This is a genomic window from Vibrio mexicanus (assembly GCF_001012815.1).
GTDB classification, from domain to species: Bacteria; Pseudomonadota; Gammaproteobacteria; order Enterobacterales; family Vibrionaceae; genus Vibrio; species Vibrio mexicanus.
On record NZ_JYJP01000015.1, the window covers coordinates 1 to 115343 of the forward strand.

Sequence of the window (115343 nt, forward strand, 5' to 3'; positions counted from 1 at the left end):
AAGGTATAGTTTTTCAAACTTTCCAATCACATCTCCATCTTTTATCTCTGATTGGAAAGACTTGTTTTCCACGTCGATTAAATAGCGGTGCTTGCGAGTTTCAGTCCATACATAACGACCTGTAGGGCTAATCCCTTTTTTTCTAAACTCTTTTTCATCTAAATCACCACCTTTTGCTTCTGTACGCACCGAATATAACCACTCGCCCGTTTTTTCATCGTAAACACCAACCGCATAAGCATGTGCAACTATGCGCTTACCATCGTAAATGACAGAGTGCTCGTTAAATTTGGTGTCCACCTGCTGTTTTTCGCCATTGCCCAGGGTGTACTTCCAATCTTTAAACTGATCCACGTAGTAAAGATAGCTGCTGTCTTCAGCCCATAAAAATTCCTGATAGCCTCTAGAGCGGCCTAGCTCAGTGTACTCACCAGTTTTAAGATCTTTAATGACCTTGAACATACCCTCTTCAGCCGAATAAGCCAGCGCTAAATAACGGTTATTGGGCGAGACACGCATTAGGCGAACCTTGCCAACAAATTCATCGGCAACCAAGCGAAGATCGGTCCCGTCGGTTTTAATGCTCCAGACTTTATCACGTTGGTCGTAGTGATCTTCTGCCTGATGTCGGGCGTTGTCCCAGCGAAACACGATACGCGGTAAATCGTAAGAGTCCTCATTGGTTAAATCTTCACGAAGCCATTCTTTTGCTTTATAGATTGAGTAACTGGGTTTGCCCGTTTCTTCATCGTAAGTCACATAGTTATGCTCAGTGATGTATACGCGGCCATCGTCCCATTGTTGGGCGTTTTTTTCCGCAATCCGCTCTTAGACTGTGAGCGTTTTTTGTTCTTTGATAACCTCAGCCTGCTGGGTGTTTGGTTCACTATCCTGACCATTGCAACCCGCCAGCCAAGACAACGCTAGTAGGGCCACTATTGAATGCTTTTTCATTGTTTTTTGAGGCTGACTTGCGCTTGTAGTGTTTTCGGTTATTTCACTGACAATAAAGTGTGAGGGAAGGGTATGAATGAATTTGTCTGTTTGAGAGGTGCTCATAGTGAGCCTCCCTTGACAAAATCGCCATTGTTTGCAAAGGCGTTGTACAAAGAAGAATATTGAGCGAGATGTCCTGTACCAATCTGCTTCCAAACCTTATATTGATTGAGTTGTTGCTGGTTGTTTAACTCGAAAAGAAATACCCGTGCGGCTCCGCCGCTGCGGGCGTAATTACCGCTTTTGCTAATGAGGTCTAGTTTTTCAAATTTACCAATCACATTCCCATTTTTTATCTCTGATTGGAAAGTTCTGCTTTCCATGTCGATTAGATAGCGACGTTTGCGAGTTTCTGCCCATACGTAGCGACCTGTTGGGCTGATGCTTCTCTTGCGAAATTCGTAGTCTTGAAGATTATCTTCATCGGGGTTAATCCCGACACTGAATAGAAACTCATCTTTTACTTCATCATAGACCGCTACACCAAACTCATTGACAACATAACGTTTACCGTTATAAATCGTGGAGTATTCATTGAATTTAGTTTCAACTTTTTGCTTTTCGCCGCTGCTCAGGGTGTATTTCCAATCTTTAAACTGATCGACATAGTAGAGATAGCTGCTGTCTTCGGCCCATAAAAACTCTGGGTAGCCCCTAGAACGGCCCAGCTCAGTGTACTCGTCGGTTTTAAGATCTTTAATCACCTTGAACATGCCTTCTTCGGCCGAATAAGCCAGCGCCAAATAGCGGTTATTGGGTGATATACGCATCAGGCGAACCTTGCCATCAAATTCATCAGCGACTAAACGAAGGTCTGTCCCGTCGGTTTTAATGCTCCAGACCTTATCGCGTTGCTCATATAAATCATCTGAAGAGTAAGTACCGTTATCCCAATAAAATACAACACGAGGTAAGTCGTAAGAGTTCTCATTGGTTAAATCTTCGCGAGGCCATTCTTCGGCCTTAAAAACAAAGTGGCGAGGTTTCCCCGTTTCTTCATCATAAGTCACATAGTTATGCTCTGTGATGTACACGCGGCCGTCGTCCCATTGCTGGGCGTTTTTTTTCTGCAATCCTTTCTTCGACCGTGAGCGGTTTTTGTTCTTTGATAACCTCAGCCTGTTGCGTGTTTGGCTCACTATCCTGACCATTGCAACCTACCAGCCAAGCCAACGCTAGTAGGGCTACTGTTGAATGCTTTTTCAGTGTTTTCTCTTTGTCACTCTTCACGCCACTATTACCCGACTTTGGTTCTTTGTTTTTCATCTACTGACTTGGTTGTCTCGATGGTAATAATTTGGTTTCTTAATAGCGAACGGAGAAGTGCAAAAAGTCATATGGGATAGGAGTTTAGTCGTAATGAATGTAATAACTGTCATTTTAACTAGAGGCTTACCCAATAGCCATTGGTATTTAAGTGGAATAACCCTGTTATAGAAAGCGGCGGAGTATTAGTGAGATGAAAAGGAGTGGACGTGTTTTAGAGGGCTCAAAAACGGTGAAACCCCAGAGGTGGTAAGTCTCTGGGGTTTCGAATTTTTTAGATGTCTCGGATGGTAAGGCCGATAATCTTATATGCAAAAGGCTGGATTTAATCCAACTAACTCCTTGGTAGGGAATTAGATGCGGATGAAGTCCATGTGCTCAACTTTTGGCTTGTAAGCGTGACGTTGAACGTCTTGTGGCTTAACCTTAACTTCTGCGCCGTCAATCACTAGAGTGATTGCTTCGTAGAACTCAGGCTTGTCCATTTGGTTCATTACATCGTCGTGTACTAGCGCGATAGAAACTGGCGCTGCTTCACCACCGTAAACAACTGCTGGGAACTTACCAGCGTGACGTAGGCGGCGGCTCGCACCTTTACCTAGCTCAGTACGTACTACTGCTTCAAATTTCATAGTTTTACTCTCAAATTAGTAAAAGTTAAATCTCACAAAACTCAATGCGACCTTGAGAATTGCGGTAGGGCTTTAAGTCGTAATTGGTAGTAACGACCAAAGCGAGCGCGGATACTATCACTCAATCCGTTTTTAGGCAATATCAATCGCGTTTAAACTGCCGAAAAATACAAAGATTAATAGGGCATTGCTGAAAATATCAGCATGATAAATCAACAGTGCCTTGTCCCGAACTCGCGCGGTAATTTACCAGTATTTGGTGACAATACAATGTCTAATTTTTTCATTAAAACAGCGGCTGTGTCTTTCTACACTTTTACCAAGTTTAAACAGACGCAAAGACCACCTAATTGGCTCTTACTAAGGTCTATACTGCCACGGTAACTGTGCGCCATTTCAGACACGATATTGAGCCCCAGTCCCGTACCAGGTGTGGTTTCATCGAGTCGCACGCCGCGCTGAATCACATGCTTCAATTTATCTTCTGGAATACCCGCGCCATCGTCTTCAATAAACAGTGTGACCGTGTTGTTCTCAGTCTTGGAGTGGATTCGAATGATTGATTCAGCCCACTTGTAGCCGTTCTCTATTAAGTTTCCGATCATTTCGTCTAGGTCTGTTGGGTCTACGGCTACTTCGACTTCTGAATCGACCTCATTAATCAGCGTGATACCTCGCTGGGCATAGACTTTGTCGAACGCCATGGATATTGCGTCGATACGTTCACTTACGGGCGTAGAAACGGACAGTATGTTCACGCTACCAGCAACGCGAGCACGGCCTAAGTGATAGTCGATGTGTGATTGGATTTGTGCGATGGGCTCTTCGAGTTTCTCTCTCTCTTCAATCGGTAGTGTTTGGATTTCATTTCTCAGCACGGCGAGTGGCGTCTTAAGCGCGTGAGAGAGGTTACCCGCATGGTGCCTTGCGCGTTCTAATAGCTCTTGGTAGTGGAAGAGCAGGGCATTGAGGTCGGCCACTAGCGGAGAAACTTCCTTGGGATATTCGCGCGATAGTTCGTTTTGTTTACCTGCTTTTAGTGCGGTGAGTTCATGCTTCATGATAGTCAAAGGGTAAAGTGACCAACTCACTTGTAGGCCGATGAGCACTAGTACACCTGTGAATAGTAGTCCTAGTATTATCCAAAGCTGCTCGGTTAACTCATCCAATGTTTGGTTTATTGGCTTTTCATCAATACCAATAACGATGTTGATAGGTGATTTGCTGTCAGGTAGAAAAACACTCTGCTCTGTATAGATAAGCGGTTCTTTCTGCGCGCCAAAGAGCAGTTTTCTCAGGGGCTTCTTTTTAACGGTGATGGTTTTATCCCATAAAGAGCGAGAGCGCAGAGTCAGGTTTTCATGGGTTGCTACCCAGTACAGGCCGCTATATGGCTGAGTAAATCGAGGATCTGACAGAGGGCGGGTTAGTTTTACCTCACCATTGGCGTCCATCTCCAAGTTAGCGATGATTTCGTCCATAGCTAAGTTGAGTTGGCTTGTTACATCACTAATCAGGTAGTCTTTAACTAATTTGGGTATCCCGAAACCTGCGGCGAGTATCATGGCGCTCAGCCACAAAGTTGCCGCCAATAATAGGCGGCTTTTAAGACTTAAACGTTTCCTTAATGCTTGATTAGGCATTGAGTTTGTATCCTAACCCGCGAACCGTTTTAATGATTTTGGGTGCGATTTTCTTACGGATTCGGCCAATAAACACTTCGATGGTGTTTGAGTCACGGTCGAAATCTTGTTTGTAGATGTGTTCAACCAACTCGGTGCGGGATATAACCTTGTCTTTGTTATGCATGAAGTACGCAACGACTTTGTACTCAAGCGCTGTTAGCGTGACCGGTGAACCTTGCCATGAAACGATAGACGAACGAGTATCCAATGTGAGGTCGCCTTCTTGCATTACAGGCGCTGCTGTACCAGAAGCGCGTCTAAGCTGAACACGAAGTCGAGTCACGAGCTCAAGCATTTCGAACGGTTTGGTAAGGTAATCGTCTGCACCTGCATTTAGGCCTTCGACACGTTGGCTCAGCGTATCGCGAGCACTTAATATGATAACTGGCGTGTTGATGTTTTCGTCGCGAATGCCTTTTAGCACGGTTAGCCCGTCCAGTTTGGGTAAACCAAGGTCAAGCACTATGGCATCCCACTCTTCTGAAGTGGCGCGATACAAGGCATCAATGCCATCTTGGGAGAGCTCTGGCACCCAGCCTGCTTGTTCTAATGTGTCGCAAATCTGTTCACCAAGGCGAGGGTCGTCTTCAACTATCAGGATTTTCATTCTTTTTGTTCCTTTACCTTACTTCTTGATCACTTCGTGAAGGTTACGCCCTTTGAGCTCAATCATTTCGAGTGTCGTAGCGTCATACTCAACGTTGATTACGTTGCTGTCATGCATCAACTTTAGTTCGTAAATCCACTCATCGTCGTCTTCTTCGAGTTCAACTTTAATGACTCTGCCATGAAGTTGGGTTTCTACGGTTTTATAGAGTTCCGAGAAAGATTGGATTTTTCCTTGCTGTACGGCTTCGAAAACCTCATTTTGGTCTTCATCAATTTCGACTCTCGCCCCTGACACTTGAGCTTCAGTGAGCATTTGGTCGTAATGGTCAGACGCCTCATCGGCCCAACAAAGTGGGGCAAAAGCGAAAATAGGAACAAGCAAAACCGAGAGCCATTTTGCTGATTTAGGTAGCGATACTTTAGTCAGCTTTTTACCAAGCGCTTTACTAGACTTTTTGCGAGACATAGCCATAACCTAGAGTGATGAGTAACAACAGTATAGCCAGTCTAAGCGCTCTACTGTGAATGGAAAATGAATAGCGATGAATTGTGCTCTAGCTATCCTTTCTAAGGGCTAAATAGTGCTTTAAATGAGCAGGTTAGCTCTTTAATTCATCATCGAAGATCTTATCGCGCAGTTTCCAAAAGCGCCCTGCCTTACGGGCAATGATGAATTGCGGTAATCTGAAACGGTGCTGATTGGCCACCACTTTGGTTGGACTACTTGCCTCGAATGGACGATGTTTATCGGCCAAATGAGGGCGAACAAATTGATCCGAAAAGCGCTGCTTTTGTGCTTTAGTCGCGAGTGACCAAAAATCATGAACTTGAACGTCGTTCTCGCCATGATAGGTGACTTTGAGTTGGTTTTGCCCCGTTTTGGTTTTGTGGGTTTGAAGGGTTAGGTCGGTACATTCAAACACCAAGGCATCTTTTAGATTCAACGCCTCTTTAAGCTTTTTGTCTGGGTCTACGAGCGTTGCATCGCACTCATGGCAAATTCGCGCAGCGATGTCGTTGTCAGCACCACACTCATTGCAGTATTTGGCGCGGAATCGATAGCCGCAATGTTCACGTTCTCCAGTATCTTCATCGGTGAAGTACCCTTGCAGCGCCTGCCAAAGTGTTCGAGCAAGAAACCATTGCTGTCGAGTTTGCCCCAAAAGTTGTTATTAAAACCGCAGGCCGGGCAGGGAATGGTGATGATTTCGCTGTCTGAGTCTGGTTTTGGATCACCGACTTCGGGTTGGTAGAGATCGTAACTGTTACCGGCATAATCAAGCACAAGGCACTCTTCTTTATTGGGAGAAAGCCTTAAGCCACGGCCAACAATTTGCTGATACAAACTGACAGATTCGGTCGGACGCAGTATGGCAATTAAATCCACGTGAGGTGCATCGAAGCCAGTGGTGAGAACGGATACGTTAACTAGGAACTTGATCTTCTGATCTTTGAAGCGCGAGATGATGTCGTCACGCTCAGGTGTGGGTGTGTCACCAATAACAATCGCGGCTTCGCCTTCTGGCAGCAGTGAAAAGATCTCTTGAGCATGCCTAACCGTCGCGGCGAAAATCATGATACCAAGTCGGCTTTCCGCGTACTGAACCACCTGAGCAATGATTTGTGGTGTGGCGCGTTTTGATTGTTCTATCACCATATCCAGTTCGGCTTCTTTATAGCGTCCGGTATTGGCAGGTTTAAGTTGGGAGAAATCGTAACTGAGCACTGGGGCGTCAACCATTCGCGCAGGAGTCAGGAAGTTTTCATCTAATAAGTAGCGAATCGGTAGCTCGAAGATGCAATCACGGAAAAAACGCGGCTCTTCGCTACGCACTAACCTCGGGTGTGGTATTGATAGATCCAACCCATGCCCAAGCGATACGGCGTGGCTGTTAATCCGAGTATCTTAATGTTTGGGTTGAGCTCTTTGAGGTGATTAATGACTTTCTGATAGCTGCTGTTTTTATCGTCTGGTACGCGGTGACACTCATCAATAACCAGCAGAGAAAACTGCTCTTTGAAATCGTCAAGGTTACGCACGACAGATTGTACCGAGGCAAACACAACTTGTTCGTCGGTCTCTTTTCGCCCAAGGCCAGCCGAGTAAATCGAACCTTTCAGTCCATAACCTTCGTATTTGGCGTGGTTTTGTTCTACTAATTCTTTTACATGCGCCAGTACTAATACTCGCCCTTTGGCTAGCCTTGCGAGTTCGGCGATAACCAAACTTTTCCCCGCTCCAGTCGGCAGTACAATGACCGCAGGTGTTGAATGCTTTCGAAAGTAGTGGATTACGGCTTTTACGGAATCAGCTTGATAGGGGCGAAGGGTGTACATGAATGAGCTGAGAATTCTTTAACAAAACAAAGAGCGATAGTATACAGGCCCTACAATTACGTTGAACAAAAAATTTTCGCTTTGATACTCGCACCTTTCTAATGACAAGGTATACTGCGCGCGAATCAAATTTATGAGGTAAGCATGCGTTTAGATAAGTTCCTTTGTGACACGCTTGGTGTAACACGTAAAGAAGCCAATCAAATTCTACGTACGAAGACAGTGACAGTAGATGGCGAGATGGAAAAGAAAGCGGCGACACAAGTCTCTGAAGACTCGGTTGTTGAGTGGGAAGGTCGTCAGCTCACTTTATCTGGCCCACGTTACATCATGCTATACAAGCCAGAGGGCTTTGTGTGCTCGCATGAAGATGGATCTCACCCAAGCGTGCTGACTCTTTTAGATGAAATCAAACTGGAAGATCTGCACTTTGCGGGTCGATTGGATGTGGATACTACTGGACTTGTGTTGATCACCGATGATGGTCAGTGGTCTCATCGTATTACTTCTCCTAAACACAAATGCCCGAAAACTTACCGTGTGTGGCTTGCCGACCCTGTCCAGCCAGATTATGCAGAGAAGTTTGAACAGGGCATTCAACTTAAAAGTGAAGATGGCCTAACGCTTCCTGCTCAATTGGATGTGCGTGCAGAGAAAGAAGTACTGCTGACTATTCATGAGGGCAAATACCATCAGGTGAAACGCATGTTTGCCGCTCTGGGCAATAAAGTGGAGGCGCTGCACCGCGAGTTTATCGGTGAAATCGAGATGGATGAGTCGTTAGAACTGGGTGAATACCGATACCTCACTCAAGAAGAGATAGAGTCAATCTGGAAATAATAAACTCAAATTGGAATTAGTTTGGTTCCTAATAAGAACTAGTAAAAATTACCAAATTAGATGAATATATAAATAAGTGAATCAGGCTCTCATTTTGAGGGCCTGATTGGTTTTTTATTATCTTCTTCCCGTTTCCGCATTTTTCTGGCTGAGTATTGATTCTATGACGACACAAACTGCTGGTACCATGAGTACCCCATCGCTTGGCTTTTTGCTTTTTCTCGTGCTCGGTGCTATTGGTGCACTAACGCCACTTGCAATCGATATGTATTTACCTGCAATGCCTGCGATTGCGCGTGACTTAGGCGTGTCTGCAGGTGATGTTCAATTTACTATGACGGCCTACACAGCGGGCTTTGCACTTGGTCAGCTTCTGCATGGACCTTTAGCCGACAGCTATGGTCGCCGACCAATTTTAATGGCAGGTGTTTTCTTCTTCGGTATCGCGGCGGTAATGAGCGCGACGACAACGGGTATTGATGCGCTCACTTATATTCGCGCTGCGCAAGGTTTTGCGGGTGCGGCGGCGGCAGTCATCATTCAAGCTGTGGTTCGTGATATGTTCGATCGTGAAGATTTCGCGCGCACGATGTCTTTTATCACTCTTGTGATGATTGTTGCACCACTTCTTGCGCCGATGATCGGGGGCTATCTGTCGCTGTGGTTCGGTTGGCGCTCAATTTTCTGGGTACTGGCAGCCTTTGCGGCATTAGTTATCACCTTAGTTTACTTCAAAATCCCAGAAACCTTGGCGCCGGAGAATCGCCAACCATTACGATTAAGAACCACACTACGCAACTATGCACGACTGTTAAGTAACCCAACAGCGTTAGGCTTGATGCTATCGGGAGCGTTCTCCTTCTCTGGCATGTTTGTTTTCCTAACCGCGGGCTCGTTTGTCTATATTGATATTTATGGCGTGCCTCCAGAAAAGTTTGGTTATCTGTTTGGTCTTAACATCATCGCGATGATCGTTATGACGAGTATTAATGGCCGCCTAGTTAAACGTATGGGCTCACATAGCATGTTGCGTTTTGGCTTGGCTGTTCAACTCTTCGCCGGTCTGGGCTTGTTTGTCACTTGGCTACTTGATTTTGGCCTATGGGGCACCGTAACATTCGTGGTCTTATTTATAGGTACGCTATCAACTATCGGCAGTAACACAATGGCGCTGCTATTGAGTAGTTACTCTTCGATGGCAGGTACTGCTTCATCACTAGCAGGGACACTGCGTTTTGGCATGGGTTCTGTGATGGGTGTTGTAGTGGCATTTATGCCTCATAGTGAAGTGTGGCCTATGGTTACTGTGATGACCGCTTGTGCGATTTTGTCGGCAGGCTTTTACTGGATATTAGGAAGAAAGGCATAATGTCGACCTACGCTAAAGAGATTCAAGAGTTGGTTAATGCCGCATTGGCAGAGCTGAAAGCTGAGCATCAATCGGGGAAGCTGACGGATGCGCCGATTGCGAACAACCATTTCTTGGTTCGCTGGGTAACAAAATCGATTAAGACGCAACGTTTTGGTCGCTTAGTGAGTGGCGACCTGATCCGCTGGCAGAAAGTGGGCCGCTCAAAAGGTAACGCGGCTGATTTGCCTACTGTATTTAAGCGAATCTCTGCCTACTACGCGCAGTTTTTTGATGATGAAGGCAAGGGTAGAACGCTTAAAGATAGCGACATCGAGACGTTTCTCGACACCATGATTGCCTTGGATTGGGATGTATCTACCTCTGAGCCGTTATTGAATGGTGGCAAAGTCCAGATTTTTACCGATGGTCATAGTTCTTTAGCTTTGTGTGCTGACCAATGTGATGACTGTTTTGATGGTGAGTTACTGATTAAGCCAATGCACTGGTTTGTACGTGGTGACCATGCGCTGTTTGTTGAGAAGGCGGCAGAAGCTGGCTTCATGGTACACAAAGTGACGGATTATAAGTCGGTAGTAAAGTACCACGGTGAGTACATTATCTATCCTGAAAACAAGGGCAGTCAGCTGGCGGAAATTCCGCTGAGTTTCAAGGTGGACTAATAGCTTGAACAATGAAGCGTAAGCTAGATATGAAAACGGCAGCCGAAAGGCTGCCGTTTTTACGTTTTAAGAGTTAGGTGGTTGGGCTGCCTTCAGCACGATAGCTTTGACCATTCCTCTGAAAATAAACAGATGTGCTGGCATCATCGCGAACCAATAAAGCAGTCCAAGAAAGCCCTTCGGGTGCCACCAAGCAGTGATGGTGAGTTCTCGTTTGTCCCCATGATCAATGATGGCGCATTCCAAGCGACCTAAGCCAGGGCCTTTCATTCCAAACAAAAGCGACAAAAACTTGTTTGGTTCGCAGCGAATGACTTTCCAAGAATCGATTAAATCACCAACATGGAGCTCTGGGCCTTCAGGGGAGCGGCGAACTGGACGTCCTCCACCAAAGAAAAGATCCAACCATTCTCGAGTGCGCCACAAGATATTGGCGAAGAAATAGCCTTCCTTGGGGCTACCGAGTTGCTTGACGACCTGCCACAGTTGCTCTGAAGTAAGAATGGTTTCAATGGAGGCGCCAGCTTGTTTAGGATAATAACCAAAACCCGGTTGCCATCGATTGAGAGCGGCTTCATCAAATCCCCAGACATTACTTCGAACGAATTCTCCTTCAACGTTGATGGTGTTATTGACCATCTCGGTGTAGCCAACAAGCTCTTGCGGAAAACGTTCGCGGATTTTCTCTGAGTTGGCAACATAATCATGCTTAAGGCCAGCAAGTAACGCGGCACCAATAGAAGAAGGCACTGAAGTGACGATGCCCAACCAGCGAGAAGCTAACCCCGGAGTAAGCAACGACGTTGACCATAAACGAAACGGCTTATTTGCGGCCTTACAAATCACTTCGAACTGGTCTTTATACGTGAGTGTGTCTGGCCCACCGACTTCGTAGATTTCGTGACCCTGTGGCTCATCTTGAAGTAGCTCTAATAGATAATGATTCAAGTTTTCTAAGGCGATCGGGTTGGCTTTCGATGTTACATAACTTGGAGTAATTAGGACTGGAAGGTTATAGACAAAATCACGCATGATCTCGAAAGCGGCGGACCCCGGGCCAATAATGACGCCTGCTCTCAGCTCAGTGGTAGGAATACCTGAGTTACGAATAATTTCTCCGGTGGCTTGTCTTGCTTTTAAGTGCTGTGAGTCGCCGGATTGTGGTTGAATTGCACTCAAGTAGATGATGTGCTTCACGTCAGAGTCTTTAACTGCATTTGCGAAGTTATGTGCCAAGCTGAGTTCGTAATCAACGAAGTCATGACCTTGCGCCATGCCATGGACAAGGAAGAAGATAACATCAAACTTCGGTATGAGCTCTTGAGTGGCCTGCGCATCAGCAAGATCGAGATAGAGTGTGGTTAGGTTTTCATGAGGAGCCGTTCGCGCCTTTAAATACTCAATATGACGCGCGGCAGCCGTCACTTGATGGCCAAGTTCGAGTAACTGAGGAAGAAGCTGACTGCCAACATAGCCAGAGCTTCCAAGTACCAGAATTTTTTTCATCCAGCATCCTTACTTTTTATGGTGATTACATAATCAACGATTTATAATATCGGAACTTGAATCCCAAGTAACCTCTTGATCTTTGATTCTGCGTAAATGCTTTCTGTTGCATACGTAGCTCGTAGCTAAATCCATTCTTAATCTCGTGAACAAGCGTTCTCGCGTTAAGCACATTTTCAGAATATTGAAGCTGTGGATTGGTCTATCATACGAAGTAGAGCCGTGACCGGATTTCTCATTCTATTAAGCTGTTAGAGTTAGGTACTAAAGTGACCCTGTTATCTCAAGTAATACTCCATACTCGTGGAGATTTTCTGCGTAAATTGATTGTGATTGCTTTACCAATCGCATTGCAGAACATTATGTTTTCTAGCCGTGGGCTGGTGGATGTTCTTATGCTTGGTCAGTTAGGTGAAGCCGAAATCGCAGCGGTGGGTGTTGCTGCGCGTGCTACATTTGTGACGACCATTATGCTGGTGGGTGTGACAACGGGTGGCGCGCTATTGACAGCCAGTATTGGGGAGCGGCTGATCGTAAGGGCGTACGGGAAAGTACTGCGTTAACCTGGTTTGTCTCTATGGCGTTTGCAGCACTAACCGTCGTGCTTTTCATTTTTTTCCCTGAACAAATCATGGCGCTCACAACTGATGATGCTCAAGTAAATAAACTGGGTAGTGATTATTTGGTGATTACTTCCGTGAGTATGTTTACCGTTGCTTGTGTTGCCAGCATGCTTGTCGGGCTTCGCGCAATGCACAAACCCGGCATCAGTACTTTATTTAGCGGTGTCGGTATTGTTGCCAATATCTTCCTTAATTGGGTGCTCATTTTTGGTAAGTTCGGTTTTCCAGAAATGGGGATTAAAGGGGCGGCAATCGCAACGGTCATTAGTGGCTTTATCGAAGTGCTTTTCCTTTATGGGTATCTATATGGGAAAAAACATCTGCTCGCGTTTGGTGTTGAAGATATTCGCTCAATTATTGACTGGGATAAGATTTCACGTTTCCTCAAACTCTCTCTACCTACCACGTTTAACTTCTTAGCGTGGGCAGGGGGCTATTTGTTTATCATGCAATTATGGGCCAAACGGGAGTTCAAGGTTTGGCTGCGTTATCAGTGATGACGCCCATTGAATCGATCACATTGGCATTGATGATCGGCTTATCCAGTGCCGCTGGTGTGTTGACAGGCAACCAACTTGGCGCAAAGAAATACGACGAAATTTACTATCAAGCCATAGGGATGATCCTGCTCAACGTTATTGTGAGCGTTGTAGTGGCAATTGGTCTGTATCTTTCGTACGAATTGGTATTGGGGTTATTCACTGCGTTAACACCAGAAACCCGTGAGCTGTCAGAGAAATTTATTGTGATAGTTAGTATCGGAATGGTTTTGAAATCAGTGCCGATGATGGCGATCATGGGAGTTTTACGTGCTGGAGGTGATGTTAAGTTCTGTCTATATCAAGACCTTATCGCGCAATGGCTTATAAGCATTCCACTTGCGGCATTCGCAGCCATCGGACTTGGATTTGAACCTGAGTGGATTTTCTTGCTGTTCTTAGTCGAAGAACTAGTGAAGTGGTTTGGGTCTCTTCATCGAGTAAAAAGCAAGAAGTGGATGCGGAATTTGATTGAAAATTAGACGTAATACGGCCAATTTATGCAAATCAATACATATCTTGTGATCTGTGTGTCAAAACGCTTCCTCCTAACGGGGAATTAGTGTAGATTCACAGTCCAATTTATGACAAAGGTGAGAGTGTGAATGTTACTGCTTAAAGAGCTTTGTAAAGGCTACGTTGATGGAGGTGAATTTCACCCCGTTCTACAAGGTGCTGAATTGTCTCTAAAGCAAGGTGAACAAATTGCTCTCATGGGGGAAAGTGGTTCAGGTAAGAGTACATTGCTTAACCTGATCGCGGGGCTTGATACCGTAGACTCCGGCGAAGTCACTTTCCCAAGCTTTTCTATGCATGACGTACCTGAAAGCGTACGTACCGCGTACCGACGCAACAATATTGGCCTTATTTTTCAGCAGTTTAACCTTCTTCCAACTCTAAACGTTGCCGATAATATTCGTTTTTGTCGTCAATTGAAGGGGTTACCAGATGATCAGGGTTTGTGGCGTCAAATCCTATCTGCACTTGATTTAATGCCTTTGTTGGGCCGCTACCCAGAAGAGGTCTCGGGTGGTCAACAGCAACGTGCGGCCATCGCCCGTGCGCTCTATATGGAACCGAAACTTCTCTTGGCCGATGAGCCAACCGGTAGTTTGGATGAGCGCAATGCAGAGGCAGTGATGCGTTTGCTTACCACACTAACTCGCCAACTTGAGTGTACATTATTGTTGGTGACTCACAGTGAGAAAGTGGCTGATCACATGGAAGGTAAGGTAAGACTTCAAGGAGGGCAACTGCATGTTATGGCCCGTAGTTAAAGCGCTACTTGGTCATTACCGCCGTTATCCTTTTCAAATTCTTCTCGTATGGCTTGGCCTTACGTTGGGTGTCTCTCTATTAGTTGGCGTTTCTTCTATTAATCATCATGCACGTGAAAGTTACGCGCATGGTGAGAAGCTTTTTTCCAATCCTCTTCCTTATCGTATTCGTTCAAAGCACGAATCTAACCGAATCCCACAAGGGTTCTATATTCAGCTAAGACGCGATGGCTTTCATCAGTGTGCACCATTTGAGAGTATGCGAGTCTCCGCCGCTTCCGGCCAAGACTTTGTGATCGTCGGAATTGACCCAGTGGCCATGCTGAATATGACATCGGGCGTGCTTCTTAACGACATTCCTGCGCTACAGCTCATGCGGCCACCATTCCCGATTTTGGTCAGCGATGAACTTGCGACTCATATGAGTTGGGGTGATGGAGATTTCATTACACTTCGTGACGGCAGTCAGCTCGGGCCTATTCTCATTGATACCCAAGACAGAATTAATGGTTCGCGAATTCTTGCAGACATGTCGCTGTTAAGAATGCTGAATAAATCGTCGGGCATCTCAGTGGTCGCGTGTTCTGAAATGCCGCAAGAGAAATTGGCAAAGCTCAAAGACTCATTGCCGAATGGTATGAAGCTCGTTCGTAGTTCACGTCTCGAATTAGAGTCTCTCACAAAAGCCTTCCACATGAACTTGAACGCAATGGGGTTACTTGCGTTCTTAGTGGGCTTATTTATCTTCTATCAAGCCATGTCTCTTTCCATGACCCAACGTCAGCCATTGGTTGGGGCTTTAAGACAAACGGGCGTCTCATCTTGGCAGCTCACTAAGGCGATGATGCTGGAGCTGTCGGTACTGATATTAGCAAGTTGGCTATGTGGCAATGTGCTGGGACTTGTTCTCGCCAATCAGTTGATACCTTCAGTGTCATCAAGTTTGGGTGACTTATACGATGCGAACGTTGGACTTTCGATTGATTGGCATTGGGAAGCCAGTCTCTACAGCTTATATATGACGGTATTGGGTGCATTGCTCGCCTGTTCATGGCCTTTGGTTCGATTGCTTCGTTCACAACCCATTCGCTTGACGACTCGTTTGTCTATTGCCCGATTCACCGGCATTGAGTTCTCATTGCAAGCAGGCCTTGCGTGTGCTTTCTGTGTGGCAGCGATTGCCATCTATCAGGCTCCACAGACCCAATCGTCTGGTTTTGCCATTATAGCGTTAATGCTACTAAGTGCGGCCTTGTTCACGCCTTACTTCATCTGGAAGTTGTTCACAAGTTTCTCTTATTCAATGCGCTGGGTGAAAGTACGATGGTTCTTTGCCGATGCCGCCACAAGCATGAGCTATCGTGGCGTTGCTATGATGGCGTTTATGGTGTCGATGGCCGCTAATATAGGCATAGAAACCATGGTCGGAAGTTTCAGAGATACCACAGATCGCTGGTTAACACAGCGCCTTGCTGCTGACCTGTATATCTATCCGAATACGAGTGCGGCGACCAAAATGAGTGATTGGTTGATCAAGCAACCAGAAGTGGACGAAGTATGGTGGCGTTGGGAGCGCGAAGTGATGACGCCGAAAGGCTCACTACAAGTGGTCAGCACTGGCGCATCCGAAGGAGAGCTAGACTCTCTGACGATCAAGCTTGGTATTCCGCAATATTGGTATCACTTACATAACTCAAAAGGGGTGATGGTCAGTGAGTCAATGGCGTTAAAGCTGGGAATACGACCTGGCGACTTTATTAATTTATATGGCGACCTCGGACTTGGATGGCAGGTGGTGGGCGTGTATTTCGATTATGGCAATCCATATAATCAAGTGCTGTTATCACATCAAAATTGGCGTCATGCGTTTTCTGGTACCGGTAATGTTGGACTTGGCGTGTTGCTTCAAGAAGGAATCAATGCTGAAGGCTTGAAGCGTAGGCTCGAATCTACGTATCGATTGGGTTCAGAGAGAATCTACGACAATAGCTCTATCCATCAGCAAGCAATGCGAGTGTTTGACCGAACCTTCTCGATCGCCGATAAGCTCGGAAATATCACCTTGATTATTGCGGTATTTGGTATCTTCTTCGCCACTGTCGCTGGTGAAGTATCAAGGCAGAAGCATGTCTCATTGCTTCGTTGCTTGGGCATGTCAGGTCGTGAATTGATTGTTATGGGTGGCTTGCAGCTGTTTGTCTTCGGCGCTATCGCGATTGTTATTGCGATGCCGTTAGGACTGACATTAGCGAGTTTAGTCGTCGATATTGTGATTAAACAGTCTTTTGGTTGGACGTTGGAACTTAAGTTCAATCCTGCTGATTATATGTTCAGTATTGCGATTACAATGATTGCTTTGATGATTGCCGGCGCGATTCCAGTCTTTAGAATGATACGAAAAACACCGATGAAGATCTTAAGAGACGCACTATAGATGAACAAGAAGTTCGAAGTATTCAACAAGCTCAGGCGATGGGCGTCAGTTTTGCTGCTCTTTTTCTGTGCGTGGGTGGTTTACGAGTCTAACTTTTTTGGTGCAACAGAGAGTGAAGGTCACGATGTTACCTACATGCTAGGTTCCGTCCCTAAGAAAGTATTTGAGCCCGTACTACCCGATCAACCTGTGGTGATTCCTAAAGACTTTCAGTTTCATGCGTCTTTTCAGCACGAGTGGTGGCATTATTTCGCCAACGTTGTAGGGGAAGATGGCCAAAACTATGGTATTCAGTGGAGTTACTTCCGCATCGCAAACGATGACAAGGATACGGCAGGTTGGCAGAGTCCTCAAATCTACGTATCTCACGTTGTCGTTTCTAGCAAAGATAATGTCTGGCGAGAGCAGCGAATTGCTCGTGGTGGTATTGGCCAAGCAGGTATGACCGATAAACCCTTTAGGATTTGGATCGATAACTGGACTTGGCGTTCATTGGGCGTGACGCCTTTCCCCGGCAGCTTAGAGGCGAAAACAGATACGTTCAATGTTTCTTTAAATACGGTTGCTAAGGGCCCCTTTGCGCTTCCAGGGGATAAAGGATACCAAATTAAGCATGATTTGTTGCCTGTGGCTTCATTCAACATTACAGCGCCATTTCTTGATGTGTCAGGTGTGCTAACGCTTGAAAATGGTAGACCGATTAAAGTATTGGGTAAGGCATGGATGAGTAAGGAGTGGGGCAGTGGCTTGATGGCAGAGGGCCAGATTGGTTGGGATTGGTTCGTGTTCCCTCTTGATGGCAATACAACGGTCTCGCTTAATCAGTATCGCCACAAAAATCAGATGCCTTATGTTTTTGGCATGCTCGCCACTGACGACGGTAAAGTGATACGCCTAGATGGCGATGATATGACGATAACTCCTAGAAAGCTAACAATCATGAAGAACGGTAAACGGATTCCGTTGAGTTGGCATATTTCAATCCCAGAATATGGCGTAGATGTAGTCACCAATGTGGATAACCCTAATGTGTGGCTTCCATTTATCGTCCCTTATTGGGAAGGCCCAATAAGTGTGAGCGGATCGCATTATTCAAGTGGATTTATGCAGTTAACAGGTTATTGATGGAACCTGTTTCCTTTACGCTGATTTCATAGCGCTTTCTAATCTAATTCTAACGACAGAGCCCACTATTATTAGTGGGCTTTTTTCTGTCTCTAACTATCTGATAACTTAAAATTAAGTCCTATAACATTTACTGGTTCAATTTAAAGCGCAGTTTGTAAAACTTTATTTCGAAATGCTGAAAATGCACTATTTTTGAATAGGAAGTTTGGTCGAAATAGCCGGGTTGAAAAAATTTTTCAGAGTGTGACGAATGATAAAAAATCTAACCGTAAGAATAAGATACATGACCTATACTTGTCATAATTACTGATATGCAGCACGTTGTGTTTAGTAAGTTTAACCATGTTTTTTTGAACAATTGAATATTGTGACTGATAACGAATGTTCGGGAATTCCTTAGTTATTGTTCGCTTTTTTTACTGTTTAGATATCACAAATTGGTTAAAATGGCGCAATTGGTGGATACAGATGGTGAGTTCGCCATAAATAGGTATTAAGTGTCGAGCTTAACCTGTTTTCACTGATATAAATTTCTTATCATCCATAATTGAAATAGAACTAAGGCCAATAAAAATGGGCAAGTTATTACGTGACTTTCTAAAAATGGAGTCATCGAGCGGAATACTTCTTATCATTGCTTCAATCGTTGCAATGTCTGTCGCAAATTCCGGGCTTAATGAATATTATCAGGGATTTTTACACACGTACGTGTTGGGGATGTCGTTATCCCACTGGATAAATGACGGCCTCATGGCAATTTTCTTTCTGCTGATTGGTCTTGAAGTAAAACGAGAGCTAGTAGAAGGTGCATTAAAATCGAAAGAGACAGCTATGTTCCCAGCAATTGCTGCTGTGGGGGCATGGTGGTTCCAGCTCTTATCTACGTTTTCTTCAATATTAATAACCCAGAAGCGTTAGCTGGCTGGGCTATCCCTGCGGCAACCGACATTGCATTTGCGCTTGGCATCATGGCATTGCTTGGTAACCGTGTGCCTGTCAGCCTGAAAGTGTTCCTACTTGCGTTGCTATCATCGATGATCTTGGCGCCGTTATCATTATTGCTCTGTTCTATACCCAAGATCTTTCAATCATGGCTTTGATTCTTGGTTTCCTTTGTACAGCGATTCTATTTACTCTCAACGCGAAAAAAGTTACTCACCTTTCTTTATACCTTCTTGTAGGACTTGTTTTGTGGTTTGCAGTATTGAAATCGGGCGTTCACGCAACACTTGCTGGTGTAGTGATTGGCTTTGCCATCCCAATCAAGGGCGACAAGCCTAACGAGTCGCCTTTAAAGACGCTTGAGCATTGGTTACACCCGTACGTGTCCTTTGGCATCTTACCGCTGTTCGCGTTGGCAAATGCAGGTATTGCTCTTAACAACGTTTCGATTAGCGGTTTAACTTCAGCGCTACCAATGGGCATTGCGTTTGGGTTGTTAGTGGGTAAACCAATCGGCATCATGTTATTTAGCTGGGTAGCTGTGAAGATGAAGTGGGCGCGAATGCCGCATAGTGTTGGCATGCGACATATCTTCGCCGTGTCTATCTTGTGCGGCATTGGCTTTACCATGTCTATATTCATCTCTTCCTTGGCGTTTGGCTTTGAGCATGAAGTGCTCGATACCTATGCCAGATTGGGTATATTGATGGGCTCAACGGCATCCGCAATTCTCGGTTACAGTTTATTAGCGATAACTTTGCCTAAGCCTAAAGTTGTAATGAACTAAGTTTTCCGCCCACAAGCAGCAATGTTTGTGGGCTTTTTGTATCGTACTGTATTACTCTCAAATTCAGTTTAGAGAATTAAAACTCGTTTAATTTCATCCTGTAACCGTCTGTTATTAATAGTTATTTTTACGTTTTTGTTTTGAGTTTAGTTCGAAAGCTTACATCTGATTGAACAATTGATGATAGTTTTCCCGTACAGAAGTCTCATTTAGATCGGAAATTCCGAAAGATCTCCTCATCACAAGCGAATATTCTTACCTTCACCTTTTCCATAGACTCGTTCCCTTGCATATTTTGCTTCAATGTTAGTGAATTGATATATCGAATGAAAGTCGGTTATCATTTGTAATAGTTGTTTGGTAAAGTCCTATAAATGTTAAAGTTTTATAAAAGTCTGTGGAGGCTAGTTTAAATGCTCATCGCTGTCCTGTCGGGGTTTATCCTAGCGGCGTTTGTCCCTTGGCTGTTTCGTAATTTTGGGGAACGAACCAGTAAGTTGCTTGCGATTTTGCCAGCAGCATTGTTTGTCTATTTCATGACTTTCCTCCCTGCTATTACAGGGCAGGGGCCGCAGCTCATTAGTTATGAGTGGGTGCCAAGTTTAGGGATTACTCTGAATTTTTGGTTAGACGGCTTAAGTTTGATGTTCGCATTGCTCATTTCAGGCATTGGCTTTTTCGTCATTATCTATGCTGGCAGCTATTTAGCGTACAAGCCAGATCAGCGTAAACTGCTGATGTATTTGATGGCTTTCATGAGTGCGATGCTGGGTGTTGTACTTTCAAGTAACTTAATGGCGATGTTCGTATTCTGGGAACTGACCAGTATTACTTCTTACATGCTCATCGGTTATTACCACGAGAAAGAGTCTTCACGTAAATCGGCGTTGCAAGGTCTGTTTGTCACAGTCGGCGGTGGACTAGCACTACTTGCCGGTATCATCATGCTTGGCGCGATTGCTGGAACCTATGAAGTTCATGAGATCTTGGCTCAGGGTACAGACCTTCAAACTCACGCGCTTTTCACAGTGATGATGCTCGCTGTTCTTGGTGGTACTTTCACCAAGTCGGCGCAGTTCCCGTTCCACTTTTGGTTGCCTAATGCTATGGCAGCCCCAACGCCAGTGAGTTCTTACCTTCACTCTGCAACCATGGTTAAAGCGGGCGTCTATCTAATGGCGCGTTTGCAACCTACCATGCTGGCCATGAGACTTGGACCCTGCTTCTTACCGGAGCTGGTGCGATTACTATGCTTCTTGGTGCCGCGATGGCGGTGTCGAGTACGGATCTTAAGAAAATCTTGCGTACTCAACCATCATGGCTTTGGGCACGCTCACCATGCTTATAGGTATCGGCACTGAAGCTGCATTAGTAGCGGCGGTGGTTTTCCTTCTAGGGCATGCCTTATACAAAGGTGCGTTGTTCATGGCGGCAGGTACTATAGACCATGAAACTGGTACGAAAGATGTACGTGAGCTGGGTGGCCTTCGCAAAGCGATGCCGTATACCGCTGCATTTATGTCTTTGGCTGCATTGGCCCTAGCAGGTGTTCCACCACTGTTTGGCTTTATCGGTAAAGAGTTGATGCTTGCAGGCGTTCTAACCAGTCTTTGGGCACCGGTTCTTGCATTAATGGCGCTGCTGACTTCCATCTTCATTGTTGCTTGTGCTTGTTTGCTAGTGATCAAACCTTTCTGGGGAGAGAAAAAGCAAACACCAAAAGACGCACATGAAGCCCCAATGGGGATGCGCCTTGGTTTCACTATCTTATCGGTTGTCGGTCTTATCTTTGGTTTGATCCCAAGCTTAGTTTCCCCATTAGTGACTTCGGCGGCCAACGCGGTGTCGGGTTATGATGTTTCGGATATTGATTTGGCTCTATGGCATGGTGTGAATGTGCCGCTCATTATGAGTTTGACGGCGTTAGCGTTGGGTTACTTGCTGTTTAAGAAGTGGGATTCTTTAGGAGCGAAAGCTTCAAAAGTGAAACCAATGCTGGATTACGGACCTGAGCGTGGTTACTTCGTATTCATGGACAACATGCTTAAGTTTGCGAAGTGGTCGACAGCGAAGTTGCAAAACGGCTATATGGCGAATTACATCCTAACAATCTTTGTAACCACGATTGTTCTGGTTGGCTATACCATGTTTACCAAAGTGGGTTTCCATTGGGAGATTGATTTCTCTGATGTGACGCTAAAAGACATCGGCTTATCTATTCTGATTGTGGCTGTCATCACATACGCGTGTATTACTCCTTTGCGTTTAGGCGCGGTAGCTGCACTCGGTGCGCTTGGTTTCTCAATGGCACTTATCTACGTGTTCTTCAGTGCGCCAGACTTGGCTATTACTCAGGTACTGATTGAGACGTTGACCGTTATCATGCTGGTTCTTGTGCTGTTTAAATTGCCTAAGTTCCAAAAGCTGTCTTCATCGGACGTACGCTGGCGGGACTGTATTGTGGCCGTATCATTTGGTGCCATGATGGCAACACTACTCTTGACCGCAGTGCACTTTGCAATGCCGGGCGGTATTAGTGAATACCTCATAGAGAACAGCTACCCAATTGCGAAAGGCCGCAACATAGTGAACGTCATCCTCGTTGACTATCGTGCTTTAGATACATTAGGTGAACTCTTCGTACTGTCGCTTGCTGCGATTGGTGTCACTGCAATGCTTAGAACGAAGAAGGAAAAGTAATGAACAAGACAGGTACTTCAATCATTCTTCAAGTTATCGCACGCTTCTTGCTACCGATGCTGTTGTTATTCTCTGTGTTCCTTCTGTTACGCGGGCATGATGAGCCGGGCGGTGGTTTTATCGCAGGTCTTGTGGCTTCCAGCGGCTTTGCCCTTTATTTGTTTGCGTTCGATACAGAACAAACACGTAAAGTTATTGGCGTTGATAGCTCCTACTTAATGGGAGGCGGTTTGATTATCGCTATTTTGAGCGGCTTCATTGGCGTTGTATATAAAGGTGCATTCCTAAGTGCTGTGTGGTGGTACCCAACCTTGCCGGGGCTAGGAGAGCTGAAGATAAGCACACCGTTGATTTTCGATATTGGTGTGTATCTGGTGGTTATTGGAATGGTAACGACCTTGCTTCTTTCACTAGCACAGTTGGAGGATTAAATGACAACTTTGTTTGCTTTTGTAATCGGTGCTCTTTATGCAGCAGCGCTTTACATGATGCTTCGTCGAAGTGTCGTTAAGCTAGTGATAGGTTTAATGATTCTTTCGAATGCATCGAATTTACTTATCTTCACCGGCGGCGGCCTTGTAAGAGGTGGTGCACCTTTGATTGAAGAAGGTATGACAGGTCCAGTTGGTACGATTGCGGATCCATTGCCACAGGCGCTTATCCTCACCGCGATTGTTATTAGTTTTGGTGTTTTGGCTTTTGCTGTTGTTTTGATCAAACGCGCTTACAAAGTGATTGGTAAAGACGACATGAACGAAATGAAGAGTACAGATTCACAATTATGATGCTATTAATGCCAGTACTGATCCCGATGCTTGCTGCCGCCATTTCGATGGTGTTATGGAAGCATCAAACTCTGCAACGCTGGATCAGTGTTTTCTCAAACTTCGCGTTGCTTGTAGCAGCAGGTACTCTGTTTACGACTGTTTATAACGATGGTATTCAGGTGATCACCCTTGGTGGGTGGGATGCCCCTTTCGGTATCTCGCTGGTTGCCGATCTACTTGCCGTTATTATGGTGACAGTGTCAGCGGTTGTTGCGTTTTGTATCTCTATCTACGCGTTAGCGACAATGACCAAAGAGCATGAGAAGTTCGGTTTTTACCCATTACTTCACCTAATGCTTGCAGGTGTCATTGGTTCATTCCTAACCGGCGATATCTTTAACCTATACGTATGGTTTGAGATCATGCTAGTTGCGTCATTTGGCTTGCTTATCCTTGGTGGTGAGCGCAGCCAGATGGAAGGTGCACTGAAGTATGTCACGCTTAACTTACTGTCCTCAGCTCTGTTCTTAAGTGCGATTGGCCTTTTGTATGCCTACGCAGGAACGTTGAACATGGCTGACCTTGGCCAGAAGTTGGCGATGTCAGACAGTCCTGAAGTGGTTACTGTCATTTCACTGTTGTTCCTTGTAGCGTTTGGTATTAAAGCAGCAGCTTTCCCGTTGTTCTTCTGGCTACCTGCGTCTTACCACACGCCACCTGTCGCTATTTCTGCGGTATTTGCTGGTCTACTGACGAAAGTAGGCGTATACGCACTATATCGCGTGTTCAGTGTCATCTTCATTGGTGATATTGGTTTCACGCACAGTACGCTATTAATGTGGATGGGTATTTTTACCATGGTGACTGGCGTACTCGGAGCCGCAGCTCAGTTCGAAGTTAGACGTATTCTGTCATTCCACATTGTGAGCCAGATTGGTTACATGATTTTGGGCCTTGCTCTATTTACACCGCTTGCGATTCTAGGTGGCGTGTTCTATCTGTTCCACCATATCGTGGTGAAGACAAACTTGTTCTTAATTGGCGGTGTTATGCATCGCTTGCACGGAACCTATGATTTGTCGCGTTTGGGTGGTTTGTATAAGTCAGCGCCGTTCTTAGCCATCTTGTTTGCTATTCCGGCGATGTCACTGGCAGGTATTCCACCGTTGTCAGGTTTCTTCGCTAAGTTTGTGGTTATTAAAGCGGGTATTGAAGCGAAAGAGTGGATTGGTGTGATTGCGTCACTTGCAGTTGGCCTATTGACTATGTACTCCATGATTAAGATTTGGGCAGAGGCTTTCTGGAAGAAACTTCCTGAAGAAGCAGAAACGCTACCACCATTGTCTGATTCAGAGCGCTTGTGCTTGTATCTTCCGATTATCCTAATGGCGGGTATCACAGTAACTATCGGTATCAATGCTGAATGGTTTGTGAATCTTGCTCTATGGCCGCTGAACAGATCCTCGATCCTCAGCAGTACATTCAAGCTGTGTTAGGAGGCAACTAGTATGAAAGCATTTGGTTGGAACGTACTTCTGGCATTGGCATGGGTGGTGTTGTCAGGCTCATATACTCTAGCGAACCTGCTTGGCGGTATGATTTTAAGTTATATGGTATTGGCTTATGTACTGCGTGATCGCCCATTGTTCTCGAAGTACTTTGGCAAGTTACCTAAGCTAGTTAACTTCGTATTGTTCTTCATTTGGGACCTGATTAAGGCAAACGCACGTGTCGCATACGACGTTATTACGCCAACACATTTGATGAAACCAGCCGTGATTGGTGTCCCTTTAGACTTGAAAACAGACGGTGGCATTACCGTGTTTTCGAACCTAATTACAGCGACGCCAGGCTCTCTTGCGCTTGATGTTTCGACAGATAAAAAAGTCTTATATGTGCACTTGATGTACTTTGAAGATGAACAGCTTCATATCGCAGAGCTTAAGCGATTAGAAGCCATGGTTATTGATATTTTGGGTTAAGAGTTATGATTGAAACGGTCTATCAGATAAGTTTTGGTATGATGGTGTTAGCCCTATTGCTGGCATCGATTCGATTACTTAAAGGTCCATCGCTCCCAGATCGCGTTGTCGCGTTAGAGTTGATGGCGTCTATTACTGTCGGTATGGTTGTGCTTTACGGGGCGGCTTATAACCAACCTAAGATTATTGATGTAGCCATTGTGTTAGCGCTTACGTCATTCCTAGCGGCAGTCGGTTTTTCAAGTTATTTAGAGAAACGAGGAATTCGAAACGATGATTGATTTTGTAGTAGGGTTCTTTGCACTTATGGGCGCATTCTTGATGTTACTTGCTAGCATTGGCTTGAATCGTATGCCTGATTTTCTAACTCGTATGCATGCGACCAGTAAAGCAGGTGCTCTAGGCATTGGTTTGATAGTGATTGCATTCTCAATTGTATTTTGGGAAGACACGTCAATCGTTATTCGCTCAATAGTTGTGATTGTTTTCATTATCGTAACAGCGCCGATTGCGGCTCATATCTTGGCAAGAACGAGTTACTTCGTTGGTGTGCCAGTCTGGGGCGGTACAGTGAAAGATGCGATTAAAGAACAATACGACATGGAGACGCATCAACTTTCGAGTAAGTGCGGTACTAGCAAAACTGAAGAAAAATAGCTTCGGGTTTAGCTTGTAAATAGCAATAAAAAAACGCTTCCAAATGGGAAGCGTTTTTTGTGTTTAGGCTGCAGCTATTTTTCGATTACCGTAAAAATGGTCCACTCTTCAACCACCTTTTCTTGCAGGCCAACAACGGTCGCAGTGACGCGTCGGTTAACTGCGTGGGCGACTTCATCATCACCATCGTTTTCAAGTCTGTCCTCACCAAAACCGATAATTCGTACTCGGTCAGGTTCTACGCCATAATAGAGCAGCTCATCCTGTACCATTTCGGCTCTCTTTTTGGAAAGTTCGAGGTTGTATTCCGGTGAGCCGACTTTACTTGCGTACCCTTGAATCTCAATGGATGCAGACTGGTAAGCCTCTAAGAACTCCGCCATCGTCGAAATTTGGTTGCTGAAGATTGGATTAATCTCATAGGAGTCGTTAGCAAACAAGATGCGTAGCTGGCGCTCTTCAGAGGACTTAATAGTCTCGCCACAGCCATCATTATCAACTTGAGATGTTTCGGGAGTGCCAGGACATAGGTCTCTAGCATTCACCACCCCATCTCTGTCGTCATCTAGTAAGTCTGCAACTTGGGTGGCTTCGGGTGTTGCAATGTAATCGTACTCTTCTTCCGCATAAGTGTTGCCATGGGTAAAGGCGAGTACAAGGGCTAAACTTAATAGGCTCTTATTCAACATAACTAGTACTCCACTTTTTCCGTCCACTCTTTAGGGATGTCAACAAGCAGGGCATCAAGCAGCACCCCAGTTGCATTCATCACTCGGTACTTAGCGTATTGCTCGGCGTAGTGAGCATCTAAATAGTCTTTACGTGCTTCAAAGAGTTCGTTTTCCGTATTGAGTAGATCGAGAAGGGTTCGTTGACCAATTCGATACTGTTTCTCATACGCCAGTACGGTTTCTGAGGCAGAATCTACGTGGTCAGCCAAAAAGTTTTTCTGTTGTAGAGTTAAATCCAATGCACTCCATGAAAGTCGCAAACCTTCTTCTATTTCTCTGTAAGCTTGGTCGCGTAGGTCTTTTGCTTTGTTGAGTTGATAGGCTGCACTTTCTGAGCGGTCGCTGTCACTACCACCACGGAATAAGTTGTACCGCATTCTAAGCATGGCAATGGCTTCTTCACTGTTGCCTTCAATACCACCTGCATCGTCACGCCAAGTTTGGCTCGCTTCGATAGAGAAAGTAGGGTACATCGGCCCTTTGGACTGTTTGTACTGGAAGCGCGCTGAATCGATATCAGCCCCCGCGACTTGAAGTACTGGATGTTGATCAAATGCGACAACAAGTGCGTCTGTTAGCGAAAGTGGTAATTTTGATTCATCGGCTCTTGGGTAAATTAAGCCGAGAGGTTCTTGCCCGACAAGTCTTCTAAATTGAGTATGTGTATCGACTAAGTTGTTCTGAGCTGCGAGAAGGTTGCCGTGCGCCTTTGCAATACGAGCTTCAACTTGAGACACATCCGCTGTTGAGCCAATGCCAGACTCTGCGCGGCGTTTGATGTCTCTATATATCTCTTTGTGGACGGCGAGGTTGCTTTCCGATAGAGCAAGCACCTCATAGGACTTGACCGCATCAAGATAAACTTGAGTCACTCTCAGGGCAATGTCTTGGGCGTCTGCCAGTATTTGGTTACGGATAGACTCTGCTTCGGCAGCCGTTCTATCAATGTCATTCAGCGTTGATGAGCCATCCCATAAGAGCTGGGTGATGGAGATAGTCGCCTCTTTTCGCGTGAGGTCTGTTCGAGTCGGGTCATCTGCTGGATCAATACCTTCGTAACCGATCCCTGCGTCCAAGTCGATGCTAGGTAGGTAGGCACCGCCCGCGGCGTCAGCATTTTTTAAGCTAGACGCATATTCGTTAAAGATGCTTTTGATTTCTGGGTTGGTGGCCAATGTTATGGCTACCGCTTGTTCTAGAGTTTGTCCTGAGCTAGCAAAACTCATCGCTATTAAACTGCTTATGACTAATTTTTTCTTCCAAAACACAACGTATCTCCCCACTGAGTTATGAAGGACGAATAAACAGACAATCAAGAAGTTATCGTCGAACATGGCCATCGATCCTTTTAAGCGTAGTTAAGGATCCGGCAAAAAGGTATTTTTTACTTTAGAAGTAAGTGCCGGTTTTTCTGATAGGACTTTTTTGGCTTTCGTTAGGATTCTTCTGTTATTGACTAGTTTGTCATTATGGCCGCATCTATTTTTAATAGGTTACATAGTGGGGTGTATGCGGCGCTAGTGGGAGGCGTTGGTGCATCTGGGGGAACCGTTATGGGCATAAAAGTAGCGACAACCGTTCTACTCGTGAACGGAACCATTATCATTGATGAAAATGGTGATGTACGCCAATTGGGACCGGGTGAAACTGTTGCACCCGGTCAAGTAGTGGTCAGTGTAGGTGAGCCTACCGAGGGGGCTTTAGGGGCAGAGTCATTAAACATAGAAGCTGAATTGTTTACTGAAGACGCTGGTCTACAGTCCTTAGACATCGACGCTGAGCTAGCTCAAATCTTTGAGCAAATTGAAGATGGTGTCGACCCAACCTTAAATGAAGATTTTGCAACCGCCGCTGGTGGACAAAATGGTTCCAGCCTTACAGGTTCAGGGGATATTGAACGAACTGGTGCGGAAACTCTAGCAGAAACATCTTTTGATACAGAAGGGTTGGAATCGCAAGGGTTGTCAGAAACTCAAAGTTTGGCGCTCGTTGATACACTCGAGGAAGCTATCGTTGTAACGCTCGCGCTGATCTCCGGTGATGACAATGTGACTGCAGATGAAACCGACGAGCCTTTGGTGCTTGAAGGTGTCCTAACCGCTACCGATACAGACGAACCGACCTTTGTTGAGCAAGTTGATACCGAAGGTGAGAATGGTCAGTTTTCAATAGACAGTGACGGGAATTGGGTCTTTGTTGCCAACAGCGCTTTTGATGAGCTAAATGTCGGTGACACTTTAACCGATGTGTTTGAAGTGGAATCCGACGATGGAACCATTTCCACTGTAACGGTCAATATTAACGGTACTAATGACGCACCCGAACTCTCATCAAATGATGGCGTCCAATATAGCTTTGAGTATGCAGAAGGTACCGAAGCAGGATCCGTGATTGGCCAAGTAACCGCCACAGACCCAGATACCGAAATCCTAGAGTTTTCAATTACCACAAATGTCACCGACGATGATGACAACGAGCTGTTTCAAATTGATCCGACAACTGGTGAGATTAGTTTAACCGAGGCGGGTGCGTTAGCGTTTACTAATGACTTTGAGCAGTTACTTAATCAACATGCTATAACGGTGACGGTCACAGAAGTGGGGACTGAAGGTGAGCCGCTAACAGACAGCGTCATCGTGAATCTTTCAGAACTCAATATAGATGATAATGATCCAATCTTTGTTGATGATGACGATGAACCTGTTGAGGGATACGCATTTGAATACAATGAAAACTCAACAATAAACGATGTCATTGGCACAGTCAGTGCGTCAGATGCAGATGATGAAGTCGTACTCTACAGCATCAGTAGTAATGTCTATGGCAATGGAGATACAGAGTTAGAATTTCCGTACTTTGCCATTGATGTGACCAGTGGGGAAATAACCTTAACTGAGGCCGGTGTTGAAGCTTTCACAAACGATTATGAACTGGATGCTAACAACCACTCTATAACAGTGACGGCAACTGAGGTTCCTGGACTGGGTGAAATAAAGAACACCGATATTGAGGTGTCACTGGCAGAGCTGAACCTTGATGATAATGTCCCAGTGTTTGAAGACGATGATGGCAATCCGGTTCAAGACTACACCTTTGAGTATGAAGAAAACTCGACGGTTAACGACGTTATCGGTACTGTCATAGCAGAGGACCCCGATCTAGAAGATGTTACCTATAGCATTGAAACCAATGTTTATGCGCCAGATGATGAAACCGAGAGTGAACCACTGTTTGCCATTGATGAAAACAGCGGTGCAATTACCCTAACTGCTGCTGGTGTAGAAGCCTATACCAACGATTTCGAATGGCTCGGTAATATGCACGCAATTACCGTTCGAGCGACGGAAGTCGAAGGGCTGGGTGATGTGCAGTTTACAGACATCACGGTGAACCTCAACGAGATCAACCTCGATGACAATGTCCCAGTCTTCGAAGACGATGATGGCAATCCGGTTCAAGACTACACCTTTGAGTATGAAGAAAACTCAACGGTTAATGATGTATTGGGGACCGTCATAGCAGAGGATCCCGACCTAGAAGATGTCACCTATAGCATTGAAACCAATGTTTATGCGCCAGATGATGAAACCGAGAGTGAACCACTGTTTGCCATTGATGAAAACAGCGGTGCAATTACCCTAACTGCAGCCGGTGTAGAAGCCTATACCAACGATTTCGAATGGCTTGGCAACATGCACGAGATAACCGTTCGAGCGACGGAAGTGGAAGGGCTGGGTGATGTGCAGTTTACAGACATCACGGTTAACCTCAACGAGATCAACCTCGATGACAATGTCCCAGTCTTCGAAGACGATGATGGCAATCCGGTTCAAGACTACACCTTCGAGTATGAAGAAAACTCAACGGTTAATGATGTTATCGGTACCGTCATAGCAGAGGATCCTGACCTAGAAGATGTCACCTATAGCATTGAAACTAATGTTTATGCGCCAGATGATGAAACCGAGAGTGAACCACTGTTTGCCATTGATGAAAACAGCGGTGCAATTACCCTAACTGCAGCCGGTGTAGAAGCCTATACCAACGATTTCGAATGGCTCGGTAATATGCACGCGATTACCGTTCGAGCAACGGAAGTGGAAGGGCTGGGTGATGTGCAGTTTACAGACATCACCGTTAACCTCAACGAGATCAACCTTGATGATAATGTCCCAGTTTTTGAAGACGATGATGGCAATCCGGTTCAAGACTACACCTTTGAATATGAAGAAAACTCAACGGTTAATGATGTTATCGGTACCGTTATAGCAGAGGATCCCGACTTAGAGGACGTTACGTATAGCATTGAAACCAATGTTTATGCGCCAGATGATGAAACCGAGAGTGAACCACTGTTTGCCATTGATGAAAACAGCGGTGCAATTACCCTAACTGCAGCTGGTGTAGAAGCCTATACCAACGATTTCGAATGGCTTGGCAATATGCACGAGATAACCGTTCGAGCGACGGAAGTCGAAGGGCTGGGTGATGTGCAGTTTACAGACATCACTGTTAACCTCAACGAAATCAACCTCGATGACAACGTTCCAGTATTTGAAGACGACGATGGTAATCCTGTTCAAGACTATACGTTTGAGTATGAAGAAAACTCATTGACTACCGATGTTTTAGGCACAGTGACGGCAGTAGATCCTGACTTAGAGGATGTTACGTATAGCATCGAAACGAATGTTTACGCCCCAGAAGATACAGAGAAAATTAAACCACTGTTTGCAATCAATGCTTTAACTGGTGCGATTACACTCACTGCAGATGGAGTGCTTGCCTTCACCAACGACTTTGAGTGGCAAGGTAATGAACATGAGATCACTGTTCGAGCAACGGAAGTTGAGGGCTTGGGCGATGTTCAGTTCACCGATATTACCGTGAATTTGAATGAGCTTAACCTTGACGATAACGCACCGGAGTTTACTCAGCCGAATGGTTATGAGTTTAGTTATTTTGAAAACAGTAATGATGAGCACGTTATTGGACAAGTATCAGCGTCGGATGCAGATGGCGAAGAAATCACTTACAGCATTTTAACCAACGTTTATGCGGAGGGGGATGTAGATGAACTCAATCCATTCTTCGTTATTGACAGTGAAACGGGAGAGATCCGATTAACAGAAGACGGCGTCAATGCATTTACTAACAATTTCGAATTACCAGACAATATACACAGCTTAGTAGTGACAGCAACGGAAGTCGGCCAATTTGGGGGCGAGTCTAAGTCTACAAATGTGAATGTGGACTTGAGCGAGCTGAACGTCAACGAAGCACCAGAAGCAGAAAGCTTTGAAGCTTACCTTCGAGATCCAGACTCACCGATTCCGATTGTTTTTGACTCGGAAGACCCAGAATTTGACCATATTTGGGATATAGATGAAGCCGTTCCAGAAAATAATGAAGTAGTCATGGTGATGATTACTTCACTTCCAACCCAGGGTACTCTTTATTACACGGACGAGGAAGGAGAAAGGCGCGCACTTACGGTCGATGACCTCTACACTGGCGGTGATACGGGTACGGCGTTAGATCCTTCTAAGATCGAGTATCAGCAAGGCGAAGGTAATACGTTTGAACTTGGGGGTATTCCTGAGAATCCTGAGCTAGTTGAAGGATTCTACAACTGGGGTGTTGCTGTAGGTGAGTCAGGAACTGTACGACAAGTCACATTAGCCAATGGCGCAGCAATTCTCATTACTCTTATAGATAATAACCCACAAGGTAATGGCAATGGCATTTTCGGGCAATACACTAGCCCGGATAATCACATTGGGTTTGGTCTGGCAGAGAACCACGGTAACGGGATGACACCAGGTGAAAAAATTATCATTGATTTCTCAGAAAACCCACTGGAAGAGGTGACCTTAGGTATTGATGGTATGCAAGAGAATTTTGTCAATGGTTCAGATATTTTAGTGACCTACACCTATCAAGATGGTACTGAAGCAACGGTTACGTATAACAAGGATTCAGAACTCGGTTCTCAGCTGTTTTATGAGCAGTTCAGTCACTCTTCCGAAGGCAACCCGATTGTTGGCATATCAATGGAAGGAACCGGTGGTAACTGGGTTCTACGTGATATATCTGGTGAAGAAGCGATTACTACAGACGATACATTCAACTTTGTGGCAGTCGATGCTAGTGGCCTGACGAGTGATGACGCCACAGTGACAATTCCTCCATACATTGAACAAGCTGCGGCATTGGGCGATGAAACATTAGTGGGTACCGAAGATACCGATGCCTTTAAATGGCTACAAGCAGCGATGGATGGCGGTGAGGATACGGTCGAAGACTTTACCCGTTTCGAAGATATCATCGATATTACCGATGTGCTCTCAGATGACGAGAATGTCGATATAGATGATTTACTTGCAGTCACCTCGGCTTCAATTGACGGTGACGACATCGCATTGAATATTGTCACTGACGATGTAAGTCAAACGATTGTAATAGATGACGGTAAGACGATTTTTGCTGACTATATCAGTCCTGGAGATGCGTTAGATGACATTAATCTGATGGCTGAAATTCTTAAAACGGACGCTGCGTAGATTGCTACGGCAGCACCGGCAGAAGGCTAACCGCTTGGTTAGCCTTTTTTATTTACAACTTACTAAGTAAAAACAGTTGCCAGAGTCTTTGAAACTATGATATTTTCGCGCGCAATCTCGGACGTTGAACTATTTTCACAACAAAATAAAGTTCACGACAATCTGGGGGAGACGCGCAGTGACCATTCGAGCTGATTGTGACATTGCGTAGGGTAGGTACCGACAAAGCCTTTTGCCGGTAGACGGGATACTAATGACGCACATAGCGAATTGCGAATGGGAAACCCAACAGTGAATACAGTAACTATACAAACTAAAATCAGCAATATTCTTCCAAAATGTCCAGTTCTGCAGGATAGCAGCATCACTGAACCTTGAATTAGGCTTCCTATTTCTTAGTCATCAAACTTGAATGACGGCTTTGTCGCGTCCATACCGCGGCAGTGCACCCCAAATTTGCAGCTTTTAGCTTTCGTACGCCTAAAAATTGAATTTTATTCCACATTTTTGTTAGGGATGTTCCACGTATGAGCACAGCTTTTGAAGTCGATAGCCTTGCTATTGCAACCAGTATTTCCTCGCAGATTCCAGTCGTGGAAGGGATCTACGACTTAACACCAGATCAAATTCTCCTCGATCAGGCAGAGCATGAATCGGAAGTGCGTTCTTACCCACGCCGATTACCAATCGCCATTAAACAAGCTTATGGTGCGATTGTTGAAGACACACGCGGTCAGGTGTTTCTTGACTGCCTAGCGGGCGCGGGTACTTTAGTTTTGGGTTACAACCACCCAGAAATTAACCAAGCATTGAAAGACCAGCTGGACTCAGGCCTTCCATACCAAACTCTAGATATTACGACGGAAGCGAAAGCGAATTTCATTCGCCAAGTAAAAGCTTTCTTACCTGAAGAGTTTGCAAAAGACTCCGCGATTCAATTCTGCGGTCCATCGGGTGCCGATGCGGTGGAAGCTGCTATTAAGCTAGCTAAACAGACAACGGGCCGCAACACTATGTTTGCCTTCCGTGGTGCGTATCATGGGATGACAAACGGCACTATGGGCATGATGGGTAATCTAGGCACTAAAGAGCGCCGCACGGGCCTGATGTCTGATGTGCATTTCATGCCGTTCCCTTACAGCTTGCGTTGCCCGTTTGGTCTGGGTGGCGAAGAAGGGGCAAAAGCCAACATCCGCTACATAGAGCGTCTTCTTAATGACGATGAAGCGGGCATCATGAAGCCAGCAGCCATCATTCTAGAACCAGTCCAAGGTGAAGGTGGCGTTATCCCAGCTCCAGCTCAGTGGCTTCGTGAGATCCGCCGTATCTGTGATGAACATGACATCCTACTTATCCTTGATGAAATTCAATGTGGTGTAGGCAAAACTGGTTACCGTTTCGCATTTGAAGAAGCAGGAATCAGCCCAGATATCCTATGTCTGTCAAAAGCGATTGGTGGCGGTATGCCAATGTCGATTTTGGTCTTCAATAAGAAAGTCGACACATGGCGTCCAGGGGAGCACACAGGCACGTTCCGTGGTAACCAATTAGCTATGGTTTCTGGTGCTAAGGCGCTAGAAATCATTGAGCGTGATAACCTAGTAGAGCACGCAAACATCGCCGGCCAATACCTACGCTTAGGCTTAGAGAACATCCAAAAACGTGTGAACTGTATTGCCGAAGTTCGCGGTAAAGGCTTGATGTTGGGCGTTGAAATCAAGAAAACCAATGGCGAACTGAACAAATTCGGTGAGCCAGCCTCTGATGGTGAGCTGACCCTAAAGATCCAACGTGCAGCGCTTGAGCGCGGCCTTATGGTTGAAAAAGGCGGTCGTGATGGTTCTGTCATTCGCTTTCTGCCGCCAATTATTATCTCATTTGAACAAATCGACTTTGCGCTTCGCACACTGGAAGCGGCCATGCTTGCGGCAGGTGCTGAACTTGTTCAAAACGAAGAGGCGCCAAATCAAACAGAGTGGAAAAAGCACTTCATTCACACTGGCAAAGCAGGTGCCGATGAGTTTGCTTCTGTGATGAATCACACCACTAGCGTCATGAAAGCAATGTTTGAGCAAGTGGACAAGCCATACTCAGGGCTAGATCCAAAAGTGCTTGAAGAGCAGATTAACGCTGTAAGCCTAGACTCGTCAGATAAGAGCCTAAAAGAGGTGATTGCGAGCACGACGGATCTGGTGGCGAAAAACGCCATCTTTACTCAGCATCCAAACTGTATTGCTCATCTACATACCCCACCATTGATGCCGTCAGTTGCTGCAGAAGCAATGATCGGCGCATTGAACCAGTCTATGGACTCTTGGGACCAAGCTTCATCGGCCACTTATGTAGAGCAAAAAGTGGTGAACTGGCTGTGCGACAAATACGAGCTTGGCGGAAAATCCGACGGCATCATGACCAGCGGTGGAACACAGAGCAACCAAATGGGTTTGATGCTGGCACGCGACTGGATTGCTGATAAGTTATCAGGCCACTCGATTCAAAAACTCGGCCTTCCAGATTACGCTGACAAACTTCGTATTGTTTGCTCTGAGAACGCGCACTTTACGGTTCAAAAATCCGCATCATGGATGGGCCTAGGCGAAAAAGCGGTACTTTCAGTACCAGCCAACATCGACGGCACCATGAAAGCTGAACACGTTGAGCAAGTCGTTGCCGATGCTAAAGCGCAAGGATTGATCCCGTTCGCTATCGTAGGAACGGCGGGCACAACTGACCACGGCGCGATTGACGATCTTAATGTTATTGCCGATGTTGCCAACAAGCACGATTTATGGATGCACGTTGACAGTGCCTATGGCGGCGCACTGATCTTGAGCGGTTCAAAAGGTCGATTAAGCGGTATTGAGCGAGCGGCATCAGTCAGTGTGGATTTCCATAAACTCTTCTTCCAAACGATCAGCTGCGGCGCGCTGCTTGTTAACGACAAATCCAACTTTAAGTTCTTACTGCATCACGCAGATTACTTAAACCGTGAACACGACGAGCTACCTAATCTAGTAGACAAATCTATCGCGACTACAAAGCGTTTTGACGCGCTAAAAGTCTTCATGACAATGCAAAGCGTCGGCCCGAAAGCGCTCGGTGAAATGTACGATCATCTGTTAGAGCAAACTCAGCAAGTGGCTGATTTGGTGGATGCTTCTGAAGGTTTTGAGTTACTGGCTCGTCCTGCATTATCGACAGTGCTGTTCCGTTCAACGTTAGGTGATGCGGTGAGCTTGGACAAGCTCAACCAAAAAGTTCGAATTGAAGCTTTAGTACGCGGTATCGCAGTGCTGGGCGAAACAGTGATTGATGGAAAATCAGCACTGAAATTTACGATTTTAAATCCGACTCTTTCTATGAAAGATTTCGAAAAACTATTGAATGATATCAAGCAGCTTGCGGTAGAAGTGGCTGATAGCAAACTAAACAAATAAGGTAAGCGAAACTATGGCAGTTTTACAAATTGGTGCTGGTGGCGTTGGCTGGGTTGTGGCACACAAAGCGGCGCAAAACAACGATGTTCTAGGTGATATCACCATTGCATCACGCACAGTGGGTAAGTGTGAAAAAATCATCGAGTCTATTCAGAAGAAAAACAACCTGAAAGATGCATCGAAGAAGCTAGAAGCTCGCGCTGTAAACGCAGATGATGTGGAAGCTCTAGTCGCGCTTATTAACGAAGTGAAGCCAGATCTAGTTATCAACGCAGGCCCTCCGTGGGTAAACATGACCATCATGGAAGCCTGTTACCAAGCGAAAGTGAATTACCTGGATACCTCGGTAGCGGTAGACCTTTGTTCAGAAGGCCAGCAGGTACCTCAGGCATACGATTGGCAGTGGGGCTACCGCGAGAAGTTTGCGGAAGCGGGTATCACAGGTATTCTTGGTGCAGGTTTCGATCCGGGCGTAGTGTCAGTATTCGCAGCTTACGCGGTTAAACATCTATTTGACGAGATCGACACTATCGATGTGATGGATGTGAACGCAGGCGACCACGGTAAGAAGTTTGCGACTAACTTCGATCCAGAAACCAACATGCTTGAGATCCAAGGTGACTCTTTCTACTGGGAAAACGAAGAGTGGAAACAAGTCCCTTGTCACTCACGTATGCTTGAATTTGACTTCCCGAACTGTGGCACTCACAAAGTTTACTCAATGGCGCACGATGAAGTACGCTCTATGCAAGAGTTCATCCCGGCTAAACGTATCGAATTTTGGATGGGCTTTGGTGATACTTACTTGAACTACTTCAACTGCATGCGTGACATCGGCCTGCTAAGCCCAGACCCGCTAACTCTGCATGATGGTACGGTTGTTCAACCTCTACACGTATTGAAAGCACTACTGCCTGATCCAACATCACTAGCACCGGGCTACACGGGTCTAACGTGTATCGGTACTTGGGTACAAGGTAAGAAAGATGGTAAAGAGCGTAGCGTATTCATCTACAACAACGCAGACCACGAAGTGGCATACGAAGACGTAGAGCACCAAGCGATCTCTTACACTACGGGTGTTCCTGCAATCACAGCTGCACTTCAGTTCTTCCGTGGTGAGTGGGCAGACAAGGGCGTGTTCAACATGGAACAGCTAAACCCAGATCCGTTCCTAGAAACAATGCCAGGTATTGGCCTGGATTGGCATGTACAAGAGCTTGAGCCAGGTCAGCCAATCATCCATAAATTGAAGTAAGCGTTTAACGATTCTCGATTTTATATGATTTAAGCCGATGCATTAGCGTCGGCTTTGTTCGATTTTGGAAAATAGAAAGATGCAACATAACGAACTAAAAACTCCATACTTCATGATCAACGAAGATAAGTTGATTGCTAACTTGGAAAAAGCAAAGCAACTGAAAGAGATTTCTGGCGTGAAGCTTGTGCTAGCGCTGAAGTGTTTTTCAACTTGGGGCGTATTTGACATCATTAAGCCTTACCTTGATGGCACCACCAGCTCAGGGCCATTTGAAGTGAAACTGGGTCACGAAACCTTTGGTGGTGAGACACATGCTTATAGTGTGGGCTACAGTGAAGACGATGTCAGAGAAGTCGCAGACATTTGCGACAAGATGATCTTTAACTCTCAGTCACAGCTTGCAGCTTACCGCCATATTGTTGAAGGCAAAGCGTCTTTGGGTCTTCGACTAAACCCAGGTGTCAGCTATGCAGGCCAAGATTTGGCAAACCCCGCTCGTCAGTTCTCACGTTTAGGTGTGCAAGCTGATCATATTCAACCTGAAGTGTTTGAGTCGGTTGATGGTGTGATGTTCCACATGAACTGTGAGAACAAGGATGTGGATGCATTTATTGGATTGCTTGATTCCATTTCTGAGCAGTTTGGCGAGTACTTAAACAAGCTAGATTGGGTGAGTTTAGGTGGTGGCGTGTTCTTTACGTGGCCAGGTTACGACATCGACAAGTTAGGTGCTGCTCTAAAGGCGTTCTCTGAAAAACACGGTGTTCAGCTTTACCTTGAACCCGGCGAAGCAATTATCACGAAGACAACGGATCTCGTAGTTACTGTGGTTGATATTGTTGAAAACGTGAAGACGACAGCAATCGTCGATTCAGCAACCGAAGCTCATCGCTTAGACACGCTTATTTATAACGAGCCAGCTTCTATCTTGGAAGCTTCAGAGTTGGGCAAGCACGAATACGTAATCGGTTCATGTTCTTGCCTTGCGGGTGATCAGTTCTGTGAAGCCAGTTTTGATGAACCATTAGAGATTGGGCAACGTCTGCACATTATGGATAGCGCAGGCTACACGATGGTGAAGTTGAATTGGTTTAACGGCCTTCGTATGCCATCGATTTATTGTGAACGTAGCAATGGCGAACTAGAAAAGCTTAACGAGTTTGATTACAGCGATTTCAAACGCTCTTTGTCTCAATGGTCGGTTAGCTAGTTAAGTTACCGTCTAAACTTTGTATCAGTCGAGTTAACATCAACAAAAAAAAGCCCGCTCAGTGGTTAACACTGAGCGGGCTCCTATTTTACAGAGTGGGATTACGCTTCAACGACGACGCGAGTATCTTCGCTAAGAGCTTCTAGCTCATCCGCCACATCAGAAATGTTGACCTTACTTGGTAGTTTCACTGCCATGTTAGCGGTGAATAAGCTAGACCCGACACCACCGCCACCAGCGATAAACACGCGTTGACAGTCCATATCTAAGATATGAATGCCTTGTCCGTCAAGAACATGCGTTATCTCATTCACGATGCCAGAGCGATCATTTGAATCGAGGCGCAATTGGTAGATGGTGTCCGTAGCATGACTGAATGGGTCAGTATCGACGATTTGCACCAATAACTCAGGGTGATTGTGGAAAGCGCGTTTGACTACTTCTTCGTTTTGCTTAGGAAGTTCAACCTTAATTACGGCAGCCACTTGGTTTTCAATAAAGTTCACTTTACTGATTAACCACTTCCCACCGTTATCATGAGTCACGGTAGCCAGTTTTTTGATCGTTGCTGGAGTCGCCTTACCAACAAAGTTAACAATGAATGTGCTATTCATAATTGGGCCTCCAAAGCGCAAGTAGAACAAGTAGTTACATGAATGCTTATCTTCAGTTTAGAAGTTAGTGGCTAGGAAGGCTTGACGAGTGTCAATTTTTAGAGCTGTCGCTGATTTGTGTTGCAATAATTGTTGCACAAGACACAAAAAAAGCGGCAATAGAATGCCGCTTTCTCAAAAATAACTTATTGGCTAGAAACCAATTTTTAGTTCAACACCGTAGAACTGTCTGTCGTAAGAAGCGCCTGCGTCCATCGCAAAGCTCGCTGCTTCATTATTGCCAAACCAAGGTGTGCTGCTGAACTGGAATTCAGCACTGCCGCCCCAAGCATCAGTAACCCAACCATGGATATGCCCAACAGGGTTCAGGAAGAATAAAGAGACATCCCCCATTCGTTTTGAGCCCATGACTTCACCGCCCGAAGCAATGATTTCTTGTTCGGTTTCGAACATAGCCTCACCGACAACCGCGCCAAAGAATGGTGTGATAAACAGATCCTGCCAAGACGGAACTTCAGCAAAGGCTTCTACACCGTATTCCCAGAAGAATGTTGACATGGTTGCTGAGTACAGGAAGGATTCGAACTCGTTAAATCCAGCGTGACGAGCGGCCGTATAGTACACACCACCAAAATATGGGTGCATGACATAGTTGAGAAAGTGCTCATCGCGGTCCCAAACTGGACCTGCTTTTACGTTGTCTACCCATTTACTGCCAAGTTTACTCAAGTCGCGAGACTCTTCATCCCATTTAGTGATGGATTCGGGTAACAAGGTCATTAGGCCAACCGTGGCAACACTCAAACCTAAAATTGTGTAGGTTTGCCCCATCAAGTAGTCCCAGTCTTTGCCATCTTGCACTTGCAAGTACTTAGGCAGTTCTGGTTCTGCGATCGTTAGCTCAGGTTCTTGCAAATAGACGGCATAGCGATTGCTTGGATCGTCTAATACTGGCTGATTAGAGTAGCGATGGCTGTCTTGGAAAAAGTAGTCTTTATGATTATCTGCCGTGTAACTGAACTCAATGTGATTTATTGAGTCATAACTTGAGGCATTCGCACACGCAGAAAATGATAACATCATTGCAGCTATGTTTTTCATAGACACGGACAGCTCCAAAATTTGAGAATTTTTAATGATCAGATTCACAATTATCTAATAAAGTCAGAAGAATAGAAACTGCAAATTGTGTTATCTGGGAAACTAAACCAAAAAGATGTGCTTTACCGAAAAATGTTACACATCTATTTCATAAATTGATTATAAGTGATTGAATGCATCAAGCACGTGAGGAAAGTATAGTATGTTGAAAATAGCGATGCTGAGTACTGGAGAAGAAGTTCTTCATGGCGATATCGTTGATACCAATGCAGCTTGGCTATCGAGCTTGTTTTATGAACATGGCTTTCCACTGGTAAAACGCTCAACAGTAGGCGATTCGCTACAAGCATTGACTGAAGAGCTGTTAATGCTCAGTTTTAATAGTGACGTTGTCATTGTTAATGGTGGTCTTGGACCAACCACCGATGATATGTCGACCGAAGCGGCAGCTGCGATATCTGAGCAGCCTTTGGTGCTTTTCCCTGAATGGAAAGAAAGGTTAGAAGCCTTCTTTACCAGTCGCGGCCTGACTATGCCAGAAAGCAACATTAAACAGGCAATGCTGCCTGAACAATCTACGTTGATTGATAACCCTGTTGGCACGGCTTGCGGCTTTAAGCTGGAAGTGAACGGTTGCCTGTTTTACTTTACTCCAGGTGTTCCAAAAGAGTTCAAGCTGATGGCGGAAAGCCAAATCCTTCCAGATTTAAAACATCAGTTCCCCGAACAGGCCGGTCTTGATTGCAGCAAGCTCTATACATTTGGTACGTCAGAGTCTGGGTTAGCTGACGTTCTCGATAAGGTATCTTTACCTAGCGGGTATAGCCTTGGCTACCGTTCATACCTTCCGTACATTGAGGTAAAACTCTTTGGTCCTAAACAAGACCTTGATGTTCGAGTCAAATTACTCCAACTGATTTTCAAGCTTATAGAGAAGCATGTGGTGAGTGTCGATGAGAGCTTGTCTGATCATCTTGGGCATTTAGTTGCCGAGAAAAAATTGTCTATTTCTACCTCTGAGCAATCAACACAGGGGTGGTTATCCAATTGGCTACACGAAAATGCCTTAATGGCGAAATACTGTGGGCACGGTTGGGTGCTTGGGCAATCTCTGGATATTGGTGGAGAAGAGAAAGATCCACTTGCTGCTACCTTTGCGCTTGCAGGGGCAACTCGAGATAAATGCTCAACAGACATTTCCTTGGTGACTGGCCGTTTAATTGATAACAGTTTTACCGTGGCGTTCTCTGCACCGGAAGGGGAGTGGGGGCAAACTCTAAGTTTCAACAGGCATTATACGATAGAAGAACAAAAGCTGGTGATAGGAACGGTGGCAGCCGATATGTTGAGGCGCTACTTATCGAGTAAACCTATATTCGTGTCATACAGCTCACTTAAGTCTGTGAAAGAGATGCATGTTCCTAGAGGCTTGCTCGATTCGTAACCTAAGATTGGTTTTTGTCAAATTAGTAAGTGTTGATATAAGCATGTAACTGAATGGATATGTGGCTTATATTAATTGTGGTTCCGAATCAATTTTTTAGAATGATTTGTTCTAATCGCTAAATGGATGATTTTCAACGTTCCATAAAATTGTCTCATTTTTGAGCCTTCTATTCTCCTGGCGAACTTGTAAACTGAGTATTCGCATCAGTGGTGAGCAAGGAGGCAGACATGTTTTATCAATCAAAGATATTGGTCTGGTATCAAGTGGCAAGTCAAAAAGTTGTTTTAGGAGAGGCGTTTAGCGATGATGAGCACAATGTTGTGTCGTTGTGGCATCAAGCCCCTCAAGAGTCTTACAACGGACATGACACAGGCTTTCGCTTATCTTTGTTTGATGATGATGGGCGCGAAGTGGCTGACAAAGCCGTATCTATGGTTACCGCAGACGAATTTTTATCACATATAGTAAAGGCCAGCGCTTAGCGCTGGCCTTTATGTTTTCTACAATCAACTTTGATTCAAAAAGAGCTTAATTGAATAGTTATGCTCTCTTTGCTTTCGCACTGAACAATACGCCATTCAGCTTTAAATCACTTTTTGCTCTGCAAATGCAAGGCAGTATTTCATTACCTTGTGTATAAGCCATAGCAAACCCAACGTATTCGACTTCGCCAGACTCTAGCGTACATTTACATGCACCGCAGTGTCCTTCACGGCAGTTGTACTCGGGTTCAAGGCCGGCTTGCTCCATTGTCTCTAGAATCGTGTTGGACGAGTTAGATTCAATGGTCGTGATCTTGTTGATTGTAATATTCGCCATTACAGTTCGAAACCTTCGAAGTCATCTGCATTCACTTCGTTGTCGATTTGACCGACTAGGTAAGAACTGATTTCTGCTTCTTGCGGTGCAACCTGAACGTTATCAGACGACAACCAAGCATTAATCCATGGAATTGGGTTAGATGTCGCTTCAGGGTAAGCTGCTGCTAGACCAACCGCTTGCATACGAACGTTGGTGATGTATTCAACGTACTGACAAAGAATGTCTTTGTTCAAGCCGATCATAGAACCGTCTTTGAACAGGTATTCGGCCCACTCTTTCTCTTGTTCTGCTGCTTCCTTAAACAGGTCAAAACACTCTTGTTTACACTCTTCAGCGATCTGCATGAATGAGAAATCATCCTGACCATTACGAAGTAGGTTCAACATGTGCTGAGTACCTGTCAGGTGCAGTGCTTCATCACGTGCGATTAGCTTGATGATTTTCGCATTACCTTCCATCAGTTCACGTTCAGCGAAGGCAAATGAACAAGCAAAGCTTACATAGAAACGAATCGCTTCAAGGGCATTCACTGACATCAGACATAGGTACAGCTTCTTCTTCAGATCTTGAAGGCTAACATTAACTGTTTCGCCATTGATTGTATGTGTACCTTCACCGTAGCGGTGGTAGTCGTTAGTCAGAGCGATGAGATCATCGTAGTAATGAGCGATGTCTTTAGCACGTTTTAGAATGTGTTCGTTCTCAACAATGTCATCAAATACAACCGCAGGGTCGTTTACGATGTTACGGATGATGTGTGTGTATGAACGTGAGTGGATCGTTTCAGAGAACGACCATGTCTCAATCCAAGTTTCTACTTCTGGAAGCGATACTAAGGGCAGCAGCGCCACGTTCGGGCTGCGGCTTGAATCGAGTCAAGTAGAGTTTGGTACTTCAAGTTAGAGATAAAGATGTGTTTCTCGTGCTCAGGAAGTTTGTTGTAGTCGATACGATCGCTTGATACATCGACTTCTTCCGGACGCCAGAAGAAAGAAAGCTGCTTCTCAATCAGCTTTTCAAAAATCTCAAATTTTTGTTGGTCGTAACGCGCAACGTTAACCGATTGACCAAGGAACATTGGTTCTTTTAACTGGTCATTTTTGTTTTGAGAAAAAGTACTGTAAGCCATAAATGCCTCAATTCCTTTTAAGCCCTTCTTGTTTAGAAATTAAAAAGAAGGGCAGATAATTCACTGTTCTAATATATGGGTTGTCGATTAAATCTTACAACCGCCGCCTGCACAATCGTCTTCTTGGACTGCAACACCACCAGACTGTTCGTCTTTGGCACCGTCACGAGTGTTGTGGTAGTAAAGTGTCTTCACACCAAACTTGTATGCCGTTAGAAGATCTTGCAATAGCTTCTTCATTGGAACTTTACCCGTCTCGTAGACGCTTGGATCATAGTTGGTGTTCGCAGAGATAGCTTGGTCAACAAACTTCTGCATGATACCTACTAAGTGCAAGTAGCCGTCGTTCGAGCCGATGTCCCAAAGTAACTCGTAGTTCTCTTTTAAGTTTACGAAATCTGGAACGACTTGCTTCAAGATACCGTCTTTCGATGCCTTAACTGATACATAGCCACGTGGTGGCTCAATGCCGTTTGTCGCGTTAGAAATTTGCGATGATGTTTCTGATGGCATCAGTGCAGTTAGCGTTGAGTTACGTAGGCCATACTCCATGATCTCTTCACGTAGCGCATCCCAGTCGTAATGAAGTTTTTCATCACAAATCGCATCAACGTCAGACTTGTATGTATCAATAGGCAGAAGGCCTTTCGCATAGTTTGTCTCGTGGAAAGATGGACATTTGCCTTGCTCTTTCGCAAGCTCGACAGACGCTTTCAGTAGGTAGTACTGAATCGCTTCAAACGTACGGTGAGTTAGGCCGTTAGCACTGCCATCTGAGTATTTCACACCATTCTTCGCTAGGTAGTATGCGAAGTTGATAACGCCCACACCCAAAGTTCGACGGTTCATTGTCGACTTGTATGCTGCTGGTAGCGGGTAATCTTGGTAATCGAGTAGGGCATCAAGTGCACGAACAACCAGTTCCGATAGCTCTTCAAAATCGTCGAGAGATTTAATCGCACCAAGGTTAAATGCAGAAAGCGTACATAGGGCAATTTCACCCGAGTCATCTTCTACATTGGCCAGTGGTTTGGTTGGTAGTGCAATTTCCAAACATAGGTTTGACTGACGAACAGGCGCCACTTCTGAATCGAATGGGCTGTGCGTATTACAGTGGTCTACGTTTTGAATGTAAATACGACCTGTCGAGGCGCGCTCTTGCATGAGCAAAGAGAACATTTCGATGGCTTTAACGGTTTCTTTCTTGATTGAAGGATCGTTTTCGTATTTCACATACAGGCGTTCGAATTCTTCTTGATTCTCGAAGAAAGCATCATAAAGGCCAGGCACATCCGATGGAGAGAATAAGGTGATGTTGCCACCTTCAACTAGGCGTTGATACATCAGTTTGTTCAACTGAACACCGTAGTCCATGTGACGCACACGGTTTTCTTCAACACCGCGGTTGTTCTTAAGAACCATTAGAGAGCGAGCTTCGCCGTGCCACAGTGGGTAGAATACCGTTGCTGCACCGCCACGAACGCCACCTTGAGAACAACATTTTACAGCTGTTTGGAAGTATTTGTAGAAAGGGATACAACCGGTATGGAATGCTTCACCACCACGGATTTCAGAACCTAGCGCACGGATACGACCCGCGTTAATACCAATACCAGCACGTTGAGATACGTAACGTACGATTGAGCTAGCAGTTGCGTTAATAGAGTCTAGCTATCGCCACACTCGATAAGTACACAAGAGCTGAACTGACGGGTAGGCGTACGTACACCAGACATAATTGGTGTAGGTAGAGAAATCTTAAATGTCGACGTCGCATCATAGAAACGTTTAACGTAATCCAAACGTGTTGCTTTCGGGTACTTAGCAAACAAACAAGCTGCAACAAGGATGTATAAGAACTGCGCGCTTTCGTAGATTTGTCCAGATACACGGTTCTGAACGAAGTACTTACCTTCAAGCTGTTTAACAGCCGCATAAGAGAAATCTAGGTCACGACGGTGATCAAGGTATGCATCGAGCTCGTCTAATTCTTCACGAGTGTAATCTTCGATGATGTGCTTGTCGTATTTACCCATGTCTACAAGACGAGAAACATGATTGTACAGCGTTGGCGGCTCGTATTGACCGTACGCTTTTTTACGCAGGTGGAATACAGCAAGTCGAGCAGCAAGGTACTGGTAATCTGGCGTTTCTTCTGAGATCAAATCTGCAGCAGATTTGATGATGGTTTCATGGATGTCAGAAGTCGTGATGCTTCGTAGAACTGAATGTGAGCCTTGAGTTCTACCTGAGAGACTGAAACGTTGTTTAGACCTTCTGCAGCCCACGTGATGACACGGTGGATCTTCTCTAGATCTATGTTTTCTTTGCGGCCATTACGTTTAGTAACGGTAAGTTGTTGGTTCATTCTGCTTTATTTCCCTAATAAAACTGATAAAAGCCTTATTTTTGTATCTTTGTTATGAAACGATTGTAAATCTCGTTGAGGCTTTGTGATCAAAGTCTATCTATATATTGATGCCTAAACACTACATATAGGGGTTCGTTCGTTTTCGAGTTACAAGATAGTGCTATCACGGCTGATTTTCAAGTTACAGATCTTGGATGACTTGTGGATAACTGACAAAAATAAAAAAAACAGTAAGTATCCACTAACTGAAGATCTAAGAGCACAATTGAGTGGAGAAAAATACGCTTTCGAGATCGGTTTAGAAGTAACCACGAATTAAAAAAAATTCCTTGATCTTTGATAAAAAACTTACTTATAAATCGAAGCGATTAAAATGGAATCTAGCGCACGTTTGAAATGAAAAAAACGGCAATTTTCTAATTGCCGTTTCTTAAATCAAATAGTTTGCAAACTAGACAAGTTGCGTATGTACGATGTAATTAACGTCGACATTGCGACCAAGGCGGTAGCTGTCTGTGAGTGGGTTGTAATGCAGGCCTGTGATACCGAGTTCACGCAGGTCAGTTTTGTCTACCATTTTAAGCAATTCTGATGGGCGGATGAACTTCTCATGATCATGAGTGCCTTCTGGAACAATCTTTAGAAGCTTCTCTGCACCGACAATCGCAAATAAGTAGGATTTGAAGTTACGATTGAGCGTAGAAAAGAAAACATGGCCACCTGGCTTAACTAGCGAAGCACAAGATTTAATAACGGATAGGGGATCTGGAACGTGTTCCAGCATCTCCATACAGGTCACGACGTCATACTTGCCTGCATTTTCTGCAGCATGATCTTCGATTGTACTTTGGATATAGGTTAGTTTAGTGCCGGTTTCTAAAGCATGCAGACGAGCAACTTCTAGTGGCTCTTTACCCATGTCTAAACCGGTTACCACTGCCCCTTCTTTGGCCATGCTTTCTGCCAGTATTCCACCACCGCAGCCAACATCAAGCACTTCTTTACCAAACAGGCCCTGAGCGTTGTCTAGAACGTAGTTGAGGCGCAATGGGTTAATTTGGTGCAAAGGTTTGAACTCACCCTCTAAATCCCACCATCGAGAAGCCATATCCTCGAATTTTTTGATTTCATTTGGGTCGACATTTTGTGCTTTAGACATACCGCTCAACTCGTATAAAACTGATTCCTTGATTGTTGGGCATTATAACCTTTTTCATTGGCCTTTCATCAAGCACAGATAACTTTGAGTATAGATGCTTAAAAAGTAACCTTTTTTCAGTTGGATATGATTCAAGTGTGCAAATTCTCGGCACTTGATTCACAACCAAGCTCACAACCTGATAAAAGGAGAGGGAAAGTAATGCCGAACCTTGCAATAGTGTGTTATATTTTTCGACCTTGTACGTATCAAACATACGATCAAACTATAGAGGGATAATGGCTCTATGAGCGATCTAGCTAAAGAGATCACGCCCGTAAACATTGAAGATGAGCTTAGAGGTTCATACCTAGACTACGCGATGTCAGTTATCGTGGGTCGTGCTCTTCCAGATGTGCGTGATGGCCTAAAACCTGTACACCGCCGCGTTTTATTCGCGATGAATGTACTAGGCAACGATTGGAATAAACCATATAAAAAATCTGCCCGTGTGGTAGGTGACGTAATCGGTAAATATCACCCACATGGTGATAGCGCGGTATACGATACTATTGTTCGTATGGCACAGCCGTTTTCACTTCGCTACATGCTAGTCGATGGTCAAGGTAACTTTGGCTCGATCGATGGCGACTCAGCGGCGGCAATGCGTTATACCGAAGTTCGCATGGCAAAAATTGCCCACGAGCTTCTAGCCGACCTAGACAAAGAGACAGTGGACTACGTACCAAACTATGATGGTACTGAGCAGATCCCAGCAGTTCTTCCTACAAAGATTCCTAACCTATTGGTAAACGGTGCCTCTGGTATCGCGGTAGGTATGGCAACTAACATTCCTCCGCATAACTTGACGGAAGTAATCGATGGTTGCTTGGCATACATCAATAATGAAGAGATCACGATTGATGAGCTGATGGACTACATTCCTGGTCCTGATTTCCCGACAGCGGCTTTAATTAGTGGTCGTAAGGGCATCGTTGATGCTTATAAGACAGGTCGCGGTAAGATCTACATGCGCTCTAAAGCGGATATAGAAGCAGACAAGAATGGCAAAGAGACCATTATTGTTACGGAAATCCCATACCAAGTTAACAAAGCTCGTCTAATCGAGAAGATTGCTGAGCTTGTTAAAGATAAGAAAGTGGAAGGCATTAGTGCACTGCGTGACGAGTCAGATAAAGACGGTATGCGCATTGTGATTGAATGTAAGCGAGATGCAGTGGGTGAAGTTGTTCTGAACAACTTGTACGCGCAAACTCAGCTACAAACGACTTTCGGTATCAACATGGTTGCGCTGAACAACGGTCAGCCACAGCTATTCAACTTGAAAGACATGTTGAAGTGCTTCGTGGATCACCGTCGTGAAGTTGTTACTCGTCGTACTATCTACGAGCTGCGTAAAGCTCGTGACCGCGCTCATATCCTAGAAGGTTTAGCGCTAGCACTTGCGAATATCGATGAAATCATCGATTTGATCCGTAACGCCCCGACACCAGCAGAAGCAAAAGCTGGCCTTGTCGCTCGCGGTTGGGACCTTGGCAATGTCGCTGCAATGCTTGAGCGTGCCGGTACTGATGCTGCTCGCCCAGATTGGCTAGAAGAGCAATACGGTATTCGTGATGGTCAGTACTTCCTGACTGAGCAACAAGCACAAGCTATTCTTGACCTTCGCCTGCACAAGTTAACAGGTCTAGAGCACGAGAAGATTCTAGATGAGTACAAAGCACTTCTAGAAGAAATTGCAGAATTGATGCACATCCTTGCGAGCACAGAGCGCTTGATGGAAGTGATCCGTGAAGAGCTTGAAGCGGTTCGTGATGGCTTTGGCGATGTACGTCGTACTGAAATCACAGCGGCTAGCCACGATATCGACATGGAAGAGCTCATTGCTCGTGAAGATGTTGTGGTAACACTTTCTCACGAAGGCTACGTGAAATACCAGCTACTGAGCGACTACGAAGCTCAGCGTCGTGGTGGTAAAGGTAAGAGCGCAACTAAGATGAAGGAAGAGGATTACATCGAGCGTCTGCTTGTTGCGAATACTCATGATAACATCTTATGTTTCTCGACTCGCGGTAAGACTTACCGTCTGAAAGTATACCAATTGCCACTGGCAAGCCGCACGGCTCGTGGTAAGCCAATCGTAAATATTCTTCCTTTGGAAGACAATGAGCGTATTACGGCTATTCTACCGGTATCAGAATTCAGCCAGAGAAGTTCATCTTCATGGCGACTGGCGATGGTACGGTTAAGAAGACTTCACTTGATCAGTTCGCTAACGTGCGTGCTAACGGCCTAATCGCTGTTAACTTGCGTGATGATGATTCACTGATTGGTGTGGATATCACGAACGGCGACAGCGACATCATGCTGTTCTCGAAAGCAGGTAAAGTCGTTCGTTTCAGCGAAGACAAAGTACGTGCAATGGGTCGTACCGCGGCGGGTGTTCGCGGCATGAAGTTAGCAGATGACGATCAAGTGGTATCTCTGATTGTTCCAGCGAACGAAGGCGATATCTTAACTGTGACTCAAAACGGTTACGGTAAGCGTACTGAACTTGCGGAGTACCCAACGAAAGGCCGCGCGACACAAGGTGTTGTGTCAATCAAGGTCTCTGAGCGTAACGGCCCAGTTGTTGGTGCGGTGCAAGTAGAAGAAGGCGACGAGATGATGATGATCACCGACGCTGGTACACTTGTTCGTACCCGTGTTTCGGAAGTTAGTCAAGTCGGTCGTAACACTCAAGGTGTAACACTTATCCGTACAGCTGAAGATGAATCAGTGGTTGGCCTACAACGTATCGATGAAGTGGAAGAAGTGGAACTTGAAGAAGGTGAGCAAGAAGGTCAAGAGCCCGAAGCAAACGCGATTCAAGAAGATGCTGCAGCACCACAAGAAGGCGATGCCGAAGAGTAAACTTCAGCCTTAATGAGCCTTTGAAAAGCCGAGCTTATGCTCGGTTTTTTTGTACCTGCAATTCAACCTTTGATGACGTAACACTGAAAGTGAATTAAAGATCCTGATGCTATTTTATTTTGGCTCTGGTTTATTTATGAGCAAACAGAAGCAAAAAGAGAGGAAATTGAATGCATTTCAGCCGTTTACTGGAAGAACAATGTAACTCTAGTACAATAACAAGGTTGAAAGAAAAGAGCCTTAGTATAAATCTAACATTTTTGTTTGTACTTTGTGCTTCTAAAAACAGAGAGGAATCATGACTAAAGGTATTGATAAGTACAGTATCGACAGCACTGACTATACGGTTGGCCAAGATAATGTACAAAAGTGGGGTTTTGATGTTCATAACCCAGTATTTGGAGTAAGTGCTGGTCTTATTGCGCTATTTCTAGTGGCAGTACTTATCCTCGATGCTGGGACAGCGAAAGCAGCATTGGATGGAGTTAAGTGGAAAATCATAGGTGCCTTTGACTGGCTATTCATATGGTCCGGCAACATTTTTGTTGTTTTCTGTTTGGCGCTAATCGTCTCGCCATTTGGAAAAATCCGCTTAGGCGGACAAGATGCGACTGCCGATTACTCTTACCTTTCTTGGTTCTCGATGTTATTTGCTGCGGGTATGGGCATCGGCTTGATGTTCTGGAGTGTTGCTGAGCCTGTTGCTTATTTTACGGGGTGGTATGAAACTCCATTAGGTGTTGAAGCCAACACACCGGAAGCCGCGAAGCTTGCATTAGGGGCAACAATGTATCACTGGGGTCTGCACCCTTGGGCTATTTACGGCGTTGTCGCGCTTTCGTTGGCATTTTTTGCGTACAACAAAGGTCTGCCACTATCCATTCGTTCTATCTTCTATCCAATACTGGGTGATCGAGCGTGGGGTTGGCCCGGCCACATTGTTGATATCTTGGCTGTATTGGCAACGCTCTTCGGCCTTGCAACATCGCTTGGCTTAGGCGCACAACAAGCCGCTAGCGGTATCCATCATGTGTTTGGATTAGATGCCGGGATGGGGCTACAAATTGTTGTTATTACCGTGGTAACGCTACTTGCTGTTGTTTCGGTATTGCGTGGTATTGATGGTGGTGTAAAAGTCATCAGTAATATCAACATGATCATCGCCTTCTTGTTGCTGATTCTTGTTGGCCTGATCGGTTGGGCCGTATCACTCGGAACAATCCCTACAACATTGATGGCTACGTAGAAAACTTCATCCCATTGAGTAACCCCCATGGCCGGACCGACGAAGCTTGGTTCCAAGGTTGGACGGTGTTTTATTGGGCTTGGTGGGTATCTTGGTCGCCGTTTGTTGGTATGTTTATCGCACGTGTGTCAAAGGGTAGAACCGTTCGTGAGTTTCTGACAGCGGTACTGCTGGTACCGACAGCCGTGACAATAATCTGGATGTCTGTATTTGGTGGAATGGCAATTGATCAAGTGATAAATAATGTCGGTCAGCTAGGAGCAGAAGGGTTGACTGATGTCTCATTGGCAATGTTCCAGATGTTCGATGTTCTGCCTTGGGGTTCTATGTTGTCTATCATCGCTGTAGTGCTGGTTTTAGTGTTCTTCATTACATCATCGGATTCAGGTTCACTGGTTATCGACAGCATCACTGCTGGTGGTAAGGTTGATGCACCCGTTCTTCAACGTTGTTTCTGGGCGTTTATGGAAGGTGCTATTGCTGTTGCATTGCTTTGGGTTGGTGGCGCGGAAGCGGTGCAAGCTCTTCAAGCAGGGGCTATCTCAACAGCATTACCATTTGTGATTGTGCTGCTACTGATGTGTGTTAGCTTACTGATGGGGATGCGAACGGAACCTCGTAAGTAACCAACAAGACATGATGAATAAAAAAAGCGGAGCCAAATAGGCTCCGCTTTTTTGCACTTGAAATTGACAAGTTACAACCAAAAATCGCTGATTGGCTGTTTGTCGTCAAAATGATGGGCTATCTGTGCCTGCAAAAGTTCAGCGGTGGCAATGGCATCGGTTAGCGCATGATGAGGGGTGTAGGCCGGAAGTCCGTATCTTGTGCGCGATTGCCTAATCGAAGTGAGCCTGGTTTTTTTCCCTTTAACCGATTCCAAAGCCCCCCGTCGCACGTTGCTGAACTTGATTTTCAATTTCCAGCGTATCGAGCAGAGGAAACTCTATTCCTTCCTTAATACGCTCTTTGAGGGCGACGTTGAAAAACATTCGTTCAATCTTCCGATAATGAACGACCATGATACGGCCTTCCATTGACTGAAGAATTTCATGATAAATCTCAGAAAAATCAGGCGCATCAAGAATATCACTGTGGGTAATGCCATGAATCACTACGGATTCTTCTTCAAGTTTTTGTTTCGGCCGAACGATCCAATGCTTGGCTTGATTGATAAAGATTCGATTCAGCGTAAAAGGAACAACACCTATAGTGATGATTCCATCTTTGTCTGGGTCTAACCCTGTGGTTTCAAAGTCCATTGCCAAAAATGTCACCTCACTAAGAGGGGTGTTGGCGAGAGGAATTTCTGCGGAATAGTAGTCAATTAGGCTTTGGTCAGCGGCCGTTTCTAATCGTTGGCTGAACTTGCTCTTCCAATCAATTTTAGGTGGCTTTAATAGAGATTGAATCATAGCGACCTACTTAAAATTATTGCTTGCTTGATAGCGGAACTTCAAGAAGTTTTGGGCGTTACTCAAAATCTGAAATGCATCTTTTAGGTTGCGTCGCTCAAAGTCGGATAAGTTCTCGGGCTCAATGTTGTTATCTGGTTCAATCATTTGCTCCACATCGAGTGCTTGATGTCGAATTCGAACCATAGAGATAAACTCCATTGCATCACGTAAATCTTGAGCGCGGCCTTTTGGTAAAATGCCAGCGTCTAAAATGTCATCTAAGCGTTCAAATGAGTTCTGAGACCTTGAACCTACGGCCAAAGCATGGACACGAATCAAATCGGCAAGCGGGGCGGTGCCTCGTCGCTTAAGGTTGATACTATTGTTATGGCGACCATCTTTTTCCATAACGAAATCTTTGAAGAAACCTAGTGGAGGAGTGCGGTTAAGCGCATTTCTAGCCAAACAAGCGAGGAAGCGATTATTCTTTCTCGCTCGTCGAACGATAAAGCCATTAAGCTGTTCTGCCCACTTTAGTTTTCCGTATACACCATCAAGGTCAAAAAATATGGATGCATTAAGTAGAGCTTTTGGGTTTGGATCGTCAATCCAATTGGCAAAACACGCTTCCCATTCCCTTCTTGTCATGCGCCAATCTGGGTTAGTCGCCATGATGTCACCTGTACAATAGGTGTACCCACATCTATTTAGGCATCACAAACAAACTTAGCCAAGGATTCAAAGTAAGCGTTGTGCTTTTCAGCGACGTAGCTGTCATCAAGAATGATGGCGTTATCTTGGTCTGTGACGAGTAGTTGTTCATCACGTCCCATAGAGCCCAGTGCAAGAAAACAGTATGGGATAGGCGGAGTGCCAAGCTCTTCTTCGGCAAGTTCAATAATGCGTTGCTTGAAGCTTCGGCCAATCACCGACATTGCGCTGCCTACCATGTGCGAGTTCGCATCTTCGTTCACTAGTCGCACAAAGCTGTCTTTGACCTGCTCTGATAACGTCTCCAGCTCTTCCACTGTTTGCTGTTGGAAGATACTGCTTACTAGCAGCAGTGAGTTTTGAGATTCATAGCGGACAATATCGGTTGTTTCGATGATGCCTATAGGTTTTTTATTCTTTAGTACCGGTAGGTGATGGACATTGTAGCGAAGCATGGTCAGCATCGCTTCATACACATAAGCATTATGGTCAAGAGATATCACATCGGTTGTCATGACTAATGACACTTGCTCAGAAGGATCCAGCCCTTCAGCTAGCACGCGAGTACATAAATCTCTGTCGGTAATGATACCGATAACCGGGTTTCGGTCTTCCTCATCGTCTTCATCGTCCTGTACATCAGGGTCGATCACGAGAATCGAAGAAACACCTTCTTCGGCCATCTTTATCGCGGTATTTTGAATAGATTCAGTGCGAACCACGCTGAGGGGTTCGCGGTGTAGCAAGGTTTTGACCTTAGAGGTTGTCAAATCATTTTGTTCATTGGTGCTCGAAATAGCTTGGCGGAGCCGAGCGTTATCTTCTACCTCAACAAAATCCGCAAACGAATCGTGCTCATCATAAAGTTGTTGGAATATGTCAGCAGGAATGCAGTAAACCAGAGTGTCTTCAACGGCTTTTGCTGGAAAGCGCACCTTATTGTTGGTGAGAAGCCCCATTTGTCCAAAGAGGTCGCCTTCGTCAAGTCGATGGTAGAGTTCGCCTTTGCGGCGGAATAGCTCAACGACACCGCTCCTGACCATGTACAGGTCGTTTATTTCGTCACCAAAATGGATAATGGGCGTGTCTTGACGATAGTAAGAGATTTCTACACGACGAGTGATGTGTTCGAGCACTTCTTCAGGTAACTCGTTAAAAGGAGAGTGTTGAGCTAAGAAGTTCTGTATTTCAAGCAGTTCTGCTTCCATTCGTTGCGCCAGATTGTTCAATTTTGTTTAGTTTACACCAAAGCAAGGGTGCCTGTGTAATCTAACGATAGTGACGTGGTCTCAATAAAATCTTTATGCGCTTGGTTGTGCTTCTCTGCTGTCGATGGAGATCATATTTATTTACAATTCTTATTTATTTGATTAAATAATGATCACAAATTAATCATGGTTTCATATTCAATCAACTTATTTTTGTTAGGCTTTATTCGCAAATAATCGAGAAGTTTGCTTTTTATTGAGGGGTTTATTCACTTTGTGAATGAACTTTGAACAGGTTAAAGGGACGGAGACTGATTAGGATGAATACACAACGTTCGTTAATGGCTATCGCTATTGCATTATCGCTTGCTGCATGTGGAGGCGATGATGATAGTTCATCATCAGGCAGCTCAGGCAGCTCAGGCAGCTCAGGCAGCTCAGGGAGTGATTCAAGTAGTAGCAATTCTCTTACTGCAAGAGCTGCAGATGGCTATTTGATTGGTGCAAATGCATGTTTAGATTTAAACAACGACAAACAATGTGGCGCGGATGAACCTTCAGCGGTTACCGGCGAAGACGGTGAGTTTACAATCACTGGTTTAACCCAAGCTCAAATTGATCAGGGCGTCATCCTTATTGAGATCATTAAAAACCAGACTATCGATGATGATAACCCTGGTGTTCCTTTAACCAAAGCGTATACCTTGACTGCACCTCCGGGTTCTGACTTTATTAGTCCAATTACCACGCTTGTTCAAAACGAAATTGAGAAAGGCAGTACCGCCGAAGAAGCGACTGCAACAGTTAAAGCAAAATTAGGAACAGATTTAGACCTTACCGAAGACTATGTAGCTGCAGGAGAGGCGGGGGATGAAGAGTTCCAAAGTCTGCATAAAATTGCGCAGGTTACGGCGAGCATTTTGGCTGATAACACTGACGCCTTAGAATCCGCTGCATCAGGAGCAGGCATTTCAGTCGATCAGCTGACTAGTTTGATTGTTGAAGAAGTCTTAAATGTACTCGAGACTATCGTTGAGCAGGTTGCAGCAAACGAAGACAACGGCGATTTCGACCCTTCCCAGATAGCAAATGATATCGATGACGACATGATCGATCTTGATGTTGATAACCTTGAAGATAAAGTAGAGGAGAACGAAGCCGCTCAGTCTGCGGTTGAAGGCGATCTCGGTGCGCTGGTTGCTTCCGATGGTATCAATTGGTTCTGGAGTGAATCGTCAGACGCAGCCCCACGCACTCTAGAATACGGAAAACTGAAACTCAATGATGACGACTCTTTAACCGATACTGAGTATGAGTTTGATTATTCAGAAGGTGAGTTTGTCGAGTTTGATTCGTCACAAGGGAACCGTCAAGTCATACTGACATCAGCAGGGTGGGCGTTAGAAGATGATACTATCGAATCAATAACCATTAATGAAGACAACTCCATCGAGCTAGTCATGGCGACGCCAGAGCTGAATGAAACGGGCTCGGCAACGCAAGTCGATGTAAGTGGTTTGAATGTTGCTGCGGTATTGGCAAAAACAGGGGGGATGGTGCTTGGGCTGATGTTGTACCACAAGATTTAATATTTCCCAACGACACAATCGCTTATAAAGTAAGTTTTGAAGACGTTAATGACACAAACTTTTCATTTACTTTGGATGGCTGGTGCGAAGATTGGGAGGATACTTCACGATATGACGGATTGAATCAAAGTTGTAATGGATTTTTAGTTAATGATGAGTGGTTAACAAGTTTAGGCGACATGATTAGTACTGATCAATCTTCATTGATTTGGGTTGGCGGGAATAATGACTATGGCGTGCAAGTAGAAGTGCTGGCTAACGGGGTTGCTAAACTATATTCGCAACCTTGGATAGAAGGGGAGCCTGTGTCAGCTCTAGATGAGACAGGTACTTGGCAGGATATAACTGTGAATGGCGTTGTCGTACGTAAACTTACGATTCCTCAATCGATAATATCCCCGTTGTCTTGGAGTGAGTTCAATCCGCAAGACGGTATTGCGTATTTCTCTGAATATGAAGGCTTTGTACGCTTGGTATGGGAATGGCAAAATGAAGAGGGTGAAGAAGAGTATATCTTTGATTCAAGTACAGCTGAGTTTATCTTAAACAATTACTCTCAACCAATAAACCTAGATGCATGTTTAGCTGAGCTACCAGACGCGGATTATGAGAAGCAGGTCGGAGATACTAACGTGTATGAAGTCGAGCGTTCGGTTCCATGGATCGAAGATGGCGAGTTTGTCGACTATGTGTGGGAGTTTAAACATTTAGGTAATACTTTTTCATGGTTGACAGATGTTACTTTAGTAACAGGGATGCCTAGCTGGATATCAGATTATGCCGGTGAGTTGACGAAAACCCAGATTACTTTTATGAACGACGAACGAGACGTAATAACAACAGAATATGAATATTCTAATGATGACTATTACTTCGGAAACGAAGCGGAAGTTTATGTCGATGGGGTTTTTGAGGGGTGGGGTTTTGCTCGTGCAACTCTGGCGACAGTCATCGAGGGAGAAGGCGACATGCTAGGTGTTCCTGTTGAGTTTGATACTGTGACCAATGCTCGTTTAGGCTCCTATGCTGTTGAAAATGAATTTGGGGACCTAATTGTCACTGAGGGGATTCGCACTGCTACTGAAGAGATTTCGTTGGAAACTATTACAGAAGCTTTCCCATATTCAGAGTTTGATTCAGTTTCAACATTCTTAGGAAAAGATAAAGTTGAAATAGCAGGTGAACTTATGTACGCGTGTAAAGTATACAGTGAAACTCGCTTTACAAATGCAGATGACCAACCTGTAGATACGCGTCTCAATTGGCTGGTTAATCGCGGTATGGTCAAAAGTGAGAGGAATGAACCTTCATGGGGTGCTGAAATTAAAATGGAAGCAGTTTCACTTCCTAATTAATTGCTTGTAATACAGCAAAGCCAGCACTAAGTGCTGGCTTTTTATTTGAAAAAGATTGCTTTAATTTATTTGATAGAGCGCTTCATATATAGAGAGTGTGTATTTTAGACGTAAATATAATGACGATGTTTATGGTGGCAGTGAAACACAATAATTAAATGTTAAATAGTTTTGTTATTTCTTTTAACTCAATTAGTTAAGATCAACTTTGTTGGCGATATTACGTGCAAGTTATATCGTGGTCAGTTAGGATGCGCGCGTATCCATATTTTATAGATTTTGCTGACATGAATTTAACTTTGAAACAAAAACTACTTGGTGCCACGATACTGGCGACCGTAGTGATGGCAGGTGCATTGACCTCACTTGCTGCTAACCGACTCTATGAAACGACCAAAACGAGTATCTATCAACGTGCAGAAGGTGTGAGTAGCGCTGCATCTGTTGGGATTGCAGAGTGGATTGGTATTCGCAAAAACATTTCAAAAGCGGTGAACGACTTTGCTTTGCAAGGTGGTGATTTAACATCGGCGCTTGTGCAAGCAAGAAATGCTGGTGGATTCGATGACATCTTTTTCGGAACCATTAATGGTGAGATGCATCGTTCATATCCAGAAAGAAACCGCGCGGATTATGACCCACGAACGCGCCCTTGGTATATCGACGCACAAAAATATGGTACGCAGATCATTACTCCTGCCTACCAAGACGCGATCACGCAAGCCCTTATCGTTACTATCGCAGAGCCACTTTATGATAATGGTCGCTTTGTCGGTGTCGTGGGCGCAGACGTATTGATTGACCAATTGGTTAACGACGTAATAAGCCTTGATGTTGGTGAGCAAGCTCATGGCATGTTGATCGATACTCAAGATGGCACCTTGCTCGCTCACCCGAATGCGTCATTAGCCTTGAAACCAATTTCAAACTTATCTCGCGATCTTACGATGAATCGAATTACGCGTTCTGCGCAAGGCGATGTGCTTGAAGAGTTGACGATTAACGGACAAGAAAAGCTGTTCTATTTCCAGCCTATTGAAGGCACAGATTGGATTTTGGCCCTGCAACTGGATAAAGATACTGAGCAAGCAGCATTTAATCGATTGGTCGTCGGACTTATCACGGCATCAGTCATTATTTCTGCAGTTGTCGTTTTTGCACTTTATTGGTTAGTGACCATGTTGCTCGGGGATTTACGTCGTGTATCGAACGCTTTAGAAACGATCGCATCAGGTGAAGCTGACCTTACCCAACGTATTGAACCACGCACTAAGGATGAAGTTGGCCAGCTAGCTATTAACTTCAATACCTTCGTTGGCAAAATGCACGATATTGTCACGCAGCTTAATATTGTATCGGCTCAACTAACAGAGCAGGCTCAATCAACGAATGCTGCAGCAAGACAGCGAAGTGCTCGAGTTCAAGTGCAGCAAGATGAGATTAATATGGTTGCGACTGCGGTCAATCAGATGGCGGCTGCGACTCAGGACATCGCGAACAGCGCTGAGCAAACAGCGCAAAATTCGGGTGAAGCGGTTACGGCTGCTAGCATGGCGCAGAGAGAGTAGGGCAAACCCAGAAGTCTATCCAAAGCTTGGCGAACGAAGTGCAAATCGCGGCAAGCGTGATTAAAGACCTTGAAGCCCACGGGAACAGCATCAGTACGATTCTTTCTACTATTCAAGAAATCGCGGAGCAAACGAACCTGTTGGCGTTGAATGCTGCCATTGAAGCGGCGCGTGCAGGAGAGCAAGGCCGTGGCTTCGCAGTGGTTGCAGATGAAGTGAGAGTACTGAGCCAAAGAACGCACGCATCGACGACTGAAATCCAAAGCATGATTGAAACATTGCAAAGCACGACCAAGAAAGCGGTTGGCATTATGTCAGGTAGCGATAAACTGGCGAGCAAGAGTGTCGACGACGCAAATATGGCATCTGTTAGCCTAACGCAGATCGAAAATGCCGTAGAGCGTATTAGTGAGATGGCAACGCAAATTGCCTCGGCAGCAGAAGAACAAGCTCTAGTCACGGCCGAAATTACACGCAACACGGAAGGGATTAGAGACGTTTCGGATGCTTTCTCTGCAGAATCGAAACAAGCTGCAGAGCAAGCATCACAACTTTCTCAACTATCGGAGCAGCTTGAAAGCCAGATTCAAGGCTTTAAGCTGTAATGGAAGCATTTGAGTAAACAAAAACGCCGGCAAGAAGCCGGCGTTTTTTATATTACTGCTCGCGAAAGCGATTAGTCGATTAGGCCGTACTCTTTGCTCAGCACATCGATGATCTCTTGCTTTGGATTATCGCTGAGTACAATAGGTTGACCTGTGATGGTTTCTGCAATGCCAGTATACGTGCGGGAGATATCCATAAGAGCATCAACAGGCAGGGCGTTGTCACGAGCCAAAGCTTCACGTTCTGGCATGCGCTCTTTGTTTAATAGAATGTCTGGATCAGGGAAGTGATTCAGCAGGAACTGACGGAAGCCTTCTTTCGAATTCTCGACGATCTTGCCTTGTTGGTATTGCTTAGTATCCCAAATGCGTGACGAGTCTGGTGTGCCTACTTCATCCATGTAGATGAGCTTCTCTGTACCAGCGGCATCTGTCACATAACCAAACTCAAACTTTGTATCGACAAAAGTTTGATCAACCGCTGCTAGAGCATCGCTAATGACACCGAAGCCTTCTTTAAGCAGTTTTTCATACAAGCCAATGTCGTCTGCCTTTGTGAAGTTAAATGCTTCGAAATTCTCTTCGATGTTTTGGCGAGTGATATTAACATCGTCTGCTTCTGGTACCCCAGGAATGCCTTTCAGAATACCTTTAGTTGACGGTGTGATCAGTAGCTCTGGCAGTTTTTTGTCCTTCTCTAAGCCTTCTGGCATTTCAATACCACAGAACTCGCGTTCCCCCTTTTCGTAAGCACGCCACATAGAGCCAGTGATGTATTGACGACAAATGGCTTCAATCATTACGGGTTTGGCTTTTTGAACAATCCATACGAATGGGTGAGGAATATCAAGGATATGGCTATCGGCTAAGCCATTATCTTTGAACAGCTTGAACCAATGATTAGAAATTGCATTAAGAGCGGCACCTTTACCAGGAACGCCTTTCAAGCCACCTTCTGCGTGCCAAATACAATCAAATGCAGAAATACGATCACTAATAACCATAATGGCAAGTGGAGCGTCAGGCGCAACGTCATAGCCTTTCTCTTTAATTAGGCGTTGGCTATCTTCTTCTGTTAACCAGTAAACCGAGCGAACTTTGCCACTGTGTACGGGTTTGTTGGTGCGAATTGGAAGATCGTCATTAACGGCTAAAACTTGATCTGCAAGGTTCATCTGCAATTCCTATATTTTGAAACATCAAGAAAGTGATTCGATGGCAGTCATTAGGAGAAATGAGGCCACCAATATGAGTCGCATCATACCAGAACTATCTATCGGTTCCAGAAAAAAGCAAACGTTTGCTTAAATAATGCCTCCAGCGAAAATTCGGTTCACTTAGAAATAAAAAAAGCCCCCTAAAATAGGAGGCATAACAGTGAATATTGTTGAACTTACTAGTGGTACTGTTTCGCTCTGCCTTCAACAAAAAAGACTTCACACTGATGCTGAGCAGCGAGGACACGTAGAAAGTGACGATTCGCAATATCAATATCGTTAGACGCGATCACAGCACTTGCATTACCGGATTGAATGGCTCGCATGACAACTTCGATTTCAGAAAGAGTTTGCGACGGCATCATCTGAATGATCTTATTGCAGCTTGCTTTGTGCTGCGAGAACTGAGGGTGATGTGGGCGAGGACAATTCGCTGTAACCATAATCCATTGATCACCGTGAGATAAGCGAGCAAGCTCGGCAATCACATCATCGGCCAAGTTCATAGGCATGGTTGGTTGAGCCAATACATTGTGACGAGACATTGATGATGTTTGGGTTACTTGGTTAAGCATGGTTACTGTCCTTTTATACATACTGTATGTGTATACAGTAGTAATTTTCGAACGGAAGATCAAGCATTTTGTGGTGAATATTTACTCAAAGATCGTCGTTTGATCACATTTTTTGGCGGATTCATAGGTGTATTGGGAAAGTGGTGGGGCTAAGAAACGCAAAAAGCGCCTAGGAGGCGCTTTCTTATACAGGTGTTTTAGCTTGTGTTTAACGAGCTTCTAATCGCTCACGTTCTTGCGTTTCATCGATATTGAACTGACGTACATCAAGCGTTGCTAGTTCATAGCAGTCTTCACATGAGTAATGGCTTTTCCCATCAATGTATTCGTGTCGAGTCAGTAGACTTGGCTTTTTACACCAATCGCAAGTGCCTTCGATTGTAAACATTCGTTCTCCCCACCGTGTTCTTTAGGTGTTGTACGTTTATTAGTTATTGTCGCTGATTATTATGACATAAATCACGTAAACAGGTTAAGTATATGTTACGGGATGTGCGAAGGAGATCGATTGCTAACGCTTGATTTGGGTGGTTTTAGAGCAAAATTGCAAGGAAGTGTGTTTTACATATTGTTAACATGTGTAAGGAGTACTTTCAGGGCCGCGTTGAGTCGCTTCATCTCATCATCACTGCCCGCACGATCTGGGTGGTAGAGCGTACTTAACTGTTTAAATCGGCTTTTTATCACCCGCTCATTCGGAATCGATTTTGGCGTGAATCCAAACATTGCACAAGCAACCGTGAGACGCTGATCGTCCGATGAATTTTTCGTCTTTTGCTGACTTTTTTTGAGCTGATTGAACAAGCTTTTCAATTGGCGGTTTTGTTTATCAATGACGGCTTTTTGTTGTTTTACCTGCTGTTTGAGAGTGAGCCTCTCATTGGTTTGTTCTTGGCGCTGTTTGGATCTTACACGTTTGACTACGAGTAAAGTAACAGACACGAGTAAGATCACGGAGAGTGTCATGATAATATCTAGGTAGCGATTATTGGCTGGCGCAGATGAAGGGGCAACTGCGGGCGGCTGTCCTTCCACTTCCACACTTTCAAAGGCGACAGAGAACTGATCGATTGATGAGACTTGGCTTGCTCTGCGATTATTGAACTGCTTCTCCAAAATCTTGGCGTAGGCTTCTTCAGCAGCTGGAGAATGTCTCGATGAGAGAAGGTACCATACTTCCGCTAACTTCAATGGATTGATGGGTTCAGAGGCGGACTCATAAAGCTGACCCAAAATCAGCTGTGCTCGTGCTTCACCGGATAGGGCTAGATCAATTAGCCAGAAAACAGCGCTGTAGATTGAATCATCACTCAATGGCTGCTCGAGGTGAAGCTCGGCCAATTTGTATTTAGCATTGATATGACCACTTTGCGCTGCAAGCGTCAGCCAGTATTCCGCTTCTTTTGCGGATTCGACATTCGCGTAGTCAGCCAAAAAAAATGTGCCCACATCATACTGGGCTTCGACGTTACCATTTTCAGCTTCTTGCAACTGCTGCTCGTTTGGGTTTGCCCACAACAATGGGCAAACAATCAGTGCTAAGAATACGACTAAGAGTCTTTTCAACGTCCTTCGTCCTTGGAAGATTTAATGATAACGCGTTGAATTGCTTCAACTACCTAAATAGAGTTTAGGGGTTAATCATATTTAGAACAATAATGGATACGCGATCTCTTCAGTTACTTGAGTAACTTCCTTTCAGGAGCGCCATCGATAGGGCGGTTCACAGAGACTTTACGGCCTTTTTTTAGTCCTACTTCGTAATCGGCGGTTAGATTCTTCATTGCTTCTTTAAGCTGCTGCTTAAAGGTTTCGCGGTCAATGTTCTTGAACTCTTTGTCTATGTAGTTATTGATCTTATTGTTTGACTCTTCATCTGGCGTGATCGTTGGCAATTTCTCGAGTGCTCCTTCAACCCAGCCTGAAACGAAAGAGTTAACACGACGGGTCACTTCTAATGAACTTGTGCCCGAGCCTGAAAAACTGTTTCTGAACTGGCCAGTATGCTCATTCATCTCTCGATAGATAATGTCAAAAGCAAAAGCGGCAAAGATAGCTCTATCGGCTTCACCAATAAACTCGGCTCGCTTTAGACCTTTGTGATTAAGAAGCACCGCCTCTACGCCAAATTTGGTGTTGATGCCACGAATAACGCGCAACAGAGTAGAACTGATGTTCGCTGGGAGTAGATGTGTCGATTGAGTTTTGCCCATCTTAATGAACTCAATATCGTCCTTATCAAGACCATATTTGAGCATTAATCTGTGAGCCATTTTTATGGCATTCGCCGCTTCGTTAACGTTAGCGGAATTACCGAGCTCTAAGCATTTAGCTATTTTTTTGAGGGCTTTCTTTTTATCCATCGACAACAAAATTGCACTGTAAATTTTCGAAGTCGGACATTTTAACGTTTTTAGTTAAGAAGGGAAAGATTCAACGAATGAGAGGATGTAGAAAGGAAGCAAAACGGCCAGCAATGCTGACCGTCTATTGATGATTAAACTCGGTTTTTCTTTTAGTTAAATGCCGAGTTCATCTAATAAGTCATCTGGATTCACTTGTGGCTCTGCAGATTTCTCTGGCTTCTTATTCATTGATTGCTGAGTTTGCTCCAAGATTGAATCTGGGCATTCGTCGTCTGCAACTTCGAATTCTTCTAATTGGATGAACTCAGTTTTATCCATCGCAAGTTCTAGATAGAAGATGTTGTTGTTGGCAGTAGAAAAGGTGACTCGTCTTGCTTGAGGTCTATCTAGGTTGGTATCAACCGAGAGGATGACCTGTTTATTCAAAGAGAGCATTTTCGGTTGGTTTTGAGTGATATTGGTTTGAAGCTCTTTGCGAATTTTATTCGTAAAATCACCAACTAATTGGTTCATTAACTCACCCAACACATCACCCACTTCATCCGATGTGTGCAGTACCGCCAGCTCTTCCTCTGGCATACCCATATTGCGCATGTAGTTGGTATAGACTTCCAGTGCAGCTTTTGCAGTAAAGTTGATCACGACTAAACCAGAGAATCCACCATCAAACAGCACAAAACAACCGAAGTCCGGTTTAAGACTGGTCTTGTTGATCTTCTGGACCATCGCGGAATAGTTAATAGGAGAATTCGTTGCAGAAGTCAGTACTCCTGAAACTGATTGGCATAACTTTAATAGAATATCTTCCGTTGTTACTACTTTGTTTTTTTTCATTATGTTTTCACTCTTGAATACGGCAAATCATTTGCACATAACTCTGTTAAGTCTGGACAAAAAACAGAGAAAAGAAAGTACTCCGGCTATTTTGGCACTGAGTTATTGTTTTGATCACCATTTAAATGTTGTAAAGTGACGAAACTCAAAGAATCTTAATAATAACCCATAGCTGATTGGATCAGCGTAGTAGGGGCAGGAAGCAAATGTTACCAAGACTTCAATCTCAATCCGATGTCGATCCATTGGTGCTGCGTTTTTTAGAGCAATTAAAAGAAACCAGCTACAGTGGAGATATAGAAGCCACATATTCAAGCCGACTCGCCGTCGCCACCGATAACAGTGTTTATCAACAGCTACCTCAGGCAGTCGTTCAACCTAAAAACACCTCTGATGTGCAAATCATTGCAACCCTTGGCGCTCAAGATGAGTTTGCCGATATCACTTTTTCACCTCGTGGTGGTGGTACCGGAACCAACGGACAATCCCTAACTAAGGGTATCGTGGTTGATCTCTCTCGCCATATGAACAACGTGCTGGAAATTAATGCCGAGGAAGGTTGGGTGCGAGTTCAGACCGGGCTTGTTAAAGATCAACTGAATGACGCCGTTAGGCGCATGGCTACTTCTTCTCACCAGATTTGTCTACCAGTAACCGAGCAACGGTAGGAGGCATGATCAATACCGATGCATCCGGACAGGGCTCATTGAAGTACGGTAAGACTTCAGATCATGTATTGTCTCTGCAAGCGGTGTTCGCTGACGGATCGGTTTATGAGTCGGATAAGTCTTTGGGTGAACCAGAATCTGACACTTTTGCGGCTCAAGCGTTTGCGGTGACTGAAAAAGTTTGTCGTGAGAAACGCCAGCAGATCGTTGATAAGTTTCCGCCACTTAACCGCTTTTTAACCGGTTACGATTTGAAAAATGCGCTTGATGAAGCGTCAGATGAGTTTGATTTAACTCGAGTGCTTTGCGGGGCAGAAGGCTCTCTGGCGTTTATTACCGAGCGAAGCTTAATCTAACGCCGATTCCAAAGGCACGAACCCTAGTCAACGTAAAATACGACAGCTTTGATGCCGCGTTGAGAAATGCTCCGTTTATGGTGGAAGCCAAAGCGTTATCGGTTGAAACAATTGACTCTAAAGTGCTGAACTTGGCTAAGCAGGACATTGTTTGGCATACAGTAAGCGACCTGCTCGAAGATGTACCTAACAAAGAGATGTTAGGCATCAATATGGTCGAGTACGCGGGACAAGATGAACGCGAAGTTGAGATACAAGTCTCCGAGCTAACTAAGCAGTTAGATGAGATGATTGCAGCTGGCGAAGGTGGCTTGATTGGTTATCAAGTGTGTAATGATTTGGCGGGAATCGGCCGGATTTACAACATGCGCAAAAAAGCCGTGGGCTTGTTGGGCGCAGCAAAAGGTGCAGCGAAGCCTGTTGCGTTTGCTGAGGATACCTGTGTACCGCCCGAGAACCTTGCTGATTTTATCGCTGAGTTCCGAGATCTACTTGACGAGAAACAGCTTAACTACGGTATGTTTGGTCACGTTGATGCTGGTGTACTTCACGTTCGTCCAGCTCTAGATTTATGCGATCCTGAGCAAGAAGCATTGATGCATCAAATCTCCGATGAAGTTGTGAAGCTGGTGGCAAAATATGGCGGCTTGATGTGGGGTGAACATGGCAAAGGTTTCCGCTCTGAATACGGGCCGGAGTTCTTTGGACAGGAGCTGTTTACCGAGCTTCGACGCGTTAAATCTGCGTTTGATCCGTTAAACAAGATGAACCCGGGTAAAATCTGTACGCCGCTTGAGAGTACTGATGAGCTTGTGAAAGTCACCGATACCAAACGTGGCTACTATGACAGGCAGATCGACATAACCGTCCGTGACAGCTTCAAGCAGGCAATGGAGTGTAACGGTAACGGCTTATGCTTTAACTACGATACTTCCTCGCCAATGTGCCCTTCAATGAAAGTGACGGCGGACCGTCGTCATTCCCCGAAAGGCCGTGCGGGTTTAGTTCGCGAATGGTTGCGACAACTGACTGAGCAAGGCGTGGATATTCTCGACATCGAGCAGAAGTCGTTAAATGGGACGTCGCCAGTCAAAACTATGATTGACCGCGTTCGAAACACGCTCAATAAGCGTCATGAGTACGATTTCTCTCATGAAGTCTACGAGGCAATGAATGGTTGTTTGGCGTGTAAAGCTTGTGCCAGTCAGTGTCCGATTAAAGTGGATGTTCCTAGCTTCCGTTCTCGTTTCTTGAATTTGTACTACACACGTTACCAACGACCTGCAAAAGACTACTTGGTGGCGAACATTGAAAGTATGTTGCCTCTCATGGCAAAAGCGCCATCGGCAATCAATCTAGTGTTGAAGCAAGGCTGGGTGCAATCGGCAACAGCAAAAACAATCGGTTATGTGGACGCACCGCTGTTGTCTTCTCCGACACTGGCAAACCGAACCAAAGGAATTGATAGCTTCGATATGCAGCGTTTGGCTGCATTATCACAAGAGGCAAAGGACAATCATATTCTGATTGTTCAAGACCCATTTACCAGCTACTACGAAGCTCAGGTTATCGAGGATTTTGTCGCTTTAGCTCGTAAACTCGGCCAAACGCCAGTGATCTTACCGTTCAAACCAAATGGTAAGGCTCAGCACATCAAAGGTTTCTTATCGCAATTTGCCAAAACAGCGAAAAGCACTGCAGGATTCCTTTCCCAAGTCGCTGATTTGGGTATTCCTATGGTGGGTGTCGATCCTGCTCTCGTCTTATGTTACCGCGATGAATACCAAGAGATTCTGGGCAAAGAGCGTGGTGACTTTGACGTTCTTACTGTTCATGAGTGGTTATTGCCGAAACTGGAGAGTGTTGAGGTATCAGCAACGACTAGAGAAGAGAAACCGTGGTATCTGATGGCTCACTGTACAGAGAAAACCAAGTTACCTAACGCAGAAAAAGAGTGGGGCGCGATATTCTCTCACTTTGGTGCCACACTCAATACAGTGCCTGTTGGCTGCTGTGGTATGGCAGGTACCTTTGGTCACGAAGTCGATAAACTTCAAATGTCGAAAGACATTTATGGGTTGAGTTGGAAGCCGAATCTAGAGCAATTGCCAAAAGAGCGATGCTTGATAACAGGCTATTCTTGCCGAAGTCAGGTTAAACGATTTGAAGGTGTTAGCCCGATACACCCTCTTCAAGCATTGCTACAAATCGTTTAGCAAGCTAGCTTGGTAATGAGTATCTTTTAAGTAAAACCCAGCGGTATCGTTGGGTTTTTTATTCTAACCACCATAAGGAAAAGTAGATGAGCAAGTTAGAACTAAAAGTCCCACCAGTCGCCCTGTTTCTTATATTCGTTGTGGTCATGCACCGACTCTCTAGAATGCTTCCATCTGCAAATGTTGACCTACCATTCGCAGCAGTAGTTGCCCTCGTGTGCTTTGTGATGTCAGGAGTGATCGGTCTCGCTGGTGTTTGGGAGTTTCGCCGCGCTAAGACAACCGTTAATCCAACAAAGCCGGAAAATGCCTCATTGGTCGTAGACACGGGCGTTTTTGCGTACACACGAAACCCGATGTATGTCGCCCTTTTGATGCTACTCATTGGTTTGGGATACTGGCTTGGGAACTGGGCGAGTCTGTTGTGCCCAGTATTATTCGTTCTCTACATGAACAGGTTCCAGATCCAGCCTGAAGAACGAGTATTGGAGTCACTGTTTGGGAATGATTATATTGCTTTCAAACAACGTGTCCGACGTTGGATTTGATGTTTATTATGTTGAACTTAAGTAATGAATAATATTGCCACTGTGAATGTATGTTTCTTATTTGGCTTTAGTGTGAATGCTTGACTTGGGACACTTTCAATATTGATGAACATGTGTCGCATAATCCATTGTTAATAATAATAACCTCTAGAGAAGTAAGGGCGCTATGAATACCATTTTCTTAGTTAATTTTACTAAGGATGGTATAAGTGACGTTAAAAATAATGACGCTCGGTGCTTTGGTCGCCATGAGTTATTCCACTTTTGCGGCGGAGCTCAATCTCCCTCATCGCGGATCATAGACGGAACTATAAGTGTTGCCGAAGACTGGCCCTATATGACGGCTTTGGTTAATAAAGGTGTTAGTGCGTATTATGGTCAGTTCTGTGGCGGATCCTATATTGGAGAAAACTACATTCTCACAGCGGCACATTGCGTAGATAATAAAGGGCCAGATGACTTGGACGTGGTTGTTGGTATCCATCAGCTGTCCCTAGAGGGGTCACAAGGTGCTCGCATTGAAGTTGAGCACATTTTTATTCACCCAGACTACGACTCCAACAATTTGGTGAATGATATTGCCATATTGAGGTTATCAAGGCCGCCCACTTCTAGCGAAGCTTCTGCGGTAGAGTATGCGGATGCGCTCACTCGACAAACAACCCCAGATTACACAACGTTAACGGTTGCAGGCTGGGGTAACACTGTACCCATCGGAACACCAAGTTATCCAGACCAGCTACTTGAGGTGGATGTAGGCTTATCCCTCAATACGATTGCCAGAATGCAATGGGAGGGGCAATTTCAACCAGTGTGAATAGTGAAATGTTCTGTGCTGGTACGTATTACCAAGGCTATGATTCTTGTAGTGGTGATAGTGGTGGCCCAATTATCAACAAGAATACAGGTGTTCAGCTAGGTATTGTAAGCTGGGGGCGCACGGAATGTGGAGCATATGGTTCTTATGGTGTGTATACAAATGTTAGTCACTACACGGATTGGATTGAGCAGCACACTTCAGGTTTTACTTACGAACAAGAGGTTGATCTGGGAATTAGAAATGTAGGAGAGCACATTAGAGCGTTAACGTTCACTAATACTGGAAATAGCTCAGTGTCTTTTTCACCTGATTCTTTTGCTTTAACTCAGTTTGAGGCATCTGATCGAATCGCATCGAATCAATGTGATGGCCGCACTTTGAGCCAAGGGCAATCTTGTAATGTAGAAATCATTCTAAACGTAGTTGAAGCTGGTGTAAGGGAGTACACTCTCTCGTTTGACTACACCCAGAATGGGAACATCTACAGTGGAGAGTCTGGCTTTACTCTCTCTGGTGTAGTAGATGCTTCTAGCGCACTAAGTAGTGGTATCGATCTGCCAAACACTGGCGTCTATTCTAATGACAATGAGTGGACGGTTCAGAATGGGCTTTTCAAGTCAGCGACTATTGCACATAACCAAGAGTCTATATTGGTGATTGAAGGTGTTCCTAGTGGTTGGGTGACATTTGATCTTGAATATGCCACTCAATCTGATGCTGACTATTTTTGCATTGAAGTTAACGGTAGTGTTAAGGACAAATTCTCTGGAGACTACAGTTATTCTCCTTGGTATTTGCAATTGACAGAGTCATCGAATCAAATTGTTTTTAAGTACGTAAAGGATGGCAATGAGTCATACGGTTCGGACTCAGTAGCATTAAGTCGTTTCGAATTTGAGGCCTCTGATAATACCAATTCTCCAACCAATCCATCCAATCCAGGTGATTCAGCTATTTCCAGTTCATCTGACAGCGGCGGTTCTCTAGGTTGGTTAACATTGGCCCTGCTCGGCTTACTGCCCTTAAGAAAAAGAATTCAATGACTAAACAAAAAGCCGCTCAATCGAGCGGCTTTTTTAGATTTCATGTTTGCTCTACTTATGCAGCAGCTGCGAACTTCTCTAGGAACATATCCTTGCGCTCGTTGAAGCGGTTTACTAGATCGTCGACTGACGCTTGGTCATAAGGCTTTAGGCCACTGGCAACCATGCGTTTCACTCCTTTACCGACCACTTCGTCACCTTCTTTGAATGCGAAGTTAAGAGTAACTAGGCCGCGTTTACCTTCTACATCAAATGTTGCACCAGTAAATGCAACTTCAGGGTGAGTCAGATCTAGGCGGTCAAACTCCACTTCCATGCTCTCGTAGATAACCAATGGGCGTTGGCAGTTAATCATCATTTGCTGCTCTTCCATAAGAGGCACCATGATGTGTGGGAAGTTCATGCCAGAGAATTGAACGTAGTTTGTCACTACGTGCTCGATGAAGTCAGCGTTATGGCTCATTTCGCCTTCGCGTGACATGTGTAGGTACTCTTTACCCTTCTCGTCGACTAATGCGCTCTCTTTTTCACACTTATTCTCAATGCTCAGTGCAACCCCATCATTCACCATACCGGAGAAGTCAAAACGCATTTTCTGGCTGATGCCTTCTTTTTGAAGCAGTACGGCGAAAAGTAAGTCGCCAGGTACGCAAAAACGTTTGTTATCTTCATCGTGAATTGGGTTGAAATCACCAGCAACTTTCTTAGCAAAGTGGCTTGCCTGCTTGCGGGTGAACTGGAACTGATTATCTTGAGTTGAGAAATAAGGTGTTAAAAACATAATTTACGCTATCTAGCCAAAACTGCGTCGAATTATATATGAGAATCTAGTTTCAATGGTCCATCCAGTGTTTCGAATTGTAAAACAAACAAAAGCACGCCAACCAAGAGGTGCTTGGGGCGTGCTACAGGCGTGCTCAAATCAATAAACGGCGACATTTCAGTGTTAGATACTGGTTAATATCGCTTCCGGCATTAAGTGATTGTGAACGGCGAGTTTCAGAAGCGCATTGGCTTTTTCGATATCCGGTGCAAAATAGCGATCTTTGTCGTAAAAAGGTACTTTCTCACGCAGGATCTGTTTTGCTTCTTCAATTCGCGGTGAAGAGGTGAGTGGAGTTCTAAAGTCGAGCCCTTGAGCTGCAGCGAGATATTCTACAGCGAGAATGCCTCTGGTGTTTTCTCCCATCTCTTTCAAGCGGCGGCCAGCAAATGTGGCCATAGAGACATGATCTTCTTGGTTGGCCGAGGTTGGCAAGCTATCAACCGAGCTGGGTGAGCCAAAGTTTTGTTCTCACTTGCTAGCGCAGCAGAAGTCACTTGAGCAATCATAAAGCCTGAGTTCACACCGCCGTTATCGACAAGGAAAGGAGGTAGTTTGCTTAAGGCGCTATCAATGAGCAATGCCATACGCCTTTCTGACAAACTACCGATTTCCGCAATAGAAAGTGCCAGAGCATCCGCTGCCATTGCAACAGGCTCTGCGTGGAAGTTGCCACCCGAGATAATATCGCCATCATCCGCAAATACAAGTGGGTTGTCCGATACTGAGTTCGCTTCTACTTCGAGTGCAGAAGCTGCGTTTCTGATCTGCTGCAAACAGGCACCCATTACTTGAGGTTGGCAACGCAGTGAATACGGGTCTTGAACCTTTTCACAGTCAGTGTGAGATTCACCAATGTCGCTGCGGCTATCGAGAATATGGCGATAAGCTGTTGCTGCATCCATCTGGCTGCGATGTCCACGCACACGGTGGATACGAGGGTCAAATGGACGTCGGCTACCAAGCGCAGCATCCACAGACATCGCTCCACACACGGTTGCAGAAGCAAAAAGATCTTCCGCAACAAACAATCCTTCTAATGCAAATGCGGTTGATGCTTGTGTACCATTGAGTAGCGCTAGGCCTTCTTTCGGTGCAAGCATGATAGGCTCTAAACCAGCGATTTGAAGCGCTTCTTGGCCTGAAATGATTTTGCCATTATGCCTAGCTTCCCCTTCGCCTAATAGGACAGTGCTCATATGAGCCAGAGGCGCTAGATCACCAGATGCACCGACTGACCCTTTTTGTGGCACACACGGGTAAACCTGTGAGTTAACAAGCTCAATCAATGCTTGAATGACTTCTAGTCGAATACCTGAGTAGCCGCGAGCCAAGCTGTTGATTTTCAGTACCATCATCAGGCGAACTGTTTCATCGGCCATTAGTTCGCCAATTCCCGCCGCATGAGAAAGGACGATACTCTTTTGCAGTGTTTCGAGATCTTCAGGCGCGATACGTGTGTTTGCAAGCAGGCCAAATCCAGTGTTGATGCCGTAAACGGTGCGGTCTTCCGCAATGACTTGATTGACCACATCGGTACTGGCATTAATCTCCTGATGTGATTCGGGGTCGAGCTGCAAATTGATTGGCGAGCGGCTGACTTGCCTTAGTTCTTTTATGCTAAGGTGTCCGGGTTTTAGTAACAGGTTTAACATCTCATTCATTCCTTGCTTCTTAGCCTATTTCAAGTTCTTCAGTTCTTCATTGAGCATAGGTAAGTCTAGCCCTTGCTTTGCTGCGCATTTCTTGGCGATATCGTAACCTGCGTCCGCATGGCGCATTACACCAGTAGCTGGGTCGTTGTGTAACACTCGCGCAATACGCTCTGCGGCATCATCACTCCCATCGCAGCAAATAACCATGCCAGAGTGTTGTGAGAAGCCCATACCAACGCCGCCACCATGGTGAAGTGAAACCCAAGTAGCGCCGCCTGCGGTATTCAGTAGGGCATTAAGTAACGGCCAATCCGATACGGCGTCAGAGCCATCCATCATGCTTCGGTCTCGCGGTTAGGGCTGGCAACAGAGCCAGAATCAAGGTGGTCGCGGCCAATAACGATAGGTGCTTTTAGTTCCCCATCTTTCACCATTTGGTTGAATGCTTCACCAAGACGTTTGCGATCTTTTAGGCCAACCCAACAGATACGGGCAGGTAAACCTTGGAACTGAATGCGCTCTTTAGCCATATCTAGCCAGTTGTGAAGGTGCGGATTGTCTGGGATCAGCTCTTTCACTTTCTGGTCTGTTTTGTAGATATCTTCAGGGTCGCCAGATAGTGCAGCCCAACGGAATGGGCCAATGCCTTCGCAGAATAGAGGGCGGATGTATGCTGGAACAAACCCTGGGAAATCAAAGGCGTTCTCAATGCCCTCTTCGAGCGCCATTTGACGAATATTGTTGCCGTAATCGAGTGTCGCAGCGCCGCGGTTTTGTAGCTCTAACATGGCTGAAACCTGAATGGCCATTGACTCTTTCGCCGCTTTAACCACTTTGGCTTCGTCTTGCTCGCGAATCGATTGAGCATACTCCATCGACCAGCCTTTCGGCAGGTAGCCGTTGAGTGGATCGTGAGCCGAAGTTTGGTCAGTCACAACATCGGGCGTGATATTGCGCTCCACGAGTTCTGGGAACACATCCGCGGCATTGCCCAATAGGCCAACTGAGATTGGTTTGTCTGTCTCGTTAATCATCGCCAAAGCCTCGTCAAGGCTGGTGGCTTTTTTATCCACGTAGCCTGTACGTAGACGATAATCGATACGTGATTCATCGCATTCCACGGCCATCATCGAAAATCCGGCCATGGTTGCTGCAAGGGGTTGTGCGCCACCCATACCACCGAGGCCGCCGGTTAAAATCCATCGGTTAGTCGCATCGCCATTGAAGTGTTTCTTTGCAACAGAGACAAAAGTTTCGTAAGTGCCTTGGACAATGCCTTGTGAGCCGATGTAGATCCAGCTTCCCGCGGTCATTTGGCCGTACATCATCAAGCCTTGCTTATCGAGCTCGTTGAAGTGCTCCCAATTGGCCCAATGAGGCACTAAGTTAGAGTTCGCAATAATGACGCGTGGGGCATTTTTATGGGTAGGGAAGACACCAACGGGCTTACCAGATTGAACTAACAGTGTCTGGTCGTCCTCTAGGCGCTTTAACACCTCGACGATCTTGTCGTAACACTCCCAGTTGCGTGCTGCACGACCAATACCACCATACACAACCAGTGAGTGTGGGTGTTCAGCGACATCAGGATCTAGGTTGTTCATCAACATGCGCAGTGGCGCTTCCGTTAGCCAAGATTTTGTTCTCAGTTCACTGCCATGAGGGGCACGAATCGTTCTACTTGTATCAAGGCGAATGGTATCAAGGCGAGGATTGCTGCTAAGACTCTCTGTCATGTTGGGTACTCCTTCTTTAACTTTTGTTTCAACGTTTATAGTTATTTTTTTAGGTAATGGGTTTTTAAGTAATGTAGTTGTAGGTAATACTGTTTTAGGTAATGCATAGAACGAGTGACTATTCGCACTTCGCTTTTTTTTCGTTGGCAACCTGTAAATAGGTCAACCAACTGTTTTTGTTATTTATTCGACATCGCATTGGCTATTTCCCAACATAGCCTTGCCGCTAAACGCGCGGTTTGGCCATCTATGTCATAAGTTGGGTTGTACTCAGCGATATCGGCAATGAGTAATTTGTCGCTGTGATTGAAAATGCAATCGAGATAGCCGCGGATGACATCAAACGTGACGCCTGCTGGTGCCGGAGCGCTAACACCCGGCGCTGTCGCTGCAGGAAATACGTCTAAATCAATGGTTAAGTAAAGAATGTCAACGGATGCGATAAATGCTTCTAACTGAGCCAAATGATTCTGATAATGTAGTGTGGTGAGATCTTTATCTTCCACGTACCATACATTAAGTGAATCCGCTTGTTGGAATAGGGCAGGTGTGTTGCTGGCTCTGCTTACTCCTAGGCAGGCATAGTTGAAATCCCAGTTCTGCTGCTCACAATAACTCTGGATTTGGCTAAAAGGCGTGCCCGAGCTTGGTTTAATATCTTTGCTTTCGTGCAGGAATTTACGCAAATCGAAATGCGCATCGAAGTTGATAATGCCAATCTTTGGAGCGTTAATTCCTAAGTTGTGGAAGTGACCCGCGAGCCCTTGAAAAGAGGCCCAAGCAATTTCGTGCCCACCACCTAAAGTGATAACAGGTGTATTCTGTAATGCCGTTGTGATAACGCGAGCGCACTGCGCTTGAGCCTCTTCAAGTTCATCGCCTTGGCAGTGCACGTTACCAAGGTCTACAAGAGAAGAGTCGTTGTGCCATGCCATATTAGCGAGGGCTTGGCGAATCTTGTTTGGGCCCTTGCAGGCCCCGATACGACCTTTGTTTCGCGCCACGCCTGCATCAGTGGCGAAGCAAGAATTGATACGGAATCAGAGTGCTCTGTTAAGTTCGCAGCTTGCTGCGACTTCACAATGTGATGAACACGTGTACCTAGCTCAGCGTCTTCAATATCTGTTCGGCCCTGCCATACAAAGTCGCAGTAGGTTGCAGGAACGGATGTGCTGTCGGATTTAATACTCATTTTAAACCTCTAAACATTTGCCGCAGGGGAGCAAACTTTTCCATTGAGAACTCGAGCTTCTACCTTGTTTATGCCTTGGGCATAGCTTAATTCGGCAGGGTGGCTCACGTTCCAAACCACCAAGTCGGCATCGAAATCGGATTTGATTTGACCTCTTGAATCCCCTTCACCCAGTGCTTTGGCCGCGTGTTGGGTTACGCCGCGCAATGCTTCCTCCGGAGTGAGCCCAAACAGTGTGCAAGCCATATTCATCATCATGGTTAAGTCTGCAAAAGGAGAGGTGCCTGGATTGAGATCGCTGGCAACGGCCATTGGGATTTTGTAGTGACGGAGCAGCTCGATCGGCGGCTTTTTAGTTTCTTTCAAAAAGTAAAATGCGCCGGGCAGCAGCGTTGCTACGGTTTCTGAATCGGCTAGGGCTTTAATCCCTTCTTCATTCAAGTATTCGATGTGATCGGCAGAGAGCCCGTTGTAACGCGCTGTCAAAGCGGTACCATCCAAGTTCGAAAGTTGTTCTGTATGCCCTTTCACTTTTAGGCCATGGTTTGTCGCTGCCTGAAAGACACGTTCTGTTTGTTCGATATCAAAACCAATGGATTCACAGAACACGTCAACACTGGTCGCTAGTTCGAGTTCTACAACTTTAGGAATGATCACATCACAAACGTAGTCAATGTATTGATTAGGTTTTCCTGCAAACTCAGGAGGAAGGGCATGAGCAGCCAGTAGTGTGGTTGTCACGCGGATGTCGCGATATTGCTCTAACTGATGAGCGGCTTTGAGCATCTTTATTTCATCATCAAGAGTTAAACCATAGCCTGATTTAATCTCAACAGACGTAACGCCCGAGCGAATCAAGCCATCAAGTCTTGGCAGTGCCAGTTCGACAAGTTCGTCTTCGCAAGCAGAGCGAGTAGCCGCGACGGTGGATAGGATTCCACCACCTTGTTTGGCGATTTCTTGGTAGGGAACACCTTTGAGGCGTTTCTCAAACTCTTGGGCACGGCTGCCTGCATAGATTAAGTGAGTATGGCAGTCAATGAGCCCTGGCGTAACCAAATTTCCTTGGCAGTCATACACCTCAACATCATCTGCTGAATTGTTTTCGAACTGACTACCGGCTTGAATGGAATGGATTTTCCCATCTTGAATATGAATGCAGCTCGGCTGAGAAAGTGCGTATCCATCATCACCTGAGATCATGGATACGATTCGAGCGTTGATCAGTTTTAGAGGGCTGCCTTTGTCCATTGTTTGCTCACTAGCGAGTGGTTACTTTAAATGTATATACAAATTAAAGTGTATTTGATTCGCTACGGCAAGGTGAATGTTGCTAAATTGTGATCAACAAACAGGATGATGCTCTTTAATCGATCATGATCTTGGAGCTTAATTTGTAGTTATTGCCTGGATGGTAGAGAAGTGCAGAGCTAACAAGCGCATTATTACTCCATGTCCGACGTTTGAGAACCAAGCAGGCGCTACCTTCTTGCAGAGCTAGTTCTTCTTTAACTTTATCCTCTGCGATGATGGCTTCGACTGTGTGCTCTATCGCACTAAGCGGGCAGTTGTTTGACAGGTATTGGTGAGGTGTAAATTGAGTAAAGTCTTGATTGATATAATCAGGAACAATCTGTGCGTTTACCCAACGCATCTCGAGTTGAATGGGCGTCTCATCTTCGAAGTGGACAATCTTACTGTAGTAGACGAGAGAGCCTTGCATTATGCCCAGTTTAGTCGCTATGACGTCATCCGCGTTAAGAGAGGATTGAGTTATGACTTTATTGCTGTATAGCTTGCCGCGCTCTAGAACCTCTTCCGATATGTTACGAATGTCTAGAAGGGGGATTCTGGCTTTTGGTGATTAAGATTGACGAAAGTGCCCGCGCGAGGCTTACGCGTGAGTTTTCCTTCGTTTACCAAATCTCTGATCGCTTTGTTGACTGTCATACGGCTGACTGAAAACTGTTTAGCGAGCTCTACTTCTGTTGTAATCCGATGGCCATGAGGCCAGCGACCAGATGCTATATTGTCATCGATAAACTGTTTTATTTGCAGATAGAGCGGCTCAGAAGACATTGTGCATTTCCATTAATTGACTATACAAATATTCTGTCATTTACGTAAAGGATGCAAGTCGAGGGCACAAAAAAGCCAATCAGAGATTGGCTTTTGTAAGTGACTTCAAATCATTTTCTAACTTGTTAGTCACGCTTCCACAGCATGTGACAGAACTTATGATCTGGGTCGCGGCTGATAAGCATGCGAGCAAAGACATCATCCAGCGCGTCGTCGGCTTCGTTCACTAGACCGATGCGCACTTCTGCGTAAGTCTCTTCGTCAACGACAAAACCTACGTGCTCAGTCCAGTCATCACCCGTTTCCACAACTTCTGCTGCACCACGGTCTTCAAACTGCGCCGTGAACAGAATCACGTCTGCAGGCTCTAGATTATCTGGAGCCATTTCTAGGAAGATATCGTAGGCTGCGTCGATGACGTCATCGTATGAGATCAAATCGGTCATTATGCGCGGCTCATGTATTTGCGTTCAGCTGTGTTGATCACGATGCGATCACCCGTTGCGATGTACTCAGGTACTTGAACCGTCAGGCCAGTTGGCAAACGTGCAGGCTTAGTACGAGCTGAAGCAGATGCGCCTTTGATTGAAGGGTCAGTCTCTTCGATCGTCATCTCTACTGCCGCAGGAAGCTCAAGTGCGACTGGGCTACCGTCTACCAATACGATGTGCAGGCCTTGGATTTCTTCGGTGATGAACATTAGCTCATCTGCAATGTCTTCTTGCTTGAAGGTGTACTGAGTGTAGTCTTCGTTGTCCATGAAGATGTACTCGTCGCCGTCCACGTATGAGAACGAAGAAGCACGCTTGTTCATTTCTACCGTATCAACCACATCGTCAGACTTAAAACGCTCATCAACGCGTGCACCAGTGTTTAGGTCGGTACAACGTAGCTTGTAGATTTTCGCGCCACCACGACCGCCCGGAGTGGTTACTTCGATGTCTTTAATTAGGAGTGTTTTGCCGTTAGATTCGATAGCAAAACCTTTTTTCAGTTCACTTGCCCTTGGCATGGAGAGTTATCCTATTTGTTTGGTTTCGGTGCATTATACCAAGGACAATCAAAGAAGGAATCTCTTGATTGATCTTTGATGCTAAGCGAACATTATGGCAGTTCAACTCTTTTAGTAATGACCAATCGATGATTTTATCTACCCTAGACTCACAACAACCTTTTCAACCTGAATACCAAAAAGCCATTGACGAGCTTGTGACCTTTCTTCGAGGTGGGCTAGGAGATAACCTTCACAGCGTCTATATATACGGAAGTGTAGGGCGAAAGTGTGCCAAGCTGAATCTTTCAAACATAGATGTAATTGTCATTACACATCGCAGCTTCTCTGACACTCGCACAACGCTATTTAATACCATTAAATGGCGCTTTCAACGCTCTTATCCGCACATTACAGGCATTAACTTTAAATGCGGATTGGTGAAAGAAGTTGCGAGTCTGGACAGCATTTTCTCATGGGGCTTCATTCTTAGACATTGCGCCGTTTGCGTTTATGGTGAGAATCTGTCTGAGTGTTTTGGCGACTATGAGCCGAGTTGGGAGATCGCCAAACATTGGAATATGGATATTGAAGATTGGCTTGCGGTGTATCGCAATCGCATTGGCCGTGCGAATAAGGCTGAAGACCAAGTTAATGCGCAAGTAATTATCGCAAAGAAACTGCTCCGCGCGAGCTATTCACTTGTGATACCAAAAGACAAAAATTGGTTTGATGACCCGCTCGAATGTGGGGAGCAGTTCCTTCGTTACTTCCCAGAAAAAAGGGTGGAGGTGCAAAGATTGGGCATTCTGCTCAAAGGGCAGCCGATCCCAAAACGGTCAGTCATTGGCCTGCTTGATGGATTTGGGGAATGGTTGGTTAAGCAGTTTAAGAAAACAGAGTTTCGAATCGGCTAAATCTGAAATTTTGGCACCCTTGCTTAAATTATGTGTAGTTGGTTTTAAATTTTTGCTGATTTATAGAGCGATTAATTAGTACAAGCTACGATAACATGATATGAAACACAGACACTGACTCGTACAAAAGTTAATATTCTTCAAATACCTATCACCAAATAGTTGAGAAGAGGGCACTTTTGTACGCACGGAAAGCGAAGCAAATTGCACAGTGGAAACAAGTGTTTTCATCACAAATGCAGGCTATCAGGGAAGGGTTGCTGTGGATTCTCCCGTGTTTGATGGTTTCTCAGCTCATATTATTCATTGCATCAATTGGAGAGTTTAGTCACGGTGGCCGAACGCCTTGGTTAGATTTTTTATTTGAGCTCTATTATTACCTCAACAACCTCTTTCCAATCTTATTGACCGCCGCTTTATCTTTCATTCTTGCGATGCAGTGGCGTCTGCCTAGGCCACCTATCGCCTTAATATCTATTGTCTATTTAGGGCTTTTTCATAAATTATTCCAAGGCTCCGACAGTCGTTTGGTATTGGAACTCATCATTTCTGTTGCGACCCCTCTCTATTCGGTGCCAATGATAGCGGCTATCTATAAACGTCGTTGGCTGCGATTAGTCAGTAACGAGCAACTGAGTCGAATCGTTCGGGAATCTCTGAACCTGATTCTTCCCGCCATCTTTGTCGGCGTTGTTGTCATTTGTATCAACTCATCGGTGATGGTGTTTGCAGAGAAATACAACATCATCTCGTTAACGAATATGGATTATGAGTCCTCCCCACTGACATTCGGAGCCGTTTTTGCGGCGGTAAATTCGGTATTGTGGTTTATGGGGATTCACGGTTACTACGCACTGTTACCTTGGATTGAAGTGTTAGAGCAGGGCATTGTCACCACACAGCAAGCGGTCGCTTTAGGGCAATTTACAAGCGAATTTGTAAACTACTCATTTATGGGCGTGTTCGTGTTTACGGGAGGAAGTGGCGCAACGTTGGGGCTGGTGGTCGTTCTGATTCTGTTTGCCAAGTCGAAAGCGCATCGATTGATTGCCATCGCGAGCTTGCCTTTGTCCCTGTTCAATATTAATGAAGTGTTGTTGTTTGGGTTACCCATCATTTTCAACCCGAGGCTGTTTTTACCGTTTCTATTGGCGCCTTTTGCGAATTTGATAACAGCATATATTGCAATATCGCAAGGTTGGGTGGTACCACAACATCAGCAATGCCATTTAGCAGTCCTATCTTCATTAATGGTTGGTTAGCAACGGAAGGGGATTTTTCAGCAGTATTTCTGCAGTTGTTTAATGTGGCGTTGTCAGCCCTGATCTATTTCCCAGCAGTCATGGCACTCAACAGTACACTACGCGACCGCGATATTGGCTTTAGTTCATTAGACACAACTTACTCTCGCCGTTATGAAGAAGCGCAGACATTAAGTAATGACTACTTAATGCGTGAAAAAGCGCAAAATCAACGACGAGATAGAATTGAACGTGAACTCAAGCACTACAGTCAGAAAGAGTTCTGCTTGGAGTACCAACCGCAAGTCTGTTCTAAGAGCGGACGAGTTGTTGGCTGTGAAGCATTAATTCGAGCGATAGATGACTCAGGAAAGGTAGAGTACCCGGGAGCGTTTTTGCCGTGGTTTGAAAAGGCGGAATGATGAAAGATATCGACCGTTGGGCCGTTTTTCAGGCGGTCAATGATGTGAAGGTAGCGCTAAAGCAAGGCTGGGCGGTGCCAACGAGTGTCAACATCACTCCGGAAACCTTGTTAGATTCCGGTCTAGTTGAGCGTTTGGCAAAGGCGATTGCACCAGTTGCTGAGTATATCCATATTGAGATAACTGAAGAGACCTTACTTAATGATAAGGAACTCGTCGCTCAGTCTCTCAGTGAGCTTAGAAAAACGGGCGCGAAAATCTATATTGATGATTTTGGTTCGGGTTTCTCGTCATTGAGCTATTTGACTTACTTCGATATTGACGCAATTAAGATTGATAGAAGCTTTGTGTTGGCTCTTGAGACAGTTAAAGGGAAGAAGGTGTTCAGTGGTTTGTTGAACTTGGCTAACGACCTCGAGTTGGCGACGGTGGTAGAGGGTGTTGAAACTCAAGAGCAAATTAGTTGTATTACTCCTCAATCAGATACGTCAATCCAAGGTTGGTTCTATAGTCGGTCATTGCCTCTAGCCCAACTCAAAAAATATATCATTGAGACTAATCTCCTGAGCCCAAAATCTGAAGGCTCGGGGTCTAGTGATAAAGGGGATTCAGATGATTATTCCGATCATGGCGTGGACGAGTTGACTAAAACAGACCTAGCTGAGGCTCGCTAAGCGAACCAAAATCCATTCCGATAAAAGGTAGTATGGCGTCGGCAACAGGCTTTAGTTGTTTATCGATGTAGTGCTGATAATCGATAGCACTTTGAATGTACTCTTTCGGTTCAGGCCCGTTAATAGTAATCAGATATTCGATACGGCCACGGTTTTGATATTGCAGAGGTCGCCCCAATTTAGCGTTCATCTCATCGGCGAGTCGAGCTGCTCTTACTTGTGGTGGTACGTTCTTTTGATACTCATGTAAGCGGCGGCGAAGTCGTTTTTGGTACACCATCTCATCATCAAACTTCCCAGCAAGGGTATCTTCGACAAAGTTGCGTACAAAATCATGTGGCTTTTCGCCGTGAAAGACCATCTCATACAGGGTTTGTTGAAAACGTTGCGCTAAAGGCGTCCAGTCTGTACGGGCACTTTCTAAGCCTTTAAAAACAATTCGATCGGCATCTCCATCAGTGACCAATCCGGCGTATCGCTTCTTAGAACCGGTTTCGGAGCCACGGATAGTGGGCATTAAAAAGCGTTTGTAGTGAGTTTCGTACTCGAGCTCTAAGATTGAGCTAAGTTGATACTCTTGCTCTAGGTGTTCGTTCCACCATTGATTGATCTCCTTGACCAAGCGCTTGCCAATTTCGTCGGCGTTTTCTTGAGAGAATTCACCGTTAAGCGATACGAAAGTAGAGTCTGTGTCACCATAGATAACCTGATACCCACGCGTTTCTATCAGCTTTTTAGTCTGCTTCATGATCTCGTGCCCACGCATAGTAATACTGGAAGCTAAACGAGTATCAAAAAAACGACAGCCTGATGAGCCAAGCACGCCATAGAATGAGTTCATAATGATCTTGATGGCTTGAGAAAACGCTTTGTTGTTACTTCTCTTAGCCTGATCTCGCGCAGCCCAAAGCTCTTCGATCATCTTGGGTAAGAAGTGCTTTGTACGATGAAATTGTCCGCCGCGAAATCCCGCCACTGCTTGGTTTTCTTCTCTGCCAACATCCAGTTTCAAGCCTTCGATTAATCCCATTGGATCGATCAGGAAGGAGCGGATAATAGAGGGATACAGACTTTTAAAATCTAAAACCAGAACAGAATCATAGAGGCCAGGGATTGAGTCCATGACGTAACCGCCAGGGCTTGCTATCCAGTTTTCCGGGTATAAATTTGGTGCAACGTAGCCTGCTCGATGTATTTGCGGAAGATAAAGGTTAGTAAATGCAGCGACTGAGCCACCGATTCGGTCTAATTCAACCCCTGTGAGACGTGTTCGCTCAATGGCAAACTCAAGCAAGTGCGTGTGCGCAAAAATCTTATTCACCAATGTACAATCTTGTAGGTTGTATAGGGCGAGAGAAGGTTTGTCCTCTTTGAACATGCGGTTGATTTCATCCATTCGGTCATGAACGTTATGGATAATTTTCCCCTCATGTAACAGCTCTTGAGAGACGGATTCGAGCGACCAAGATTTAAAGTGGTATGTAGCGGTTTTTAAGGTATCAATGCCATCGAGTACGACACGGCCGGGTATATTGATAAAACCTTGCTGAGTCTGACTTGAGGTGCGAAAGAAACTTGATTGTCCTCCGCGGCCAATGGCGAATTTTAACTTGTGCCATTCACAGCGCTTGTGAAGCAGACGAAAATCGAAGTCCACCACATTCCAACCCACGACGACGTCTGGGTCGTAGTTTTGAAACCAATTGATGAGTGCGTTAAGTAATGCTTTTTCGTCCGCGACCCATTCAATAGGAGTGTCGGCAGGTTGCGGGTCGCCAATCATGATGACTCGGCTATCGAGCGGGCTATCCAATCCTACAGAGTAAAGAATGCCTTTCTCGGAACATTCGATATCGAGAGAGACTTGAGTTAGGTTTGGAAGATAGTCGTTTTTACGACATTTGACCTGTTCGAATCGTAGATGATTATGCCGTTCAATACTTTTGTTAGTAACCCTTTGGCCAGTAAACTCAACGCCACCTCGAATAAACCTTTCCATTAAATAGCGATCCGCCAATCGAATGTCCGACTCAAACGTCAAGATGTTTGCTTGCGCCAGTTGATGCGCTAATGCGTTGGAATCTTGAATGGTTCGGCAATAGCAAGCCACAAGCGGGCTGCTGTCGAAAGTCTTCAGAGTGAGTGGTTTTAAGTCAATCGCAATGCCTTGTTGAATTGAAATTGATTGAACGGCTTCAAATTGATGGTCTTCAATGAAGAAGATAGGCTTCTCACCTTGGATGATGAGTTGACTTGGCCCTTCATCTGTTTTCAACCACAGCTCGATTTGTGTTTGACCACCAACATCTCGCGCCTGACGCGTTAAAACAAAGCCTTGTTGAATAGTCACACTTACTGCCTTATTAGTTGTGCTTATTAAGTTTTAACAGTGTATCAGAGAAGGTCTGTTTTCTCACTTATGCCTGCTAGGTGGTTGAATTATATACATTAGATTGAGGTTTGTTGGACATATAAATTGATCATGATTTTGTCCTGACATTCATTTTGTCAGAATATGCCATATTGCACCTGCTCAATTAAGCAACTGTTGATCTCTAAATTGTTGACGGAGGCTATAATTGAAAAATAAGTACTTGCTAAAGTTTACTTTTCGGCACATATTCTTTGGTAGAGAATAATCCTAATATAGTTAAACTAGGCAGCCAAGCTGCTATCCACTCCCTGAGGGTGGGTGCAGAGCCAATTGAGAAGTGTGGAGATACAAGTTTGATAAATGTTTTCCTTGTAGATGATCACGAGCTGGTTCGCACAGGGATACGACGTATTATTGAAGACGTCCGTGGAATGAACGTAGCAGGGGAAGCTGAGAGCGGTGAAGAAGCAGTAAAATGGTGTCGTAATAATCATACTGACGTCATTTTAATGGACATGAATATGCCGGGTATTGGTGGCTTAGAGGCAACCAAGAAAATCTTGCGTTTCAATCCTGATGTGAAAATCATTGTTCTAACTGTTCATACGGAAAATCCGTTTCCAACTAAAGTGATGCAAGCAGGTGCCGCAGGCTACCTAACTAAAGGTGCTGGCCCTGATGAAATGGTTAATGCAATTCGTGTGGTCAATAGCGGTCAACGTTATATTTCACCTGAAATTGCGCAGCAAATGGCACTGAGTCAATTTTCACCGGCCTCTGAAAATCCATTTGCAGACTTGTCTGAGCGAGAGCTTCAGATAATGATGATGATTACCAAAGGTCAGAAGGTAACCGACATTTCGGAGCAGCTAAATTTAAGCCCGAAAACAGTCAATAGTTACCGCTATCGACTATTCAGTAAGCTAGATATTAGCGGAGACGTCGAACTGACTCATCTCGCTATTCGACATGGAATGTTAGACACCGAGACTCTCTAGTGACCACCCCATTTGACTCGGTTTCCTTTCTAAAAACAGTCACCAATCAGCCCGGCGTTTATCGAATGTACAACGCCGAGGCTGTTGTTATTTATGTCGGCAAAGCAAAAGATCTCAAAAAGCGCCTTTCTAGCTATTTTCGCAAGAAAGTAGACAGCGAGAAGACGCGCGCGCTCGTCAGTAATATCAATAAAATAGACGTGACAGTAACTCACACTGAAACCGAAGCGTTAATTTTAGAGCATAACTACATCAAGCAGTACTTGCCTAAGTACAACGTATTATTGCGTGACGATAAGTCTTATCCCTATATATTCATCAGTGGTCATCAGCACCCTAGGCTTTCGATGCATCGCGGTGCAAAGAAGCGAAAAGGGGAGTACTTTGGTCCATATCCTGACTCTGGTGCTGTTAGAGAAACGCTTCATCTGATCCAAAAGATATTCCCAGTTCGTCAATGCGAAGATACGGTATACGCAAACCGGACGAGACCATGTTTGATGTATCAGATTGGCCGTTGTGCCGGGCCTTGTGTATCGTCGATCATTTCGGATCAAGATTACGCAGAGCTAGTCAATTATGTCCGACTGTTTTTACAGGGTAAGGACAAACAGGTACTGGAAATTCTCATCGAGAAAATGGAGAAAGCCAGTCAGGCTCTCGCGTTTGAAGATGCTGCTAAATTTCGAGACCAAATTCAGGCAATACGTCGAGTTCAAGAGCAGCAGTTTGTCTCTGAAGACACCATGGAAGATATGGATGTATTGGGTTTTGCCCAAGAAAACGGTATGGCCTGTATCCATATTCTCATGATTCGTCAGGGCAAAGTGCTGGGCAGTCGCAGCCATTTCCCCAAAATTCCGTCTAATACCGTTGCTCAAGAGGTGTTTTATAGCTTTTTGAGTCAGTACTACCTCAGTCATAATGAGGCACGTACTATTCCTAGTCGCATCGTTTTGAATCAAGGGCTACTGGATGATGAAGTGCCTCTGCAACAGGCGCTGACAGAACTCGCGGGTCGTAAAATCCACTTTCATGTAGAGCCAATAGGTACTCGTGGTCGTTACCTTAAGCTTTCCAACACCAACGCGTTGACGGCAATTACCACCAAGATTAACCACAAAATGACCATCTCACAGCGCTTTAAAGAGCTGAGAGAAGTGTTAGATATGGATAGTATTTCACGAATGGAGTGTTTCGATATCTCGCACACCATGGGCGAAAGCACAATTGCATCGTGTGTTGTGTTTAATCAAGAAGGGCCTGTAAAACAAGAATATCGTCGTTACAACATCACTGGTATCACGGGTGGCGATGACTATGCGGCCATGGGCCAAGTATTAGAACGCCGTTACTCTAAGCAGCTCGATGTCGATAAAATTCCGGATATTGTTTTCATTGATGGTGGTAAAGGTCAATTGAATCGAGCGTTGGAGATCATCAGTCAGTACTGGAATGATTGGCCAAAGAGACCAAGATTGATTGGCATTGCAAAAGGTGTGACTCGGAAGCCCGGTTTAGAAACCTTAATCACTACGGCAGGGGATGAGTTTAATTTGCCAAGTGATGCACCCGCTCTTCATCTTATTCAGCATATCCGAGATGAGAGTCACAACCATGCCATCGCTGGGCATAGAGCGAAACGTGGAAAAACACGCAGAACCAGTCCATTGGAAGGTATTGAAGGAGTAGGGCCAAAGCGCCGTCAATCATTACTTAAATATATGGGTGGGCTGCAAGAATTGAAACGTGCTTCTGTTGAAGAAATCGCCAAAGTCCCAGGAATCAGCCATTCTTTGGCAGAAAACATTTATCAAGCATTGAAACAATAGTAAAAATACCGCAACATAAAGCCGCAGTGTGTCAGAGAACAATAATATGCGTTTGAACATCCCCAACATTTTGTCTTTATTACGGCTTTTTCTAATCCCCGTATTCGTCGTAGCCTTTTATTTACCTTACGAATGGGCCCATTTGCGGCAGCAATGGTGTTTTGGGTGGCAGGCTTTACAGATTGGTTAGACGGCATGTTGGCGCGAAAATTGGGTCAAACGTCTCGTTTTGGTGCCTTTATTGATCCGGTTGCTGACAAAGTATTAGTGGCCACTGCCCTGATCCTAATCACTGAACACTATCACAGCATTTGGATTACGATTCCGGCAGTGACAATGATTGCTCGCGAAATCATTATTTCTGCACTTCGTGAATGGATGGCAGAAATAGGGAAGCGAGCTAGCGTAGCGGTGTCTTGGGTAGGAAAAGTAAAGACGCTTACTCAAATGTTTGCCTTATGGGTACTTATTTGGCGCTACGATGACTGGATGATCTGGCTAGGTTATGCGGCATTGTACATTGCAACTTTCCTCACTTATTGGTCGATGATGCAATACTTGGCGGCAGCTAAGGACGATCTCCTCGACGAGAAACATCATTAAAAAGAGCGGGCTTAGGCCCGCTTTTTTGTATCTTGAAATTGGTTTTTCAAGTTTTCCTATTGAAAATCATCGATTTCATGCTAGTAAATTCACAAATTCTCGCCACATTGAATGCAAATTAGACAAACGATTCAAATTATAAAAAATAGTGTTGACTCAACAGTGCTAATCCGTAGAATGCACTCCGTACCCAAGAGGAAGCAGCCAACCAAAGCGGTTTCTAATTGAAGTATGTGGCGTGTTGGCAGAGTGGCTATGCAGCGGATTGCAAATCCGTGGACCTCGGTTCGACTCCGGGACGCGCCTCCATTTGCGACACTAGCTCAGTTGGTAGAGCGCAACCTTGCCAAGGTTGAGGTCACGAGTTCGAACCTCGTGTGTCGCTCCATATTTTGAAGTATGGAGCTTAGGTGCTTATAAGTAATAAGTTCGATACTAAAGATGGTGTCTTACCCATCGCAATAAAGAATTGCGTGCCCTGGTGGTGGAATTGGTAGACACAAGGGATTTAAAATCCCTCGGCGTTCGCGCTGTGCCGGTTCAAGTCCGGCCCGGGGCACCATCTAGTCTTAATGACTACGCGACACTAGCTCAGTTGGTAGAGCGCAACCTTGCCAAGGTTGAGGTCACGAGTTCGAACCTCGTGTGTCGCTCCAAATCGGAAGCCCTAGCAGAAATGCTAGGGCTTTTTCGTTTATGGTGACGTTTAGAACAGTGAACCGTGTTATCAGATGGTAGAACGCAACCTTGCCAAGGTTGAGGTCACGCTGATGTTCAAAAGAAAGCGAACCTCGTGTGTCGCTCCAATTCAAAGCCCTAGCAGAAATGCTGGGGTTTTCTCGTTTTTGGCGATCGTCTAGGTTCAGTAAACAGTGGTATCAGTCGGTAGGGTCCAACCTTGCCAAGGTTGAGGTCACGCTGACGTTCAAAAGAAAGTGAACCTCGTGTGTCGCTCCAATTCAAAGCCCTAGCAGAAATGCTGGGATTTTCTCGTTTTTGGCAGTCATTCTGACAGGTTACTCTACGGTGGGCCTTCTAGCTTATTTGGATCTGGCAATCTTGCCAGCTACAGACTCGATTTCTACCCCAGTTTTTGGCTTGATACAAAGCGCGATCTGCACGAGCCAAGACTTGCTTGATACTATGGTCACTATCTAGAGTAGGAGACAAGCCAATCGAAATGGTGCACCCTAGCGCTTTGTTATCATAATCAACAGTCATGCGCTCAATCACTTTTCGATAGTAGTTTGCGAGGCTCATGGCTTCTGACTCCGTGACATCCTCTAGTAGCAAGACAAACTCTTCTCCACCAATTCGAGCAAACATATCCGCCTTTCTTTTCACTTCGCCTAGCTTGTTTACGACGGAGATCAATACTTCATCACCGCATAAATGGCCGAACTCGTCATTGAAAGCTTTAAAGTGGTCGATATCAATAATCATCAGAATTTGATTGCGACTAAATGCCTCGCGTTGGCGGCTGATAAGTGCAGTCGCTTCAAAAAAAGCACGACGATTTAGAATGCCAGTTAACGGATCTAAATTGGCGAGATTTTCCATCTTGATGACTTGTTCATGAACGCTAATTTGTGAGGCGATCCAAGTGACTAAACTGGCGAATACACAGGCGTCACGCGCGCTGAAATGGTTTTTGTCGTGATGGCCAATGTTGATGGTGCCAAAACATTTATCATTGCAGGTTAATGGCGCATCCATACAGGAAAGTATTCCACCCTCTACCAGCCATTGGCAATCGATGTAATCTTCTTTGCTGGTGTTGTTGCACACAGCAAGCTCTTTGCGAGAATATGCCTGCCCGACCATGGTGTTTTTTATTGGAATGTCTCTGTCCAATGGAATTGCCTGATTGCCGTTAATCGCATATAGAGCAAGGGAAGAGTCATCTCGTTTGAGGGCAATACTGACACGGTCAGATTCAAAGATCTGTTTAATCCAGTATGTTGTACTATGAAGCAGGTCAGCCAAGTTTTTTGAGCGTGAAAGCTCGTCAAAGAATTCGAGTGGGAAATGCGCACTCATTCTTTGATTTTCTATTTGAGTCTGTAGAAGGGAAAAGTACTTCAAGCTCACCTCGAGAAAACGGACAAGACAATAGCAGTGAGTTTAGAAAAGCTATCGTCAAGTTTCCATATTATTGAGATTTTTGTAACTAAAGTACTAGAAAGCAAGCAATCAAGTTGGGCTCGTCTTTTAGGACGAGACAACTCGATTGTCGGTTGGCTTTTGTCAATTTACGATTTTGTAGATATTTCCGTTGTCCGTTGCGAAATAGAGAAAGCCGTCGGGGCTTAACGTTAGTGTACGGATACGTTCATTGAGATCATCGAATAGTCTATACTCTTCTTTGAGTTGCCCCTGCTCATCAATAGATACAACATTGATATGAGTGAGCTTCAATGCTGGTGCGAGTAATTTGCCAGCAAGACTCGGGTAACGCTGTCCACGATAAAGCTCTAAATCTGATGGCGCTATGGAAGGAACATAAACTAGCCTTGGTGACTCAATACCCGGAAGCTCTTCAGCCTCGCCAACATCAATAGGCCCCCAATACTCTTTTCCATGTGAAGTTATCGGCCATCCGTAATTCAAACCTCGTTTAATGAGATTAATTTCATCACCGCCACGTGGTCCATGCTCGATAGACCAAAGTGATTCTGACTCTTCATCGTAAATGATGCCTTGAGGGTTGCGGTGTCCATAGCTCCATATCTCTGGCAGAGCATTGCTATCTTCTATGAATGGGTTGTTAGGGAAGGGTATTCCTTCAGGGGTCAGCCGTAAAATACTGCCAGCATGCGTTGACTTGTCTTGACCATTGCTTCGTTCACCCCTGTCTCCAATAGTCATGAAGATAGATTCCTTATCAAAAGCCAGCCGGCTTCCAAAATGACGGCCGCTATCTGAGCCTGAGACTGTTGTTAAAAGTTTAGTCCAGTTGGTCAACTTACCATTGGATAACGTGGTAGAGGCGAGGGTGGTTTCGTAAGCACCACCCACTCGCGAGCTGTACGTAATATAAAATTCATTTTCTTTAAACGGAGAGGGAGAAATATCCATCAGTCCTCCTTGACCACCCTGTTGGGCGTCTGATGGGGCAGGCAACGCAACGGTTTTGGTTTTATCGTCTAAATCAACCGCGACAATGTTCCCATTTCGCTCTGTGACTAATGCGGTTGTATTGCTAGTAAAGGCGATACCCCACGGGACTTGCAATCCGCTCGCTACCAGCTCTGTAGATAGATTGGATGCGTGAGAAGAGTAACTAGCGAATAGCAACGGAAGAGTGAGCAGTGCAATCCTGAGCATAGTGTAGTCCTTTCATTTTTATATCTAACTCTATGTTGAGATCATTGTGGACTCAAATAGTTCTTATGAATGAATTTACAAAAAACACTTGATATGATCAATTCATGAGCTATTATGACGAAGTGTCATTTTTGACGAGTCGTCATAAATGGTGAAATACACACTTTGTGGAATCGTGTTACAATTGTATTGCTAAGGAGCAGTTAGAGAGATGGAATAATAATGTTTGGCTTTAGTTGTAAGAAAAGTGATAAGAAAGAGGGTTCGGGTTGTCGCTTCGGCATATCGAAGAAACAGCAAGCAATAGCAGATCGAGAAGTAGAGCTAATTATGTTGGCGAAAGGTCTGGTGCAAGAGCAAGGCTTTGGAATGTTGACTATGGACAAGTTAACTTCCGTTAGCCTTATTCGAAAGGGACAATTTATAATCACTTTTGCAGTAAAGAAGACGTTATTTTAGCTTTATGCATCCACTCTCTTAAGAGCGAGTCGCTGTTATTCGCGCGCTCTTCGCAGTTCGAGGGTAACTCTCGAGAAAAAGTGATTGCGATGCACGTCGCTTATCGAATTTATGCTCGTATGGAGCCTGTGCTATCAACGTGTGCGATCATGCTAAGAGCCTTGGGTGTTGGAAAAGGCTTCTCCTGAGCGAGTGGCTGAGCTTAACAAGCTCGAGGAGCTCGTTATCGCTGGAGCTGATGACATAACCAACGCTGCCGCTGAATGCGGAGACTTAAAGTTTTCAGCTGGAATTGGCTCAGATGCGATTGTGTTTGCCAACTGGTCGATTGCTTTTGGCTCCAATGCGTTGTCGCAGAATGCGTCGAATAGCCATTGTATCAAGCGTTTGCAAGACCCATTTACTGTTTTGCATAACGCTAACATGCTTCTTGACGGCTTGGGTTGGAAACCACTTTCAAGCGAGTGGGATTATCGAAAGACCTGGCGTCGTGTGGAACAAGAACTCTTTAGTGAAGAAGTTGCCTATCTAGAGTCGATTGGTCGCTAAACAGTTCAAAGTAAACCTATCGTAGAGATAGGTTTTTATTTCATCATTTGTGACGGTTCGTCATATTTAGAGTTGTTTATCATTAAATTTAGGCGACTCGAACAGGAATTATCCCATTGGCCAGTACGATCTGGCCAATATTTGGATAATAGTTGACGAATCGTCACAAATGGAGACTGTGATGAAATCTACACAATCTAACCAAAGCAGTAAGTTTTCTTGGCTTACAGTTCCCACACGTTACACCTTTTGGGTTGTAACATTCACGATAGCAATGGTCGTTGCCGCGACACTAGGTGCTAAAAATCTGTACTTCCGCGGCGATTACGACATTTTCTTCAATGATAACAACGTTCAGTTGAAGGCCTTTGAAGAGATAGAAGCGACATTCACCAAGTCAGACAATTTGGTTATTGTGATGGCTCCGTCTCAAGGGGATATCTTCCAACCACCTTTCTTGGGTTTAATTCAGAAAATTACCGAAGATGCGTGGCAAATTCCTTATTCGACCAGGGTCGACTCTCTTGCCAACTATCAACATACCGAAGCGTTTGAAGACGATCTTTTAGTTGAAGATTTACTCTTAGATGAATATCCGTTAGACCAAGCTCGAATTGACAAAGTCAAGCAAATCGCCATGTCAGAACCGGTGTTGCTTCACTCATTGGTTTCTGAAAAAGGTGACGTAACCGTTGTTAATGTCACTTTAAAGTTGCCTGAAATCGATGAAACAGCGGAAGTTCAGGAAGTGATTCAACACGTCCATCAGCTAGTAGATAAGTATCAATCTCAGTACAGTGACGTTGAATTTCATTTGGCTGGCATTGTGGCTATGAACAGCGCGTTTATGGAGTCTGCACAGGCTGATAGCTCGACACTGGTCCCTACGATGCTTCTTGTCGTCTTGGTTTTCCTCACTCTCATGCTTCGCTCATTTTTTGCGGTGCTCGCGACTCTACTTATTATTATCTTCTCAGTCACTGCGACAATGGGTCTCTCTGGTTGGGCAGGTATGTTCTTGAGCACGGCTACGGTGAATATTCCGACGCTAGTCATGACCCTTGCTGTGGCAGACTGTGTGCACGTGATCGCGACGATGAGGTACAACCTTCAACAAGGGCATAGCAAGGCCTATGCGATCGACCAAAGTGTTTCGATTAACTACATGCCGATCCTTATCACCTCTGTCACAACCGCGATTGGTTTCTTAATGATGAATGTCTCTGACTCACCAATATTGAGAGACTTCGGTAACCTTGCGGCACTGGGCGTGATGATCGCATGCTTCTTGTCTCTAACGCTTCTTCCTGCGTTGCTAAAATGGCTACCAATGAGCGTTAAACCGGACCAGCAGACAACATCAAATCGCTTTATTGATGGACTAGGTGACCTAGTCATCAAGTATCGCAATGCGTTGCTTCCGCTCTCTGTCGTTGTCATCGTCGTTTCTGCTGGCTTAATCCCACTAAACAAAGTGAATGATGAGTCGGTGAAATACTTCGATACCCGCAATGACTTTAGGCAAGCGGCTGATTTCATGGAAGAGCGAATCTCCGGAATGAGCAACATCAATATTGTTGTTAAGTCCAATGAGTCGCAAGGTATCGCTGATCCAGCATTCCTTAATACGGTTGGCGAGTTTACTAAATGGTTGCGTGATCAACCGGAAACCGACCACGTTGCGTCTTTGAGTGATGTTTACAAGCGCCTAAACAAGAATATGCACGGTGACCAACCGGGTTACTATCTATTACCACAAGATCGTGAGCTGGCTGCTCAATACTTGTTGATGTACGAGATGTCGTTGCCATACGGGCTTGATCTTAACAACCAAGTTAACATCGACAAATCGTCTGTCAGAATGGTTGTGACTACCCAAAACTTGGGCAGCGTAGAAATGATCGACTTGGAAGATCGCATATACGAATGGTTTAACTCCTACGCACCTCAGTATGACGTTCTTGCATCGAGCCCTTCACTGATGTTTGCACATATCGCGAGACCAACATGGCTAGCATGTTAACGTCACTGCCAGTTACTTTGATACTCATTTCAGCTCTAATGATCTTTGCTTTGGGTTCTCTCAGATTGGGCTTAATGAGTGTCGTTCCAAACATGGCACCTGCGATCATAGGCTTTGGTATTTGGGCGTTAGTTTCCGGCGAAATCAACTTGGGTTTGTCCGTCGTGGTTACACTTACTCTTGGTATCGTCGTTGATGATGCCGTTCATTTCCTATCGAAGTACCAACGTGCACGTAAAGAAGGAAAGTCTGCAGAAGAAGCGGTTCGCTACGCATTCCACACCGTAGGTCGAGCACTATGGATTACAACAGTTGTGCTTGTAGCGGGTTTCTCTGTCCTCGCGATGTCTTCGTTTAGGCTCAATGCGGACATGGGTGCATTGAGTGCCATCGTTATCTTTATCGCGCTCGTGGTTGATTTCATTTTCTTACCAGCGCTTCTTATGAAGTTTGATACCAAAAAGTACAACGTAGTAGAGAAGGACCGTTCTGAAGCAAAGCTTTCTGCAACGCCAGCAGTACACCACTAACGTAATGATTAATCGAAATAAATTTAAGGATAGATGTATGATTAACTCAATGAACAATTTCGCTAAAGTCTTTACAAAATACTCTCTCATTTCAGTAATGGCCCTAGCAACATCGTACTCATTTGCTGATGAGGCTAAAGGCCTAGAAATCGCAACAGAGCGTAAAGCTCGCGATATCGGTTGGGGTGATTCTGTCGCAACCATGGAAATGCTGCTGCAAAACGCGCAAGGCGAAAGCAGTGCTCGACTGATGAGATTGAAATCGTTAGAAGTCGCAGACGATGGCGACAAAGGGTTGACCATTTTTGATGAACCACGTGATGTGAAAGGCACGGCCTTCTTAAATCATTCGCATACCGTGGGTGCTGATGACCAGTGGCTCTATTTGCCTGCGCTTAAACGCGTAAAACGTATCTCCTCGCGCAACAAGTCGGGTCCATTTATGGGTAGTGAATTTGCCTATGAGGATCTAAGCTCCTTTGAGCTGGAGAAGTACAAGTTCCGTTACCTCAATGACGAGGAATTTGAAGGGCAACTGACTTACTTGCTCGAACAGATCCCAACAGATAAAAACTCAGGCTACACCAAGCAGTTAGTTTGGCTTGATCAAGTGGAATATCGTCCACTCAAAGTGGAGTTTTATGACCGCAAGGGCTCGCTTCTGAAAACCCTGACATTTACCGACTACAAGCAATACCTCAATCAATACTGGCGAGCGCACACCATGGCGATGCAAAATCACCAGACTGGAAAAAATACGATTTTGACAACACAAGAGTTGAGCTTCCAAACCGGGTTAGAGGAATCTGACTTCCAGAAAAACACATTGAAGCGTGTGAGGTAGTCGTATGAACAAGGGAATCGAGCTTGTTACCAAGCTCTTTTCCACTGCGGTTTTGAGTGTCGCTGCATTACAGTGTCACGCAGTGGAAATCGCCGGAAACGTTAGTCTGGATCACCGCCAGTATTTTTCTGAAGGCCTACAGGGACAAGGTAAAGGGCAATCATCCATAGCCTTGGAACCTGAGTTTTATTGGGATATCGGGGATGAGGGAAGCAGTTTCACTTTTACGCCATTTTATCGCCTAGACAGCTTGGATGATGAGCGAACTCACGGAGACATTCGCGAAGCGCTCTATCTGACTTACTGGGATGATTACGAGCTTCGTGTTGGCGTTGGCAGCTTGTTTTGGGGCGTAACCGAGTCAACAAACCTAGTGGATGTCGTAAACCAGATTGATGCGATTGAAGGGTTAAACAACGAAGATAAGTTGGGTCAGCCTATGCTTCATTTGACCTCGCTAAAAGATTGGGGAACGCTCGACCTATTGGTGTTGCCTTACTTTCGTGAGCGGACGTTTGCTGGGGTTGATGGAAGACTAAGGCCGACCATTCCAGTGAGCCAAGATGCTGTGTATGAATCCTCTCGTGAGGATCAGCATGTGGACTATGCAGTTCGTTATAGTCAGATGTATGGGGATTGGGATCTTGGACTCAGTTATTTCTCTGGCACCAACCGAGAACCTTACTACCAGTTGTCTGGCAATACCTTATCACCATATTACGCTCAGATGAGTCAAGTCGGCTTGGATCTGCAAGGCATTATCGGTGATTGGTTGTTAAAGTTGGAGTCTATCTATCGCGATAGTTTTGATAACCATACGGGTGTGGTGACGGGTTTTGAGTACACATGGGTAGGGCCATTTGAATCGTTCTGGGATGTCGGTTTTATTACCGAGTATCTGTATGACAGCCGAGGAAACAACGCTCAGCATATTGGTCAGAATGATATCTTTGCAGGTCTTAGATTTGCGCTTAATGATGAAGATGGAACGGAGGTGTTGACGGGTATTACCCAAGATCTCGATAACAGTGATGTGTATAGTGCCAAATTAGAAGCATCGAGTCGTATTACAAACCAGTTTAAGTGGCGTGTTGATGCGTGGTTGTTTGAAAACGAAACTCCAGATGACTTGCTCTATTTCGCTCGAAAAGACGATTTTATTGAGTTTTCGTTAGAGTATTATTTCTAACTGCGATCAGCGGAAATATCAAAAAGGGAGCAGCGGCTCCCTTTTTAACGTTATAGATCTTTAATCATCCATACGTCGCATTTTCCGTGTAACGTGCCGTCTAGTGGGCTATCTAAATGCTCGAAGCCGACTTTTTCATAGAGTTTAATCGCGGCATTCATATTAGACAGAGTGTCTAAGTAACAACGAGAAAATCCGTACTCTTGCGCTGCTTTTAGGCACTGGTCTGTTAGTCGCTGTCCCAGGTTCAACCCTCTGGCTTCGGGAAGTAAAAAGAGCTTTTTCAGCTCGCATACATCATCACTATTATTAAAGGGCGCAATGCCACACCCACCAACCACTTTGTCTCCCATCAACGCGACGATATATTTGCTTTTTGTTTTCTTTCGTATAATGCGCGCTCATTGCTTCAACTTCAGGGTCTGATGGTCCAAAACCTTCACCAACCGCGCCAAATTCTGCGCCAACAGCTTTAATGATGTTACATACGGATTCATCGTGGCTTGGTTCAATTGGGAGGAGAGTCAGTTCCATAATGTTTTTGGTCCTTTTGTGGAAGAACTAGCAGTCTAATCGAGCGAGCTTCATAGTCAATATCTCTAAAGTTGATAAATGTATCAAAAGCAAAGGCCTGTGATTTTGTGCAGAAGTCGAGTGTCATTTTGTCTTTTATTGGCAGTTGAGACGAATTTTTACTCAAAGACGGTAAATATCTTGATTTCAATTTGGATTTGTAACTTTCATTCGCTACTATGTACAGCTACTTGAAAAACCGGAAATCCCAATAGGGAAACGTTAGCTGAAGCGATCGGATACACGAAAGTTAAGGCTAGCTGAACTACCACTTACGCCTATTTCTGTAGGTGTAGGTAGATGAGGAAACGATGCAACATCTAGAAGAGATCATTGCTAACGCGAATGCCGCTATTGAAGCTGCAGATTCGTTAGTCGCACTTGATGAAGTGCGTGTTCAGTATCTAGGTAAAAAAGGTGAGCTTACAGCTCAGCTTCAAAGCCTAGGTAAACTACCACCAGAAGAGCGCCGCAGTGCTGGTCAAGAGATCAACAAAGCGAAAGGCGTTGTCCAACAAGCTATCGCGGCTCGCAAAGATGCACTACAACGTGCTGAACTTGAAGCGAAGCTTGCAGCAGAAACAATCGACGTAACTCTACCGGGTCGTCGTATCGAGAACGGCGGTCTGCACCCTGTTACTCGTACTGTTGAGCGTATTGAACAGTTCTTTGGTGAGTTAGGCTTTAGCACTGAGTCTGGTCCTGAAATTGAAGATGCATTCCATAACTTCGATGCTCTTAACATTGCAGAAGATCACCCAGCGCGTACTGACCACGATACGTTCTTCTTTAACCCAGATTTAATGTTGCGTACGCACACGTCTGGCGTTCAGATCCGTACGATGGAAAATGGTAAACCACCATTCCGCTTCATCGCACCGGGCCGTGTTTACCGTAACGACTACGATCAAACACACACGCCAATGTTCCACCAAGTGGAAGGCATGCTAGTAGACGAAAATGTAAACTTCGCTCAGCTTAAAGGTATTCTTCACGACTTCCTGACTAACTTCTTCGAAGAAGACCTAGAAGTTCGCTACCGTCCTTCATACTTCCCGTTCACAGAGCCTTCAATGGAAGTGGATGTTAAGCGTAAAGATGGCAAGTGGCTAGAGATCCTAGGCTGTGGCATGGTGCACCCAAATGTACTTCGCAGTGTTGGTATCGACCCTGAAAAATACTCTGGCTTTGCATTCGGTATCGGTATCGAGCGTCTAGCTATGCTTCGTTACGGCGTAAACGATCTTCGTTCGTTCTTCGAAAACGACCTTCGTTTCCTAAAACAGTTCAAGTAATCCAGAGGGTTCATCACAATGAAATTCAGCGAATCATGGCTTCGTGAGTGGGTAAACCCTTCGGTATCTACTGACGAGCTTACACACCAAATTACTATGGCTGGTCTAGAGGTTGACGATGTACTTCCTGTAGCTGGCTCATTCACTGGCGTTAAAGTCGGTAAAGTGGTTGAGTGCGGCCAGCACCCAGACGCAGACAAACTACGCGTAACTAAAGTTGATGTTGGCGGCGAAGAGCTACTAGATATCGTTTGTGGCGCATCTAACTGTCGTTTAGGCATCAAAGTTGCGGTTGCAACGGTTGGCGCGGTACTTCCTGGCGACTTCAAAATCAAAAAAGCAAAACTACGTGGTCAACCTTCACACGGTATGCTTTGTTCATTCTCTGAACTAGGTATCGATGTAGAATCAGATGGCATCATGGAGCTTGCAGAAGACGCAGTTATCGGAACTGATTTCCGCGACTTCCTAGGTTTGGATGACGTGACTGTAGACGTTGACCTAACAGCAAACCGCGCAGACTGCTTTAGCATCCGTGGTCTAGCTCGTGAGGTTGGCGTACTAAACCGTGCTGATGTGACAGAACCATCAGTTGAAGCCGTTGCTGCTTCAATTGAAGATACAGTATCAATCGACGTGAAAGCACCAGCTGCATGTCCACGTTATCTTGGCCGTGTGGTTAAGAACGTAAACGTTAAAGCTGAAACACCACTTTGGATGCAAGAAAAACTGCGCCGTTGTGGTATCCGTTCTATCGATCCAGTTGTCGACATCACGAACTACATCCTTCTAGAACAAGGTCAGCCAATGCACGCATTTGATCTTGCTAAGATCGAAGGTGGCATCGTGGTACGTATGGCAGAGCAGGGCGAGAAGCTCACTCTTCTAGACGGTAACGAAGCTGAACTAAACTCAGATACACTTGTTGTAGCAGACCACAACAAAGCACTAGCAATCGCGGGCATCTTTGGTGGTGAGGAGTCTGGTGTAACAACTGAGACAACTGACGTTCTTCTTGAGTGTGCGTTCTTCGCTCCAGACCACATCCGTGGCCGTGCGCGTAGTTACGGTCTTCACACCGATTCTTCTATGCGTTTTGAGCGTGGTGTGGATTTCGCACTACAAACTAGCGCAATGGAGCGTGCAACTCAGCTTCTAGTTGAAATCTGTGGCGGTGAAGTTGCACCAGTTGTTGGCGTTGAATCGCAAGCTGACTTGCCTACAGCAAACACAGTGGCACTGCGCCGCACTAAGCTAGATTCTCTACTAGTCACCACATCGAAGATGCTGACGTAAAGGAGATCCTAGAACGTCTAGGTATGGCGGTAGAGACAACTGTTGAAGGTTGGACTGCAACAGCGCCAACTTGGCGTTTTGATATTGCTATCGAGCAAGACTTGATTGAAGAAGTAGGTCGTATCTACGGTTACGACAACATCCCAAATCAGCACCCAGCTGCGACGCTTAAGATGCACAACCACGTTGAAGCGGATATCCCGCTTAAGCGCGTACGCAACTTACTTGTTGACCGCGGTTACCATGAAGCAATCACATACAGCTTCGTTGAGCCTGAGCAGCAAAAATTGGTTGTTCCAGGTGTTGAGCCGTTAATCCTGCCATTCCCGATTTCAGCGGACATGTCAGCGATGCGTCTAGGTCTTATCCAAGGTCTACTTAACACTGTGGTTCATAACCAGAAGCGCCAGCAGCCACGCGTTCGTCTATTCGAATATGGCCTACGCTTCATCCCATGCGAATCTGCTGAAAACGGTATGCGTCAAGAGCCGATGCTAGCCGGTGTTATCGCAGGTACTCGCAGCGAAGAGCATTGGGACATTGAAACTAACACCGTTGATTTCTTCGACCTGAAAGGCGACCTTGAAGCTGTTCTTGAGCTAACAGCAAACGAGAAAGCTTACTCATTTGCAGCACTTTCTGCAGAAGACAAAGCCGCTAACCCAGCGCTTCACCCAGGCCAATCGGCTGCAATCATTGTTGATGGCAAGCAAGTTGGTGTTATCGGTACAGTGCACCCAGAACTAGAGCGTAAGTTTGGTCTAAATGGCCGTACTATCGTCTTCGAAGTTGAATGGTCTGCAATCGATACTAAAGTAATTCCAGAAGCTGCAGGTCTTTCTAAGTTCCCATCAAACCGTCGTGATATCGCGGTTGTTGTTGATGAAGCAGTGGCTTCTGGCGACATCGTTGCTGCATGTCTAGAGCAAGGTGGTGAGTTCCTTAAGGAAGCGAAACTGTTCGACGTATATGTTGGTAAAGGCGTTGAAGAAGGTAAGAAGAGCCTAGCAATCGCTCTAACACTTCAATCCGTTGAGCGTACGCTAGAAGATGCAGACATCGCTGGTGCGGTTGACGCTATCGTTGCTCATGTATCAGAAAAGTTTGGAGCTTCTCTACGCGACTAATCGAGTCTAAGTAGATTAAGAACCTGCCAATGGGTCTCCCTTGGCAGGTTTTTTTATGCCTTATTTTTAGGATGAGGCTAAAGGTAGAGCGATTGATTATCTATTAATTAAAAATAAACAATGAGTTGGGGAATGTATAGAATCCTTCGTCTTTGAAGCGCATAATTATTGGGTACAAGATGGCCCAAAACGGCCAACAATAGTCGTGGTTTATTCGAATGAAAATGAAGAACTAGTGAAGGTTTTGATTTGTTTAGTTTATTTTTGTCTCATATCTATGAATTAGCTTAATATTTTTTTAGCCGAATTAAGATTTCGCAGGAATTTTACAATAGGCGTTATTACTGACTAATTTGTCATTAGTTGGATAATTATCTGTTTTTACAGCCTATTTTAGTGTTTGGATAGATTATTTAACTGTATTGTTAGTAATTTATCTTATTGATTTCTAAGATCTATATGCAAAGTGTGAAGAAAAAAGTTGGCGAAAATCAGAAGCTTGGCTTACACTTTCCAAGGTATGCCGATATGTTGTTGATTTATTCGGTTAAATGCTTCGGCGCTACCAAGAGGTAGCAATGTTTAACATAGCTTTGAGGAAAGTTTTATGGCGCTCACAAAGGCCGATCTGGCAGAAAACCTGTTTGAAAAGCTTGGATATAGTAAACGGGATGCCAAGGAAACGGTTGAAGTGTTTTTTGAAGAGATTCGAAAGGCTCTAGAAGGTGGCGAACAGGTAAAACTGTCGGGATTTGGTAATTTTGATCTCCGCGATAAGAACGAACGCCCTGGTCGTAACCCAAAAACTGGAGAAGACATTCCAATTACTGCTCGACGCGTTGTTACCTTCCGCCCGGGTCAAAAACTGAAAGCCCGCGTAGAAAGTATTAAAGTTGAGAAATAGCCAAGCAAGTGACCACGCCTAGCGTGGTCTTTTTGTAGAGCTATCAGTAACGCTTAACTTTTGCATATTACGACTATCAAAAAAGCGACCTTTATAGGTCGCTTTTTAGTTTGAACATCCAGTTTTCTTTAGGCTGCCGCACTCAGGTGAGTGGTGATATAGGGTTGCCAAGCGTTCTGATATAACATCTTAGATTCGCTTCTGATATTGGCAATCTGACGCTGCTCAATATCGGTTAGAGGTCTTTGCTCTGCCGCACTTTGACGTTCGATATTCTGAACCACTTCGTACAGATCATGCTCTGGGCCACTTTTTACATCGGCAATGGCTTTTAGGTGTAATTGCACTTCTGCAATGATGTTGGTTTTCGGCAACTGAACAAGCAGGTTCAAATCACGATAACCAGAAGCCGCTGGCGACTTGAAGCGATTTTTAACTTTGACGACAGTCGTTTCGCGCTCAAGTACTTCGTACACTTCCATCAGGCTTGCTACGTCATCTGCAATGATGGTGGCACGTGCAATATCGGTAATACGCTCTGTTTTACCATCGAGCTCGTGAGTTATCTTTTCCTCGGCGCGCTGTTTAGATTTGATGCCCGCAAACAAAGCTTCAGTTGAAGTCAATAGGGCAGTACTTTTACATATGGTTTCTAATTCGTGTTGAGCTTGATGAGACTTACTATAAAGCACATCAAAGTCATTGTATGGTTGAAGAGGGGTAACATTGGTTGACGGAATCGCATACAAGCCACTGAGGCTTCGCTTAAATTGCTTTGAACACATTTCGTTCTGGCTGCCAGAACGAGCTTGGTCATTGCTTGGTGCGGTCGGGATAGCTGCGAATGCAGGGGCTCTACTCAGTACCAACAGCATTAGGGCTGTAGTACGTAAAAATAAGCTCATTCACTCTCCTTAACTGACTTTGTTACGGTTAAAAGGGGAAATCAAAGGATATCCATAACAGTCATAGCAGTGTGTATTAATTACTATTGGGTTGAAAATTACGTTCTCAAGCCTCCTTGCCTAGTGAGTTTCATAACTTTGCTACACGTCACATTGTTTCTGTTGAGTAAGACCAAAACGTCGAACGTTAGTTCACTCAACTTGCTGACTATTGTACCGAACGAAAATGAATGGAGTGTGAACAGCAGGTTCATTTTTGGCAGTTTTACGTGACTAAGCAGGCAGAATTCCGTTAACCTTATTCCCCCAACCAGAATAGACTCAGTCAGCAACAACCTGTTCAGCGACAAAGAAGGAAGCAATGAAAGATCCAGAATTTTGGCATAACAAGTGGGCTTCGAATCAGATAGGTTTTCACCTACCAGATGTAAACCCGTTACTCACCAAATATTGGCACGCTACAAATCCTAGGAGAGAGAGCCGTGTATTTGTCCCACTATGTGGTAAGTCGGAAGATTTGATTTGGCTTGCAAGGCATCACGATGATGTACAAGGTGTAGAGTTAAGTAAGATTGCTGTAAGAGCGCTCTTTGCTGAGAATCTGTATACGCCTATGGTGACTCCAGTGACTGGGCAACATGAACTGTATCAGTTCGATGAACTCTCTATCTATGCAGGGGATTACTTCACGGCCCCTATTTCACCTGTCGATATTATCTATGATCGCGCCGCTTTGATTGCGATGCCTGAAGAGATGAGAAGCGATTATGTGCAGCGACTAAAGTCTTTGCTGGCGGCGGGTGGTCGTATTCTATTAGTCACTTTGGATTACCCTCAAGATGAAATGGCGGGACCTCCATTTTCTGTTCCGAAAGCAGAAGTAGAAACGCTGTTTGAAGGCTATAGAGTGTCCTTACTCGAGAGTGATGAAGTGGATGCGCAGCACCCTAAGAAAGCAAAAAAAGGGCTTAGCCGTTTTGCGGAAGAAGTGTGGTTAATCGAGTCACAGTCTTGATTCGCAAACTATTCCCGATAAGAGAAAGGCCGCGATTTACGCGGCCTTTTGATTCTCAGCGGTCTAGTAAACTGGGGTCTAGTAAATGACCTTCACTTTGCTCGCTGACTCAATCGCATCTTCAATTGCGCTCTCTACTGAGTTGCGACGTGTTAAAGCAACGCCTAAACGACGGCGTCCATCAATATCTGGCTTACCAAATAGGCGCAGTTGAGTCTGTGGTGCTGCAAGAGCGTCTGCTAGGCCATCAAAGCGAATGTTGGTTGATGTACCTTGACCAAGGACTACTGCAGAAGCTGCTGGGCCATTTTGAGCAATGGAATGGATTGGCATGCCAGTGAATGCGCGAACGTGCAGCGCAAACTCTGATTGCTCTTGAGAAATCAGAGTAACGAGTCCGGTGTCGTGTGGGCGAGGGGAGACTTCATTAAAGATCACGGTATCTCCTTTGATGAACAGCTCGACGCCAAATAGGCCATAACCACCTAGAGCATTTACTACCTTTTCAGCACTGTTTTGTGCCGCTTTCAAGGCGGCTTCAGACATCACTTGCGGCTGCCAAGACTCACGGTAATCTCCATCTTCTTGACGATGCCCAATTGGCGCGCAGAAATGAACGCCATCAACAGCGCGAACCGTCAACAGAGTGATTTCGTAATCAAAATCGATGAATCCTTCGACGATGACACGACCGGCGCCAGTGCGGCCGCCATCTTGAGCGTAATCCCAAGCCTTAGCAATATCACCTTCTGACTTCATTACGCTTTGGCCTTTACCAGAAGAGCTCATCACAGGTTTAGTAACACAAGGTAGACCCACAAACTCAACCGCAGCCTTGAACTCTTCAAAGGTGTCTGCAAAGCGATATGGTGAAGTGGTTAGGCCGAGCTCTTCAGCGGCTAAACGACGGATGCCTTCGCGGTTCATTGTTAGCTTGGTCGCGTTAGCAGTTGGCACAACATTGAGCCCTTTGGCTTCAAGTTCTACTAACTTACTGGTCGCAATGGCTTCAATTTCAGGAACGACATAGTCAGGCTTTTCTTGTGCAATAATTGCTTCAAGCGCATCGCCATCAAGCATATCAACAACATGACTGCGGTGAGCAACTTGCATTGCAGGTGCATCAGCGTAACGATCACAAGCAATCACTTCTAGGCCTAAGCGTTGACATTCAATCGCCACTTCTTTACCCAATTCACCTGAGCCAAGAAGCAATACTCGAGTTGCATTTTCTCTCGTAGCAGTACCAAACATAGGTCGTCCTCAATAAAAGTAAGAGTATAATTTTGTGATGCATAATACGGAAATAATGCAAAAAAGCAAACGTTTGCGCGAGTCATTTTGAGGATGAATCAAACTTGGTTTAGATTGATAAAATCTGACATAACGCAAAGAAATAGCGACAATTCGACTATGAATGACGATTCATTGATCTACGACCAATATTCTCATCATTAAGAACACCATAATCGGCTCGGATTGGAGCGAGCCCTTGCTCACTCTGCTGTTTGTCGTTTCTCAGGATGAGATGTTGTGCTATGCGCCCGTATTTAAAATACATAATCCCTATTGTTATCCCGCTTATTGTTTTACTACTTCCACTTTCTGCTTTCCCATTTGAAGGTTTAACCATTGTTCAGCAGCGTGTGATCGCCATCTTTTTATTGGCGGCGTTGTGCTGGGTATTTGAACCTATTCCGATTTACGCGACTTCAGTCGTCATCATTATGCTTGAGCTACTGATGCTCTCGAATAAAGGCATATTCTTCTTCCGATTGGAGGAAGGGGAGGCGCATTTTGGCGAGTTGCTGCAATACAATGACATTATGGCCACATTTGCCAGCCCAATAATCATGCTGTTTTTGGGTGGCTTCTTCTTGGCGATGGCGGCGACTAAGTACCGTTTAGATGTCAACCTTGCTCGTGTTTTGTTAAAGCCGTTCGGGCAGGATCCAAAGTTTGTCATGCTTGGTTTGATGTTAATTACGGGCGTCTTCTCAATGTTTATGTCGAACACCGCGACCACCGCAATGATGTTGTCGATTCTTACGCCTGTTATTGCCGTTTTTGGTCCGAAAGACCCAGGACGAGTCGCGTTCGCACTGTGTATCCCAGTGGCTGCAAACATTGGTGGTATTGGTACGCCTATCGGCACGCCACCTAACGCCATTGCATTGAAGTATTTGGTGGGCGATAGCCTGATTACCTTCGGGGAATGGATGGCCTTTGGCGTACCGTTTGTGATTGTCATGATGGCTCTGGCTTGGTTCCTCATTGGCTCGCTATATAAAGCGGACCAACAAAAGATCGAGTTAACCATTAAGGGCCGTTTTCTTAAAACGCCAAAAGCGATCATTGTATACATCACCTTTGCCTCAACGATTTTATTATGGCTGATGGGCTCGTCACATGGTATGAACTCTTATACCGTGGCGCTTATTCCTGTCGCAATCTTCTCCATTACCGGCATCATTAATAAAGAGGATTTGAAGAAGATCTCTTGGGATGTGCTCTGGCTGGTCTCGGGTGGTATTGCGCTTGGTTTAGCTCTCGACCAAACGGGTCTAGCTAAGCTGGTGGTTCACAGTATTCCGTTTGGCATGTTCTCTCCTTATGTTGTGTTGATTGGCGCGGCATTCCTGTGCCTACTTATGGCTAACTTCATGTCTCACACGGCAACAGCAACTTGCTTATGCCGATTATGGCGGCTTTAGGCTCGTCGATGGTTTCTCTAGCGCCACTAGGTGGTGAGATGACTCTGATCTTGGTGGTGACCTTTGCTGCCTCCTTGGGTATGTCTTTGCCTATTAGTACGCCGCCGAATGCGCTTGCTCATGCCACAGGCAATGTTCAAACTAATCAGATGGCAAAAGTAGGGGCAATCTTAGGTATCGTCGGCGTTTTCCTAAGCTTCGTCATGGTTTGGATTCTGCACTCCATTGGTTTTATGGGGTAGGCGATGTATCAACCAAATATGATTCAAAGCCAATTAGAAACGCTGATTGAGCGCTATTTCAGTCAGCCTGAACGGCGTATCGTGGTTGATGTTGGCACCAAGATATTGGAGCAAAGTGGTAAGAATGAACGCCTCTATTATGTTGTGAGTGGTGAGCTTGAAGGCTACTACCATGATGCTTCGAAAGTCGAGACTAAAGTGTTCTCCGCGTCATCAGGCGCTTTCATTGGCGTTCACAGCTTCTTCTCTGGATCTTGGGAAGCCTCATCCAGTGTCGTTGTGAAAAAGCAGGCCGAACTGGCTTGGATAGACAGAAACACCCAAGCGATTGATGTGGCTCTCAATGGACCTCTGACGGCCCAATTCACGCCTGTCATCGTGAATGAGCTGTCAAGAAGGCAACGACGCGCGAGCCAAGAAGCGATTGCCAAAGAAAAAGCGCTTCAAAAGCTGCATACCGCCGAGCAAATGACGACGTTGGGGCAGCTCGCTGCAGGTATCGCACACGAGCTTAACAATGCCATTGGCGTGGTCAGCAGTAAGGCTGATAGGCTTGAAACCACTCTAATTGAACTGCTTGAAGAAGTGCACCCAGAAGCGAGTCAGTACTTTGATTTTGGCTTGATGCGTGGGCAAAACGTCTCTTCATCTGAAGCGCGCAAACGAGGCCGAGAATTCGAAAAGACTTATGGACTTGATAAAGCCACCGCTCGTCAACTAGCCAAAGCAAACCCAGACAAAGAACATTTGTCCTCATGGTTGGCAAATCCGCAACAAGCGTTGCGCTTTTGGCAAATGGGGCTGATCTTCATGATCTACGATTAGCATCGCGCCACACGGTTGGCATCGTTAAATCGGTAAAACAGCTAGGCCGTACTGATATCGATGTGGATGAAGCGGTCGATATTAACGACTCGATCAATCATGCTTTGTCGTTGCTGCAAAGTGAGATTCGACGTATCGAAGTAAGAGTTCGGCCGTCAGAACTACCCAAGTTTCAAGGCCTTAAAACCGAGCTAGTGCAGGTTTGGGTCAATATCATTAAGAACGCGTGTGATGCTCTGCAACATACGCCCAACCCTGCCATTGAAATACAAACCCGCTACGTGAAACAAAAGCTGCTGGTGACGATTACCAACAATGGTCCAGAGATTGATGAAGTGACTCGGCGAAAAATTTTTCAGCCGAACTTTACGACGAAGAAAGGCGGCCTGTCTTTTGGGCTTGGTCTGGGACTTTCGATTGTGAAACGCATCGTCTCAGGTTATGGCGGCTCTATCGCAGTCAAAAGCGACGAACAGAAAACCATTTTTAGGATTAAACTACCAATCGAGGGTGAACATGGAGAAGCTTAATTTAATATGCGTTGATGACCAACGAGAGGTATTAAGCGCAGTACTGCAAGATTTGGAACCTCTATCGGCATGGCTCAACATTGAAGATTGTGAGTCTGCGGAAGAAGTCTTAGATCTTATGGATGAACTGGATGCAGAAGGGGAGATGGTAGCTGTCTTAGTTTCTGACCATGTAATGCCGGGTAAAACGGGTGTCGAGTTACTAACAGAAGTCTCTCAAGATAACCGCTTTACTCACACCAAAAAGATCCTTTTGACGGGACAAGCGACTCACGCCGATACAATAAATGCAATTAACACTGCTGGCATTGATCGTTACTTTGAGAAACCTTGGCAGGCCAGCACACTGGTAGAATGTATTCGTACGCTAGTGACGGAATTCATTTTTGACCAAGGCCTTGACTACACCGACTACCAGATAGAGCTTGACCAACAGGTCGTTTTATCTCGATTACATTAGTTCGCATTAGACTAGTCTGTGTTGACGAAAGGTAAGTTTGAGCTCGTGATGTTATGCGTCACGAGCTTGCTTCTTGTTCTTATCCTGAGGCTCAGACCTGATGCCACAAGTACCTGATGAGCAATCCTGATCGGTATATCGCCGAGTTCCGGTTAGCCAGTAAGATATCTTGTAGCGATTATTGGCAAACCGTATATAGAACCAGTCTGCGATGGGTTTAACAAGCGGCCAGCGCAGTGGCGCATAAATCCAACCCTTTCCAACTAATGACCAAGCTTGATGTGTGACATCTAAACCAAGCAGTAGCTGACCATTTTCATCGATAGCATGAAGTACTTTGTTTGCCTCGGCCACATCGATCTGTGGGTATTCCCCCATCTCTTCACTGTAAAGGTTAATGAGTTTAAGAGACTGGTGTGTATCATGGCGCCGAAGGGCATCCATTTCTTTTGAGCATAGTGGGCAGGTAGCGTCGTAAAACAGAGTCAGTTTTGGGGTCATATAAGCGCTCTAAGTAAACAATAAAGATAAACAACAAGCATTACGTTTTGCGAAGATTTATCGATCAGCCTATTGAACAGCTCCATCCGGTCACGACTAGCTACTCTCGATAACATTAGCAGACAATGTAGCATGAAAAGAAAAGGGCTCTACTTATAACAGTAGAGCCCAGTTGGCTATTTTCCTTGAGACTCAAAATTGAGTCTTAATCACAAACTAAATTGTCGTGTAACTTAGCGGAATATCAGGATTGAGGGCTTCTAATGTCGACTGTGTGTCTGCTAGGTGGCTGATGCTACCGCCGTCTTTCTCAATCAATGCCGCTTCGGTGATACTGCTAAACTCATCGCCCGCGAGAATCAGCTGGTTTAGAGCAACTTGTAGTGGAGGTAGAGAAGGGTTGAACGCTGCATTTTCTGCGTAAGCACCTAAGTATACCTTGCCCGATTTTGTTAGTAGGCCAACACCACTGAAATTGGAGGTGTAGGGCGCATGGCTTTTGTTCATTGCCGCGAGCGTGTCTGTAAGAAGCGGCTCATCTGTATCCAACGCGAAACCATGATCAGTCGATGCCATCAGAGCAGATTCAACGCCCAAGTCAGCAGGACCAAACGATTCTGGTAAATACTGCTGCAATGTCATTGCTTCACGCTGCGGCAATTGCACCATCAAATTGTCCGCTGTCGACAGTTCATTCATAAATTGTCGGCAGTGGCCACATGGGCTGTAGTTAATCGTGATATCTGAGATACCTTCTTCACCCTTCATCCAAGCATGGCTGATAGCACATTGTTCGGCATGAACAGTTTGTCCAAGCTGCACGCCGTCGTATTCCATGTTAGCGCCAAAGTAGAGTCTACCTGATAGGCCACGCACGATAGCGCCAACATAAAAATTCGAGATAGGTGCGTGGGAGTATGCCGCTGCAAAAGGAAGTAGAGCAACGCGAAGGTCGGCATCAGTCATATCGGAAGTATCAAGCAGTTGCTTGAATTGCTCAGCGGAGATGGTGGCATCAAATGACTCGCTCGTCACAATGGGCGCTAACACTTCTCTCAGTTTTGGAGATAAATCAGCCAGCGCTTTTTCAATGCTAGAGTTCATAGTCGTTCCTTTTTAGAGTTCTTGATTTTCATTCTAAGCGGCATTGAGGATATTTCAGAGATCTAGATCACTATTATTAATGTAATGAGCAATTAGCTTGCATTGTTTGAGTGATCTCACATTTGAAACCGATTGCACTGACAATAAATGCGACGAGCAATGCATTTGTCTTGTGAATCATTTGAGCGGAAGGTATTTGTGATGATTTTGAAATTTTAGCTCATTAACCACAATGAAAATGCGAAAAAGCTTGGTGCCAAAATTGAGGTAATCACACCGCACACGACAAGTGCTAGCGAACTAAAAGCGGCATCTTTGCTATCTTTCTCGGCACAGGTCGCTGTGCCTAAGGCGTGTGACACCGTTCCCATGGTTAGCCCTTTGGCGATAGGGTGAGTAATGTTTAACGCGTTGTATATTGGGTAGGCAAAAATAGCCCCAAACAGGCCGACGAGTAAGACCAAAATGGCGGCGATTGCGGGTTCACCACCAAGGTGGCTAGATACTTCCATCGCAATAGGTGTGGTAACCGATTTTCCTAACAAGCTCGCAATCAAGGTAACATCAGTATTGAACATTACTGCTATTGTGGTGGCGGTAAACATTGACATAATACTCCCCACGCCACAAGCGAGCATGATAATGCGCCAGTTACGGCGGATTTGAGGAAGCTGCTCATACAAAGGGTAAGCTAGAGCGACTACTGCAGGTTGGAGTAAAAAGTTAATCCAGCGATTGTCTGCGTAGTAGTCTTCGTACGGTACTTTGGTAACCAATAACAGTGGTATCAATATCGTCAGACTGATGAGCAAGGGATTAAGCAGCGGATTGTTAAACTTGATGGCAATCCAGCGAGCAAAGAGAAAGACAATAATCGTTGCTAATAGCCACATTACTTCGTCTCCTCTTTTAAGAAGCGATCAAGTGCGAACGCCAATATAACCAGAACAATGGCGGTACCACCGATCGCACTGGCAAGGATGGAAAGCGCATTCGCGGCTAGCAGATCAAAATGTTGCATCAGGCCGACACTGATCGGTACGAAGAGTAAAATCATATAGCGGATAAACAAGTTAGCGCCGGGGCGAACCCATTCTACAGGCACGAGACCGCTCGCCATTAAACCAAATAGCGCGAGCATTCCAAAGATACTTCCTGGGATCGAAAGCCCTAAAGCTGTTTGCAATGCGTTACCGGCTGCCAAACACCCAAATATCAATGCGAGAGAGACAATGTACTGTAGACCTGTTTTAATCATTGCTTATGAACACTTATCCTCGTGATTAGTTCGTCTTCTAAGAAGCCAGCTTTTCGACGTAATGGTACACCGCTTTGAGTATCGCGATCTTGTTTTCGTCGCTCTCATGTTCGTGAACTAAGTTTTCCAAGTTGAGCATGTAATCAGGCAGTTTGGCTTCGTAGTAATCTCGGCAATGTGCTGCCCACTTAGCTTGCTCAGCTTCGTTCAGCGTCCACGAGTAGTGGCGAGCACGGTAGCGAAACAGAAGTGGTTCAATTCGCTTGTCGTTAAATGTAATGTCTAAACTGCCTAGTTGTTCAGGGTTAGATTCGCGAATGATATCCATCGCAGCTTTGTCTGCTGGTGAAAAGAACCCATCGTACAATTGGCTATCAACATCGCCCTTGTTGTCATACTCTCTTTCAACGCTATAAAGCTCATTAAGCTTTTCACGGATCTCTGGGTGTTGACGAATAATCGCAAGATTAGCTAGGCATGCCTCCCGATCAATTCCAATCACGCCCGCGTTTTCTGCGGTTAATGTCTTCGCCGGTGCGAGAATAGGGCACTTGTTCAGATGAACCAGTTTTAACGGTACCGGCAGCTCGTCGGGTGCCAAATCTGAGTGTTTTGTATATAAGCGCTCGCGAAGTTCATCTGCAGATAGATCGATTAATGGCTGAGGATACTTAGCCAGATCCGCGACAATGACCGCATTCTTGTTGATAGGGTGCCAAGCCATTGGAACAATCCAACTGGTGTATTGGCACTCTTTACCTAGCATGCCGGACACATGCATTAGCGGCGTCATATTTACAATGTCAACCAGTTCATTGAGCTTACGCTTATGGCGCATTTCAAAGAAGTAGTTAAACAGCTTCGGTTGAGCAGCTTTAAGCTTCTTCGCCATTTCGATAGTGGCAATCACATCCGCCATTGCATCGTGGGCATTGCTGTGTTCGATACCGTTAGCGACAGACAAATGCTCAAGTTTGAAACTTGGGAAGCCTTCGTCATTTTCAGGCCAGTTAATGCCATCAGGGCGAAGTGCATGGCAAGCGCGCATGACATCCAACAGATCCCAACGCGAGTTGCCATTTTGCCAGCTCCATGCGTATGGGTCGATGAAGTTGCGGTAACACGTGTAGCGAGTTACTTCATCGTCAAAACGAATACTGTTATAGCCTAAGCTGGTGGTATTCGGCTTAGACAGTTCAGCATGGATCTTGGCGATAAATTCAGGCTCCGGTAAACCTTGAGAAGCCGCTTTTTGTGGCGTGATACCGGTAATCAGCGCCGCCTCTGGTGAGGGTAAATAATCACTTGGCGGCTGACAGTAAATAACAAGAGGCTCACCCACTATGTTGAAATCTTCATCGGTACGAACCCCCGCAAACTGGCTAGGACGATCGTTGGCAGGCTAGTACCCCACGTCTCATAATCGAAGAAGAAGAAAGTCGGTTGGTGCTCTTGTTGCATGTTGGGTTTACCAGATAGGTCAATCAGTTGTTAGTATTAGACCATTGCCAACAGTGCTTGGCAAACCAGTATTGGCAATACTTGGCTCGAAAGGTTATTTCCCCACCTTAAAATCGTCCTAACCCGTTATCTTGCTTGTGAGCGCCTAGCTGTTGTTGAATCCCTTCATTGATGTCTTTGGATAAAATGACGGTGCGATTGGCACAGATTGCCTTCAATGAGGAAAAACGAATGGCATTCATAATCGCAGCCGCAGACAGGTCGTGGGATTTGGCAATTTGCGCTAAGTTGACCGATTCTTCTAAAGAGGATCTTTTCGAAAAGCCAGACTCCCACAAGGCTAAACGTTGTGTTACATCGGGCAGTTTAAAGTTAATAACTGATTCGAAGCGGCGAAAGAAAGCCTCATCAAGGTTATTTTTAAAGTTAGTCGCCAATATGATCACGCCATTAAATGACTCGATTCGCTGTAGTAAATAGGCCACGTTTTGATTCGCAAACTGATCATTCGCGGTACTGGTTTCAGTTCTCTTGGCAAATAGGGCATCCGCTTCATCAAAAAACAAAATCCATGATTTGTCCTCGGCCATCGAAAATACCTTTTCAAGATTCTTTTCAGTCTCGCCAATGTATTTAGAGGTAATTGATGAGAGATCCACTTGATAAACATCTAAACCCGAGACTTCACCGAGTAAGCAAGCCGTCATTGTCTTGCCGGTTCCGGGGGGCCATGGAACAGTGCTCGATAGCCAGGGCGAATCTTGTCTGCCATTCCCCAATCCTCAGCCAGTGTGCGACCGTGTTTAATCCAACCTATGATATCTTCAATTTGACTCATGGTGGTGTCGGCAAGGTTTAAATCTGCCATTTTCGCCCTGAAACGACTCGCTTTGCCGGAAAGCTTTCCGAGAGTTCTGGGCGATAAGGCTCAGAGATAGTGAATAGATGCAAAAATTCGTCGTTTAGTTTGAAGGGAGTTTTCATTAGCAAGACATCGTCTTCCTGCCCGTTAAGTTCCATCAGGTTGAAAACGGGTGATTGGCTTTTGCTGTATAACTGCTTCTGGATGTTCAATCGCAGTTCGAGATCGTCACCGCTGAGCAAGAACACCAAGGTTTCGCCAGTGGCATAGATGCGCCCATTGAACTCTTGGCAACCAAACTCGGTGTAGGGCCGCTCAGTGCTCTCATTTCTATAGAGGAACATGTCCATTGAATTGGGTTTGACTTCCGGTAATAGCGCTAGCACCAATGCCAAACGTTCGGTAAAGGTCAGTTCGGTTTGTTGTAGAAATTGACCATACCCAGAGTCATAAGACTTGGCACTCGGTGGCGCTATGTCGAGTACACTTTCATACGACGTTTCTTGTTGAAAGTACAAGCTAAACCGCACACGGATTACCTGTTCACACCATGCAATGTCCTTAGCCAGGTCTTGCGCATTGCTTTGCAAAGCACTTAAAGCCACAGTCGGTTTGTGAATTGGGGTGACATTGAAATTAACCATGTTTACTCCAAAAGTGACGCGAAATCATCATGCTGTGTGGAACCCACGCGGAAAGCGTGTACGGTTGTTAGAAACCACTGAGCATTTAATCTAGCCATAGTAGCGCTTCATACCGTGCTGCAGCGTAGGGTAGTCTGCACTGGCATCAACACGGCAGTACCAACGGCTTCGAAGATCACTTGAGTTACCTTTGAACTCAAAAACGATTTGGTAGATTTGCTGTTGTCCTTGCAGTGGATAAGATTCATAGAAAATATCTTCCAGCGTGAACCCTTGGGGATCTTGGCTATCGTTTTCAAACCCACCTTTGAGCATCTTATAAGCGACTGCGTAGATGTCGGGGTAGTTCCA

At 45.2% G+C, this 115343-nt stretch carries 72 protein-coding genes, 4 tRNA genes and 26 pseudogenes (1 of these 102 running past the window's edge); 54 read left to right on the forward strand and 48 right to left on the reverse strand.

Annotated elements, in window-relative coordinates:
* The 8 genes and pseudogenes from UA76_RS01975 to radD all read right to left on the reverse strand — a co-directional run.
* A pseudogene (locus UA76_RS01975) lies at nt 1–954 on the reverse strand (Tricorn protease domain-containing protein); the annotation flags it as partial.
* 101 nt (nt 955–1055) lie between these two features.
* Nucleotides 1056–2006 (reverse strand): Tricorn protease domain-containing protein, encoded by a 951-nt coding sequence (locus UA76_RS01980; protein ID WP_420340883.1) that lies wholly within the window; start codon nt 2004–2006, stop codon nt 1056–1058.
* A 4-nt stretch (nt 2007–2010) separates the two neighbouring features.
* Complete coding sequence (locus tag UA76_RS25525; protein ID WP_420340884.1) at nt 2011–2262, reverse strand: hypothetical protein; 252 nt, start codon at nt 2260–2262, stop codon at nt 2011–2013.
* A gap of 353 nt (nt 2263–2615) precedes the next feature.
* On the reverse strand, nt 2616–2894 hold the full coding sequence (gene rplY, locus UA76_RS01985) for a 50S ribosomal protein L25 (protein WP_047042512.1): 279 nt from the start codon (nt 2892–2894) through the stop codon (nt 2616–2618).
* 308 nt (nt 2895–3202) lie between these two features.
* Nucleotides 3203–4537: an ATP-binding protein gene (locus UA76_RS01990; protein ID WP_047042515.1), complete on the reverse strand. Its 1335-nt coding sequence runs from the start codon at nt 4535–4537 to the stop codon at nt 3203–3205.
* Entirely contained in the window at nt 4530–5186 is a 657-nt protein-coding gene (locus UA76_RS01995) for a response regulator transcription factor (protein WP_047042518.1), read from the reverse strand. The genes UA76_RS01990 and UA76_RS01995 overlap by 8 nt, the downstream gene beginning before the upstream one ends.
* An 18-nt stretch (nt 5187–5204) precedes the next feature.
* The gene (locus UA76_RS02000) at nt 5205–5654 is read right to left on the reverse strand and encodes a PepSY domain-containing protein (protein WP_420340885.1); all 450 of its coding nucleotides are present in this window, start codon (nt 5652–5654) and stop codon (nt 5205–5207) included.
* 133 nt (nt 5655–5787) lie between these two features.
* Nucleotides 5788–7525, reverse strand: a pseudogene (radD, locus tag UA76_RS02005) (DNA repair helicase RadD).
* Between the two features lie 144 nt (nt 7526–7669).
* On the opposite strand from radD, the gene rsuA reads away from it, so the two are divergent.
* The 3 genes from rsuA (at nt 7670) to UA76_RS02020 (ending at nt 10396) form a co-directional block, all read left to right on the forward strand.
* Nucleotides 7670–8365 carry a 16S rRNA pseudouridine(516) synthase RsuA gene (gene rsuA / locus UA76_RS02010; protein WP_047042520.1) on the forward strand — a complete coding sequence of 232 codons (696 nt, stop codon included), beginning with the start codon at nt 7670–7672 and terminating at the stop codon, nt 8363–8365.
* 163 nt (nt 8366–8528) lie between these two features.
* The gene (locus tag UA76_RS02015; RefSeq protein WP_047042521.1) at nt 8529–9734 is read left to right on the forward strand and encodes a Bcr/CflA family multidrug efflux MFS transporter; all 1206 of its coding nucleotides are present in this window, start codon (nt 8529–8531) and stop codon (nt 9732–9734) included.
* Nucleotides 9734–10396 carry a DUF2913 family protein gene (locus UA76_RS02020; protein WP_047042522.1) on the forward strand — a complete coding sequence of 221 codons (663 nt, stop codon included), beginning with the start codon at nt 9734–9736 and terminating at the stop codon, nt 10394–10396. Before UA76_RS02015 ends, UA76_RS02020 begins: the two co-directional genes overlap by 1 nt.
* A gap of 66 nt (nt 10397–10462) precedes the next feature.
* On the opposite strand, the gene UA76_RS02025 is transcribed toward UA76_RS02020, so the two are convergent.
* Nucleotides 10463–11902, reverse strand: a complete 1440-nt coding sequence (locus UA76_RS02025) for a DUF2867 domain-containing protein (protein ID WP_047042525.1) — start codon at nt 11900–11902, stop codon at nt 10463–10465.
* A 395-nt stretch (nt 11903–12297) separates the two neighbouring features.
* Here UA76_RS02025 and UA76_RS24285 point away from each other — a divergent pair.
* The 14 genes and pseudogenes from UA76_RS24285 to mnhG all read left to right on the forward strand — a co-directional run bounded on the left by UA76_RS24285 (nt 12298) and on the right by mnhG (nt 25738).
* Nucleotides 12298–13022, forward strand: a pseudogene (locus UA76_RS24285) (MATE family efflux transporter).
* Nucleotides 13004–13546, forward strand: coding sequence for an MATE family efflux transporter (locus UA76_RS24290; RefSeq protein ID WP_238322140.1), 543 nt, complete (start codon nt 13004–13006; stop codon nt 13544–13546). Before UA76_RS24285 ends, UA76_RS24290 begins: the two are co-directional and overlap by 19 nt.
* A 123-nt stretch (nt 13547–13669) precedes the next feature.
* On the forward strand, nt 13670–14341 hold the full coding sequence (locus UA76_RS02035) for an ABC transporter ATP-binding protein (protein WP_047042526.1): 672 nt from the start codon (nt 13670–13672) through the stop codon (nt 14339–14341).
* Nucleotides 14322–16775: an ABC transporter permease gene (locus UA76_RS02040; protein ID WP_047042528.1), complete on the forward strand. Its 2454-nt coding sequence runs from the start codon at nt 14322–14324 to the stop codon at nt 16773–16775. The genes UA76_RS02035 and UA76_RS02040 overlap by 20 nt, the downstream gene beginning before the upstream one ends.
* Entirely contained in the window at nt 16776–17900 is a 1125-nt protein-coding gene (locus UA76_RS02045; RefSeq protein ID WP_047042529.1) for a lipocalin-like domain-containing protein, read from the forward strand. It begins immediately after the preceding gene.
* 654 nt (nt 17901–18554) lie between these two features.
* Nucleotides 18555–19632 (forward strand): annotated as a pseudogene (gene nhaA, locus UA76_RS02050) (Na+/H+ antiporter NhaA).
* A gap of 413 nt (nt 19633–20045) precedes the next feature.
* Nucleotides 20046–20993 carry a proton-conducting transporter transmembrane domain-containing protein gene (locus UA76_RS24295; RefSeq protein ID WP_272945995.1) on the forward strand — a complete coding sequence of 316 codons (948 nt, stop codon included), beginning with the start codon at nt 20046–20048 and terminating at the stop codon, nt 20991–20993.
* Nucleotides 20971–22332 (forward strand): hydrogen gas-evolving membrane-bound hydrogenase subunit E, encoded by a 1362-nt coding sequence (gene mbhE, locus UA76_RS25110; RefSeq protein ID WP_272945996.1) that lies wholly within the window; start codon nt 20971–20973, stop codon nt 22330–22332. The genes UA76_RS24295 and mbhE overlap by 23 nt, the downstream gene beginning before the upstream one ends.
* Nucleotides 22332–22763 carry a Na+/H+ antiporter subunit B gene (locus UA76_RS02060; protein WP_047042531.1) on the forward strand — a complete coding sequence of 144 codons (432 nt, stop codon included), beginning with the start codon at nt 22332–22334 and terminating at the stop codon, nt 22761–22763. The genes mbhE and UA76_RS02060 overlap by 1 nt, the downstream gene beginning before the upstream one ends.
* Entirely contained in the window at nt 22764–23117 is a 354-nt protein-coding gene (locus UA76_RS02065; protein ID WP_047042533.1) for a Na+/H+ antiporter subunit C, read from the forward strand. It begins immediately after the preceding gene.
* Nucleotides 23114–24606, forward strand: a pseudogene (locus UA76_RS02070) (Na+/H+ antiporter subunit D). Before UA76_RS02065 ends, UA76_RS02070 begins: the two are co-directional and overlap by 4 nt.
* 1 nt (nt 24607) lies before the next feature.
* Entirely contained in the window at nt 24608–25081 is a 474-nt protein-coding gene (locus tag UA76_RS02075; protein ID WP_047042535.1) for a Na+/H+ antiporter subunit E, read from the forward strand.
* Nucleotides 25082–25086: 5 nt separating this feature from the next.
* Nucleotides 25087–25362 (forward strand): MrpF/PhaF family protein, encoded by a 276-nt coding sequence (locus UA76_RS02080; RefSeq protein WP_047042536.1) that lies wholly within the window; start codon nt 25087–25089, stop codon nt 25360–25362.
* A complete protein-coding gene (mnhG, locus tag UA76_RS02085) occupies nt 25355–25738 on the forward strand; it encodes a monovalent cation/H(+) antiporter subunit G (RefSeq protein WP_047042538.1) in 384 nt (127 codons plus the stop codon). The genes UA76_RS02080 and mnhG overlap by 8 nt, the downstream gene beginning before the upstream one ends.
* A 74-nt stretch (nt 25739–25812) precedes the next feature.
* Here mnhG and UA76_RS02090 read toward each other — a convergent pair whose 3' ends face one another.
* Both UA76_RS02090 and UA76_RS02095 read right to left on the reverse strand, forming a co-directional pair.
* On the reverse strand, nt 25813–26427 hold the full coding sequence (locus UA76_RS02090) for an OmpA family protein (RefSeq protein ID WP_047042540.1): 615 nt from the start codon (nt 26425–26427) through the stop codon (nt 25813–25815).
* A 2-nt stretch (nt 26428–26429) separates the two neighbouring features.
* Entirely contained in the window at nt 26430–27695 is a 1266-nt protein-coding gene (locus UA76_RS02095) for a TolC family outer membrane protein (RefSeq protein ID WP_047042854.1), read from the reverse strand.
* A gap of 327 nt (nt 27696–28022) precedes the next feature.
* On the opposite strand from UA76_RS02095, the gene UA76_RS02100 reads away from it, so the two are divergent.
* From UA76_RS02100 to nspC, 4 genes are all read left to right on the forward strand, one after another.
* Nucleotides 28023–33032 carry a VCBS domain-containing protein gene (locus UA76_RS02100; protein ID WP_047042857.1) on the forward strand — a complete coding sequence of 1670 codons (5010 nt, stop codon included), beginning with the start codon at nt 28023–28025 and terminating at the stop codon, nt 33030–33032.
* A gap of 527 nt (nt 33033–33559) precedes the next feature.
* A complete protein-coding gene (locus UA76_RS02105; RefSeq protein WP_047042542.1) occupies nt 33560–36469 on the forward strand; it encodes a pyridoxal phosphate-dependent class III aminotransferase in 2910 nt (969 codons plus the stop codon).
* 13 nt (nt 36470–36482) lie between these two features.
* The gene (locus UA76_RS02110; protein WP_047042544.1) at nt 36483–37727 is read left to right on the forward strand and encodes a carboxynorspermidine synthase; all 1245 of its coding nucleotides are present in this window, start codon (nt 36483–36485) and stop codon (nt 37725–37727) included.
* Nucleotides 37728–37806: 79 nt separating this feature from the next.
* The gene (gene nspC / locus UA76_RS02115) at nt 37807–38940 is read left to right on the forward strand and encodes a carboxynorspermidine decarboxylase (RefSeq protein WP_047042546.1); all 1134 of its coding nucleotides are present in this window, start codon (nt 37807–37809) and stop codon (nt 38938–38940) included.
* A gap of 101 nt (nt 38941–39041) precedes the next feature.
* Here the strand turns inward: nspC and UA76_RS02120 are convergent, their stop codons facing one another.
* On the reverse strand, nt 39042–39554 hold the full coding sequence (locus UA76_RS02120) for a glycine cleavage system transcriptional repressor (RefSeq protein ID WP_047042548.1): 513 nt from the start codon (nt 39552–39554) through the stop codon (nt 39042–39044).
* 192 nt (nt 39555–39746) lie between these two features.
* Nucleotides 39747–40655 (reverse strand): DUF3943 domain-containing protein, encoded by a 909-nt coding sequence (locus UA76_RS02125; protein WP_047042550.1) that lies wholly within the window; start codon nt 40653–40655, stop codon nt 39747–39749.
* A gap of 202 nt (nt 40656–40857) precedes the next feature.
* Here UA76_RS02125 and UA76_RS02130 point away from each other — a divergent pair, with 202 nt between their 5' ends.
* Both UA76_RS02130 and UA76_RS02135 read left to right on the forward strand, forming a co-directional pair.
* Nucleotides 40858–42099 (forward strand): CinA family nicotinamide mononucleotide deamidase-related protein, encoded by a 1242-nt coding sequence (locus UA76_RS02130; RefSeq protein ID WP_047042552.1) that lies wholly within the window; start codon nt 40858–40860, stop codon nt 42097–42099.
* A 230-nt stretch (nt 42100–42329) separates the two neighbouring features.
* Nucleotides 42330–42584, forward strand: a complete 255-nt coding sequence (locus UA76_RS02135; protein ID WP_047042554.1) for a hypothetical protein — start codon at nt 42330–42332, stop codon at nt 42582–42584.
* Between the two features lie 58 nt (nt 42585–42642).
* Here UA76_RS02135 and yfaE read toward each other — a convergent pair whose 3' ends face one another.
* The 4 genes and pseudogenes from yfaE to ubiG all read right to left on the reverse strand — a co-directional run bounded on the left by yfaE (nt 42643) and on the right by ubiG (nt 47583).
* Nucleotides 42643–42921, reverse strand: coding sequence for a class I ribonucleotide reductase maintenance protein YfaE (yfaE, locus tag UA76_RS02140; RefSeq protein ID WP_047042556.1), 279 nt, complete (start codon nt 42919–42921; stop codon nt 42643–42645).
* Nucleotides 42921–44053, reverse strand: a pseudogene (gene nrdB / locus UA76_RS02145) (class Ia ribonucleoside-diphosphate reductase subunit beta). The gene yfaE and the pseudogene nrdB overlap by 1 nt, the downstream one beginning before the upstream one ends.
* 87 nt (nt 44054–44140) lie before the next feature.
* Nucleotides 44141–46421, reverse strand: a pseudogene (nrdA, locus tag UA76_RS02150) (class 1a ribonucleoside-diphosphate reductase subunit alpha).
* Between the two features lie 454 nt (nt 46422–46875).
* Complete coding sequence (gene ubiG / locus UA76_RS02155) at nt 46876–47583, reverse strand: bifunctional 2-polyprenyl-6-hydroxyphenol methylase/3-demethylubiquinol 3-O-methyltransferase UbiG (protein WP_047042558.1); 708 nt, start codon at nt 47581–47583, stop codon at nt 46876–46878.
* A gap of 286 nt (nt 47584–47869) precedes the next feature.
* On the opposite strand from ubiG, the pseudogene gyrA reads away from it, so the two are divergent.
* A pseudogene (gene gyrA, locus UA76_RS02165) lies at nt 47870–50496 on the forward strand (DNA topoisomerase (ATP-hydrolyzing) subunit A).
* A 298-nt stretch (nt 50497–50794) separates the two neighbouring features.
* Nucleotides 50795–52368 (forward strand): annotated as a pseudogene (locus tag UA76_RS02170) (BCCT family transporter).
* Between the two features lie 71 nt (nt 52369–52439).
* On the opposite strand, the pseudogene UA76_RS02175 reads toward UA76_RS02170, so the two are convergent.
* Nucleotides 52440–53154 (reverse strand): annotated as a pseudogene (locus tag UA76_RS02175) (3'-5' exonuclease).
* Between the two features lie 9 nt (nt 53155–53163).
* Nucleotides 53164–55058: pseudogene (locus UA76_RS02180) on the reverse strand (DUF294 nucleotidyltransferase-like domain-containing protein).
* A gap of 320 nt (nt 55059–55378) precedes the next feature.
* Between UA76_RS02180 and UA76_RS23280 the strand changes: the two are divergent.
* The 3 genes and pseudogenes from UA76_RS23280 to UA76_RS02195 all read left to right on the forward strand — a co-directional run bounded on the left by UA76_RS23280 (nt 55379) and on the right by UA76_RS02195 (nt 60175).
* Nucleotides 55379–56647, forward strand: coding sequence for a hypothetical protein (locus UA76_RS23280; protein ID WP_047042562.1), 1269 nt, complete (start codon nt 55379–55381; stop codon nt 56645–56647).
* A 179-nt stretch (nt 56648–56826) separates the two neighbouring features.
* Complete coding sequence (locus tag UA76_RS23285) at nt 56827–58002, forward strand: hypothetical protein (protein WP_052771907.1); 1176 nt, start codon at nt 56827–56829, stop codon at nt 58000–58002.
* A 287-nt stretch (nt 58003–58289) separates the two neighbouring features.
* A pseudogene (locus UA76_RS02195) lies at nt 58290–60175 on the forward strand (methyl-accepting chemotaxis protein).
* A gap of 71 nt (nt 60176–60246) precedes the next feature.
* On the opposite strand, the gene UA76_RS02200 reads toward UA76_RS02195, so the two are convergent.
* The 6 genes from UA76_RS02200 to UA76_RS02225 form a co-directional block, all read right to left on the reverse strand.
* The gene (locus UA76_RS02200) at nt 60247–61350 is read right to left on the reverse strand and encodes a phosphoribosylaminoimidazolesuccinocarboxamide synthase (protein WP_047042563.1); all 1104 of its coding nucleotides are present in this window, start codon (nt 61348–61350) and stop codon (nt 60247–60249) included.
* A gap of 221 nt (nt 61351–61571) precedes the next feature.
* Nucleotides 61572–61967 carry a hypothetical protein gene (locus UA76_RS02205; protein ID WP_047042565.1) on the reverse strand — a complete coding sequence of 132 codons (396 nt, stop codon included), beginning with the start codon at nt 61965–61967 and terminating at the stop codon, nt 61572–61574.
* A gap of 208 nt (nt 61968–62175) precedes the next feature.
* Entirely contained in the window at nt 62176–62355 is a 180-nt protein-coding gene (locus UA76_RS02210; protein ID WP_047042566.1) for a hypothetical protein, read from the reverse strand.
* Nucleotides 62356–62528: 173 nt separating this feature from the next.
* Entirely contained in the window at nt 62529–63533 is a 1005-nt protein-coding gene (locus UA76_RS02215) for a J domain-containing protein (RefSeq protein WP_047042568.1), read from the reverse strand.
* A 113-nt stretch (nt 63534–63646) separates the two neighbouring features.
* Nucleotides 63647–64330 carry a DUF2786 domain-containing protein gene (locus UA76_RS02220; RefSeq protein ID WP_047042570.1) on the reverse strand — a complete coding sequence of 228 codons (684 nt, stop codon included), beginning with the start codon at nt 64328–64330 and terminating at the stop codon, nt 63647–63649.
* Between the two features lie 156 nt (nt 64331–64486).
* The gene (locus UA76_RS02225) at nt 64487–65167 is read right to left on the reverse strand and encodes a DUF3334 family protein (protein ID WP_047042571.1); all 681 of its coding nucleotides are present in this window, start codon (nt 65165–65167) and stop codon (nt 64487–64489) included.
* Between the two features lie 206 nt (nt 65168–65373).
* Here UA76_RS02225 and ydiJ point away from each other — a divergent pair.
* From ydiJ to UA76_RS24305, 4 genes and pseudogenes are all read left to right on the forward strand, one after another.
* Nucleotides 65374–68407: pseudogene (gene ydiJ / locus UA76_RS02230) on the forward strand (D-2-hydroxyglutarate dehydrogenase YdiJ).
* A gap of 86 nt (nt 68408–68493) precedes the next feature.
* Nucleotides 68494–68955, forward strand: a complete 462-nt coding sequence (locus UA76_RS02235; protein WP_047042573.1) for a methyltransferase family protein — start codon at nt 68494–68496, stop codon at nt 68953–68955.
* A 337-nt stretch (nt 68956–69292) separates the two neighbouring features.
* A pseudogene (locus UA76_RS22200) lies at nt 69293–69900 on the forward strand (serine protease); the annotation flags it as partial.
* Between the two features lie 555 nt (nt 69901–70455).
* Nucleotides 70456–70818, forward strand: a complete 363-nt coding sequence (locus UA76_RS24305) for a GlyGly-CTERM sorting domain-containing protein (protein WP_238322149.1) — start codon at nt 70456–70458, stop codon at nt 70816–70818.
* A 55-nt stretch (nt 70819–70873) separates the two neighbouring features.
* Here UA76_RS24305 and UA76_RS02245 read toward each other — a convergent pair whose 3' ends face one another.
* The 8 genes and pseudogenes from UA76_RS02245 to yeiP all read right to left on the reverse strand — a co-directional run bounded on the left by UA76_RS02245 (nt 70874) and on the right by yeiP (nt 79315).
* Nucleotides 70874–71599, reverse strand: a complete 726-nt coding sequence (locus UA76_RS02245) for a DUF3581 domain-containing protein (protein WP_047042575.1) — start codon at nt 71597–71599, stop codon at nt 70874–70876.
* Nucleotides 71600–71764: 165 nt separating this feature from the next.
* A pseudogene (gene hutH / locus UA76_RS02250) lies at nt 71765–73296 on the reverse strand (histidine ammonia-lyase).
* Nucleotides 73297–73320: 24 nt separating this feature from the next.
* Nucleotides 73321–75032 (reverse strand): annotated as a pseudogene (gene hutU / locus UA76_RS02255) (urocanate hydratase).
* A gap of 179 nt (nt 75033–75211) precedes the next feature.
* Nucleotides 75212–76224: pseudogene (gene hutG / locus UA76_RS02260) on the reverse strand (formimidoylglutamase).
* A 9-nt stretch (nt 76225–76233) separates the two neighbouring features.
* Complete coding sequence (hutI, locus tag UA76_RS02265; RefSeq protein ID WP_047042577.1) at nt 76234–77475, reverse strand: imidazolonepropionase; 1242 nt, start codon at nt 77473–77475, stop codon at nt 76234–76236.
* A gap of 115 nt (nt 77476–77590) precedes the next feature.
* Nucleotides 77591–78303 (reverse strand): annotated as a pseudogene (gene hutC / locus UA76_RS02270) (histidine utilization repressor).
* 125 nt (nt 78304–78428) lie between these two features.
* Complete coding sequence (locus UA76_RS02275) at nt 78429–78749, reverse strand: HI1450 family dsDNA-mimic protein (RefSeq protein WP_047042579.1); 321 nt, start codon at nt 78747–78749, stop codon at nt 78429–78431.
* Nucleotides 78749–79315, reverse strand: coding sequence for an elongation factor P-like protein YeiP (yeiP, locus tag UA76_RS02280; RefSeq protein WP_047042581.1), 567 nt, complete (start codon nt 79313–79315; stop codon nt 78749–78751). Before yeiP ends, UA76_RS02275 begins: the two co-directional genes overlap by 1 nt.
* Nucleotides 79316–79443: 128 nt before the next feature.
* Here yeiP and UA76_RS02285 point away from each other — a divergent pair, with 128 nt between their 5' ends.
* From UA76_RS02285 to UA76_RS24315, 4 genes are all read left to right on the forward strand, one after another.
* The gene (locus tag UA76_RS02285) at nt 79444–80211 is read left to right on the forward strand and encodes a nucleotidyltransferase domain-containing protein (protein ID WP_047042862.1); all 768 of its coding nucleotides are present in this window, start codon (nt 79444–79446) and stop codon (nt 80209–80211) included.
* 179 nt (nt 80212–80390) lie between these two features.
* Nucleotides 80391–81473 carry a PTS transporter subunit EIIC gene (locus UA76_RS24310; RefSeq protein WP_238322142.1) on the forward strand — a complete coding sequence of 361 codons (1083 nt, stop codon included), beginning with the start codon at nt 80391–80393 and terminating at the stop codon, nt 81471–81473.
* Complete coding sequence (locus UA76_RS25115; RefSeq protein WP_075202525.1) at nt 81434–81874, forward strand: EAL domain-containing protein; 441 nt, start codon at nt 81434–81436, stop codon at nt 81872–81874. Before UA76_RS24310 ends, UA76_RS25115 begins: the two co-directional genes overlap by 40 nt.
* Nucleotides 81871–82548 (forward strand): EAL domain-containing protein, encoded by a 678-nt coding sequence (locus UA76_RS24315; RefSeq protein WP_075202526.1) that lies wholly within the window; start codon nt 81871–81873, stop codon nt 82546–82548. Before UA76_RS25115 ends, UA76_RS24315 begins: the two co-directional genes overlap by 4 nt.
* Here UA76_RS24315 and UA76_RS02295 read toward each other — a convergent pair.
* A complete protein-coding gene (locus UA76_RS02295) occupies nt 82520–84898 on the reverse strand; it encodes a DNA polymerase II (protein WP_047042583.1) in 2379 nt (792 codons plus the stop codon). The genes UA76_RS24315 and UA76_RS02295 overlap by 29 nt on opposite strands.
* A 377-nt stretch (nt 84899–85275) precedes the next feature.
* Between UA76_RS02295 and uvrY the strand changes: the two genes are divergently transcribed.
* The 7 genes and pseudogenes from uvrY to UA76_RS02330 all read left to right on the forward strand — a co-directional run bounded on the left by uvrY (nt 85276) and on the right by UA76_RS02330 (nt 89011).
* Nucleotides 85276–85920: a UvrY/SirA/GacA family response regulator transcription factor gene (uvrY, locus tag UA76_RS02300; RefSeq protein ID WP_047042865.1), complete on the forward strand. Its 645-nt coding sequence runs from the start codon at nt 85276–85278 to the stop codon at nt 85918–85920.
* On the forward strand, nt 85920–87752 hold the full coding sequence (gene uvrC / locus UA76_RS02305) for an excinuclease ABC subunit UvrC (protein ID WP_047042585.1): 1833 nt from the start codon (nt 85920–85922) through the stop codon (nt 87750–87752). The genes uvrY and uvrC overlap by 1 nt, the downstream gene beginning before the upstream one ends.
* Before the next feature lie 46 nt (nt 87753–87798).
* Nucleotides 87799–88355: pseudogene (pgsA, locus tag UA76_RS02310) on the forward strand (CDP-diacylglycerol--glycerol-3-phosphate 3-phosphatidyltransferase).
* Between the two features lie 235 nt (nt 88356–88590).
* Nucleotides 88591–88664: transfer RNA gene (locus tag UA76_RS02315), tRNA-Cys, on the forward strand.
* Nucleotides 88665–88667: 3 nt separating this feature from the next.
* Nucleotides 88668–88743 (forward strand) — tRNA-Gly (locus UA76_RS02320).
* A gap of 87 nt (nt 88744–88830) precedes the next feature.
* Nucleotides 88831–88917: transfer RNA gene (locus UA76_RS02325), tRNA-Leu, on the forward strand.
* 18 nt (nt 88918–88935) lie between these two features.
* Nucleotides 88936–89011, forward strand: a tRNA-Gly gene (locus tag UA76_RS02330).
* Between the two features lie 379 nt (nt 89012–89390).
* On the opposite strand, the gene UA76_RS02335 is transcribed toward UA76_RS02330, so the two are convergent.
* Nucleotides 89391–90395, reverse strand: coding sequence for a sensor domain-containing diguanylate cyclase (locus tag UA76_RS02335; RefSeq protein ID WP_047042587.1), 1005 nt, complete (start codon nt 90393–90395; stop codon nt 89391–89393).
* Between the two features lie 207 nt (nt 90396–90602).
* Nucleotides 90603–91682: a PQQ-dependent sugar dehydrogenase gene (locus tag UA76_RS02340; protein WP_047042589.1), complete on the reverse strand. Its 1080-nt coding sequence runs from the start codon at nt 91680–91682 to the stop codon at nt 90603–90605.
* Nucleotides 91683–91904: 222 nt separating this feature from the next.
* Between UA76_RS02340 and UA76_RS02345 the strand changes: the two are divergent.
* From UA76_RS02345 to UA76_RS02360, 4 genes and pseudogenes are all read left to right on the forward strand, one after another.
* A pseudogene (locus tag UA76_RS02345) lies at nt 91905–92690 on the forward strand (TetR/AcrR family transcriptional regulator).
* A gap of 181 nt (nt 92691–92871) precedes the next feature.
* A pseudogene (locus tag UA76_RS02350) lies at nt 92872–95243 on the forward strand (efflux RND transporter permease subunit).
* Nucleotides 95244–95340: 97 nt separating this feature from the next.
* Nucleotides 95341–96087, forward strand: a complete 747-nt coding sequence (locus tag UA76_RS02355; RefSeq protein WP_047042868.1) for an outer membrane lipoprotein-sorting protein — start codon at nt 95341–95343, stop codon at nt 96085–96087.
* A gap of 4 nt (nt 96088–96091) precedes the next feature.
* On the forward strand, nt 96092–97276 hold the full coding sequence (locus UA76_RS02360) for a hypothetical protein (protein WP_047042590.1): 1185 nt from the start codon (nt 96092–96094) through the stop codon (nt 97274–97276).
* Between the two features lie 50 nt (nt 97277–97326).
* On the opposite strand, the pseudogene UA76_RS02365 reads toward UA76_RS02360, so the two are convergent.
* Nucleotides 97327–97810: pseudogene (locus UA76_RS02365) on the reverse strand (GNAT family N-acetyltransferase).
* A gap of 350 nt (nt 97811–98160) precedes the next feature.
* On the opposite strand from UA76_RS02365, the gene pheS reads away from it, so the two are divergent.
* From pheS to ihfA, 3 genes and pseudogenes are all read left to right on the forward strand, one after another.
* Nucleotides 98161–99144, forward strand: coding sequence for a phenylalanine--tRNA ligase subunit alpha (gene pheS, locus UA76_RS02370; RefSeq protein WP_047042592.1), 984 nt, complete (start codon nt 98161–98163; stop codon nt 99142–99144).
* Between the two features lie 18 nt (nt 99145–99162).
* Nucleotides 99163–101567 (forward strand): annotated as a pseudogene (gene pheT, locus UA76_RS02375) (phenylalanine--tRNA ligase subunit beta).
* A gap of 607 nt (nt 101568–102174) precedes the next feature.
* A complete protein-coding gene (ihfA, locus tag UA76_RS02380) occupies nt 102175–102471 on the forward strand; it encodes an integration host factor subunit alpha (RefSeq protein ID WP_047042593.1) in 297 nt (98 codons plus the stop codon).
* Between the two features lie 128 nt (nt 102472–102599).
* Here the strand turns inward: ihfA and UA76_RS02385 are convergent, their stop codons facing one another.
* Nucleotides 102600–103376 carry a RelA/SpoT domain-containing protein gene (locus UA76_RS02385; protein WP_047042595.1) on the reverse strand — a complete coding sequence of 259 codons (777 nt, stop codon included), beginning with the start codon at nt 103374–103376 and terminating at the stop codon, nt 102600–102602.
* Between the two features lie 361 nt (nt 103377–103737).
* On the opposite strand from UA76_RS02385, the gene UA76_RS02390 reads away from it, so the two are divergent.
* Nucleotides 103738–104391: a thiopurine S-methyltransferase gene (locus UA76_RS02390; protein WP_047042596.1), complete on the forward strand. Its 654-nt coding sequence runs from the start codon at nt 103738–103740 to the stop codon at nt 104389–104391.
* Nucleotides 104392–104469: 78 nt separating this feature from the next.
* Here UA76_RS02390 and purT read toward each other — a convergent pair whose 3' ends face one another.
* On the reverse strand, nt 104470–105645 hold the full coding sequence (gene purT / locus UA76_RS02395) for a formate-dependent phosphoribosylglycinamide formyltransferase (RefSeq protein WP_047042598.1): 1176 nt from the start codon (nt 105643–105645) through the stop codon (nt 104470–104472).
* 284 nt (nt 105646–105929) lie between these two features.
* On the opposite strand from purT, the pseudogene UA76_RS02400 reads away from it, so the two are divergent.
* The 3 genes and pseudogenes from UA76_RS02400 to UA76_RS02410 all read left to right on the forward strand — a co-directional run bounded on the left by UA76_RS02400 (nt 105930) and on the right by UA76_RS02410 (nt 109162).
* Nucleotides 105930–107347, forward strand: a pseudogene (locus tag UA76_RS02400) (SLC13 family permease).
* A gap of 18 nt (nt 107348–107365) precedes the next feature.
* A pseudogene (locus UA76_RS02405) lies at nt 107366–108702 on the forward strand (ATP-binding protein).
* The gene (locus UA76_RS02410) at nt 108689–109162 is read left to right on the forward strand and encodes a response regulator (RefSeq protein ID WP_047042600.1); all 474 of its coding nucleotides are present in this window, start codon (nt 108689–108691) and stop codon (nt 109160–109162) included. Before UA76_RS02405 ends, UA76_RS02410 begins: the two are co-directional and overlap by 14 nt.
* Nucleotides 109163–109213: 51 nt before the next feature.
* Here UA76_RS02410 and UA76_RS02415 read toward each other — a convergent pair whose 3' ends face one another.
* The 9 genes and pseudogenes from UA76_RS02415 to UA76_RS02445 all read right to left on the reverse strand — a co-directional run.
* On the reverse strand, nt 109214–109663 hold the full coding sequence (locus UA76_RS02415) for a thiol-disulfide oxidoreductase DCC family protein (RefSeq protein WP_047042601.1): 450 nt from the start codon (nt 109661–109663) through the stop codon (nt 109214–109216).
* 216 nt (nt 109664–109879) lie between these two features.
* The gene (gene cdd, locus UA76_RS02420; protein ID WP_047042603.1) at nt 109880–110767 is read right to left on the reverse strand and encodes a cytidine deaminase; all 888 of its coding nucleotides are present in this window, start codon (nt 110765–110767) and stop codon (nt 109880–109882) included.
* 215 nt (nt 110768–110982) lie between these two features.
* The gene (locus UA76_RS02425; protein ID WP_047042605.1) at nt 110983–111660 is read right to left on the reverse strand and encodes a CidB/LrgB family autolysis modulator; all 678 of its coding nucleotides are present in this window, start codon (nt 111658–111660) and stop codon (nt 110983–110985) included.
* Nucleotides 111660–112025, reverse strand: coding sequence for a CidA/LrgA family protein (locus UA76_RS02430; protein ID WP_047042607.1), 366 nt, complete (start codon nt 112023–112025; stop codon nt 111660–111662). The genes UA76_RS02425 and UA76_RS02430 overlap by 1 nt, the downstream gene beginning before the upstream one ends.
* 37 nt (nt 112026–112062) lie before the next feature.
* A pseudogene (gene sbcB, locus UA76_RS02435) lies at nt 112063–113486 on the reverse strand (exodeoxyribonuclease I).
* A 107-nt stretch (nt 113487–113593) separates the two neighbouring features.
* Nucleotides 113594–114193, reverse strand: coding sequence for an ATP-binding protein (locus UA76_RS23295; RefSeq protein ID WP_052771910.1), 600 nt, complete (start codon nt 114191–114193; stop codon nt 113594–113596).
* Nucleotides 114190–114354 carry a hypothetical protein gene (locus tag UA76_RS23555; protein ID WP_157617539.1) on the reverse strand — a complete coding sequence of 55 codons (165 nt, stop codon included), beginning with the start codon at nt 114352–114354 and terminating at the stop codon, nt 114190–114192. Before UA76_RS23555 ends, UA76_RS23295 begins: the two co-directional genes overlap by 4 nt.
* Complete coding sequence (locus UA76_RS23300; RefSeq protein WP_052771911.1) at nt 114342–114992, reverse strand: hypothetical protein; 651 nt, start codon at nt 114990–114992, stop codon at nt 114342–114344. The genes UA76_RS23555 and UA76_RS23300 overlap by 13 nt, the downstream gene beginning before the upstream one ends.
* A gap of 90 nt (nt 114993–115082) precedes the next feature.
* Nucleotides 115083–115343, reverse strand: the 3' end of a protein-coding gene (locus UA76_RS02445; protein ID WP_047042609.1) for a cyanobactin maturation protease PatG family protein. It continues 603 nt past the right edge of the window; 261 of the gene's 864 nt are visible here — the last part of the coding sequence; the start codon falls outside the window, past its right edge; its stop codon occupies nt 115083–115085.

What these genes read in the sequence shown, in the direction of transcription:
- UA76_RS01995 (WP_047042518.1), bottom strand. Translation starts at nt 5,186, where the DNA reads ATGAAAATCCTGATAGTTGAAGACGACCCTCGCCTTGGTGAACAGATT.
- UA76_RS02205 (WP_047042565.1), bottom strand. Translation starts at nt 61,967, where the DNA reads ATGCTTAACCAAGTAACCCAAACATCATCAATGTCTCGTCACAATGTA.
- UA76_RS23280 (WP_047042562.1), top strand. Translation starts at nt 55,379, where the DNA reads ATGAATACACAACGTTCGTTAATGGCTATCGCTATTGCATTATCGCTT.
- UA76_RS02430 (WP_047042607.1), bottom strand. Translation starts at nt 112,025, where the DNA reads ATGATTAAAACAGGTCTACAGTACATTGTCTCTCTCGCATTGATATTT.
- ihfA (WP_047042593.1), top strand. Translation starts at nt 102,175, where the DNA reads ATGGCGCTCACAAAGGCCGATCTGGCAGAAAACCTGTTTGAAAAGCTT.
- UA76_RS02225 (WP_047042571.1), bottom strand. Translation starts at nt 65,167, where the DNA reads ATGAAAAAAAACAAAGTAGTAACAACGGAAGATATTCTATTAAAGTTA.
- UA76_RS02045 (WP_047042529.1), top strand. Translation starts at nt 16,776, where the DNA reads ATGAACAAGAAGTTCGAAGTATTCAACAAGCTCAGGCGATGGGCGTCA.
- UA76_RS02060 (WP_047042531.1), top strand. Translation starts at nt 22,332, where the DNA reads ATGAACAAGACAGGTACTTCAATCATTCTTCAAGTTATCGCACGCTTC.
- UA76_RS02410 (WP_047042600.1), top strand. Translation starts at nt 108,689, where the DNA reads ATGGAGAAGCTTAATTTAATATGCGTTGATGACCAACGAGAGGTATTA.
- UA76_RS24295 (WP_272945995.1), top strand. Translation starts at nt 20,046, where the DNA reads ATGCTCATCGCTGTCCTGTCGGGGTTTATCCTAGCGGCGTTTGTCCCT.
- mbhE (WP_272945996.1), top strand. Translation starts at nt 20,971, where the DNA reads ATGCTTATAGGTATCGGCACTGAAGCTGCATTAGTAGCGGCGGTGGTT.
- UA76_RS02425 (WP_047042605.1), bottom strand. Translation starts at nt 111,660, where the DNA reads ATGTGGCTATTAGCAACGATTATTGTCTTTCTCTTTGCTCGCTGGATT.
- UA76_RS23295 (WP_052771910.1), bottom strand. Translation starts at nt 114,193, where the DNA reads ATGACGGCTTGCTTACTCGGTGAAGTCTCGGGTTTAGATGTTTATCAA.
- UA76_RS02025 (WP_047042525.1), bottom strand. Translation starts at nt 11,902, where the DNA reads ATGAAAAAAATTCTGGTACTTGGAAGCTCTGGCTATGTTGGCAGTCAG.
- rplY (WP_047042512.1), bottom strand. Translation starts at nt 2,894, where the DNA reads ATGAAATTTGAAGCAGTAGTACGTACTGAGCTAGGTAAAGGTGCGAGC.
- UA76_RS23300 (WP_052771911.1), bottom strand. Translation starts at nt 114,992, where the DNA reads ATGGTTAATTTCAATGTCACCCCAATTCACAAACCGACTGTGGCTTTA.
- UA76_RS02100 (WP_047042857.1), top strand. Translation starts at nt 28,023, where the DNA reads ATGGGCATAAAAGTAGCGACAACCGTTCTACTCGTGAACGGAACCATT.
- ubiG (WP_047042558.1), bottom strand. Translation starts at nt 47,583, where the DNA reads ATGTCTAAAGCACAAAATGTCGACCCAAATGAAATCAAAAAATTCGAG.
- UA76_RS02120 (WP_047042548.1), bottom strand. Translation starts at nt 39,554, where the DNA reads ATGAATAGCACATTCATTGTTAACTTTGTTGGTAAGGCGACTCCAGCA.
- UA76_RS02390 (WP_047042596.1), top strand. Translation starts at nt 103,738, where the DNA reads ATGAAAGATCCAGAATTTTGGCATAACAAGTGGGCTTCGAATCAGATA.
- UA76_RS02355 (WP_047042868.1), top strand. Translation starts at nt 95,341, where the DNA reads ATGGCCCTAGCAACATCGTACTCATTTGCTGATGAGGCTAAAGGCCTA.
- UA76_RS24315 (WP_075202526.1), top strand. Translation starts at nt 81,871, where the DNA reads ATGATGAAAGATATCGACCGTTGGGCCGTTTTTCAGGCGGTCAATGAT.
- purT (WP_047042598.1), bottom strand. Translation starts at nt 105,645, where the DNA reads ATGTTTGGTACTGCTACGAGAGAAAATGCAACTCGAGTATTGCTTCTT.
- nspC (WP_047042546.1), top strand. Translation starts at nt 37,807, where the DNA reads ATGCAACATAACGAACTAAAAACTCCATACTTCATGATCAACGAAGAT.
- UA76_RS02130 (WP_047042552.1), top strand. Translation starts at nt 40,858, where the DNA reads ATGTTGAAAATAGCGATGCTGAGTACTGGAGAAGAAGTTCTTCATGGC.
- cdd (WP_047042603.1), bottom strand. Translation starts at nt 110,767, where the DNA reads ATGAACTCTAGCATTGAAAAAGCGCTGGCTGATTTATCTCCAAAACTG.
- UA76_RS02105 (WP_047042542.1), top strand. Translation starts at nt 33,560, where the DNA reads ATGAGCACAGCTTTTGAAGTCGATAGCCTTGCTATTGCAACCAGTATT.
- UA76_RS02220 (WP_047042570.1), bottom strand. Translation starts at nt 64,330, where the DNA reads ATGGATAAAAAGAAAGCCCTCAAAAAAATAGCTAAATGCTTAGAGCTC.
- UA76_RS02125 (WP_047042550.1), bottom strand. Translation starts at nt 40,655, where the DNA reads ATGAAAAACATAGCTGCAATGATGTTATCATTTTCTGCGTGTGCGAAT.
- mnhG (WP_047042538.1), top strand. Translation starts at nt 25,355, where the DNA reads ATGATTGATTTTGTAGTAGGGTTCTTTGCACTTATGGGCGCATTCTTG.
- UA76_RS02245 (WP_047042575.1), bottom strand. Translation starts at nt 71,599, where the DNA reads ATGTTTTTAACACCTTATTTCTCAACTCAAGATAATCAGTTCCAGTTC.
- UA76_RS02415 (WP_047042601.1), bottom strand. Translation starts at nt 109,663, where the DNA reads ATGACCCCAAAACTGACTCTGTTTTACGACGCTACCTGCCCACTATGC.
- UA76_RS02340 (WP_047042589.1), bottom strand. Translation starts at nt 91,682, where the DNA reads ATGCTCAGGATTGCACTGCTCACTCTTCCGTTGCTATTCGCTAGTTAC.
- UA76_RS02135 (WP_047042554.1), top strand. Translation starts at nt 42,330, where the DNA reads ATGTTTTATCAATCAAAGATATTGGTCTGGTATCAAGTGGCAAGTCAA.
- UA76_RS01990 (WP_047042515.1), bottom strand. Translation starts at nt 4,537, where the DNA reads ATGCCTAATCAAGCATTAAGGAAACGTTTAAGTCTTAAAAGCCGCCTA.
- UA76_RS02275 (WP_047042579.1), bottom strand. Translation starts at nt 78,749, where the DNA reads ATGACCGATTTGATCTCATACGATGACGTCATCGACGCAGCCTACGAT.
- hutI (WP_047042577.1), bottom strand. Translation starts at nt 77,475, where the DNA reads ATGGACAAAGGCAGCCCTCTAAAACTGATCAACGCTCGAATCGTATCC.
- pheS (WP_047042592.1), top strand. Translation starts at nt 98,161, where the DNA reads ATGCAACATCTAGAAGAGATCATTGCTAACGCGAATGCCGCTATTGAA.
- UA76_RS02110 (WP_047042544.1), top strand. Translation starts at nt 36,483, where the DNA reads ATGGCAGTTTTACAAATTGGTGCTGGTGGCGTTGGCTGGGTTGTGGCA.
- UA76_RS02235 (WP_047042573.1), top strand. Translation starts at nt 68,494, where the DNA reads ATGAGCAAGTTAGAACTAAAAGTCCCACCAGTCGCCCTGTTTCTTATA.
- UA76_RS23555 (WP_157617539.1), bottom strand. Translation starts at nt 114,354, where the DNA reads ATGGCAGATTTAAACCTTGCCGACACCACCATGAGTCAAATTGAAGAT.
- UA76_RS02210 (WP_047042566.1), bottom strand. Translation starts at nt 62,355, where the DNA reads ATGTTTACAATCGAAGGCACTTGCGATTGGTGTAAAAAGCCAAGTCTA.
- UA76_RS02015 (WP_047042521.1), top strand. Translation starts at nt 8,529, where the DNA reads ATGACGACACAAACTGCTGGTACCATGAGTACCCCATCGCTTGGCTTT.
- UA76_RS02200 (WP_047042563.1), bottom strand. Translation starts at nt 61,350, where the DNA reads ATGAACCTTGCAGATCAAGTTTTAGCCGTTAATGACGATCTTCCAATT.
- UA76_RS23285 (WP_052771907.1), top strand. Translation starts at nt 56,827, where the DNA reads ATGATTAGTACTGATCAATCTTCATTGATTTGGGTTGGCGGGAATAAT.
- UA76_RS02035 (WP_047042526.1), top strand. Translation starts at nt 13,670, where the DNA reads ATGTTACTGCTTAAAGAGCTTTGTAAAGGCTACGTTGATGGAGGTGAA.
- UA76_RS02360 (WP_047042590.1), top strand. Translation starts at nt 96,092, where the DNA reads ATGAACAAGGGAATCGAGCTTGTTACCAAGCTCTTTTCCACTGCGGTT.
- UA76_RS02065 (WP_047042533.1), top strand. Translation starts at nt 22,764, where the DNA reads ATGACAACTTTGTTTGCTTTTGTAATCGGTGCTCTTTATGCAGCAGCG.
- UA76_RS02385 (WP_047042595.1), bottom strand. Translation starts at nt 103,376, where the DNA reads ATGAGCTTATTTTTACGTACTACAGCCCTAATGCTGTTGGTACTGAGT.
- UA76_RS02020 (WP_047042522.1), top strand. Translation starts at nt 9,734, where the DNA reads ATGTCGACCTACGCTAAAGAGATTCAAGAGTTGGTTAATGCCGCATTG.
- UA76_RS02040 (WP_047042528.1), top strand. Translation starts at nt 14,322, where the DNA reads ATGTTATGGCCCGTAGTTAAAGCGCTACTTGGTCATTACCGCCGTTAT.
- rsuA (WP_047042520.1), top strand. Translation starts at nt 7,670, where the DNA reads ATGCGTTTAGATAAGTTCCTTTGTGACACGCTTGGTGTAACACGTAAA.
- UA76_RS25525 (WP_420340884.1), bottom strand. Translation starts at nt 2,262, where the DNA reads ATGAAAAACAAAGAACCAAAGTCGGGTAATAGTGGCGTGAAGAGTGAC.
- UA76_RS02080 (WP_047042536.1), top strand. Translation starts at nt 25,087, where the DNA reads ATGATTGAAACGGTCTATCAGATAAGTTTTGGTATGATGGTGTTAGCC.
- UA76_RS02095 (WP_047042854.1), bottom strand. Translation starts at nt 27,695, where the DNA reads ATGAGTTTTGCTAGCTCAGGACAAACTCTAGAACAAGCGGTAGCCATA.
- UA76_RS02075 (WP_047042535.1), top strand. Translation starts at nt 24,608, where the DNA reads ATGAAAGCATTTGGTTGGAACGTACTTCTGGCATTGGCATGGGTGGTG.
- UA76_RS02335 (WP_047042587.1), bottom strand. Translation starts at nt 90,395, where the DNA reads ATGAGTGCGCATTTCCCACTCGAATTCTTTGACGAGCTTTCACGCTCA.
- UA76_RS02285 (WP_047042862.1), top strand. Translation starts at nt 79,444, where the DNA reads ATGATTTTATCTACCCTAGACTCACAACAACCTTTTCAACCTGAATAC.
- UA76_RS02090 (WP_047042540.1), bottom strand. Translation starts at nt 26,427, where the DNA reads ATGTTGAATAAGAGCCTATTAAGTTTAGCCCTTGTACTCGCCTTTACC.
- yeiP (WP_047042581.1), bottom strand. Translation starts at nt 79,315, where the DNA reads ATGCCAAGGGCAAGTGAACTGAAAAAAGGTTTTGCTATCGAATCTAAC.
- UA76_RS02000 (WP_420340885.1), bottom strand. Translation starts at nt 5,654, where the DNA reads ATGTCTCGCAAAAAGTCTAGTAAAGCGCTTGGTAAAAAGCTGACTAAA.
- UA76_RS25115 (WP_075202525.1), top strand. Translation starts at nt 81,434, where the DNA reads ATGCCATTTAGCAGTCCTATCTTCATTAATGGTTGGTTAGCAACGGAA.
- yfaE (WP_047042556.1), bottom strand. Translation starts at nt 42,921, where the DNA reads ATGGCGAATATTACAATCAACAAGATCACGACCATTGAATCTAACTCG.